The following is a 115,343-nucleotide window of genomic DNA, read 5'->3' on the forward strand; positions in this document are numbered from 1 at the left end:
GACTCCCTCGAACTGGCGGATCAGGCATTCGTAGTAATCCCGATAGGATTTCTCCCTTACTTCTTTCTTTTTCATCCACAGGATCGCACGGCGTTCATGATAGGGATAAAACGGATTCTCACTCTGTTGCGCCATGCTACCGGGAGGTGCCTCTTTGGTCAATTGGCTCTCCTTCGCCTCTACCTCTTGGGCTATGTCTCGCAATAAAGGGGTCGGATAAAGGGTATAGCCCCAGAATGTGGCGCTATTCGGGATGATAATAGTCCCAAACAGCCAGAAGGATACGCAGATCAGCAGACTTACATTCGAATGCCTTGTCATGACGGAGGCGAAAAGTCCAAAGCAGACGCATAACGTGATCAGTAAAAGGCTGATTCCGATAAATCCGAGTAACTTATAAATGAAAGAGGGCGTATAGATGGATGGTAACATATCGCCTAAGGCTAATAATCCCACGAATATGCCTCCTAGCAATAAGAGCATGACAACGGATATATGCGAGAATATCTTACTGATCCAATAGTTCCTCCGGGAAATGGGATAGGATAACAAATAGCCTAACACCTTATCCCGTTTCTCTCCACATATCGAATCATAAGAGAATAACAGGGCGATAAAGCTAATGAAAATCGAGACGATAAACGTCCAGTCCACCGAGCTTTTCGTGTCCAGCAAAGGGTTCAACATTCCTTGTTCCACCTCCAGCCTTCCCGCGTTCCATACATTATATTGAATGGAGTTTACCATTTCCTCCTCTTTACAGCCATACAGGAAACCGTCCGTACGGGGAGAGTAACGGAATATTCGTAAATGATTCGCGAAATTCGTCAGGTTATCGCTCAACTCACGTTCCTTTTGCACCTCATCTTCCACCAATTGCTTATAAGTAGCCTGCTGCTCCATGTAGAGCGAGACAAACAAACGACTTCCGCCGGCAAATAACAGCACGATAAGCACGAACGATACCCGGAAGCGCAAACTACGCAGCAGGCGGCTCACCTCGTGACGATATACTATAAGACTATCGCAAATCATATCTTTTAAAAATATATATACCACCCGATAAGAACCCGATAAGCAGGAGGGATAAGAGGACAAATGCCCGCATCCCTTTCTTCGCCCGTTGCCAGCCGGATAATTCCCGTGGGCAAAACCGAGGAACATCCCGAACATCCACAGGCGAGTAGTTCGCGTCGGCATACTGTTTCTCTGCCTCTTTCATGGTCTTCTCAAAAGCGGCAGGATCTTCCTTCTGGAGTCTCTCCCATTGTCGCTCTAACGCCTCCCATTCCGCTTGGGGCATGAACTCATCCTCCCGGCAAGGGGTCACATAAGAGGCCGAATAGAACAGGTCCCGATCCGTCAAGTATTGGATGAACCGTTTGCGATAGTCGCGGGCATCGCTCATATAAGACAAAAGCGCATCGGCATCGGTATTACCCAGCCGGGCCATCAAACGGATATAAGTAGCCGACGGGGAGAGAAGATTCAAGATATCCTGCCACTTCCGCTGGGCAGACAAGATACGCGAGTATTCCTTATCCAGTTTCCAGAGCCGCTCCGCATGATCCATCCGTATATTAGCCTCTACGACGGCCATCCGGCGGGTATGTTCCAGCACCAAGCGAGAACCTCCCCGGATATCTTTCATGCCTTCCCCATCCTCCATGTTAAATAAATATTGAAGTGACTGGAGCCTCATGGAATCCCGTAGCTCCACCCATCGCTTATTACACTCTCCTCTCATCGACCAGAAAAGTTCCACCTTCTCATTCTCCACCTGTTTATAGGAGGGCAAGGCCACCATGCTCCGGGAAGCGTAGGAGGACAAAGCCGGAATCACGAACAGGAATGTCAGCCAACTGAGCATACAGAGCACGATTGAGGTTACCGACCGGGCCGTCAGCGACGACACCAAGATACCGAACGAGGCAAAGAAAGCCAAATAGACAAACGAAGCCAAAAACATCCACCCTACGCCCATCCATTCGCTGCCCGAAAAACGGATGCCGCCTCCCAACACCACCAAGCCGAGCGCCAGCAAAAAGCAAGCCAGCAAGATCGGCAAAACGGTCAATACCACGCCTAGCCACTTCCCCAACAAGAAGCTATACCGGCTCACGGACGAGGAGAAGATGAAACGAAGCGTCCCCTCTTCCCTTTCCCTCGTCACCGCATCATAGGAAAAGACCAGCGCAAGGAGCGAGATCATAACGCTCAATACCGCCGAGAAATCAAACGGGGGAAACACTTTCATGAACGGGCTGTTTTGCGCCCAGTTAAATTGAAGTGGCAGAAACGGGATTTCCCATAAGTCGATGGAGACGATATAGCCCACGTTATTCGTGATCCCCCGGCTGAGCAGGCTCAAAGGTTCCGGCTCACGGACGAGCTTAGGACTCACTTTAGACCATACCAAGCAGGAGCGCATTTCCTCCCCCGCCTGTCTCGCCTCTGCCTCACATACCTCTTTTTGTATCTGATAATCGCTGACGCTGACAATCATCGTGAAAAGCACGATCACCAAGCAGAGCAATAATCCTACCACAAAACGGGACGAGCGGACGTTTAGCAGGAACTCCTTCCGAGCGAATATCCATACATTCCTCATAGGATAGCCTCCTGCATATAATCAAGGTAAATGCGTTCCAGGTCATCATGCAAGAACTCGTCACGGGCACGGACCATGACCAGACGCCCATCCTTCATGATCCCTACTCGATCCGCCAAGGAACGGGCACGGAACAGGTCGTGGGTACAAATCAGTATCGATTTTCCTTCCAAGCGGAGGTGGTGCAAGAGTTGCATCAACTCGGCGGTGCTCCGGGGATCAAGGCCGGAGGTAGGCTCATCCATCACCATATTGTCGGCGTCTTTCAACAAGAGGGCGGCGATCTCTACTTTTTGCCGCATTCCCTTGGAGAAGGTCTTCAACTTACGCTCGAAGCTTTCTTCCGGCAGGCCGACACGACGCATCGCTTGATAATAGTCTCTCCGATCCAAGCGTTTCCCGGTAAGGCGTGTGAAGAAGTCCAAGTTCTCCCGGGCGGTAAAGTCACCGTACAGCATGACGTTCTCGGAGACATAGGCGATATGACGGCGTGTCTCCGCCGGATTGGAACGGACCTCTACCCCGTTCACCAAGGCCCGCCCGGAAGTGGGACGGATGAAATCGAGGAAGAGGTTCAAGGTCGTACTCTTCCCCGCCCCATTAGCCCCCAAAAGAAAGAAGATCTCTCCCGGCTCGATCCGGAGGTTCAAGGCATCCAGAGCCAGATGCCCATCCTCATATCGTTTCGTTAAATCAATCGCTTCTAACATGAAACAAAGATAATCATAATCTGTTGATAACCTCATTGGCCGCACCGGAACCTTTGTACTTACTACGGGTGGCGTTGAAACGATACGTAACGGTCAGGCGCACTTGGCGACTATCCGGATTACTCCATTTCGTCATACTGCGGTCCGCCGCATACATCACGAAAGAATAACGTTGCGTAGCGAAAATATCGAAGCCTTGCAAGTTCAATGTCAACGCCTCGTCTTTCAAGAACGACTTACGTAACCCCACATAAACCCCTCCCGTTCGCTTACTTAAGCTTTGCATATTATCGCCATCTGTCGAAACACGACCATCCAACGAGAATATCCATCCTTTAGGCAAACGAAACGAGTTGTTTAAACTAAAGCCATAAGTAGGTTTATTAAAGGATCGCACCTCCCCCATCGTAAAAGCCTCAAAGAAAGGTTTGCTCACGCTTAGGTAAAGGGAAGGTTCCCAGAAATTAAACTTAGGGGAAAAAGAGACGGAAGCGTTCAAATATTGCGCCTTCGGATAGTTTTCTTGGGAGAAGACCGTAATGACCGGATCCGGCTCGTACGCCTTCATCATAAACGACGAAACATCCTTTATATATTGGTAATTCAATGAGGCTTGGATAAATTTATAGCCAAATTGATAAGTCAAGTCGTGATTGAAAGAGGGTTTCAATAGCGGATTACCGCCCTCGTAAGTGAAACGATCGTCGTACTGCAAATCACTCCGCAATTGAAAAAACGAGGGGCGACTTGTCTTTGCCGTATAACTTAACGACATCTGGGTCTTTCCTATCGGCATGGAAAGAGCGACATTCGGGAAGACATTATCATACAGACGGCTTTGTTCCGGAAGGAAAATACCTTTGTCATAATAATCAAAGTCAACATGCTCATAACGCAAACCGATCTCAGTGCTTAATTTCTGCCAAGTCAAGGCATAACTGATAAAAGCGGCGGCATTCTGCTCCCGTATCTTGCTATCGGTAGCGGGCAGGATGCTTTGTGGATTGTCGAAACGGTCCGTACGATGTACATAACTGTATTCCCCTCCCCATTTCAATTCTCCCACGGCGATCGGGTAAGTCATCACTAATTTAACGGCATACAAACGGTTGCGAGTCCGGTTACTGGTTGTTACCAAGCGATCGTCATCCATCTCGCTATTCTCATTGGCAAACATACGGTTCTCCGAAGATCCGGTTAACCAGTCCGCATTAAAACTAATGGTTAGTTTATCATTAAACCTCCCTTCATAATAAGCGTTCACCTTGTGTTGATTTACGTCCGTTTCCATGCGGGTTTGGTAATGCAATACATCATATACCGTTTTATTTGCGTACATCGTGTTATCCGATATGAAATCACCTCCCGAGTTAAAACCCTTATTTCCTTCATACGTAGCGCCGAAGGAATGATGCTCATTCACCTCGTAATTCGCACCCAACTGACCATATACCGAACGGGAAGACTGGTCCACTGTCGTTTCCGCTTTCTGTTCCCACAGCGTGTCCACTTGAATATAGCTACTTGTCCGTTGCCTCGTTTGGGCTTGCCACAAGGAATAGTTAACCATCCCAAACAAATCCAATCCGTTCTTACGATAGTTCAAGTTCAATTGATCCGTGTTACTCGTCTTATGGTTTTGGGAAACATTACTCCGGACATTGACACCCAATCCCTCGCCCGCATGCCGAACCGTACGAATTTTCAATACCGCCTTCACCGTAGCGTCATATTCCGCACCCGGGTTCTGGATCAGTTCCACCTTGGAGATATCCTTCGAGCTTAGGCGTTCCAATTCCGAATTATCACGAACCAAACGGTTATTAATGTAGATCAAAGGCTCTCCCTTGCCGAACACGGTATATTTCCCGTCCGAGCTTTCCAAGCCGGGGATATGCGAGAGCACGTCATTCGCCGTACCGACCGTACTCAGCAAAGTCTCCCGAATGTTCGTCACCAAGCTACTTCCCTTTAGTTGGTAAGTAGGCAGTTTACCGGTCACGACCGCCTCGCCCAAGGCGATGGCATCCGGTTCCAGACGGATCGTTCCCACATCCCCCGCCTTCGGGCACTCCAGACAAATATCCTTATATCCGATATAAGATACCCGCAAGATATAACACTGCTCTTTCAAGCCTTCCAACACGAACTCACCCGACTCCTCGCTAACCGTCCCTTTTACGAACGCGGAATCTTCCGGATTCAATAACACCACATTGGCGAAACCAACAGGCGCCTCTTTATCATCTACTAACTTACCTAGGAAAGACTGTGCATTGACGCTTCCCCCAAAGATCGCTATAAGTATAGCGAGTAAAATAACAGCTCTCTTTCTCATATTCTTATTCTTTTTATCGTATCTAATCAAGTCTGCGATCACTATCCACTAAGCATTGATAACCAGCAAACTACAGTTTCTTAAAATTCCTTACTAGGAAAACTTTTGTTTCTCCTAATAGAAACTTTAGTTTCTTCCTGTGAAAACATTTGTTTCCCTATAGGAAAACTTTAGTTTCTAGTAAGGAAAAACATAGCCCCCCCTATGGAAACTAAATGGGTATCGGTAAACTTTTACCCAAATATACCAGAGATCATCCCTCTTTACCCTATAGAATACAAACGCCGTGCCAAAGCATATAACTCACTAATAAACAATATTATATACAAACAGCCAATATTCCATCTTTGGGTAACGGGTAATATCCTTACTCAAAACGGGTAAATTCTTACTCAAAAAGAGTACATTTGCCCATCCTAATACCCGAGAAGCATGTTATCCTTATTCAAGCGACACACAAATACACCGCAGCCCGAACTCAGCAAGATGCTTTCCGAGTTCAACCGCTCCTTGATGCTTATCGCAGATAAGTCCTTACTGATCAATAATTTTATCTCTAAGATCAGACAGATATGTCCTGTAGAGATCGTCCATCTTTTCTTATTAGACGAGAATACGGGAAAGTATAAACCGCAAGACGGCCCGCTATCCTCTTCCCTCTCTTTCAATGGAAAAGATAAACTGATCAGTTGGCTATTCGTGAACGAACGCTCGCTTCTGCTCTCCCAAAATCCCGATATAGCGGATTACTTCACGGCCGAGGAACGGGAGAAGCTGGGGCAACTCCAAGCGGAACTCATTTATCCGCTGAAAGTGATGAATAAGGTGAGTGGAGTGATTATGCTGGGAAAGAAGACAGATCGCACCGATTTTACCGAGAATGAGCTAGGACTTCTCTCCCTCTTGTTCAACCAAGCGGCATTCGCCATCGAACATGCCTCCCTTTATGAGATCCAATCCGAACGGATCAAGAAGATGTACCGGACCGACCGGCTCGCCACTTTAGGGGAACTGGCTGCCGGAGCCGCCCACGAGATCCGTAACCCGCTGACCGCCATTCGTAGCACGATCCAATACTTAAGCAAGGATTTCTCGGCCGATCCCGTGAAATCGGAGATGGTCACGGAACTCATCTCCGAGGTGGAGCGTATCAACAAAATCGTGCAAGGCCTGCTCTCTTTCGCCCGTCCATCCGCCTTGAACTCATCGGAAGTCAATCTGGAGCAATTGATCAACCAGACATTGCTACTCGTCCATAATACGCTGAAGAAGCAACAGGTCGAGGTGGAATTTGAATATTTCCATGAGAATACCGCCTTGCAAGCGGATGCCGAGCAACTCAAGCAAGTATTTCTCAACATCATCCTCAACGCAGTGGAGGCGATGAGCCAGAATCCCCCGGAACGCTCACGTACATTAATAATAAGTATAGAGAAGGGAGCATCCATTGACGATCATTCCCATTACCTGCTCCTCTCCTTCGAGGACAGCGGAAAAGGCATCGGCGAGAAAGATCTGGATAACATCTTCAATCCCTTCTTCACCACCAAAGACGAGGGGACTGGTTTAGGGCTCGCCATCTGTTACGGTATCATCAACCGCCACGAGGGCGAGATCGAGGTACACAGTACTCCCGGCAAAGGCACATGTTTCACCATCAAGTTACCGCAATATATAGTATGAAAGCAAAAATAGTAGTAGCCGACGACGAGCCGCGCATCCGTGCGATGATCGCCCTGCTCTTAAAAGAAGACGGATACGAGGTACAAACCGCCGCAAACGGACAAGAGGCCGTAGACGCCCTCCTCTCCTTCCGTCCCGACGTGATCTTGCTAGACCAGCAAATGCCGGTGCTTACCGGCGTGGAGGCATTGGAGAAGATCAAACGGCTATGCCCGAACCAAGTCGTCGTGTTCATAACCGCCTTCGGTTCCGTCTCCTTGGCGGTAGATGCCGTAAAGAAAGGCGCTTACGATTTTATTGAGAAGCCTTTTGACAACGATAAGTTGCTCCTTACCGTAAGCCGTGCCGTAGAGCATTGCCGGATGAAAGGCGAGATCAAGCACTTGAAAAACAAGTTAGGAGATATGAACACCGGTATCATCGGCGAGAAAAGCGGACTGAGGCAGGTCATGCTCCAAGTGGAACGGGTGGCGGAAACCGACGCTACCGTCTTGATCCACGGAGAGAGTGGAACCGGAAAGGAACTGATCGCCTGGGCGATACACGACCGGAGTAAACGCGTGAGCCAGCCTTTCGTGGCGATCAACTGTGGGGCGATCCCGCTCACCTTGATGGAGAGCGAGCTTTTTGGGCATGAGAAAGGCGCCTTTACCGATGCCAAGGAAACACAAGCCGGCACGTTCGAGCGGGCAAATGGCGGTACCCTGTTCCTAGACGAGATCGGTGAACTCCCGCTAGACGCCCAAGTAAAATTACTGCGTGTATTAGAAGAACGTAAGATTACCCGCATCGGAGGCAAGAAAGCGATCCCCGTCAATGTCCGGATCGTGGCGGCTACGAACCGGAACTTGGAAGAAGAAGTAAGACTGGGTAAATTCCGTCTGGACCTGCTCTATCGGCTGAATGTCTTCACCATACAGCTTCCACCCCTTAGGGAACGGAAAGAGGACATCCCGTTGCTGGCCGCATTTTTCCTTCGCAAACATAATTCCTTGCTCAATCTCTCGATCGAGAGCATCACGCCCGAGGCTATGGATCAGTTATGCGCCTACGACTGGCCCGGTAACGTACGGGATTTAGAGAACGCCGTACAAAGCGCCATGATACTCTGCGTAGACCGGCAAATCCATTCCGGACATCTGCCCGCCCGTATCAAAAGCTACCAGATGGAGCGACTGATAGCTCCTCAGGAAGCGGAAGAAGACACCTCGCTCCGTGATACGAACTCCTTGGCGGAGAAGGCCCGCATCCTGTCCGCGCTGCAAAAGCATAACTATAACCGTACCCTGACCGCCGAGGCTTTAAATATCAGTAGAAAGACGCTATTCAACAAAATGAAACGTTATAATCTTGGCAACGAGTAATTTTTTACTAACTTTGATGCCTCAATAGAAATGTGTTACATTTAGATTTTAAATAAACAAGTATTATGGCGAAAATAAAAGGAGCTGTTGTTGTAAACACAGAGCGCTGCAAGGGATGTAACCTTTGCGTAGTAGCCTGCCCGTCGGATGTACTGGAGTTGCACCCACGAGAAGTAAACAACAAGGGGTATCACTATGTGTACATGAAGAACCCGGACGCATGCATCGGTTGCGCTAGTTGCGGGTTAGTTTGTCCGGACGGTTGTCTAACGATCTACAAAGTAAAAATATAAAGTTATATCAAGATATGGCAGAAGATATAAAATTAATGAAGGGTAACGAGGCCATCGCCCATGCGGCTATCCGCTATGGCGTGGACGGTTACTTCGGCTATCCGATCACTCCGCAGTCGGAGATATTGGAAACCCTTATGGCAGAGATGCCGTGGGAAAAGACCGGCATGGTAGTCTTACAAGCGGAGAGCGAGGTAGCCGCTATTAATATGGTATACGGCGGAGCCGGTTCCGGAAAGAAAGTGATGACCTCTTCTTCCAGTCCGGGCGTGAGCTTGAAACAAGAAGGTATTTCTTATATCGCGGGAGCGGAGCTTCCTTGTCTGATCGTGAACGTTATGCGTGGCGGTCCCGGATTAGGAACGATCCAGCCGAGTCAGGCTGATTATTTCCAGACCGTGAAAGGCGGTGGCCATGGCGATTACCGTTTGATTACCTTGGCACCCTCTTCCGTACAAGAGATGGCCGATTTCGTAGGCCTTGGTTTTGATCTGGCTTTCAAATACAATAACCCCGCTATTATCTTGGCGGACGGTATCATCGGACAGATGATGGAGAAGGTGGTATTGCCTCCCTATCAACCCCGTCGTACCGAGGAAGAGATTATCGCTCAATGTCCTTGGGCCGTACAAGGAAAGAAGGGCGGACGCAAAGGTAACGTCATCACTTCCTTGGAGCTAGACCCGGCGAAGATGGAAGAGAACAATATCCGTTTCCAAGCGAAATATCGCAAGATCGAGGAAAACGAGGTTCGTTACGAGGAGTTCCAATGTGAGGACGCTGATTATCTATTGATCGCGTTCGGTTCTTCCGCCCGTATTTGCCAGAAGGTAGTTGAGATCGCCCGTGCGGAAGGTATCAAGCTTGGCTTGTTACGCCCGATCACGTTATGGCCGTTCCCGACAAAAGTGATCGCCGCTTATGCGGATAAGGTAAAAGGTATGTTATCGGTTGAGTTGAACGCCGGACAGATGGTAGAGGACGTTCGCCTAGCCGTAAATGGTAAGGTGAAGGTAGAGCACTTTGGCCGATTGGGTGGAATCGTATTCACCCCGGATGAGGTATTGAACGCGCTGAAGGAAAAATTATTCTGATCCGTATGACACGAGGAAGTAAAGCTGACGAGATATTGACGCTGGTCTTTATGCTACTGGCCATAGCTGCCGTGGTATGTTACTTCGCTGTTAGCGATAAGACCGTATTCTTGTATTGCGGTGGAGCGGCGATCGTATTGCGGCTGGTGCAATATGTCCTAAGATATATACATTAATAATTAAAGATTATGGAACTCAACGATATAATTAAACCGGAAAATCTGGTGTATGAAAAGCCCAGATTGATGAATGAAAATCCCATGCACTACTGCCCCGGTTGCAGCCACGGTGTGATACATAAGCTAATCGCCGAGGTTATAGCCGATATGGGTCTGGAAGATAAGACAATCGGTATCTCCCCCGTGGGATGTGCCGTATTCGCATATAACTACTTGGATATCGATTGGATCGAGGCAGCCCACGGACGTGCGCCAGCCATCGCTTCCGCCGTTAAACGCTTGAATCCGGAGAAGATGGTATTCACGTATCAAGGAGATGGTGACTTGGCGGCTATCGGTACGGCCGAGACGATTCATGCAGCCAACCGTGGCGAGAATATCGTGATCGTATTCGTAAATAACGCGATCTATGGTATGACCGGCGGACAGATGGCTCCGACTACATTGGAAGGTATGCCCACAGCTACCTGTCCTTACGGACGTAACATCGCCTTGAACGGTTACCCGCTGAAGATCGGTGATTTATTAGCCCAATTGGAAGGAACTTGCTTGGTAACACGCCAAAGCGTACAGACGGCCGCAGCCGTACGGAAAGCGAAGAAGATGCTTCGTAAGGCTTTCGAGAACGCTATGGCCGGTAAGGGTACTTCTGTGGTAGAGTTCGTCTCCACTTGCTCATCCGGCTGGAAGATGACTCCGGAAAAAGCCAATAAATGGATGGAAGCGAACATGTTCCCCTTCTACCCGCTGGGCGACTTAAAGAATGTTGAATAAGTAATACGGTAAACGACAATGAAACAAGAAATAATTATAGCAGGCTTCGGTGGACAAGGTGTATTGTCTATGGGTAAGATCTTGGCCTATTCCGGTTTGATGGAAGGCAAGGAGGTTAGCTGGATGCCTTCATACGGACCTGAGCAACGTGGCGGTACGGCCAACGTAACCGTTATCTTGAGCGACGAGCGTATCAGCTCACCCGTATTGAATGAATATGATATCGCTATTATCTTGAACCAACCTTCCATGGATAAGTTCGAGAGCAAGGTGAAACCGGGTGGTATCTTGATTTACGATGGTTATGGCATCCATACGCCGGCGAAACGTACGGATATTAACGTATATCGGGTAGATGCCATGGACGCCGCTACCGAGATGAAGAACGAGAAGGCATTCAATATGTTGATCTTAGGCGGGTTACTTAATATCGTCCCGATGGTTCAATTGGAGAACGTCATGCTAGGATTGAAGAAATCCTTGCCCGAGCGTCACCATCATTTGTTGCCGATGAACGAGGCTGCCATTAAGAAAGGAATGGAGATTATACAGAAAATATAAGAAGCTCATTCATTGATGTGCCGATATGCCAATTAAGTTTTCTGATTGGCATATTGGCATATTTTATAATTGGCACATTATTTTTTGTTATATCTTTGCAACCCATGAAGTATTATCTATACATATTACTTTTTCTGATAGGAACGGCGGCTTCCGCGCATGCGCAAGGACGTTCCGGGAGCCGGGGAGGACGAGGTGGATTCTCGTTATCTAATTTATCATCCTCAAACAAGGAAATACCGGATAGCTTGCTGCAAACAGATAGCGCGGCGCTGAAATCAAAACGAATCATCGGTTATCGGCTCACGCCTCTTTTGGGAGAACGTTATATCGCTCCTATGGATACCAATCGATTAAATTTCGGGAATAGTACGTTGGTGGAAGCGAACTCATTGGCCGTAGGTTATCTGGCGAATGTGGGATCGCCGGCGCAAACCCGTATTTTTAACGAACGTAAGGAGGAACGTGATTTCATCTTCGCCGATGCCTATGATTATTATATCACGACCCCGACAAACGCTTATTTCTATGATACCAAAGTACCCTATACCCAAGTGACTTATACGACAGGAGGAGCTAGCCAGAATAAGATGGACCGACTGAAAGGGGTACTGACCATGAACTTTGGCAAGAAGATCAATGTCGGTGGCGAGATGGATTATATCTATAGCCGCGGATATTATAACTCCAACGGTAATAAATTATTAAGTTATCGTTTTTTCGGAAGTTATATCACCGACCGTTACGAGTTAAACGCTTATTTAAGTAATTTCAATTTCGTAAACTACGAGAACGGTGGACTTACAAATGACCAGTATATCACGAATCCCGATGACTTGGCCGAGAATCAAAGAAATATCGATAGTAAATCATACCCTGTCCGTTACACGGACACATGGAACCGTGTCCGTGGAAAACAATATTTCCTGACACAGAGATACAATCTCGGTTTTACCAAAGAATTGGAAGAAACCGATGAGGAAGGGAACATAAAAGAGGTATTCATTCCGGTTTCCAGTATCATCCATACCATCGATTACGAAGATAACCGCAGACGCTTTATCTCTAATGATGCCGGGATCGATACCTGCTACACTCATCTTTATGGTATGGACGCATCTTTGAATGACCAGACTTCCTCCTGGAATTTAAAGAATACTTTTGCGTTGGCCTTGCGGGAAGGTTTCCAAGATTGGGCTAAGTTTGGGCTGACCGCCTTCGTTACTTTCGAGAAACGCCGGTTTAGATTGGCATCCCAAGTTCCCGGACTGGATTACGGTCCGGATGGTCGTGGAAGCTCTGAGCCGAGTACATTAAATTTCCCTACTTCCGAGGTATATGATGAGTTTACGACCTACATCGGAGGCGAATTATCCAAACGCCGTGGTAGCCTTCTTACCTACAATGTCCGTGGAGAATTAGGACTTGCGGGAAGTGACGCCGGAGAGGTTCGAGTGAGCGGAGACTTACAGACCAAATTCAAGCTTTTCAAGAAAGACGCTACCATCAAGGCGGAAGGATATATCAAGAATATCACCCCGGCGTTTTACCAACGTCACCATCATGGGCGTTACTATTGGTGGGATCTATCATTGAAAAATGTGCAAAGGATTTACGCCGGAGCGAAAATCAACTTGGAATCCACCCGTACCCAGTTATCCGGAGGAGTGGAAAGTATCCAGAATTATGTATTCTTCAACGGCAAAGGTTTGCCGGAGCAAAGCAGTAAGAACATTCAAGTTGTCTCAGCCCGTATCAAGCAAGATATCATGTACCGTGCGTTCGGATGGGAGAATGAGGTGGCCTATCAGCTTTCTAGCGAGAAGTCTCAACTCCCGTTACCGGATATCAGCGCATACTCGAATATATATCTAGCGTTTAAGTTGGCGAAAGTATTAACCGTACAGATTGGCGCAAACGTATACTACAACACCGCTTATTACGCTCCTTATTACGAGCCGGCTACCCAGCAGTTCCAAGTACAGGAAGAAGACAAGAAAGTGAAGGTTGGCAATTATCCGTTGATCAACGCTTATGCGAATTTCCATTTGAAGCAAGCTCGCTTCTTCATCATGGCATACAATCTAGGCTCTAAGTTCGTTGACCCGAATTACTTCTCTCTTGCGCATTATCCGTTGGACCCGATGGTCTTGAAAATGGGCATCTCCGTGACTTTCAATAATTAATCGATTGCCATGAGATCTAAGAAGTTGCTTATCCTATACGCTTTTCTACTGATTGTCGCTGTAACGACAATGATACAGCTTTGGAGATTCAACCAACGTCCTCAAGAGATCGGACCTCGTGATTATCCGGAAATCAAGGAAGAAGGAATTCTCCGGATGATAACCGAATACAATCAATCCGGGTATTTCGTATCAGGCGATACAGTGCAAGGTTTTCAATACGAGCTTAGCCAAGCGATCGCTAAATTATCCGGATTGGAGGTTCAGACGCATTTGGAAATGAGTTTAGCGAAAAGTTTCGAGGAATTATCGGACAACAAATGCGACGTAATCGCAAGAAACATCCCCATCACCTCCGAGATGCGGGAAAACTACCTGTTCACCGAACCGATCGTTCTCAACAAGCAAGTCTTGGTACAACGTACGGCAGAGGCGAACAACGGACAAGCCCCTATCCGTAACCAATTGGATTTAGCCCAAAAGACTTTATACATACCGAAAGATTCCCCGGCCTTATTGCGTCTGCAAAATCTGGGACACGAGATAGGCGATACGATCTACGTGGTGGAAGATGAGTTATATTCTACCGAGCAGCTTATGATCATGGTAGCCAAAGGCGATATCGATTATGCCGTATGCGACCAACAAATCGCTCGCATGACCCAGAAAAACCTGCCGGAAGTCGATATCCTAACGGATGTCAGTTTTACCCAATTGCAATCGTGGGCGGTCCGTAAAGACTCCCCTGTCCTACTGGATAGCCTAAATAGTTGGCTCCAGCAAATCAAGAACAGTGGATTATACGACCAAATTTATAAGCGCTATTACAAATAGCGCTATTCGTGAGACGGCAAAATAAAGGAGAACTCTGAACCTACCCCTAATTCAGAAGTAACATGTATCGAACCTCCCATCTTAACAACTAATCCTTTGCAGATAGCCAGTCCTAATCCGATACCTTCCATATAGTCGTTTATTTTCACGAAACGACCGAAGACATCTTTCAATTTGTCCTTATCGATACCGATTCCCGTATCCCTTACGTAAAAACGTAATTGATTATCCGGTTGAATGGTATATCCCATCGTGATGCTACCTTCTTTCGTGTTCTTGATAGCGTTGTTCACCAAATTATTAATCAACTGCAACAGACGCATGCTATCCGTACCGAACATATGGTGGTCAGCCCCTTTCTCCAAAATCAACTTGACTCCTCCCGGAACCCGTAACTTGGCGGAAGCATAAATCGTATCCATCAATTCACTGACATCTAATTGCTCATATGTGATCTTTATCGCATCCGCCTCGATCTTCGAGATATCCAAGATATCATTAATCAATTGCATCAACAATTGGTTATTCATCTTGATCACATCGTAGTACGACATACGTTCCTCATCCGTATCAGCAAAAGCCATCAATTCAGAGAAGCCGGTAATCGCATTCAAAGGAGTCCGGATCTCATGGCTCATATCCGCCAGATATTTCGATTTCATCTTATCAGCGGCCTCGGCCTTCACCTTCGCCTCCTCAAGGCTTAATTCTTGATTCTTCCGTTCCTGAATATTCGTTGAACATCCAAGGATAACCGAAGGTCTTCCTTTCTCGTCCCGTTCATACACGGTAGCGAATACCTCTCTCCAAACATATTCCTTCTTGCCGGGAAATAGCATACGTGCCTCGATCCTTGCCTCAGAGATTTCCCCTCGGCAAAGACGGGTAAACATATTATGATAATGTTCTTGATCATCCGGATGCGCCCGGCTGATAAACTGCCCCCATGACACCTCTATCATATCTTCCGACATGGTATTCCAATCGTTCAAGGTCACAACGGAATCCTTGAAATTATGGGTACTGTCCGGATCGATGAAGATCGAGCATGTACGTATATCACTTATCCGCAATGCCATTTTCGTCAAGATCCGGGTTCTTCTCAAAGTATTCTCCGTAGCCAACTCGGAAGTTATATCTCTCCATAAAGCCAAGACAAGCGGCTTGCCATTATTTAGGGAAATAGGATATTTAGCGACCTCTATATCCCGGTAATCGCCGGAGGCCGATTTTACCTTGCCCTTGAATCTAGCGGTCAGTCCTGTCTTGATCACGTTCATATCGGTTTCCAGACGCTCCTCGGCGGTCATCAAGGCATTATAATTCACCTCGAAATCATCATGTCCCTCGATCTCCCGGGTTTCAATACCCGTTATTTCCTCCATAAAATGATTCCAATACAGGTAATTAAAATGGTTATCCCCATCTTTCACGAAAACCCCCAACGGTAACCGATCTAATATCGTATTGATCAGTTCTTGTAGATTGTTTTCTGTTTTCAGAGAAGATACATTGCGTGTATAAACGATTACAAGCTCCTCATTAAAAAGGCTTGCTTGCGATAGATAATAATAGTTCTTTCCTTCAAAAGAGACCTCAAAAGAGAAATCCACTTTCACTTGCTCCTCGAAAACACGTTTAACCGCAGCTCTATAGATCTCATATTGATCGTAGTTCTTCCCGTCCGGGAACAACGCTTGAGGTTGCTTTCCGATACAGTTATTCGCTAAATAATGATAATAATCGTCTTTTGCAGAAATAACCTTGACAAGAGTAAGATTTCGATCTACTAATACAATCGTATCGGGACTCTTCTCCATGATCATCTCTAATCCAGACTGAACGTTACTTCCGCTTTCTAGACTATTCATATTAATTCTTTCGTTTTTGGGGTATAACTCGGGGATAAAGGTATTTATTTTTCTATTTATCACCAAAGAGAAACCTACCTATTGCATAATATTTCTAAATAATCTTTATCTTTACCGGGAATTTGAATGTAAAAAGATGAGATTTGATGAATTAGATTTGGAAGATGCCGTATTAGACGGGCTTTATGACATGAATTTTGACGAAACGACTCCAGTCCAAGAGTTAACGATTCCTGTCATTTTAGAAGGTAAAGACATCATCGCTTGCGCACAGACCGGAACCGGTAAAACGGCGGCGTATGTTTTGCCAGTTATTAATGAACTAAGCAAAGGTTGTCATCCGACAGACGCGGTGAATGCGGTCATTATGGCACCGACCCGGGAATTGGCTCAACAAATAGACCAACAAATTCAAGGATTCACTTATTTTATACCTTCCGTATCCGCAGTAGCCGTGTATGGAGGTACCGACGGAATCGCTTGGGAACAACAAAAGAGAGGTTTAGAGATGGGTGCGGATATCGTGATCGCTACCCCGGGACGTTTATTGTCCCATATTAAGTTAGGTACTGTAGATTTGTCTAAAGTGTCGTTCTTCGTCTTAGACGAGGCGGACCGCATGCTGGACATGGGTTTTTATGACGACATCATGCAGGTTCATAAACAGCTGCCCCCCTACTGCCAGACGATCATGTTCTCGGCTACCATGCCGCCTAAGATCCGGACGTTGGCTAAAACCATCCTAAAAGATCCGGAAGAAGTCAAGATCGCTATCTCACGCCCACCCGAATCTATCATGCAAACCGCATATATCTGCTACGATCCACAAAAGCTCAAGATTCTACAAGATCTCTTCACTCAAAGCCGCCCTCAACGAGTAATTATCTTCTCCTCTTCTAAAATGAAGGTGAAAGAATTAGCGTCTACCTTAAAAAGATTAAAGTTCAATGTAGCCGCCATGCACTCGGATCTAGAGCAATCCCAAAGGGAGGAGGTCATGAAAGAATTCAAGAGCGGACATATCGATATCCTTGTGGCTACGGATGTCGTAGCACGTGGAATTGATATCAATGACATCAAGTTGGTCGTGAACTTCGATATCCCGCATGATCCGGAGGATTACGTACACCGAATCGGACGTACGGCACGGGGTACGAACGGCGAAGGATTGGCGATTACTTTCGTATCGATCGACGAACAAGCACAATTCAAGCGCATAGAGGATTTCTTGGAAAAAGAGGTTTATAAGATACCGGTCAGCCCGGAATTCGGTGAAGTGCCCTTGTATGAGCCGGAAAAATACGGTATGAATAAAAGGGGTAGAGGACGGCCTCGTAAAAGTGAGGATAAAGGATCATCCTCGAGACCACAAAAACGAAATATGGGACATCGTGGAAGACCTAAAAAGGCGCAATAAAAGCACTATACTTCTGTTAAGGTAAAACACTATACTTTTGGAGCTAAAACAATATTGTTTTGAACTCAAAAGTATAGTGTTTTTTTATGGGATATTATCAACCGTTCATGGATGCCAAGAATTCCATGTTATCAACGGTTTGTTCCATCCGTTGCTTAACAAATTCCATAGCCTCCATAGAGTTCATGTCTGATAGATATTTACGTAAGACCCACATACGGTTCAACGTGCTCTCATCCTGCAATAAATCATCACGGCGAGTGCTGGAAGCCGTGATATCCACAGCCGGATAGATACGTTTATTGGATAATTTACGATCCAATTGTAACTCCATATTACCCGTACCCTTGAATTCCTCGAAGATCACGTCGTCCATCTTAGAGCCAGTCTCCGTAAGGGCGGTGGCTAGAATCGTAAGGCTACCGCCATTCTCAATATTACGGGCGGCACCGAAGAAACGCTTCGGCTTCTGCAACGCATTTGCGTCCACACCACCGGAAAGCACCTTACCGGAAGCCGGTTGTACCGTATTATAAGCACGAGCCAAACGAGTGATCGAGTCCAGAAGAATCACGACATCATGACCACATTCTACCATTCGTTTCGCCTTGTTCAATACGATCTCAGCGATTTTCACGTGACGTTCAGCCGGTTCGTCGAATGTAGAAGCGATCACTTCCGCATCCACGCTACGAGCCATATCCGTAACCTCCTCCGGACGTTCGTCGATCAATAATATAATCATATAAACCTCGGGATGGTTGTAAGCGATAGCGTTCGCGATATCTTTCAACAACATCGTCTTACCGGTTTTCGGTTGAGCGACGATCAAACCACGTTGCCCTTTTCCGATCGGGGAGAATAAATCAACCACACGTACGGCGATATTATCGTATACTTTCGGTGATTTACGTGCCGTAAGCATGAATTTCTCATCCGGGAATAACGGGGTCAAATGATCAAAAGGAACCCGGTCGCGAACCTCTTCCGGCGTACGTCCATTGATCTTGTCCACTTTCACCAACGGGAAATACTTCTCACCTTCCTTCGGCGGACGGATCGAACCTTCTACCACGTCACCCGTTTTCAAGCCAAATAACTTGATCTGGGATTGAGAGACATAAATATCGTCCGGTGAAGTCAAATAGTTATAATCTGAAGAACGAAGGAAACCGTAACCATCTTGCATCATCTCCAACACGCCGGTTCCTGTAAGGATGCCATCAAACTCATACATTTTCTCTTGAGCCTGCTGGTTGTTATTAGCGTTATTGTTATTACGGTTGTTATTATGATTATTCTGTCGATTGTTCTGTCGAGGATTATTCTGCTGGGGAGCGGCCTCGGGTTGAGGTTTGTTAGCCTCGGGTTTCGGAGCGGAGAACGGGAAAATCTGATCCAATACGGATTTAGCGTCCGGATGGCGAAATACGATGCGCTTAGGCTCTTCTTCCGTCGCTTGTGGTGAAGTGGTTTCTTCCGCTACCTCTACCGGAGTCGTATTTTCCGGCAAAGCGGCTTCTTCTTCCGTTTCAAGTTCCGCCACAACAGGAGGCAACAACGGTTTCTCCACCGGGCTCTCTACTACCGCCGGAGTTTCCACGGCCGAGATTTCCGTTACCATAGAGATCGTTTGCGGCTCTTTCGAAACCACCACTTCCTTGTTATCCTCGGAAGGAGCGATAGCGCCCGCTACCTTTTCCTTTTTCTCGATACGGACTCTTTTCTTACGTTCAGGCTGCTCTTTTTGCTCTTTCTTGTCAGCCGGAGCAGTCACTAGCTTTTCCGGAGCCTGTTGGGTACTCTCTGCAGTTTCGGCAGTCTCAGCCTTCGCCACTTTAGGAGATTTGGCCGGACGGCCTCTCTTACGGCCCTCTGCAGGCTTCTTAGCCTCTTTCTCTTTCATCTTTTCAGCCTGGATGCCGGCATAGGAGATCGCTTGCTCATCAAGAATCCGATAAACCAACTCTTCTTTCTTTAAGCTGCTAACTTTTTTTATTCCCAACTCTTCCGCGATACTTTGAAGTTCGGGAAGAAGTTTTTCATTTAGTTCTAGAATGTTATATTTCTGCATATTGCAAAGTAATAATATAAATGGTACATACACACGGATCACATATACAAACACGATGTACGCCCAATGGTATCATTGTATCTTTATTTAATTATAATTTTCATGTAATAACCGGATTGTTCAGCTAATTTGAACCATTAGTAACATATCTGCGGAGTAAATCTTCGCAAATGTAAGAATATTTTTACAATAAACGAGGATTTAGCCCAAAAAATTCACAATTAGCACACGCTTTGTTGATTCGTCTATACGAAAACGATTATCAGTCCTTTCTCCTACCACCCAAACGATAGCGTCGCCACTACAAAGAAGCCATGTGCGCTCCTTCTCAATCCGGCTAAATTTATGATCGGAGAAATAGTCACTCAACTTCTTACGTCCTTTCATTCCGAAGGGAATAAACCAATCGCCTTCTTTCCAAGTCCGCAATGTTAAAGGGAAATCGAGTTTATCATAATCCAAATAAGCGATCCGCTTATTCTTCTCGATAGGGAAATCTATAGTTATAACAAGTTTTTGGAAAGATAGTTCAATAGGTTCATGATTAATGCCCTTTTCTGGATCTAAAACGAAGGTTCGCTTTTCCTTCTTCTCTAAAGAAGTGATCCATAAATAATCCCGATCCTTCAGCAAACGATGGGTGGAAGAGTAAAACAGCTTACCAGGCTCCTTGGTCAAGGCAGCGAAAATATCGTCCGAGACCAGACGGGTAAAACCATATTCTTTTAATAACTCATACAAAATCGTCTCCGGAGCCGGAAACCGCATCAACGCCCCGATAGAAAGACGATCATCCGATACGACAACCTCTTTCCGGGCTTGTTCCAATACATATATATATATAGTCTCTGCGGCAGAAAGATGCTCGGCGGAACGTGCGATGGTATTCCGGGCCGATGGATTTATCTCCTCCAAAAGCGGCAACACATTCAAACGGATGAAATTACGGGTATAAGCATCCGATAAATTCGTGCTATCCACCATATAGGCGTAGCCTTGATCCGCCAGCCAAGCCAAGATATCCTCACGGCTTACGCACAGCAAAGGACGGACGATGAAACCATTCCTCGGACGGATCCCGCTCATCCCCCGGATTCCCGTGCCCCGTATCAAATTCATCAAGACCGTCTCCACATTATCGTCCCGGTGATGGGCGACGGCGGTCGCCTGCCCTCCCAGCCGCTCCCGCATCTCCTCAAACCAAGCATAGCGCAATTCACGGGCAGCCATCTCTATCGAGAGATGCCTCTCTCCGGCATAAGAGATCGTATCGAAATCTATCTTATGAAAGGGTACTTCCAAAGATTCCGCGAACTCACAGGCAAATGCCTCATCCCGATCCGACTCCTCCCCACGCAAATGAAAGTTACAATGAAGCGCTATACACGGATATCCCAAACGCACCAATACGCCCAACAAAGCCACAGAATCGGCACCACCGCTCAATCCGACCAAAACCGGACGATCCTCGGATAACAGCCGGTACTTCTCTATATATAAACGTATCGTATGTATCATAACATCTTTGTATTAAAAATAATAATGGCCCTAGCCGGTTTTAGCTAGAGCCATTACTTATAGATCTTTTGAATTAATCTTCTACACCTGCTAATTCCGGGTCGATCATAATACGACCACAGTATTCGCAAACAATAATTTTCTTACGCAACTTGATATCCAATTGCTTCTGAGGCGGGATCTTGTTAAAGCAACCACCGCAAGCGCCACGTTGCACATAAACAACAGCCAAACCGTTACGAGCACCTTTACGGATACGCTTGAAAGCGGTCAACAAACGAGGTTCGATAGTGGCTTCCAGCTTCTTCGCTTTCTCACGAAGTTTCTCCTCATCCTGCTTTGTCTCGGAAATGATCTGCTCCAACTCGCTCTTTTTCTGAACCAAGTCAGCCTTACGGCCTTCCAGCTTCTCAGTCAGTTCAGCGATATCTTTTTTCTTAGCGTCTACCGCCTCTCCGAACTCACGGATTTTCTTCTCTGAGAACTCAATTTCCAAACCTTGGAACTCGATCTCCTTGGACAGGTTATCAAACTCCCGGTTATTACGCACATTATCTAATTGTGCCTTATAGCGATCTATCAATGTGGTAGATTCCGTGATCTTATGCTTTTGCTCAACAACAGAAGCCTCAAACTCCTTGATCTCCGCCTGATAGTTCTGGAGACGTGTTTCCAGTCCTGCGATCTCGTCCTCCAAGTCTTGAACCTCCAGAGGAAGCTCACCACGAAGGGTCTTGATCTTATCAATTTCAGTCATCATCGTCTGAAGTTGATACAGCGTAGAAAGCTTTTCTTCAACCGTATATTCCTTTTCAGCTGATTGTTTATCTGTAGCCATTCTATAAATATTTTACTGGGTTTGAATTAACATTCGAAAAATGTACCGCAAAGGTAGGGAATTTTTTCGATATTATGTTATAAAATATGTCTTTTGTACAGATTTCCGATTCATAATGACCGATAACCGCCAGTAGAATCCGGTCCTCCACATCGTAAAAATCGTTGTACTTCGCCTCCCCCGTTATAAAGACATCGGCACCATACGCGATAGCGTCCTTGATCAAGAAAGCGCCGCTGCCTCCGCAGATAGCGACCTCTCGGATAGGCTTACCAGTAAATGGGGAATGCTTCACGCAACCGACGTTAAACAGGGCCTTGATCCGCAACAAGAAACTCAACTCATCTTCCTCGGCAGGCAACTCTCCCACTACACCGGAACCTGCCTGTTCCCATGTGTTTGATAACGAATAAAAATCAAAAGCCGGCTCCTCATACGGATGAACGGATAACAGGGCACGGGTCACCGCCGTCTTCTTGAATGCCGGAAGGATCATCTCGATACGCACCTCTTTCTCTACATGCAACTCGCCGATCTCACCACAAAACGGATTGCATCCCGCATTGGCACGGAATGTTCCCTCGCCATGTAAATTATAACTGCAAGCATCATAGTTCCCGATACTTCCCGCACCGGCATTGAACAAGGTATTCCGCATGATCTCGGCATAAGCCTCGGGGACAAACGTCACCAACTTCAGCAAAGCGCCTTTTTGGGGGCTCAAGATCCGTACATTTTGCAAGCCGATCAACTCTGCCAAACGGTAATTCACGCCTCCTACGGCATTATCAAGATTGGTATGGGCGGCATAAACCACCAAATCATACTTACACGCCTTCATCATGCAACGCTCGATATAATTGGAGCCAGTCAACGACTTAAACGACTTAAAGGCCAAAGGATGATGAGAGATGATCAGGTTGTATCCCATCTCGATCGCTTCATCAAGCACCTCCTCGGTAACATCTAGGCATAGCAACACACCCGTCGCATGCTGGTTCACGTCGCCAACTTGCACACCCGCATTGTCAAAACCTTCTTGAAGCGGCAGCGGGGCGTAATGCTCGATTTCTCTCAATATATCTTTAACCTTTACCATGCTAAATATCTTTTGATTTATGTTCGGGAGAAAAAGTAATTCCTTTCGGAAGAAAAGAAAATTCCATTCAGATGGAATAAGATTCCCATTCGAATGGAATTTCAGATTGGATTATTTCTTGATATCAACGATCAAATTCAGTTCGTCCAACTGGGCCGGATCCAAGACACCCGGAGCATCGAGCATAACATCTCGTCCAGAATTGTTCTTCGGGAAAGCGATACAGTCGCGGATAGAATCCAAACCGGCGAACAAAGACACGAAACGATCCAAGCCATAAGCCAAACCTCCATGAGGAGGCGCTCCGTACTTGAACGCATTCATCAAGAAACCGAATTGCTCTTGCGCTCTTTCTTCGGTGAATCCTAACAGCTTGAACATCTTATCCTGTAATTGGCTGTCGTGGATACGGATAGAACCACCACCCACTTCAACGCCATTGATAACCATATCATACGCATTCGCACGAACAGCGCCCGGATCCGTGTCCAACAACGGTATATCATCCGGATTCGGAGAGGTAAACGGATGGTGCATAGCGTAGAAACGTTGATCGTCCTCGTTCCATTCGAACAGCGGGAAGTCGATTACCCACAAGCAAACGAACTTATCCTTGTCACGAAGGCCTAATTGATTACCCATCTCTAAACGCAACTCGCAAAGTTGCTTACGAGTCTTCATCGCATCGTCGCCGGAAAGGATCAAAATCAAATCACCCGGCTTAGCGCCGAACGCATTCTTCATTTCTTGAAGAACCTCTTGGCTATAGAATTTATCTACGCTTGATTTCACGTTACCATCCGCTTCCACACGGGCGTAAACCAAACCTTTAGCACCTACCTGCGGACGTTTCACGAATTCAGTCAGCGCATCCAGTTGTTTACGGGTATAGCTTGCAGCACCTTCCGCACAGATACCCCCTATGTAAGCAGCGTTATCGAATACGGAGAAACCATGGCCTTTCATGATGTCCATCAACTCGACGAACTTCATGCCGAAACGCAAATCCGGTTTATCGCTACCATATTGTTTCATAGCATCTTGCCAAGTCATACGCATAAACGACTCCTTGAACTCGACACCACGGATTACCTTAAACAAATGTTTCGCCATGCCCTCGAACATATTCAAGACATCCTCTTGCTCCACGAAGCTCATCTCACAGTCGATCTGCGTGAACTCCGGCTGGCGATCCGCACGCAAATCCTCGTCACGGAAACATTTTACGATCTGGAAATAACGGTCGAAACCGGAAACCATCAACAATTGCTTCAAGGTCTGTGGAGACTGAGGCAAAGCGTAGAACTGTCCCGGGTTCATACGGGAAGGAACCACGAAGTCACGGGCACCCTCCGGGGTAGAATTTACAAGAACCGGAGTCTCTACCTCCAAGAAACCTTGCTCATCCAAATAGCGGCGAACCTCGAACGCCATTCTATGACGAAGTTCCAGATTCTTACGAACGCAAGCACGACGCAAGTCCAGATAACGATATTTCATACGCAAGTCATCACCGCCATCTGTCTCCTCCTCGATCGTGAACGGAGGGGTAAGCGCAGTGTTCAGGACATTTAATTCAGAAACGATCAACTCAATATCACCTGTCGGGATATGCGCATTCTTGCTGGAACGCTCACGAACCGTACCCGTAACCTGAATCACGAATTCACGGCCCAGTTTATTCGCCTTTTCGCAAAGAGCTGCATCAACCTCCTGATTAAATACCAACTGAGTAATACCATAACGGTCGCGGATATCGACAAATGTCATTCCTCCCATTTTGCGGGTTTTCTGCACCCAACCGGCCAGTGTAACCACCAGACCTTCATCCGCAAGGCGCAAGTCGCCACAAGTTCTTGTTCTATACATCTTTATTATTTAATTTGCTAGATTTACCAATCTTTATACCTCGGTTTATTACAAACCGCAACCACAAAGATAATACTATAAATCTTAATAATTATTCTTTTAAGCAAATTAAAATACGTTTTACCCTCTGCTACCCAAGCTGTCCGTATCGGGATTAATCTCTTTCACAGCCTCCTTTACATCCTTGGCCGTTATTTTCTTCTCATTTTTAACAGCGATTTGCTCTACAGGATACTTTTCCTCCATCTCCTCCAATTTAGAGTCTACGGATGTTTTTGAATCATTTGTTCTCATATTCTCTATTTTATTAACGTAATAATGGCTATTAAACAAGCAAGTACTGCCAATGGTTTATAGCGATAGCGACATTGTCCGTGAACATGGAAGGAGTTATGGGAATGCGAGACATTATAGCACATCATTATTTCGATATAGACGCTGTTATAGTGTTTGATGTGATGAAAAATAATCTGCCAGCCATAAAAATGACTATTGATAAAATGTTATTTGATATTTGAGACACCTTCCGTGAGCGATACTGTGGATGAGGACAAAAAGCTATTTACCCCCGGATGAGCCTCTTATAGAGCAACGAACGCAAGCCATTAGGGAGAAGACGGGTCACTAAGCGAATACAGACATTCTTTAGCAAGGAGAAAAAGCCGATAAAACCCATCTTGTAAAACAGCGTCTGCAACCTCACTTCCGTTACGGCATACCGCCATCCTCCCCGCCGCCGAAACATATCCGGCGAGAAGCGGAAAAAGAGCAGGCTCTCTTGTATATTATAGAACCGGGCACCATTCATCAGCATCCGTACCCACAGATAATAATCCTCGAACAAAGGAAAATGCTTATATCCTCCAGCCTTTAGCACGGCCGACTTCCGAAACATCACCACCGGATGGTTCACCGGACACCTTCCCTTGGCAAACCTCAAGATATTTTCATGCTGCTCCGGCACTTTCCGCATGGAAAGTACATTTGATACCTCCCCTTCAAACTCATCGATCCAAGCCCCCACTACATCAATTTCCGGATGTTCCAAAAATATCGCCAATTGCTTCTCAAAACGATCCGGCTTAGCGATATCATCCGTGTCCATACGAGCCACAAGGTCATACGAACAATGCTTCAGCCCCTCGTTAAGAGCCTTGCCGAGACCTCGGTTGGTGGGCAAAGAAATCACTTTTAACTCAGGATGCTGGCTTGTGAATTCTTTTATGACCGCATACAGCTCATCCGTCAAAGGACCATCTTCCACCAAGACAACTTCTATAGGCAATAGCGTTTGCGTGAAGATACTGGTCAGACTTTGACGTAAAAATAGTGGGCTCTCTTTATGATATAAAGAAAGTAATACGGAAAATAACATAGACTTTCAGGAAAAGTATTATATAAGAAAAATTTCTATATGTACATATAAGATGTATCCGGAACACTTGAAGATTGACTCTTTACAGAGTCTGTACGTAAAGAACCGTCTCAAATCTATCTTTCTCATTCTCATGATCCTAATCTGCCTCATAAAAAAAACAACTCTCTGATTTACAGAATTAAAAAACATAAACATTCTTCATAACCACATTACACCAGCTCATCTCTTCGTTGCAAATTTCATACCCACTCTACTTAAGACATTTTTTAGCGCTCTCCGTTGCTTAGGTGATATTTTCCACTGAAGCCAATTAGTCATATCAATCTTTATCTGTTGAGAGAGAGGAACAATGCCTCTACCAGAATCTATATACAAGCTCAATCTACTCAAATTTTCAACAGCATGCCTAATCCATTTACCTTTATATACTCCATGTATATATGGCAAGATATATTCTGAAACTGCCACCACATCTTTATAATCCTCTGATGGAGCAACAGCGGCTTGTTCATTTATTGAGTTTTCAATATCCCATGCACTAAGAGAGCCATCGCCTAACAGCTCAACAAAAAGATCCTTTCGAAATATTCCAAATTGAAGATTGATAGCATAGGGGATTTGCTTATTGACACTACGCAATAAAGGAAAAGATTTAATTTTAGATCCTTTAGGAGTAGGGCCTAAATTACAATACCTTATCTCGTGGCTATCCATATAGTCAAGTAACCGCTCTATTAATGAATTGTCAACATTGTCACTCAAGATAATGTCATCACACATCAACATTACATACTTCGATTTTATAACTGGCAAAGCCGCTATAGTACGCTCAACCCAAGTATCATTTTGCTTATTATTGCATATACAAGTAATACCTTCATACGATTTGGTATTGGTGGTTAGAATAAACTCATAGGGACAATCACTCCAATATCTCCGATACCCTTTTAAAAATACGGCAAGCACATCAGAATACGAATCAGGAGAACTAACATAAATAGAAAGTCGCTTATCCATCAGCTATTGTACTTTTTCTATATATTCCTTCAAACTCATCAAGTTTTTATCCTTGTCAGAAATGATCAATTTCTCAATACCGCCAATCTTATCGAAAGGCCACTCTATAGCCATATCCGGATCATTATACATTATGCCGGCATCACCTTCACCATAAAACACCTCACCACATTTATAGCTAACGACAGAATCCTCCAGCACCAAATAGCCGTGGCCAAAATACTGAGGTATGTATAGAGCCTTCTGATTCTCTCCGGTCAGATCAAAACCTTGCCATTTACCAAATGTTGGCGAATCAGGGCGAAGATCTATGATTACGTCATACACATGGCCACTTATACAACGAACAAGCTTGGCTTGCTGTTTAACAAGCTGGAAGTGCATCGCACGAATTACACCCTTTTTACTAATGGTATAGAACACCTCTTTAAGTTCATGATCTATACCATTTTGCTTAAATGCATCAATATTGTAATCCTTTATAAAGCCACCACGTTCGTCTGTGGCATAGAAGGGAGTTATCTCATATGCCCCCTTCATATCAAGTCCCTTGAATTCAAATTTCTGTATCATGACTAATTCCGCTATAACATCAAAGAGTTTTTAAGCCAATTAATAGTTTTATTAATGCCTTTATCAAAGTCTATAGACGCATATTCTCCAATAGTACTAACCAAGTTACTATTGTCAAACATATCCATTGTATACTTTACACCATCATCTTCACGGACTCCTATCCCTACCTTATCTGCGCAACCAACTAGTTCTCCTATACGAATAAGATAATCTTTCAAGACTTTAGGATTGCCAGAGCCTATATAATAGAATGGCTTATTAGTTTCCTTAAAGCCTAGACGATATACAGCTTCTATAAGATCATCCACATAAATAAAATCATATGGTTGTAAAGCAGGACCAAATGCTGCTTCTTTACCAGCCATCAACTCACCTAACGTATAACTAACCAAATTGCCCGTTTTATTACCTACACCGTATATATTTGAGAACTGCATCCACACAAACTGTTGAGCGATATTCTTGCAATAATCTTCCAAAATTATTCTGCAAGCATGCTTAGCCACACCATACATCATTCCACCAGTCGTTTTTTTCAGATGCGACAAACTAAATGCTACATTCTCCGCTACAGTACCCGCACAAAGAAATTTTTTCACATTTAGCCTCTTGCAAATATTAGCGCAATCTACTGCCATCTGAATATTTGATAATTGAACCGTAGGATCTGCTTTATCAGCCCCATTTACACCTTTCCACGCAAAATGATAGAAAGAGTCATATTCAATTACTGGCAGTCTTTCGACTAGAGATGTATTCACCCCTGATTCTATCCTCGTAATAAGATTTGAATCAGGCAAACGATTGCCATGAAAGGTAATATCAACAGCAACAACCCTAGTACCTTTTTCTATCAATTTCTTTATAAGTGAACTACCTATAAAACCATTGCCCCCTGTGACGATTACGTTCTTCATATTATCGTTATACGTTTAAAAATTCATTTATCTGTTTATCCATACAAACACGAACATCCCCACCTGCTAGCCAAACCTTACTCCATTCAACAATCTTTTCCATTGCCTCATCCAGATTCCATCGAGGGCTCCATCCAAAAGTCTTTTTCAATTTAGAGCAATCAAGCTTCAAGAAATTAGCCTCGTGAGGACCACCGTCATACTTGTTCACCCACCTCATACCTTCGCCCCACTTGTTCACAAATAGCTCAACAAGAGCGCCTGTTTGAAAACAATCCACATCATCGGGACCTACATTATAATAATCCGCAAAACCGATATCCTCATATTGCTTCATCGCTATCAGCAGGTAAGCATACAAAGGTTCTAGAACATGTTGATAAGGACGGGTAGAGTATGGATTACGCACAACAATATCCTCATGTTTTACAGCCGCACGGATACAATCAGGTACTATTCTATCATTGGCGAAATCTCCACCACCTATCACATTACCCGCTCTAGCAGTAGAAATAGGAATAATAGGCAGACCATCAATATTTGTGAAGAAAGAACGCTTGTAGCTATGAGTCACCAGCTCCGAACAGGATTTGGAATTTGAATAAGGATCATACCCATCCAATTCCTCATTCTCCCTATAGCCCCAACTCCACTCCCTATTCAAATACACTTTATCCGTAGTGACATTCAAGAAAGACTTCACACAACAATTATTGCGAACACACTCAAGAATATTCACGGTACCCATCACGTTTGTCTCGTAGGTATAGGCAGGATCTTTATAAGAATCTCTAACAATGGGCTGAGCGGCAAGATGCAGTACAATTTCTGGTTGAGACTCATCAAAAGCCTTCTTTAGAGAGGTATAATCTCGTATATCGCCAATCACGGAATGTATGTCATCTTCAATATTGGCAATTCGAAATAGCGATGGTTCTGTTGGGGCTTTCAGTGAATATCCTGTAACGATCGCTCCGGCATTAGCGAGCATCCTACACATCCAAGAGCCCTTAAAGCCGGTATGGCCTGTAAGGAAAATCCTCTTGCCTTTATAAAAATCCAATATATTTCCCATTCGTATGATAACTTATTATTTTGCGTAATCTGGTATTTCCGGAACAGAGCGCTCCCAACGCTTCCAAGGAGCTTTATCCTCGGCAAGCAGTTTTTCAAGCATAGATTTCTCACGTATATTATCCATGCACTGCCAAAAACCAGTATGGATGTAAGACATCAACTGACCCTCTTGCGCCAACTTGACTAGTGCGGTCTTTTCGAAGACACAAGAGTCACCCCCTTCCAGCATATCAAAAACCTCGGGTTCCAACACCATGTAGCCGGCATTAATAGGAGCGCCATCAGAGGCGTTCTTTTCCCGAAAAGCCCTTACGGCTTGATCTTTAGTAATATCTAAGACTCCTTTATCTTGTGCTATCTTGACGGCCGTAAGGGTCGCAAGCTTGCCATGGCTCTTATGAAACTCCACCAATTTATCAATTTCTACATCACAAACACCATCGCCGTATGTCATCAAGAAAGTCTCATTCTCTATATATCTCTGGATACGCTTAATACGACCTCCAGTCATAGTGTTGTAGCCCGTATCAACGACTGTGACTTTCCAAGGCTCCATATTAGTTTGATGAACGGTCATTTCGTTGTTGCCACCACGATAGTCGAAAGTCACATCAGAGTTATGAAGGAAATAGTTGGCGAACCACTCCTTAATATATTCCTGTTTATAACCGGCGCAAATGATAAACTCGGTATAACCATAATAGGCATACTCTTTCATAATGTGCCACAAGATTGGCATACCACCAATCTCAATCATTGGCTTCGGCTTGAACTGAGATTCCTCAGATATACGAGAACCGAAACCTCCTGCAAGAAGTACTACTTTCATGATAAAGAAAAGATTTTTCAGTTAAGTAATCAGCTAAAGCTAAGATAATTAAGAATTAAACTTGTCTTTATAAATTGTATAATCATTATGTATATCAACAAAAACTGCATGAATAGGATATTCTGTAAAAATATCAGAATTAGGGATTTTCATAAAATCGCTACCATACCTAAGAGAAAGATATTTTTCCGCTTCAAAAGGAATAGGTAAAAGGAGATTCTCAAAATTCACATAGCGCTGAATTCCTAACCATTTACGAGGAAAACTCGTTTTGGGAAACGGAGCCTTTCCAAAAAAATGGCCAACAAGTAACGTATTTTTAGTTGAAAAGTGATTCAATATTTTGAATAAAAAGTTTTTTGCTGTAGTACCTACAACAAAATGACAAGAATTAATAAATACTTTCTTGAAAAAGCTATCAGAATCGTAATCTACCAAATAAAGAGATGTAGCTTTTAAAATTTGAGCGGATAAATATTGAATATAACGAACAAACTTATTAGGTGATACATTATACAAACACATTATATCAATATAAATACCTTGATGCATTTTATTATATCCTTTTTCAATACAAGTTGTTCCATTCATTCTTAACTTAGAAAAAAACAAAGGCCACTCAGTAGAATTTTCTCTTTGAAGATGAAATTTTTCTGTATCAAGATGTATAGAAGCATAATGAAGGAACTTATGATAATTATTAAAAGTCATAAAAACGTCAAAATCATCATCCCATGGAATAAAGCCATGATGCCTAACAGCACCTAAAGCACTTCCACCCATTAAATAATATTCTATATCATATTTCTTACAAAACTCATCAAAATAAAACGCTATTTCTAATATTTTATATTGAAAATCTTTAATATCAACATTCATAATAGTAATTTAAACTAGTTTATCACGCAATATAGTAGAAGAAATACCTTTAGTATAAGGAAAATAAACAACTTTAGCTCCATTCTTATTCAACTCAGCTTCTACTTCCTGAAACAAAGAATTACCTTTCCAGTCATCACCAACAAACATCACATCGAAATGCAAACGATGATAAGCAGACATTTTATCTCGATTAACTTGAGGAACTACTTTATCTACATATTTGCAAGCCTCAACAATTGCCTTACGATTATCATAAGAGATTATAGGACTTTTATGCTTATACTCTCTTACCAATTCATCGGTACTAACACCAACAATTAAAAAATCACACAATTCCTTAGCTCGTTTTAGTATGTTTAAATGACCAATATGAAACATATCAAACACTCCAGAAGTGTATCCAATAATAAAATTTTCGTGACACATAATTATATATTATTTCAACAAACTATTATACAAATCCACCCACCTTAGCATAACATTTTTTACAGTAAAATAATGGAGACAATTAAAAGCATTCTCTGAAAGTTTACAACGCAATTTTTCATTAGTAATTAAGTCATAAATCGAGCGAGAATATTCAGATATGTCCAAAGACTTAATAACTTTTGAATTAACATCATTAATTAAGAAACCTCGAATAGCCATACAATCATCAAAAGCAATAGGGACTACTTTCATCTGCATAGCTTCAAGCAGACTTAGTGGAGCACCTTCTAATAAAGAGGTAAACATTAGTATTGACGAACGTTCAAAATATTTCTTTGAATCATCACGCCCAACCAATTTCACATTTACAATATCATTTTTATTTATAAAGTCTTTATAAACAGATTCCCACTCTCCATAACCAACTATAGTTAAACACCAATCTCTCACGTCATAAGTAGATAAAAAATGTTTCCAAATTTTTAATGCTAGTAATATACGCTTAGATATTTCATCAAATCGAGCCACAATTAGCAATTCATTTGTTTTAGAATAGTTACGCTCAACATAATCAAATGAGAGAAAATTGGGAATTGAGACCATCTTAGAAGAATCCTTCAAATTAGCAATAGATCTATAAATGGGTATATAAGCATCAGATAGGAGAACTAAAGCATCTGAGTATTTATAGATAGATTTATACTTCCTTTTGGTAGTATATTTAACTAGAAAACGAGTAATAGGGTAGAAGAATAACAATAAAAGATAAATAAGCCACTTAAAAGAAATCCGCCTATTAAGAACTTGAAACAAAAGAGATTGCTTATTATATCTAATATTCTCTGTTCCTGGAAGATTATGCAAAACTGATATAATTTTCACTTTTAATCCCGCAACAGCTTGACCAAGGAATTTCATATTAACAGCTCTTGATGCCTGATTATGAATAATAGAAATCTCATTATCAATAAGAAAAGAACGGAAACCATCTAAATCATTATAATCAATTTTAAATTTCGCATCAAAGACTAATTGAGAGGAACTATATTCAGAATCTTTAAAATAAGCTATAAAACAATGAATTCCAACACTAGACAAATATTTGGCAGACAACAAAGTGACTTTTTGATTGCCACTACCTGATTCAGAAGGATCTAATAAACTAATAAACAAGATATTCATGATCTATACTTATCAAATAATTTACGATATATTTTCTGAAAAGGAATATAGTGATTCTTATAACCATCTATAACACATATGCTTTTATAAAAATTTATCGTGTGCAAACCATCCGAGTAATATGACGAGGAATCAGGATAAAGGGATATTACTTTTGTTTCATTATAGGACTTATCTGAAATATCCTCAACTTTATACAGAATAATACCTTTACCATACCCTTGTAAACAATCCTGAGCTGGTCTGTATACAGTATTATTTACGTACATGAAATCACCAGCCATTCTGCTCCCAAACAAATTAGATTTTATTAATATTGGAGACAAATCGTATCCATATAATCTATTATTTGAAGTCCACATATACAAATCCTTATTATATGCATTTCTTGAAGTTGCAAAAAGATAAAAGGCTCCATTATAAGGCAAGATTGTAGCATCCGCAACTGCAACAGGAAGCATAGTACTGAAATGTTCACAAGAATGTAACAAAGTATTATACTTATAAACATTAAGTTCTGTAGAATACGAATTTTCAGGAACAATATAAACCTCATCAAGAGTATCACCTCTAATAATCAAGGGATAAGAGTTATGTATATTATCATCTATCAACGTATATTTTTCAATTATTTCACCTGTACATTTATCGACAGACAAATGACATATTGTTGCTACATTTTTACTACCTAACAAGATATCTTCTACAAGCAAATCAATAGTGCAGTCAGATACATTTAAAATGAATGGATCTGCATAACAATGAAATTTAGAGTCTCTCCTTAACCAAGTGATATTAGACAAATCAATATTATCACTGACTAAATCTTCTGGAATAGCATTAAAAAATCCCACATTCCATTCTTTATAAGATATTTTTTTCTTTAAATCAAAAAACATATAAATAATTAATTGGTTTTACCACAAGAATACTTACCCGACATTACTATCCAAAAAAACAGACCTCCCCAAAGATATGTATTAATAATAGCACTTTCGGACAAACTCAAAAATAAATATTGAAGCATTACAGGAATGAGAATCAAATTATAATCAAACTTAGAAACAGCCTTACAATATAGATTATACAAATATGCTAAAGAAAAAATTCCAGAAGACAGCAGCAATGATATATACGCAACATCTATTATAATAGACTCATCAATATTAGTTGCACCAATCAACAAATTATTCGGAGTTAATTCGCCAAATACGAGCAAAGAATACCTTAATCTACCAGAACTAATTTCATGAATAAAAGAATACTCTGATTCATTAAACAAAACAACAATAAAAAAGAATAGTATCACAAATGGATAAGACAACAATATATATTTATTAAAGAAACATTTTTTTAAATTTGTTTTTTGAACAAAAGATAAAACAAGCAGAATACAGCCAGAGAACAGAACCGTACGAGAATAAAATGATTCATATATAACAAAGACTATAAAAGCGACAAGAAATGTATTAATTTCTTTCTTTAAAACCACAAGAAAAATAACCAAGAAAAACAAATACAATGAAAACAGGTTAGGATTTCCATATCCCATATCACTAACAACGCCTCCAGACTTATAGAAAAAATCAGAATATTCTTCATGCAACACTCCTAAAATCAATAAACCGTAATTTATAATTAAGAATAATACAGTTAGACAAAAAGAATATTTAGCCATTTTATCAATATAAAGATTCCTAGATATTGATACCAGCAATGACACAAACAACATTTTAGATGCTTCCACACGAAACAATGAAAGTATAAAAAATAGAACTATCCAATAAATATTATCATCTATCTTTGTAAAAAGCAACGAAATAAAAGAAATACCAATAATAAGTATAGATAAATTAGCTGTAGCAAAGTCTGATATATTTAGTGTCATTTTAAGATTAACAAGAAATATTATAATAAAGAACAATATCTCTAAAATTCTATTCTTCTTAATAACAAATGAGCCAGTCATAAAATACTATATATTTCATTCATTGTTTTTTCAACATCAAACATCAAAGAACGTTTTGCTGCTTTATCTTGATAGACAAAGACCTTATTATAATCATTGACAAATAATTTAATTGCATTATACAGAGATTCATCATCATTGTCTGCCAAAACCCCATACTCGGAATTTGACCCTAAAAGCTCTACTGGACCAACTGTTTTTGTAGACACAATTGCTTTTCCCAGACATAATGCTTCCGCCACAACTAAAGAAAATCCCTCTGCCAAAGAACAACTCACAAATAAATCCGCACACTTTATATAGACATAAGGATTAGGCTTATAACCTAAAAGGTGTACATTATCATCCAAATGTAAATCATGGATCATTTTACTAAGATCTGACTCCAAACAACCTGCACCAACAATCCAAAAATCTATATCATATCCATTATCTACAAAAATTCTAGCAACTCTTATAATACTATCAAATTGTTTTTGTCTAACCAATCTTCCTACTAGACAAACCGTAAATTTCCTTTTCTCAACTTTAAACTCATTTGCCCGCAAGACAATTGTCTTACAATCTATCAAATTATATATTACTTTTGTGGATGTAGTCACATTAAAAAGTTGTTGAAATTTATTTTTCGCATCATTAGACACAAAGATCACATCATCCATTAATTCATAACATTTCTTCTCATGCTTATTACTTTTGAAATACCTTTTTGTCCAATGGAAATTAAACAGATCTACGTGCACCCAAGATAAATGCCTAATTCCTTGCTTCAATATAAAGCTATGATACACCAAACTCCGTCCTTCTAAAAAAGATATTATCGTATCATACTTTTCACCTTTCATCTTATCAATTATTATCTGTCTTCTAAAAAATAATATATAAAAATAATATAAACCAAAATAGGACATTATTTTTCCTATCATTCTTTCTAATAAGGGTCTATTAATATTATAGAATAATATTATTTTTCTCACTTCTAAAGGCACTAGATTTGCATAATTTCCAAAATCATGTTCTAACAAAAGATCTATATCATATTTACTATAATCAAAATTATTAAGCATATCCACCAATAATTTTTCCGCTCCACCATCATAAAGGCTTTGCATCACGAACAGAATTCTTTTTTTATTGCCACAAGTCATATATAAATAATTTAAATTCAAATTACATCAAATATATTCTAGTTACTTAACATGATTCAATAACCCTACATTGCTTATATACTATTTTTACTCTATTAATAACAAAAACAACTATTTAACAACAAATCGTTTTAGAGCCGCATGCAATATCATACGCTCACTTGATTGCAACAAACTATAAATAACACTAAAGCCAATAAATACGGAAAGCGAAAAAACTATCAAGAAACGAAAAACTGAATCATTAGGTTCGATTAACATCAATATAGAACCGACTAACACCAATGAGAATGTAAAAATTAATATAGGCCTAACAACATCTCGAAAGTATTTTCTCATATTCAACTGTATTTGCCTATGAATATCACACAAACTATAAAACCAATATCCTACATTTGCTAAAACCGCAACAATAAATGGGACAAGCGGATTAGCATTCAATCTTAACAAAAGATAGCTTATAGGTAATATCGCCAACGTGAACATTCTACCATATACTTGACTGTTTTTTATATGTCCAGTTGCATTTGCCGCCATCCATAGAGGTGGTATAAATACTCCTATCAAGGATTCACACAGAACAAGACGAGTGAATGATATAGTATGGCTTGGAACCTCACCTAACCAAACCTCCAGTATAAACTCTATCTCAACCATTACAGGTATAGCTATCAAGGCCGCTAAGAAATAAGCATATTTAGAGCTTTTCTCAATTAGTGTCACCATGTATTCACAATCACCGGAAGCATATGATTTAATTATTTGAGGTTTAACCGCTGTCATCATATTCTCAGTAAAACGTGTAACAACTGCGCTTACTTGCACAGAAACCGCTCGTGCCGCATTTACAGCGGGACCAAAGAATATATTTAAAAGGATATTTGTTCCTTGTACACCTGCAGACCAAGCGAAACAGCCAAATAAATTTTGACCTATAAACTTTGACATCTCTGCGACCAAACTATAATTCCAATAAAACCTAAATTTACATTCGGTAAATGACCTTACACTATATATCGCATAAATTAGCCAGACGAAGACAGAAACTATAGCCATAAGCAAACCATACAATATCAACGAATCGATTGTTCCAAAAGCTTCAAGCAAATAGACTATGAATAATCGAGCACAAGCCTCAAAAAGACCAAGATAGGCATATATATTCATTCGCTCATGCGCAACTATAGCCCCCATTAATGGGACTTGATTAATAGCGGAAAGTATGGAGATCAATGAAAAATGATATACCCAAACGGCAGCACCTAACCTCTCTGGAGGTATCACTAACTTATTGTATACAAACCAAAGTCCCAATGTTTCACCAAACAGCAATAATAATACGGATAACAGCCACATGAGGGTTAGGCTCTGTCTAAAAGCACATCCTGTCTCCATTAAGTCTTGTTTTCCCAAACCTATATTCATATATCGTTGGGTAACATTAGATAAACTAGAAATAAAAAAGCTCATGATGGAAACTACCCCTCCCACCACATTATAAATGCCGAAATCCTCTACACCCAAAACCCTCAACACGACCCGACTGGTGTACAGCGTCACCCCCATAATCAGAAGCATGCGCATGTAGAGGAACAACGTGTTCTTAGCTATTCGCTTATTGTTTTCGGAATTTGCAGACATAAAATCGTAATCGAACAATCCAAAGCACACACTTTATTAAGACACACCAGACAATGCAGAGAATAATATTTCATGACTTAAGAGCAATTAAAGCACATATTTTTTTATGTATTTTACAACAAAATGCAATATACAACCCAATAATACACTAGAAATCACATACACTACAAAAGCAAAAAAAGGATTATCTATAATACGCATTAAGGAATAACGTCCTTCACTAACAACCTCAAACATCAAATATATCTCAAAACTAATAAAAAAACAAAAATGAAACATATTTATTAGGAACAGATTTTTTACATTGAAATGATAATCATCCACAAAATAAAGGAATGCAAACATTAAAATCAGAAATGGATAATATGTAACTGAAAGTTTAAAAAATCTTTGTTTCAGAAAAGACATATCATATTCCATCCGGCTATTATTATTCCATACAATACCAAATAGCATACCAGACATTGCGATAAACAATGTTACAAAGACACCTCCGAAATAATGTCCTAAAAATGAAATTGAATTATAATTATGACAAAAATGGCATAGCAATATACCGGTAATAGCAAGAGCCCTTAAATAGTCGAAGGCAACAATACGTTCTCTCATCTCTCTATTAATAAATCATTTAAATATTATGCAAACTCAATACAAGGCGTACACTCTAGGGGAGGCTCTTTGCAGTACCCTAAACCTAGTCATATTAACAATCAATTTTGATTTTAACATTATCTGTGTCCAATGTAATGTTATTAGGAACTTTATTCACATAATTCCTACACCCATTATCAGATCACACCGTGGTCTCACCAATGTACAAGCTATTTCCAAAGCATACTCAACCGAGAAATCCCTGTTACCTTATCATGTAAAGGTGGTTTACCAGTACAGGTAATAGTGATTTATCTGTACTGGTAATAGCGATTTACCAAATATGTCAGATCTCATCCGGGCTCTCGCTATCGCCACCGCCATCAGCAGGCTTTCCGCCCACCCAAATTTGCGTACTTACGCTACGAGGCGTTTTCAGTATGTGACCCGCACTACCATACTGCGTCGTCACAGTCAGCGTGTACTCACCTTCCGCCAAATCAGCCGGCAGGAGCAACGTGAGCGAAGAAGGGTTGTTGATGGTGATCTGGTCGTCCGTCAGTTTCGTGGTGGCACCTTTGGAGTCGGTCAGCGTAACACCTACCGACTCGTGGTCGCCAACCACTTTCAACATCGCCCCACGGACGAAGAAGTTGTGACCCGCAGTGGCGCTGCCGTCTTTCAAGCCCGTCTTACGATCCTCGGTCTCCAAGATGTACATGATGTTAGACTTCTCGCCGAGGATCTCCACCACGGTCTTGGCGATCGCCTCGCGCAGAGCCTTGTCTTGCGTGAAAGAGACGTAGATGGAATTATTCTCCTTGTTCCAAGCGCCGCCCTCAACCACGCCTTTCAACTGGGGGACGGCACGGAACAGACCCGTGTTCACGCTATAGCCGTTTAAGATCAAGTCCATTACTATCCGATGGTAGAGGGTCACAGAGTGACGCATCGTCTCCGGGCGTAGACCGGTGTCTTGCTTGTACATCTCCTCCAACACGTCATCCAAAGTTAAACTTCCGGCCGAGGCCAGTAACAAGATCTTGTCCGTCTTGTTGTCGGTGGTCACCGCATTATCGATGAGCCAGCCTTTCAATACTTTCTTCATGGTATTTTGATTTATAGGAAGGACGGAATTGCCCTTCCCGGCTTTCCTTGTCTAGAACCTCTTGTCGAATGCCGATTCCCTCTTCTGCCGATTCCGGGCGATCAGCCAATCGATCACCAAGTGAAGAACCGTCCATAGAGACAGGTTTAAAAATAATATACAATTGACATTCAAATGATTAGCCAATACAATATTCAATGCGATAAAGAAAACGGACACGCAAATGATCGTCACCATCACCATCCGCACCCGCATACCCGTGCGCAACAACTTATGATGGAAATGGTTCTTGTCCGGCAAGAACGGGTTCTTGTGCTCACGAAGGCGGCGCAGCACCACACGTACCACGTCCAGCAACGGTACCAAGACCGTGGAAAAGGCAATCACCAAATAAGGATTCGAACGCTCCGTAGAGGTACTATTCGATACGCATAAATGAATGATCAGGAAACTGATCACGTAGCCCAACGTCAAACTCCCAGCATCGCCCATGAAGAGCTTATGTCCGCAGTTGGCATTGCCAAAGACATTGTAGCACCAGAAAGGCATGAGGATTCCCAGCGTACAGATAGCGAGCAAGGCATAAACACATTGATCTTGAATGAAAAAGAACACGCTCAAGACCGATAAGGCGATACAGCACAAACCGGAGGCCAGACCATCGATCCCGTCAATCAGGTTGATAGCGTTTGTCACATAAACCACGGCGAAAACCGTGACTGGCACACCCAGCAAGGCCGGGACCGAATAGATCCCGAATAGGCCTCCCAGCGTATCGAGCCAATTGCCGGACAACACCAGCAGGAGGGCCGACACGACTTGTACGATGAACTTGTAGCGGTAACCCACCCCGACCAAGTCATCGCAGACACCCACCAGATAAAGAAGTGTCATGCCCACGAACAAGAAAAGATACTCATGGAGCATCTCGATCGAGAAGCTAGACAGATCCGAGGGCCACAGATAAAGGCGAAAGCCTATCACCAAGGCAAACGACATCAAGACCACGGGAAAAAACGACAGGCCACCCAAGCGGGGAACCGGGGTCGTGTGTACCTTTCGAGAATCCGGGACATCATACAGTCTTTTCTTGTGGGAGATCACCAAGATCCTCGGGATGATCACCATGCCCAAAGACACGGAGATCAGATATCCGGACAGTAATAACAATAATAGAATTTGCACCTCACTCATACGATCTCACTTAATGAAGGCAACCCCTTCACCTCGCCGGCATGCCACGCTTGGTAGTCCTCATGGGAGAGTTGGGATGCTGTTAATAATTTGTAATCTATGTCGTCTCTTCGCAAGATGTGCTTGCGGGCATACGAGCGGAGCGAACGATCCGTAACGGACACCATCACCACAGGAAAAGGGTAGCCGAGCAAACGCATTGGCGTAATCTCGCTGTCCGGGAACACATGGCGCAACTGATAGGCCGAGCGCTCAAATGCCACCCAGTAAGGACCCGTGCAATACAGGTGAATCGAGTTTTGGTTCGCACGCTCGCGGTTCATGATATCATTTAAATGCTCGTTCAGCAACCGCACCAAACGAACGCCGGAAGGAAGGGAAGACATTTCTTTTTGATTTATGATTTATGATTTAAACTGTCAACTGTCACTTGTCTACTGTTAACTTATTTCATGGTTGAGCCACCCGTCGTAATCGTCCAGCCGGCGGATCAAGGATAACTTGCTTTTCTTGGGCGAGGACTCACCCCGCCAAGGATCCACCACCTCATGCGCCATCTGCCGGTAGAGACTGCTGTCCGTGCAACCGTAGAGCGTCACAAGCAGCAAGGCACGGGATTGCGCCGCCTTTACCGCCGGGAGCATGCTTCGCATCGTGGCGAGCAAACGCACGAACTCATCTTCCTCGCCCAACAACTTGTAGGCAGAAAGAAGCAATGAGTAGATCTTGCAACGCATCACGTCCGTCTCCGCACGGAGCGAACCGTAGGATCTCAACACCTCACGGGCCAAACGAGTATCCTCCTCTGATACGCTGCCGGAGGCATGGTAACGTCCCAAGGCATCGTGCAAACCCTCCCGCAGGCGGTCGTTGTCCAGATGGGTATAGACGTGCTTGCCCTTGGTGTTCAGCTCGATCAGCTCGTACTCGCCCGGCTTCACCTCCAACAAGGGGACCCACATGCAATCGAGGATACGAGCCATCACATCTTTATGACCGCCACCCGGCTGGATCACCACCTCCGCCTCCATACCGGTAAAATAACCGGACGTGATACGCACACGGTCGCCCTTCAGCAAGCGGTCGCTGTCCGGTACGTACACCGGAAGCTCGTTGGAATAAGATTCCGCCACCCAACGTAAATTCCCCATCTCGTCATCCGACAGATAAGGGAAATGAGTCATGCCTCCGGAAGAGACCCGGGGAAGGAAATTGTATAGGGGAAGCGTGCGCTTCATCTGGAAGATCTCCTCAACCGAGGACCGGACAAACACGTAGTTGAACAGCAGGGGTCGTTTCGTGTTGACCATCTTTCCGTCCACCTTCCTCACCTCCACATAGGAGGGGGCGAAATACTCGAACAACGTCTCCCCACGACGCTTGCGCCGGGAAAGCTCGGCATCCAAGCTTTTAGCGGGGCTGATCCTGTCGCGTCGTGCCACACCCGTAGTAGGAAGCGTGAGCACGTACCAGCGTACAGTCTTCAGGTCATGACGCTTGCCAACCCGCGCCGTACCCCTCTCCGAGCGACCGTCTCTCAAAACATTCATCATTATGATTATCTTTTCCTAAGATTATAGCAGGATCTCCACTCAAGCCTCACGACAATTCAAAGCCCTACCAAGAGAACCATATTTACTCCTGATAAACAACACTTTATGTCTTTAAAAATGGCTTTTCTGAAAATCACCATCGCTTGAAATATTAAGCTACTCGGGAAGTAGCTTAAAAGGTTGGAAAATGGTTATTACCCAGTTGTAGAGACGGAGCGTGCTCCGTCTCCCACCGTCTGACAGTAATTTAGAATACCATTTTGAGGGGATGAGACGGGGCACGCCCCGTCTCTACAAGAATGTATGTTCGATTTTTAGGAGGGACGTGATGATGTAGGAAATACGAGATCATTTCGTCTCTATTGCCATGTCTATGCACTAGGAATAAGAACGAAGATTTAAGGAGAATCAAGGTCGGAGCACAAACTAATGAACAAACTAAGCCTTATGATTGCTTGTTATTTGTTATTTTTTATTACTTTTGCGCCGTGAAAGAATACGCTACTTCCCGAGTAGCAAGCCTCTTACCCCACTTTGGGTATCGGTTTACACACGCTCTCAAAACAATTCCGGTTCACTGTCGACAAACGTTCCAACGAGAAGCTCTTCAAATAGATCTGTGTTGTCTTAATAGACTTATGCCCCAACAACTCACTGATAACCTCGATCGATACATCTTGTTCCTTCAAGAACGAGGCGAATGAATGACGGATCGTATATGAGGTGACCGGAAGCGTAACGCCTGTCGATCTCGCCAACAACTTCAAGTCACGGTTAAAGCGGGACAAGGTCCTGTTATATTCTTTGTAGGCCGCCTCACCGGTTCTCCTTCCACTCAAAAAAGGAAATAAATAAAGGGATTCCTTTGCCGTACAAGCGGACAACTCATCCAACAGCCGCAACGCCCCGGAGGGAATCTCCAGCTGTATGAGAGACCCGCTCTTTTGTCGGTGATACTGCAATATCCCATCCCGGATATTCTCCCATTTCAAATGCGCAAGATCCACAAACGCTATCCCGCTGAACGCGAACATCAACCGAACGGTCAACTGTACACGCCGCAAGGATTGATCCTCCAATTCAGCGTTAAACATACGCTCCAGCATCTCTCGCGGCAACGCCTTCTTCCGCTTGCTTTCAACGCCCGTGAAGACATCTTTGAACAGGTTGGGTACAAAGGGAGCCTCGTTCGCCTCCACGGCTAAGTTATAAATGTGACGAATCCGACGCATATAGGTGGACACCGTATTCAACGAACGGCCCCCACGCAACAACCATGACTGATAGCACAAAAGCCTGTTCCTATTAATATAGGCATAAGGAATCGCCTCCATACCGCAAAAGCACTTGAACGAGTTCAAGGCATCTTGATAACTCTTCGCCGTGGAATACCGTTTTTTCTCACGCAGACAAGCCATGTAGATGGACAGGCCCATAACAAAATCTTCTTCTTTTTTCATATCTTCTCCTTAATAAAAAGGCCAAAAATACTACCTTTGTACACTATTAATTAAGTAAACCATATTTAGAGTAAAAACATTACCATGAAGAGATTTTGGAGTATTCCACTTATGCTCATGCTATTCGCATGCCAAACTCCCAAAGAGAGTAGAGAGGAATTATCGCTTGCCGGTTGCTGGGAATTACGATTGGATTCAACAGATGTCACCGAGCAAGTTCAATTACCGGGTACCACGGACACCAACCAAAAAGGATACCCTAACAATGACAAGGAGGAGACAACTCATTTGTCTAGGCCCTTCCGCTATCAAGGTAAGGCTTGGTATCAGAAAGAGATCACGATTCCAGAGAATTGGGAAGGCAAGAGCATTTGGTTAATCTTGGAGCGAACAAAACCGACCCAAATATGGGTAGATAGCATATATGTCGGTTCATCCGACCATATTTCCACCCCTCAAGAATACGATCTGTCCGCATATCTCCGGGCTGGGAAGCATCACTTGACCATTCTAGTCGATAACGGTTTGAGCGTTCCGCCCCAATTATTGGACAATTCACACGCTTATACGGAATCCACGCAGACAAACTGGAACGGTATTATCGGAGACCTAAAATTGGAAGCCCGTCCACAATTCCATATCCGCCGGATACAAGTATATCCACATGCGGATCAAAAAACGGTGGACGTAAAAATAAAGCTTTCAAATCCATTCGAGCAAATGATAGTAGCCGCCGTTCAAATAGAGATGGAGGCTTTCAACACAGGCTTAGAGCACCATATCCAATTCAATAAGAATATCGTAGTTCAACAAGACGAGATCGTATTCCAAATACCGATGGGTGATGACGCCTTGGAATGGAGCGAGTTCTCCCCTACCCTGTATCGCTTGACCGCGAACATCCAAGGAGAGAATATCCAAGATAGCCAAAGTACTACTTTCGGATTAAGAGATTTCAAAGCAGAAGGAACACAATTCAACATCAACGGATTGACCACCTTCCTTCGTGGAAAACACGATGCTTGCGTATTCCCGCTTACAGGCCATGTACCGATGGATACCGCAGCATGGAGACGCTATTTCCGGATCGCCAAGGAATACGGTATCAATCACTGCCGTTTCCATTCATGGTGTCCTCCTAAAGCTTGTTTCGAGGCGGCCGATATCGAAGGTTTTTACCTCCAACCGGAACTGCCTTTTTGGGGAAAGATGGAAAAGGGCGATACCACTTTGATCCATTTCCTCACCAAAGAAGGATTACAAATACAGGAGGCTTACGGGAATCACGCCTCTTTCGTCATGATGGCGATCGGCAACGAGCTTTCCGGGGATCAAGACGCGATGGTGGACATGATCGCCCGTTTCCGTAGTGAGGACGGACGGCATTTATACGCATCTGGATCGAATGACTATCTAGGCTTCAACGGCCCTGCGGCGGGTGACGATTACTTCACGACCTGTCGAGTCCCCGGCGCTAACGTATTCAGCAACCATACCCGGGGTTCCTTCTCTTTCGCAGATGCGGAGGATGGCGGTTATATCAACCATACCTATCCAAACTCGGTCATGAATTTCGAATCCGCTATCGAACAATGTTCATTGCCTATCATCGGACACGAAACCGGGCAATTCCAATGTTATCCGAATTATGAGGAAATCAAGAAATATACCGGGGCACTAAAACCTTGGAATCTGGAGATATTCCGCACACGGCTGGGCGAGTCCGGTATGGCCGGACAAGCGGATGATTTCTTCAAGGCTTCCGGTAAATGGATGGCGCAACTTTACCGGGCCGAGATGGAAATGGCGTTCCGTACTCCGGGAATGGCCGGCTTCCAATTATTGGATTTACAGGATTATCCGGGACAGGGCACGGCGTTAGTCGGTATCTTGGACGCTTTTATGGATAATAAGGGCTTGATAACCGCCGAGGAATGGAAAGAATCTTGCGATGATGTCGTATTATTGGCTCTCCTGCCTAAATTCTGTTACTCCGGGAATGAGGCGATCAAAGGCTCCATCAAGGTAGCGAACTATACACCTACCGTTTTAAAAGGGAAACATCTAACTTGGACCTTGACAAATCGTCAAGATCAAGTAATCGCCCAAAACAACATACCGCTGCAAATCAATCAAGGGACGTTGGCCGAGGTAGGCCCATTAAATATCGCTTTACCTGCCATTCAAGAGGCTGAGACCTATACTTTACGGCTGGCGATCGAGGGCACGGATTATCACAATCATTATCCGTTATGGATTTATCCGGAACATAATAACGTGCAAATCCCTACGGATATCAATGTTATTAAGAAATGGGATAAACAGGCCGAGAACTTATTGGCGAACGGGGCGAAAGTATTGTGGTTCCCGGATGCCAAGACTTACAAGAACGTGACGGTAGACGGATTATTCCAGACCGATTACTGGAATTACCGGATGTTTAAGTCCATCTGCGAATGGGTAAAGAAACCGGTCTCTCCGGGTACCCTCGGATTATTAATGAATCCCTCTCATCCGGCTTTCACTCATTTCCCGACGGATTTCCATACAAACTGGCAATGGTTCACGATGATAAAGAATAGCCATCCGTTGATACTGGACCAGCTTCCGGATAATTACAGGCCAATCGTACAAGTGATCGATAACGTGGAGCGTAATCATAAATTAGGGATGATCCAAGAATTCAATGTCGGCCCGGGTAAGTTATTAATCTGTATGACAGACTTGGAAACCCAACAAGAATACCCGGAAGCCCGCCAATTATACCATACCTTATTAAGTTATATGGATTCCTCCGAGTTCTCGCCTCAGATGACATTAACGCCCGCTCAATTGATCGAGTTATTCACGCATCAAGTCGGAGATTCGAAGATTAAGGAATTAGGGAATATCTCGTATGACGAGTAAGCGAGATGACAAATATACGATCTAATCCTGTCTTTTTAATAGATATAAGGCGTATCTTGTAACACAACCTTTTGAGAGAGATTGCCAAGTAGAGGAAAGAGGATAGCTATATATGGCGCTTTTTACTCAAAAAGGCCGCTTTTTATACACGATAGGTCATGAAAGCCTACGCAACTAGTCGTGTTAGGCAACGCCAATAGTCACGTTGGGCATCGAAAGCAGTCATGAATAGGGTTATGAACTGTCATGAATAGGCATCATAACCCTATCATTTCCCCATCGTAACCCTATGAGATAGCCCAAACAACCCATAAGATATGAATTACGATGAACTAATTCCGCTAGAATGAAAGGCTGTTTTTTGACATCTATCTATTTAACAGATGATTACCGATTTTCTCTTGCGTATTTAGGAGCGAGCCGTACTTTGTCCCGGGAAAATCGATTCTCCGGGACTTAACTTTACAATTTGTCAATTTGATTATTCTGTCGAAAGACACCATCTTATTAAGGCATTTAATTCGTCGCATGGAAAGGAGCCTTGAATTCCGGACGGAGCGTACAGGTATCTTCCAATGGGAAATCCCGAGGGGCCTCTTGCGTCACTTCCCCGGTGGCTGCCCATTCAGCCCCTCTTAGTAAGGTTACCTGAAAACCCGTACACTCCATCGAGTAAATCATATTCGGGTCATTGCCACAATGCCCCAACAGATCGACAAAGACACGCCCCTTCCCCCACTTCACCGTCCACATCAACGGTTCATGGCGTCCACGCTCATAAGCGGTAGCCAATATCTCCACATTCCGTACCGGACCACGCAAGCGGGTATAAATCTCGTCCTTAAAATGTTTCCATCTTATAGGCAGACCTTTCAAAATAGGGTGCTCCGGCGCACGATGCTCTAGGATCGTCTCATGCTGCAAGCCATGATAACCCGCATAACCGGGTGTATAATCGTATACATATTTGCCCTCTTTCCAATACAGGTAAGGACCGTCTTTCTCGTTTCGCCCCTCCCAAGCTCCCATGCCGATTATCTCGTTGTACGCTTTCCAACCGGCCATAGGTACCACGGAGGAATGGATAATCACGACCCCACCACCATCCGCTACATAGTTCTCGAAAGCTTTTTGGACAGGCTCGGGCCAGACTTCACCTCCGTAATTAACAACAACCAAGTTATATTTAGCGAAATCGGGCTTAAAGGTATTTATATCTCCTCCGAAATCCGGGGTAAAGACGAAATCCACCTTAAACATTCCACTGTTCTCTAAGATCTGCTTCATGGCCTCGCAAGCACCTCGCCAATAATGACTGCCATCTTGCCCGGCGATCATCATCGTTTTTATCACCTTTTTCTGGGCGTAAGAGGTTGAGGCTGATAAGGCGCAACAGATAAGCGCTATAAAATAGATATACTTTCTCATGGTTGTTGGGGGTTAAATTTTTCACTCTCGGGGCTCCATTCGATACGGTCGTAGCAACGGGTGGTTCGCAAATTATATCCTCGCTCATCAACCGTAAACTTCCCATCCTTGAAATAATCGATATATAACTCGGAGATCCCGTCATTATTGCGATCCTCCACCGTAAACGTATATTTATCTGTCACATAGATCTCATCCGATATATATTGGATCTCTCTCGTATAATTATCCACGATCACGTAATAAAACTTAAACAGGTCGAAAGTAGGGTAATGCCCATTATCCCGCCCGAAAAGCATGACCTCCTCCATAGCGGTGTCATCATCCATATTCGCTAAAACGGATTGTTGAAACCAAAAGCCGTCTTTTTGCGCTTGCGGAGGAATCCGGTCCCAACCCTCTTGATGGGCTGTCACCCGGAATTGGGCATGGGCACCCATACAAACAAAAAGCAGGAGAACCCAATAAATCAATTGTCTTATCATGTCTATCATTTTTAATTATTATTCATATTTATAAGGCACAAATGTAATGATATGTCTCTTATTGATTATATTTGTCTTGTATTAAATTCACCTTTAGTCTAAATATATTATGAGCGATCAACCAATAGATTTTACGCAACGTAACATAGCCATCGACATCCTCCGGGCTGTCACGATGTGCGTGATGATCTTCGAAAGCGTACATCAAATTAAAAATTTAAACTTTAAAACATATCGCTATATGAAAAAGATTATCGGACTATTCTTGCTTATATGGGCCATAGGTTCGGCCCAAGTTTCCGCCCAATCAGAGACAAACCGTTTAGATAGTATCATGCCCGTACGAGGCTTGGCCATCGCCGCTCCATCCGCGCAGAAGTTGGATCTATTCTTGAAGTTCGTCCAAGAGGAACTGGCTCCCAGTCATTTCAACTTGTTGATTCTACGGGTAGACTGGAATTATGCCTATGAGTCCCATCCTGAACTGAGGGATCCGACCCCACTCACACGAGAGGATGTGAAAAAGATCGTAAAGGTTTGCCGGGATAACGGAATACGTATCGCTCCCCAGATCAATCTCTTGGGGCATCAATCATGGGCTGAGACTACCTACGCTTTATTACGTGAGTATCCGGAGTTCGACGAGACGCCACACGTGGATACCAAGAACTATACGGGTTGGCCCAACTCAGACGGGCTTTATTGTAAAAGTTACTGCCCGCTTCATCCGGAAGTACATAAAATCGTATTCGCTTTAGTAGACGAGTTGACGGATGTTTTCGAGACTCAATTATTCCATGCCGGGATGGACGAGGTCTTTTATATCGGACATGATAGTTGCGTCCGTTGCGGCGGACATGACAAGGCTGAGTTATATGCCGGTGAGGTCACTAAAATACAAAACCACTTAGCCTCACAAGGCAAACGATTGATGATATGGGGAGACCGCCTGATCGATGGCAAGACTACCGGGATCGGCGCTTGGGAAGCCAGCATGAACAATACCTACCGTGCGATCGACTTGATCCCGAAAGATGTTTTTATCTGCGACTGGCATTATGAGCGTGCCGAGCAAACCGCTGTTTACTTTGCCATGAAAGGCTTCGACGTTGCTACATGCCCTTGGCGTAAACCTCAGATAGCGCTTCAACAGGTAGATGATATGATCCATTTCCGCCAGCATTCAAATCCGGAAATGTCTCGCCATTTCCAAGGAATTATCGAGACAGTCTGGTCCGGTACAGACAGTTTCCTCGAGGCCTATTATAACCCGACTACCTATAAGCAAGAGGTCTCGGACGCTGTCACGGTCAAGAAACTGATTGAGAAATATAAGGCCTTGGAGAATCGGTAAATGTAATTTAGGTCATAATTCCTGTAATCCATCTACAAAAGTTTCTCTGGATTTCATCGATCTTTGCCGTTGCAATCGAAAAGGGATAAACAAACCAAGAAGTAGAACTTATTAAAATAGCAATTATGACACTAAACGAATTCTTAAAGTACGTAGAAACAGGAAAGCCTCTTAAAGGAAACGAGGTCCATCAGTTTATGAACGAGATGAGCGATGAGGCCAGACGCATGACATTCGAGTTAAACGGCTCATATCACGATCCCGAGGAAATCCGTGAGCTGTTATCCCGCTTGTTTAATAAACCGGTCGATCCGTCTTTTCGTGTATTCCCCCCGTTCTATACGGATTTTGGGAAGAATATCACGGTAGGTAAGAACGTTTTCATCAACGCTTGCTGTCATTTTCAAGATCATGGCGGGGTGACACTGGACGACGGTTGCCAGATCGGGCATAACGTGGTCTTTGCCACCCTCAACCACGGCTTCGCCCCCGAAGACCGGAGCACTACCTACCCTGCCCCGATCGTTCTGAAAAAGAATGTCTGGGTAGGCTCGAACGCAACGATCCTATCCGGCGTAACCATTGGCGAGAACGCTATAGTCGGAGCCGGCTCGGTAGTTACTAAAGATGTACCGGATAACGCCATCGTGGGAGGTGTTCCCGCCAAGGTCATAAAATACATCCAATAACCCGTAACACCGATTACGACATCTGGGATTTCCGATATTCATTCGGGGTACACCCCACGGTCTTCTTGAATATGCGGCTGAAGTGCTGGGAGTATTGGAATCCTAGGTCGTAAGCGATTTGGCTGACGGTCTTGTTTGTCCCTAATATCCATTCTTTCGCTAAGGAAATAATCCGGTCTTGTATATTTTCTTGGGCAGTTTTCCCTGTTTCTTTCTTGATCAGATCACCGAAATAGTTTGGGGACAAACAAATCTTCTCAGCGAAATACCGTACAGTAGGTAGCCCTTCCTGTCTTAACAGATCGCTTTGCAGGTATTCATCCAGTAATCGTTCGAACCTCACCAACACATCCTTATTCGTCTCCGCACGGGTCGTAAACTGACGGTCATAAAAACGCAGGCAATAATCGAGCAGCAACTCGATATTCATCGCGATCAGCCGTTTGCTATGCTTGTCGATGGAGTGCTCCAACTCGATCTGGATTTTCCTCAGGCAATCCACGAAGATCCCCTTCTCTTCCTCAGAGAGATGTAACGCCTCGTTTGATTCATAGGAGAAGAAAGAATAACGCTTGATGTCCCGTCCCAAAGCCGTACCACGGATCAAGTCCGGATGGAAAAGCAACCCATGCGCCAAAGGCCGGGTCCCATCCTTAAGCTCAATACCCGTCACCTGCCCGGGAGCGAATCCTATTACGGTTCCTTCTTGATAATCATAATATTGCCTCCCATACCGAATATCCCCGCATTTCGTATCTTTCAGGAAAAGTCCGTATATACCATAATTAACCCGGAAATTAGTAGGCCATGTCTCGGACTTGGATAAATCTACCACGCTCACCAATGGGTGCAACGTCTCCAAGCCAAACATCTTGTTGTATTGATCAACGGTATCGATCTTTATTAGATTCTCCATAAGGCTATCTGTTTTATTGGTCTCAAAGATAAACATTCCCAATATAACAACCTCATGCCATCAGGCAAAATCCATCGAACCGGATGATATCGTACTAAAATATGTATTAAAGGAAAATTTAAAAAGAGGAAGGAGAAATAAAAAGCGGTCTGGACGGGACTCGAACCCGCGACCCCATGCGTGACAGGCATGTATTCTAACCAGCTGAACTACCAGACCAAAATGTTATTCTTTATCGCTATTCCGTTGAATTGCGATGCAAAGATAGGTGGATTTTTTGAATTAGCAATAGTTTAGGATGAAAAAATTAGAACAAATCGATAAATTTCATACTTTTGTCCCTCATATATAATTAACACTAGCATGAAAAATACTCCTGTAGACTATCAGACAGCCAGACGGATTATCGATGGCTTTGGACTTCCCGATTTTGGGAAAGCGACTATCCGGGAGGTAGTTGCCATATCCACGCAATTGGAACAAGAAACGGGAACCGAGTTCATCCATATGGAAATGGGCGTACCGGGCTTGAAAGCCGCTCAAGTAGGCGTAGACGCTGAGATCGAAGCCCTTCGTAGCGGTATAGCGTCTATCTACCCGAACATCAACGGAACTCCCGAAGTGAAAAAGCAAGCTTCCCGCTTTATCAAGGCGTTTATAAATATAGATATAGACCCGGAGTGTTGCGTACCCGTAACCGGTTCCATGCAGGGCACATACGCCTCTTTCCTTACGGCCGGACAATGTACGCCGGGAAAAGACACCATCTTGTTTATCGACCCCGGATTCCCCGTGCAGAAACAGCAAATAGCCGTTATGGGCTATAAATATGAGTCGTTCGACGTATACGAATACCGTGGCGAGCGATTGCGTGAGGCCTTGGAAACGCATCTTTCCAAAGGCAATATTGCCGCGATGATCTATTCCAACCCGAACAATCCGGCTTGGTTCTGCCTCACCGATGAGGAGTTGAAGATCATCGGCGAGATGGCCAACAAATACGACGTGATCGTCATAGAGGACCTCGCCTATTTTGCCATGGATTTCCGCAAGGACCTCGGATGTCCTTTCGAGCCTCCTTACCAAGCGAGCGTAGCCCGTTATACCGATAATTATATCATGCAGATATCCGGTTCCAAAGCGTTCAGCTATGCCGGACAGCGTATCGGCGTGACAGCGATCTCCAATAAACTTTACCATCGCTCCTATCCGGGATTGACTCAGCGTTATGGAGGCGGTACGTTCGGTACGGTATATATCCACCGTGTCTTATACGCCCTATCTTCCGGAACCAGCCACTCGGCCCAATTCGCCTTAGCCGCCATGTTCAAGGCCGCCGCGGACGGTACGTTCGACTTTGTCTCGCAAGTGAAAGAATACGGACGCCGAGCGGAGAAACTAAAGAAGATTTTTACGGATCATGGTTTCACAATCGTTTATGATCACGATCTAGACCAACCGATAGCCGACGGTTTCTATTTCACGATCGGTTACCCGGGAATGACCGGCGGACAATTGATGGAAGAGCTGGTTTATTACGGAGTAAGCGCCATATCATTAAGTACCACAGGCAGTAACCAACAAGGACTACGGGCTTGTACCTCTTTCATAAAAGATCACCAATATGATTTGCTGGACGAAAGACTGAGATTATTCGAGGAAAATCATCAAGCATAAATTAACAATAAGCCCGGTCGGTTCACGTTTATTAACTTGAATCCCGGGCTTTTCATTTGCTTCTTATTAAAAAACGCCTTATATTGTCGGTGAATTAGTAACAACCTAACATTCACGATCATGGCATCTTATAAAAATATATTTAAAATAACACATAACGATGTCCTTCCTATTCAAGGAAGTATTCTGATTGCCGAGCCTTTTTTACAAGATGCCTATTTCCAACGTTCCGTCGTATTATTAATAGAGCATACGGAACACGGATCGATGGGATTTGTCTTGAATAAAAAAACGGATCTTATCGTAAACTCTTTTTTCAAGGAGTTTGCCGAATTTCCGGAGATACCGATTTATCTGGGGGGGCCGGTCAGCCCCAACCGTTTGTTCTTTATTCATTCCTTAGGGGATAATATCATTCCGGACGCATTAAAGATCAATGATTATTTATATTTCGACGGGGATTTCAACGCATTGAAACGATACATCCTCAACGGGCACCCAATCGATGGGAAAGTGAAGTTTTTCTTGGGATACTCCGGATGGACCGAAGGGCAATTAAACCATGAAATCAAACGGAACTCGTGGGCCGTAAGCCATATCACCACCGATAATATCCTGTCTGCCGATGGGGAGGGCTATTGGAAAGATTCCGTAGAATTATTAGGCAATGATTATAAAACTTGGACAAAATATCCGAAGGACCCGTATTTAAATTAACTGCATTATGCAGACATCGGAATAACCATCCGGTGTCCTGATCCAGTCCTTAAGCGTCCCCGCCTCGACAAATCCCAGACGGGTAAATAATTTCTTGCTAGGCTCGTTCGCCACGGGAATATGCACATAAAGTTGATGAAGCTTCAAAAACGTATAAGCGTATTCCATCAATAGTCTTAACGCTTCCGTAGCGAAGCCACGTCCTTGATACTTACGATCCAGCATAATACCGCAAGCCGCCCGGTTCGGGTGCGGCTCGAAATCGAATAAGTCCACGATCCCCACGCAAGTCCCCGTATCGCATTCCTCGATCATGAAGCGAAGTTGGCGAGACTCATAGATACTCCGGTCGCTACCCGCTATATATTCCTTCAATATATAACGGGAATAGGGAGCCAAGGTATTCCCTACTTCCCATAACTCCGGATCATTCTCCCAACGATACAACAACTCCAGATCCTCTGGTTCCAATGCCCTCAAACGGACTCTATCATTCGACAATAACATATTTACCCAAGGATTACTTAAACAAGCCGACCACTCTTCTTCGTATATATATGGTAAACCGCTTTCTTGTTCACGAGCTTGTCCATAAACAAGAGCATCTGCTCGTAACGGGCATCGGGGAAGCAGAAAGCGTAGTCCGTAAAGCCTTTCATCTGGTTCTTGCGACAGATAGCATCCATCACACGCTCCACGTCCAAATCCCAGAGATTCACGAATTCCAGATCCGGCATAGCTTTCAGGCAAACGGCCTTTACCTCCTCAAAATGATCCTCCCTACACAAGATCAAAAGGCGGCGATGCTTAACCGCTTTAGCCTTCTTGCGTAGAGGGGCTGAAATCGTCGCCCAGCAAGCTTTCAGCAGGACAGCCAACCGGATCAGTATCCGCATCAACCAACCGGACCCCGGATAATATTTCTTATAGAAAATCAACATGGCGCCGTAAAAAGCCCTTATGTACCTCAAGTCACCATGCTTCGTACTCTCCCCCTTATAATGCAGGATCCGTTCCGGCACGTACAAGTTCTTATAGCCTCCCAACACGATCCGATAAGACAAATCGATATCCTCCCCATACATGAAGAACGACTCATCCAACAAGCCAACCTTATCCAACGCCTCATGGCGAAGCAACATGAACGCACCCGCCAGCACCTCCACCTTATGCGTCTGCTCTTTATCCAGATATGGCAGGCTATAACGTGCGAATGCAGGAGAGTTAGGAAACAGCTTTGAAAGGCCGAATATCTTGCAGAACGACACCCAAGGCGAAGGGAAAGCCCGTTTGCTCTCCGGCAAGAATACCCCGTGTCCATTCAGCATCTTCACGCCGATAGCTCCGATCTCCGGATCCTCATCCATCTGGAAGCACAGGCTGCGGAGGCTCTCCTCTCCCACCACGGTATCGGGATTCAGCAATAACACGTATTCCCCGGTGCACTGACGGATCGCCTGATTATTGGCCTTGGCGAAACCGGGATTATCTTTATTCTCGATGAAAACCACTTCCGGGAACTTAGGCCGGAGATATTCGACAGATCCATCCGTCGAGTTATTATCCACCACGAACACCTCGGCGTCCATCCCCGTTACGGCGGCACGGACAGAATAGAGGCATTGCTCCAGAAAATACTTCACGTTATAGTTAACGATGATAACGGACAACTTGGTTTCTTCGTAGGTCATTCCGGATATTAATTATGAGTTATGATTTATGAATTAGAAGAGGTGAGATTGAACTCGGTACGATTGATAATGGATCGTCCTAAGGTGATCTCGTCGGCATACTCGATCTCATCACCGATAGATACGCCACGTGCGATGACACTGATCCTCACATCGTAACCGGATAGCTTCCGGTAAATAAAAAAGTTAGTCGTATCGCCTTCCATGGTAGTGCTCAACGCCAAGATGATCTCTTTCACCTCACCTTCGGCCACACGTCGCACCAGACTGTCGATACGCAAGTCGCCCGGTCCGATACCATCCATCGGCGAGATGATCCCGCCCAACACATGGTATACGCCACGGAATTGCCCGGTATTCTCTATCGCCATCACCTCCTTGATATTCTCTACCACGCAAACCAAGGAATGGTCACGGCTGGGGTTGGCGCAAATAGAGCAAACCTCATCATCACATATATTATGGCAGACCTTGCAGTACTTCACGTCTCGACGGAGGGCAACCAAGGCCGCGGCGAAGTTTTCCGTATAGCCGACGTCCCGGCGCAACATATAAAGCGCTAGCCGGAGCGCTGTCTTCCTCCCCACCCCCGGCAAGGAAGCCAATTCATTCACGGCATTTTCCAACAAGGCTGAAGGATATCTTTGATTCATCTACTTTCTGTATTTGACTACAAAAATAGAAAGAATTTACGAATTAACGATAAACCTCAAATTATTTACTCGGCTTCTCCCCCATCCCATTCAAGTCGCACATCTCTTGCTTGATATGTACAACTATAACTGCTCTAGGTATAATTGTTCATGTCCTCAAGTAATAAACATTCTTTTTGCCATATACAAACATACTTGCTACTTGATCTATTTCCAAATGATCGCCGTGGGATGTACAGACCACGACGTGATTTGTATATTCCACGACTTGGTCTGTACAGATCACGCCGTGGTTTATAGAATTATACAGCATGCGAACAAGAATTCATACGCTACTGGGTAAGAATTCATATAGATAATTTGGGTACGGTTGCCCTAACTATTCTAAAGAATCCTTGCATGTCTCAGCCAGAAAACATAAATTTGTCACCCAACACCCGTTTGGTGGAGCTATTACGAACTAATAATCTAACATTTTAATATCGTGAAACCAGAAAATGAAGAAAAGGTAACCGGGCTGCTAGAAAACGCCTACCGAGAATTAAAAGAAGGGGAAAGCTACAAGCCTCTTATGTCTCCCAACAAACACTATCCGGAGGTTACGCTTTGGTCCGTCCTTTGGGGATTGGTCATGGCGGTGATATTCAGCGCGGCGGCCGCTTATCTGGGCCTGAAGGTCGGTCAGGTATTCGAGGCCGCCATCCCGATCGCTATCATCGCCGTAGGGTTGTCCAGCGGATTCAAGCGGAAGAACGCCTTGGGAGAGAACGTCATCATCCAGTCTATCGGGGCCAGTAGCGGCGTGATCGTGGCGGGGGCCATTTTCACCTTGCCCGCCCTTTATATCCTGCAAGACAAATATCCGGAGATCACGGTCAATTTCTTCGAGGTTTTCATGAGTTCCTTGTTAGGAGGTATCATCGGGATCTTGCTATTAATCCCGTTCCGTAAATATTTCGTATCCGATATGCACGGTAAGTATCCCTTCCCGGAGGCTACGGCTACCACGCAAGTACTCGTCTCCGGCGAGAAAGGCGGAAGCCAAGCGAAGCCCTTGATCTTCGCCGGATTAATCGGAGGTTTGTACGACTTCATCATCGCCACCTTCGGTTGGTGGGGCGAGACGATCAGTACCCGTATCGTCGGAGCCGGTGAGATGCTGGCAGAGAAGGCCAAGATCGTATTGAAAGTCAATACGGGCGCTGCCGTACTAGGTCTGGGTTACATCATCGGATTAAAATACTCCTTGATCATCTGCGCCGGTTCATTCTTGGTATGGTTGGTAATCATCCCCGCCATGTCCGCCATTTTCAGCGCCGACGTGCTTACGTTCGGAAATGACGCTATCACGGCGACCGTCGGGAGCATGAGCGCCGAGCAAATCTTCACCACCTACGCCCGCCACATCGGTATCGGAGGTATCGCTACCGCCGGGGTGATCGGCATCATCAACTCTTGGGGAATCATCAAGGGAGCCGTAGGCTTGGCGGCGAACGAGTTGAAAGGAAAAGGAGACGCTGTGGAGAGTAATACCATACGTACGCAAAAGGATTTGTCGATGAAGGTGATAACGATCGGTATCATCGTATCGCTGATCGTCACCTTCCTGTTCTTCCAGTTCGGCGTACTTCATAATTGGTTCCATGCCGCCATCGGCTTATTGCTGGTCGGGGTGATCGCTTTCCTGTTTACGACCGTAGCGGCAAACGCTATCGCTATCGTAGGGACGAACCCGGTATCGGGCATGACGCTCATGACGTTGATCCTCGCCTCCATCATCTTGGTCGCCGTAGGGTTGAAAGGGCCGGCCGGCATGGTATCCGCCCTGATTATCGGAGGCGTGGTTTGTACAGCGCTTTCCATGGCGGGAGGTTTCATTACCGACTTGAAAATTGGCTACTGGCTGGGTAGTACGCCCGCCAAGCAAGAGACTTGGAAATTCCTAGGCACACTAGTTTCCGCCGCTACGGTAGGAGGCGTGATCTTGATATTGAACCAGACGTACGGTTTCACGACCGGACAATTGGCCGCTCCGCAAGCGAACGCTATGGCCGCCGTTATCGAGCCATTGATGAGTGGTTCGGGGGCACCTTGGGCTTTATACGCAATTGGAGCCGTCCTCGCCGTCGTATTGAACTTCTGCAAGATACCGGCGTTGGCATTCGCCTTGGGTATGTTTATCCCTTTGGACCTGAATACGCCGCTTTTGATCGGTGGAGCGATCAGTTGGTACGTAGGAAGCCGTAGCAAAGACCAAAGCTTGAACTCAGCCCGCTTGGAGAAAGGTACGTTACTGGCTTCCGGCTTTATCGCCGGCGGCGCCTTGATGGGCGTGGTCAGCGCAGCCTTACGTTTCGGCGGAATCAACTTGATGAACGAGGAATGGGCATCTAGCAATGCCGCCGAGATACTGGCGGTTGTCATGTACCTTGTCATGATCGCTTACCTCACATTTAATTCCCTGAACGCAAAAAAAGAATAGAATAAAGGAATAAGGATATGGAAGCACCTGTAATCAATGTGGGAATCATGACCCACAAAGCAATCTCATTTGTTTTTAACGAGGAGTATGTACATACGGAAACCGGCACGTTCACCATAGGCGAGCAACGTGCCCTCTGGGTAAACGGCAAGATCGTGTACAATGGGAAGCTTTATCAGGAGCTATTCTTCGAGCCGACCAGCCCGCAATCCTCTTTCGACTTGAAGGCGGTCACGATCGGCGTGGATTTTCACTGGCAACGACAGGAGGATCAACGCTTCAAGGGAGCGTTGAACCTCGTGGCGACCGATAAAGGTATCGTCACGATCAACCAAGTGGACGTGGAGGAATACCTTACCAGCGTAATCTCCTCGGAGATGAGCGCCAACGCTTCCAAAGAGTTGCTGAAAGCCCATGCCGTGATCTCGCGAAGCTGGCTCTTGGCACAGGTCGAGAAGAATTTCAACTTGAACGGATCGGTTACGCCCTATAAAAGTTGTTACCGCAACAACGAGACCTTGATCCGCTGGTACGACCGGGAGGACCATGATCTGTTCGATGTCTGTGCCGACGACCATTGCCAGCGTTACCAAGGTATTACCCGGGCATCGAACCCGATAGTCAGGGAGGTGATCAAAGAGACACGTGGAGAGGTATTGATGGATAACGATACGATCTGCGACGCCCGCTTCTCGAAATGCTGCGGAGGCGTGACCGAGAAATTCGAGAATTGCTGGGAACCGGTTCCCCACTCCTATCTTACCGCATTGAGGGACGGCGAGACTCCCGCCTATCCCGACCTGACGGACGAGCGGGAAGCGGAACAATGGATACGTACCTCACCCGAAGCCTTCTGTAATACGACGGACAAGGAGATCCTTAGCCAAGTGCTAAACAACTACGATCAAGAGACCACGGATTTCTACCGTTGGAAAGTAGAATACACGCAAGAGGAACTATCGGGGTTGATCCACCGGAAAACGGGTATGGATTTCGGGCCGATCATCGATCTTGTACCGTTGGAAAGAGGTTCGTCCGGACGTATCACGAAACTCAAGATCGTAGGGGTACGCCGTTCGTTCACCATCGGCAAAGAGCTTGAGATACGCCGGACATTATCCGAGACGCATCTATACAGCTCGGCCTTTGTTGTCGATAAGAAGGATATCCGCCTTGATATCCCCTCCCGCTTCATCTTGACAGGAGCCGGATGGGGACATGGCGTAGGGCTTTGCCAGATCGGAGCCGCCGTGATGGGAGCCAAAGGGTATTCGTACCGGAAAATCCTCACGCATTATTTCCCCGGAGCCTCTATTGAGAAAAGGTATTAAACAAAGGTGTCCAAAATCTGGACACCCTTGTCCAATTATTGGACACTCATAAATAATCATACGCTACTCACCCCTCTGTTTTTCAACCACATAAACACAATGGCACGGTATTTGATTTTATCTTACCGGAAAATAATACAATAACAATATGAAAAACATCGGGATCGCAATTCGCTCCCTTTTTAAGAGAGGGCAACACAATGTAATGAAGATTATCTCCTTGGGTATAGGACTGACCATCGGCTTGGTGCTGATCGCTAAAGTCCACTTCGAGAACACCTACGATAACTTCTATCCGGACGGAGACCGGATCTATCGAGTATATGAGAAATTTTTCATGAACGGGGAAGTGGGCGACCACGGGCAAACGCCCGCCGGAGTAATCCCCCTCTTGAAACAAGAGACACCGGAGATCGAGGCCGCCACACGCTATACGTACTTCCGGGGAAACTCCCCTTTTACGATGTCCGACAACAAGCATCGGCTCAAAGCGACCTTCATCCTAGCGGACAGTTGTCTTTTCGACGTATTGCCCCGCCCCATGCTCATCGGAGACCCTAAGCAAGTTCTCTCCCAACCCATGTACGTGCTCGTATCCGACGAGATCGCCGAACGTATCGGCGGTAACGTGATGGGAAAACGCTTCGAGATTGACGACGCGCCGGGACAAGCCCTCACGATAGGCGGCGTATTCAAGAAACTACCGGACAACACCGAACAGAGTTATGACATTATCGTATCCCTTTCTTCCATCAGCAAGTTCATGTGGGACGGAACCCATATGTTAACCGGAAACGACCGCTACCAAAGTTATGTCAAGGTATCGCCGGGTACGACAGAGGCCCAGTTGGAAGCGGGAATGAGACAGATGATCGACAAGCATTTCCCCGTAAACGACCTTAAGAAAGCCGGCGTGGAACTGACCTTCACCTTCCACAAACTACTCAACGTACATATGGAGGACGATATGGCCAAACGTATGGCCTTGATCCTCTCGTTCATCGCCTTCGTATTGATCTTCACCGCCGTAATGAACTATATATTGATCGTGATCTCCTCCATCGTGAACCGCACGAAAGAGATGGCCGTACGCAAATGTTACGGGGCGAGCGGTAAGGATATCCAAGGTATGGCGTTGTCCGAGGTAGGGACCCACGTCACCGTCGCACTAGTGCTGGTCGTACTTTTGATCCTAGGATTTCAAGGAATTATAAAGGAGCTGATCGGCACGGGAGTCCGATCGTTATTCCTATCCACGGGTATGTGGGCGATATGCCTCACGGTCATAGTCGTACTTATCTCTACGGGCATAGCTACCGGCTGGTTCTTAGGACGCATTCCTGTAGCGGCTGTTTTCCGGAGTATTCGTGAAGCACGCCGCCTTTGGAAACTGGGACTCTTGTTCTTCCAGTTCACGGCAATCAGCTTCCTCGCCTCCTTATTGCTAGTGGTAGGCAAGCAATACGACCATATGGTGAATGATCATCCGGGATACAATCCTGAGAACCTCGCCTATGTGTATATCGGCGCCGTAGACTCCACGGGGCGTGCCAAACTGATCGAGGAAACCCAGAGATTGCCCGAGGTAGACGCCATCACGACTTGCTATAACCTTCCTTTCTGGGGAGCCTCGGGCAATAACGTCTATCTTCCGGGAGACGACCGGGAACTATTCAACATCGCCGACCTCTACGACGTAGGAAACGATTACCTGAACGTATTGGAAATCCCGATCGTAGAAGGACAATACTTCACAGAGAATACCACCTCCTCGCAAGAGATACTGGTGAGCCGCAATTTCATTGAATACATGAAACCTTTCGCAGACTGGAAGGATGGAGCCGTGGGCAAGACGGTACAAATAACCGGACACGATACCAAGTCCGAGTCGATGCCTCTCTTCACGATCCGGGGCGTGTTCGAGGATTTCCGCCTAGGCTCCATAGCGGGAGAAGATCCGCGAGCCAAGATCATGTTCTATACGAAAGGGGCGGCCCAACATATGGTCATTCGGTACCATAGCCTTTCTTCCGAGGCCCTACGCAAGACGCAGGATCTAATGGGGCAACTCATCCCGGATAAAGAACTCAACGTGATCTCCTTCAAGAGCGAGATGCTGGAAGGATACACCTCCTCCCGGAAATTCCGTGACTCCGTCATGATCGGTGGTATCGTCACCTTGCTGATCGTCTTCATCGGATTGATCGGATACACGAACGACGAGGTGAACCGTCGCCGGAAAGAAATGGCGATCCGCAAGATTAACGGAGCCACGGTAAAAGACATACTCCATATCTTCTTGAAAGATATCATCACCATGGCATTGCCGGCCATCTTACTTGGTTGCGGTATCGCTTTCTATATCTCCCAGAAATGGCAAGAGCAATTCTCGGAAAAGATCCAGCTATCCTGGTATCTATTCGTGGGAGGAGGCGTATTGGTACTCACCGTCATACTGGCGGTTTCCGGATATAACGTATTCCGTACCACCCACGACAATCCCGTAAACAACCTCAAGTCCGAATAAATCAAAAGGGCCGCATCTTATCCGGATGACGGCCCTTTGACTTAATGTTTACCTATTTCCCGGTTATGATGAACAACCGGTTCGCTTTCACTCTCACGAGCTATTACTATGACGCAAAGGTAGGCCGAAGGTTTAAAACGACCAAAAAGAATTCGACGAATCGGGCGTTTTCCTCGGTGAATCTCGTTATTTTTCCTACTTTTGTCCCTATTAATACATACAACCATGGGACTGAAAAAACAATTCGTATCGGCGATTTTGCTAGGCAGCACGCTAACCGCTCCCCTATTCGCGCAAGATATCGCCACCCCGTCTAGCTCGATAGACACTTTAGCCATTTTCTCATTCAACGATTTCCATGGGGCTTTCGCCTCCGACGGGATCACGCCGGGAGCCGCCCGGTTGGTACAAATGACACAAAACGAGAAGCAACGCTATCCGCATTCCATCGTTGTCTCAGGCGGAGATAATTTCAGCGGAAGCTATTTCTCCAAGATCACGAAAGGCGAGCCTATCAAAGAGATGTACGAGGCGATGGACGTGGAGATGTCCGCCATCGGTAACCACGAGTTCGACTGGGGGCTTCCTTATCTAGTGGACACCGCCGCTTTGAATATCCCCCATGTGGCCGCCAATATCACCGAAGAGAAGAGATATACTCACCCCGACTGGTTGAGTCCCTACCGTATCGTAGAGCGTAAGTTGAAAGATGGCTCCTCCCTGCGCATAGCCTTCATCGGACTGACCACGACGGACACCTACGTCAAGACCAAGCCGGAGAACCTGAAAGGGCTTCAGTTCACGCATCCGCTGGGAGCGGCCTGCATACAAACCGTCTACCAGTTAAAGAAAGAGGGCCAGATCGATATGATTATCCTCTTGATGCACATCGGCACGGATATGAAAATGCCTTACCGCATCACCGAGGAGAACGCCCAAGGACTGCCGTTCATCGATAAGGTAGACGCCATCATATCCGCCCACTCGCATGAGCTGGTGCTCGATAAAATCAATAACATCCCCATCATCCAAGCCGGCGTAAACGGTACCCATATCGGGAAACTGCTGTTCCAAATACAAGATTTCAACGGACACCGGGATATCTCTTTCATCCAAGGGGATACCGTGCGTGTAGCCTGCGAGGAGAACCCGGAGATGCGAGAGGCCGTGGAGAAGATCATGGATAAATATCGGCTGAACGAGAAACTTGCCACGGCAAAAGAGGCCTTGATCCACGACCGTACCATCAATAAGTTCGACTATACGCCTATCGGGGCGTTGGTCACGGCCGCTTACGCCAAGCGTTTCCAAAAAGAGATGCCCGCTTACAAGGATCAGCCGGTGATCGGCGTAAACCATTACGGAGGTATCCGTGCGGCCCTCCCGAAAGGGGATATCACCCGATTGCGTGCCGGCAACATCCTGCCTTTCGGCTCCGCTATCGTTGCCTATCGTTTCGACGGCAAGCGGTTGAAGAAGCTATTGGAGGATGGACGGAAGAATCCGAACGGTTTCCTTCAATCCTCCGACCTCACGCTTACCCTAAGCGGAAATAAGATCGAGAAAATAGTCTATACGAGAGACGAGCAAAAGACCGAGATCGAGGACAATACCCCTTGCGTGGTGACCCTAGACGCTTTCATCACCGATGGCGGAGACGGGTACGACGCCTCTTTATTCAAGGGCTACGAGATCCCGGAATTCGATAATTTAGGTATCATATCGACCGACGCTTTCATGGACTACCTAAAGAGCTTCAAGAAACCCATCACGGTAGAATCCACGCATATGCCGGTTATTTCAAAGTAAAGCCGTATCTTTGCGCAGAAGAAGACAGAAGTTAGCAATACATGAACAGCTATATGATCCTTTTTATTATCGCTGCCTATTTCGCCGTCTTGCTGCTGATAGCATGGATCACGGGACGTAATAACAGCAACGAGGCATTCTTCCTCGGGAACAGGAAATCACCTTGGTATATCGTTTCTATCGGTATGATAGGGACATCCTTATCGGGGGTGACGTTCGTATCGGTACCCGGCATGGTGCGGGCGATCGATATGACGTATATGCAGACTGTATTAGGCTTCTTCGTGGGATATATCATTATAGCCAAGGTATTGCTACCGCTATACTATAAGTTGCAACTTACCTCCATCTACTCGTATCTGGATGACCGGATCGGGAGAAGGGGGTACAAGACAGGGGCCTCATTCTTCCTGCTCTCGAAGATCGTAGGGGCGGCCGCACGCTTATATCTGGTGGTCTTGATCTTGCAAACCTACGTGTTCAACGCTTGGAACATCCCATTCGCCGTGACCGCTATCCTCAGTATCCTGCTGGTATGGCTATATACGTTCCGAAGCGGCATCAAGACGATCATCTGGACAGATACGTTGCAGGCCCTTTGTCTCGTGGCAATGTTGATCGTGATCATCTGGCAGGTGAAGGACAAGATGGGACTGGATTTCGGGGGTATGGCGCAGACCTTGGTGGAAAGTCCTCATTTCCGTATCTTCGAGTTTGGCGATTGGCATAGTACGCAGAACTTCTTCAAGCAGTTCTTCAGCGGTATCTTTATCACGATCGTCATGACCGGGCTGGATCAGGACATGATGCAAAAGAACCTCTCCTGCAAGAGCTTGAAGGATGCCCAGAAAAACATGTACACATATGGCTTCGCCTTCACGCCGGTCAACTTCTTGTTTCTCGCGTTGGGGGTACTGCTACTGACATTGGCGGCACAGCGGAACATCCAGTTGCCAACCCTCAACGACGATATCCTCCCGATGTTTTGTACCTCGGGGATCTTGGGCGGGAGTATCTTGATCTTCTTTACGATCGGTATCATAGCGGCGGCTTTCAGTAGCGCCGACTCGGCGTTGACAGCGCTCACCACCTCTTTTTGCGTGGATATCCTCGGCGTGCAGAGAGAGGAAGCGAAAAGGGCGAAACGTACCCGCCTAAAGGTACACGTGATGATATCCGTCTTGTTCGTCTTGATCATCTTGGCGTTCAAGGCCGTAAATAACCGGAGTGTTATCGACGCGATCTACATGATAGCGTCGTACACGTATGGTCCTCTATTGGGGCTGTTTGTTTTCGGGCTTTTCACGAAGCGGAACCCCCGTGACAAATACGTGCCCTATATCTGTATAGCCTCCCCGTTGATTTGCCTCGCCACGGATTTCTTGGTGAAACAATACGCAGGCTATACGTTCGGCTACGAGATGCTTATGGTAAACGGAGGCATCACGTTCGCCGGGCTGTGGCTTTCGGCAATTGAAAATGGAAAATTGAAAATTGAGAATTAGGTCTCGCCATTATTCATTTACTCATTATTCATTAATTTATATTTTATGGAAATTAAAAGCGCAGAATTTGTTATCAGTAACACAGACGTAAGGAAATGCCCCGAGGGTAATAAGCCGGAGTATGCCTTCATCGGACGAAGTAATGTAGGCAAATCCTCCTTGATCAATATGCTTACCAACAAGAAGGGCTTGGCGATGACTTCGCAAACACCGGGTAAGACTTTACTTATCAATCATTTTCTTATCAATAACGAGTGGTATCTGGTAGATCTTCCGGGGTATGGCTTCGCCCAACGAGGCAAGGAGAACCGGGAGCAATTGAAACGTATCATCGAGAACTATATCCTCGATCGCGAGCAACTGACCAACCTATTTGTCCTTTTGGACTGCCGCCACGAGGCGCAAAAGATCGATCTGGAGTTTATGGAATGGCTGGGTGAGAGCGGGGTTCCTTTCTCCATCATCTTCACGAAGATCGACAAGATCAGCAAGGGACGCTTGAAAGAGAACCTAAAAGTCTATACGGATAAATTACTGGAGACTTGGGAAGAGCTTCCTCCGATCTTCCTCTCTTCCTCAGAGAAGAAAGAGGGACGGGATGAGATTCTGGACTATATCGAGTCTATCAACAATAGCTTGAATAATTGAAAATTAGTTGAGTTGATATGGGATTAGCTTCGGTTCTTCTGGTTTTATCTCCGTTTACGCAGATCAATACGCCTTATCCTTCCACGGCTTACCTAAAAGGTTATTTGGAGGCAAAGGGTGTACGTGCCGGGCAGACCGATCTGGGTATCGAGACAATCTTGACTTTGTTTTCCACGCAGGGTCTCGGGGAGTTATTCGCCGAGATCGAGCGACGGAAAGGTAAATATCCGGCTAAAGTCCGGGGGATGCTGGCTAATAAGCAACGGTATATCGACACGATAACCGCCGTTGTCGCTTTCCTTCAAGGAAAGAACGATCCTCTCGCTTATCGCATCTGTAATCAAAATTACCTTCCAGAAAGCGATCGCGGGAGCCAAAACGAGGAGGAGCTGGAATGGGCGTTCGGTACTTCGGGATTACGGGATAAAGCCCGTTATCTGGCAACCTTGTATCTGGAGGATCTCTGCGACTTGATCCGGGAAACGATCGACCCGGATTTCGGTTTCAGCCGATATGCCGAGCATCTAGGCCGCTGCGCCTCCTCCTTCGACGAGATCGAGGAAGCCCTCCAAAAAACTTTCGGCTTTATCGACCGCCTGACGCAACCGCTATTGGAAAAGCACATCGCCGAGAGCAAGCCCAAGGCGATCGCTTTCAGCGTACCTTTCCCGGGGAATTTATTCAGTACCCTCCGGCTCGCCCAATGGCTACGGCAGGCACATCCCGATATCCCGATCCTTATGGGAGGCGGTTTCGTGAATACGGAACTTCGCTCCATCACGGATACCCGCTTCTTCAAATACATCGATTACCTCTTGCTGGATGATGGAGAGGACCCGCTTTACCAAACGTTGCGCTATCTGGACGGGGCGATCCCCAAAGAGGAACTGGTACGCACCTTCTCCTTGGACGAGAGCGGCAGCCGGGTCGTTTATCAAGACAACCCCGCTTATCCCGCTTGCCGGCAAAACGAGACCGGATTCCCGGATTACGAAGGCTTGCCACTGGACAAATACATCTCTGTCATGGAAATGGCCAACCCGATGCACAAGCTTTGGAGCGACGGCCGCTGGAACAAACTGACCTTGGCACACGGTTGCTACTGGGGGAAATGCGCCTTCTGCGACGGTTCGCTGGATTACATCAAACGGTATGAGCCGAATACGGCCAAGACTTTGGTAGACCGTATGGAGCGCTTGATCGAGCAAACCGGCGAGATCGGCTTCCATTTCGTGGACGAGGCCGCTCCACCCGCCTTGCTACGGGAAATGGCGCAGGAGATTATCCGCCGTGGGATAACCGTCGTGTGGTGGGGAAATATCCGTTTCGAGAAAAGCTATACCGAGGAGCTATGCGACCTTCTTCAACGAAGTGGCTGCATCGCCGTGTCGGGAGGTCTGGAAGTAGCCTCTCCCCGACTCCTCAAACTGATAAATAAAGGGGTGACAGTGGCTCAGGTGGCACGGGTCGCCAACAACTTTACCGGGGCTGGTATCATGGTCCATGCCTATTTGATGTATGGTTTCCCGACCCAAACCGCTCAAGAAACCATAGATTCCTTGGAAACAGTCCGGCAAATGTTTGAGCTAGGGCTGATCCAATCCGGATTTTGGCATCGTTTCGCCATGACAGCACATAGTCCTGTGGGGTTGCACCCCGCCGAGTACAGTTGCCGTGTCACGGAGCCTCCCTTTGGGGGATTCGCCCGTAATGACGTACAGTTCGAGGCGCTTTCCGGCTGCGATCCGGAGCTTTTCAGCGAGGGGCTTCGCGTTTCCCTCTATAATTACATGAATGGAACTGGTTTCGATTTGCCTTTGCATAAATGGTTTGGCGGCATGAAAGTGCCACGCACCACCCTGCCGCCAAATTATATAGAGAGAATAGTGGAGGAATAGCCCCGCGGAGGCTCGCCGAGTATTTAATAACTGATCTTACACCCCACGAAATAACTTCTGGGAATCCCCGGGCCATAGATATACCCGGCATCCCGGTGCGCTCCCTTGTCGAAATCATCTTGATAGGAGTCGAAGATATTCTGGACTCCAGCATTTACCTGTAAAGTCACGGACTTGAAGATCGGGAAGTCATAAGCCAGCTTGAGATTCAAGTCGAAGAAATCACGAGTCTTCTCCTCACGATCTTCCGGGATATAACCCGCCAAGTGCTGCACCAACATACTTCCCGTATATGTACCCGTCAAGGAAGCGGAGAAACGCTTGACCGGCGTGAAGGTAGAAGTGAAATAACCATATATGTCCGGAGAGCGGAACATCTTCTTCTGCGGGGTGATATTCGGGTTCTCGCTCCATTGCTCTGCCTCCTTGTAGCCGCTCCGTTGCAAAGTAGCGCCCGCCTGTATCTGCATCCAAGAATAGGCCATCTTACCCTCCAGATTGATACCCATCACACGGGCACCCTTTCCATTACGGCGTTCCATCAGCAGGTTATTGTCCTCGTCACGGCCGATCTCCTCCAAGATAAACACGTTCCGTAAATCCGTATAGAAACCTTCCACCAAGAAATTCACTTGAACCGGGCCGAAGCGATGATAAAAATCTACGGAAGCACTCACGCTCTGCGAATTCTCCTCCTTCAAGTCCGGGGAGATCTGGATGATCGCCACGTCGCCACCCACGGCGGTGATATGCAAATCCTCGTCGAACGCTTGAGGAGCCCGGAAACCGCTGGAGTACGACATACGCAGGTTGATATCCTTCGTCGGATTGAAACGCACGTTCGCACGAGGGCTAAAGATCACGTGATCCATCATATTATGCTTATCCAAACGGCCACCGATCAAGAAACTCCAACGATCATTCTTCCACTCGTTCTGGGCAAAAGCACTACCGATATGCACGGTCTGGGCGATCGTACGGTTATAACCAAGCATCTCGTCCCGCAAATCATCGTAGCTATATTCAGCACCTCCCGTAAAGGTAGCGGGCATAAAAAGGCATTTGTCCCATTCGTAGGAGTATTGGGCGCCACCGATAAAGGTCATGTCCGTCGTGTTACCATAGGCGTTCGGATCTTTTCCGGCACCGTAATAACTCTGGCGTTTCGTATGCTGGGCGGAGGTATACACATTCAGCCGATGATGGTAGTCGCGAGAGAAAAGATCGAATTTCAGGCCTCCCCCGTTGATCTGGTGGTCGGTCTGCTCGGTGATATCCGTCTCATGAGGCGGAAGATCCAATAAATTACCGCCCCGGCGGAACTCGCTGATGTTATGGTACTCGAAAGTCAGCTTGGAGTAATTGCTGGTCTTCAAGTAAGAACGAAATCCTAGGGTCTTCCCCTCCAGCTTACCAAGCTCTGAGTAGCCGTCGCCATCATGGTCGTAAGAGGCACGGTGGCGGCCCTGCCCGAAGAGGTAGATACCCGCCTTATGATCGTCCGTCACCAACGAGGCGTTCACGGTGGTATTGTTATCCGGGCGGCTTCCCCCGATCATCGTCAACGAATGGGCGATCTGGGCGGAGTTGCGCATCGGCTCCTTCGTGATGATATTGATCGTACCGGCGATAGCGGACGAACCGAACAAGGCCGAGCCTCCTCCGCGCATCACCTCCACCCGCTCGATCATATTCGCCGGGATCTGCTCTAAGCCATATACGCCGGTCAGGGCGCTGAAGATCGGCCGGCTATCCACCAAGATCTGGGTATAAGGGCCCTCCAGACCATTGATACGTACTTGTTGGAAACCGCAATTCTGGCAGTTGTTCTCCACACGCACGCCGGGCTGGAAATTCAAGCCGTCGGCCAAGGAAGTCGCGTGTGTGGTCTCGAACACCTTGGAGTCGAGCACGTTTACCAAGGAAGGAGCCAGACGGCGGGTCGTCTCGTTACGGTTTGCCGATACGACAACACCGTCCAAGGAGACAGCGTCTTCCTCGGCATTGAAATTAATCTCCAATGTCTTCCCTTTCTTAAGGTTCACCGTCTTCTCCTCGGTTTTATATCCGATAGACTTCATGACCAAGGTATATTTCCCCTCAGGAAGATTTTTCATATAATAATGACCGGTCGCGTCGGTAGTCGTACCGATTGTCGTACCGTGGAGATAGACATTGATAAAAGAGAGATGCTCTCCTGTTTTCTTATCGAGGATATGACCTACGATATTAGCGTCGGAAGGATTCAGGGAAACATGATCGTCTCCCTCTGCCCACGCTAACGTAAAGATACAGCACAGGCATAGTATAAGTGTAATAAACTTATTCATTGCTTGATTAATAGTTGTTTGAATATTAATGATTACGAATTGCCGAGGAGACGGGGCATGCCCCGTCTCTACAAACGGATATTGATTTCTGGATATGTAATCAAACAACTGGGGGAGCCCGCAGGTATCGCAGTCCCTCAACGGAAGTGACATGATCCGGATAGACCGGAGACTCGGAAAGATTAGATACTTCTAAAGAATAGAATTGTAAACGTAACGGGTGAATCGCCCCGTCCATCACGTGAATAGACGAGAGCATATGAAACAACTGTATCTCCGCCAGAGAGGCATGATGATGGCAAGTACCGTCCGCCGTCTTCTTGAAAGGGTGCGCATGCACGATGGTCGTACCATGCTCCACATGGACGTGCGTAAAAAGCGAGACGCTGCTATAATACGCAATAAAAAGTACCGGCAGCAACCACTTTATATATTTAACCATCGTTTCCCTCACCCTGTATCATCGTTATTTCGTGGGCAAAGATACTACAATTTTTTTAATTGCTTTGTTTTATGTATTTTCGCGCTTCTAAAGCAAAAAAGAAACTCTTATGAATTGGTTACTTGAGACGCTTGCAGAACCCTCGATGATACAGGCCGTGGCTGTCATTTCTATCGTGGCGGCGGTTGGTGTGTATTTAGGGCGGCTAAAGATATTCGGCATTTCATTAGGCATTACTTTTGTATTCTTCGCCGGTATTATGGCAGGGCATCTGGGCATTACCGTAAATAAGGACATGCTGAACTTCGCCCAGAATTTCGGGCTTATCGTTTTCGTATATACCTTGGGATTGCAGGTAGGTCCCGGTTTCTTCTCTTCCCTAAAAAAAGGCGGGGTGGAAATGAATACGATGGGATTAGGGGTGATCGCTTTAGGACTGATTTTGACGTTGGTGTTTCATTGGATAACAGGAATCTCCGTCCCCGTTATGGTAGGGTTGCTATCCGGTGCCGTAACGAATACCCCGGCCCTAGGTGCCGCCCAGCAAGCGCTCTTACAGATGGATCCGGAAAATACGAGGAACGTAACGGATATGGCTCTGGCCTGTGCCGTAGCTTATCCATTAGGTGTCGTAGGCGTAATTCTCGCTATTATCATCTTGAGGTCCTTATTCGCTAAAAAGACACAGGACACGCATAAGGAGCAAGACACGACAACAAACGTAGCGGAATTTCAGGTATTAAACCCCTCTATTTACAATAAGAGCATCCAGCAAGTCATGAAATTGACAGAGAAACATTTCGTGATCTCCCGCCTCTGGAGGAACGGAAAGGTGACGATCCCTACCTCTGAAACCATCTTAAAGGAAAAAGACCATTTGCTTATCATATCCGTAAAGGCGGATGTCGAATCCATCAAGGTCCTTTTCGGAGAACAAGAGACTACGGACTGGAATAAGGAAGATATTGACTGGAACGCTATCGACAGCCAATTGATCTCCCGCCGTATCGTCGTAACCCGCAACCGGGTAAACGGGGTAAAGCTAGGCTCGCTCCGGCTCCGCAACCTATACGGGATCAACATCACCCGGGTGAACCGCGCGGGTATCGATCTGGTGGCCTCCCGTGACCTCCGTCTACAGATCGGGGATAAACTAACGATCGTAGGCGAGGCCAATTCCGTGAATAACGTGGGTAAGATCTTGGGAGACGAGCTGAAACGGCTGGATAACCCCAACCTGCTTGCCATATTCGTAGGACTTACGCTGGGCGTATTAATCGGGGCGATCCCAATTGCCATACCGGGAATGAGTACCCCCATCAAGCTGGGTATCGCCGGAGGACCGATCATCGTTGGAATCTTGATGGGTGCGTTCGGCCCCCGTTTCCACCTAACGACTTATACCACCCAGAGCGCGAACCTGATGATGCGGCAGTTTGGTATAGTGATCTATCTGGCGGGACTGGGAATCGACTCCGGAGCTCATTTCTTCGAGACCGTCTTCCGTGCCGAAGGATTGTTATGGATCGGCCTCGGTTTCCTATTGACGATCGTACCGGTCTTGATCGTCGGGTTCATCGCCTCTCAATTCTTCAAGCTAGATTACGCCCACAACATAGGTATGCTATGCGGAAGCATGGCCAATCCGATGGCCTTGAGTTATGCCAATACGACCGTCGAGGGTGACGAGCCTTCCGTATCTTACGCTACGGTTTACCCGTTATCCATGTTCATCCGGGTGATTTCTGCCCAATTATTGATCATGTTATTCACTTGACTGCTTAAAAAGTCTAACATTCGACCTGTTTTTTGTTTCACTTACCTTATCTTTGCAAGACATTTGAAACAATACTTTGATGAATGAATGAAACTATACTCAATGGGCTACTGAACTTGTTCGCTATATTTGCTTCGTTGGCAAAAATAGAAAGTGACCAAGCGCGTCAGGCCGTCAATTCTTACTTAACCAGTCACTTTGGTATCCGCTCCCATAAAGAATATATGGAGCTATTTGATGAGATACAAAGTGTTTACGATGATCCGGACTTCGATATCGATAGAGAGAGTGTTATTATCAACGTATGCAACCAGCTCAAGCCCAAATTGATTGCGGAAGACCAGCTATTGCTTCTTCTCCGTTTCATGGAGTTCGCCCATGGCAACAATGAAGGATTGAACGAGAACTTAGCCATTTTCCATAAGATCGCTACGATATTTAATATCGACACGGATACCTTCGACAATCTATACGCCTTTGTTGTCGGTAAAAAATCTCCCTCCATACTTACGATCAACGCTGATGATAGCGATAAAGACATCAACCATATCTACAGAAGGGGATTGGAGGGCGAGATACGGGTGTTGAGACTGACCCGGTTCGACCGAATGGTCTTTATCTACCAAGGCAGCGGACGGGTATTCATGAACGATATCCCGCTTACTTCCGGTATCTTCTATGGCTGGCAACGTAGCAGCGTAATCAAAAGCCCGCTATTCTTGCCGGTTTATTATAGTGATGTCCTCGATGTATTCAATCAGAATGAGCATAAGGAACGTATTTTATTAACCGGGAGGGATATCGAGTTCAGCTTCAAAAATAGCGAGAACGGTATGCACAATTTCTCTTTCAACCTTGAATCCGGCCAGTTGGTAGCCATCATGGGAGGAAGCGGCGTTGGTAAGTCTACCTTGTTAAGCATCTTAAATGGGAATATTATCCCCGGGGAGGGAAGTGTATGCCTAAACGGACATCCGCTGAGTGATCCGGAATGCAAGCAATTGATTGGTTTCGTGCCTCAGGATGACTTGCTGATCGAGGAGCTGACCGTATTCCAAAATCTATGGTATACCGCCCGCCTTTGTTTCGCAAACCTGACCGAAAAGGAGATCGAGGGTCGTGTCAATACGATACTGGAGGATTTGGATCTGAGCAAGATCCGGGATTTGGCCGTCGGGTCTCCAATCCGGAAAACGATCAGCGGAGGACAGCGTAAACGTTTAAATATAGCATTGGAACTTATCCGTGAGCCGGCGATCCTTTATTTGGACGAGCCAACCTCCGGCCTCTCGTCCACCGACTCCGAGAAGGTCATCATGCTGTTAAAGGAACAAACGCACCGGGGACGGCTCGTGGTTGTCAATATCCATCAACCTTCGTCCGAGATCTATAAGTTGTTCGATCGCCTGTGGTTATTAGATACCGGCGGTTACCCGATTTACGACGGTAACCCGATCGAGGCGATCACTTATTTCAAACGGATCGCCAATTACACCGATCAGGATATCAGCGTGTGCGGCACTTGTGGAAATATCAATCCAGAATTAATCCTAACTATTATCGACGCAAAAAAGATAGACGATAGCGGAAACCAGACAAACATCCGGAAGATAACTTCAAAAGAATGGCATGAGTTATATGTAGCTTCCCGCCCGAAGTTCCAAGAGGTTAAGCCTACTCCCCTGCCCCCGAATCATCAGCAGAAGCCCTCGATCTGGAAGCAATTCTGTATCTTCTTGGAAAGAAACATAAAAACCAAGCTGACCAATAAGCAGTATTTGTGCATCGCCTTACTGGAGACTCCTTTATTGGCGGTGATCGTGGCCCTGCTCACCCGCTTCGTACCCGATGACGGGTATTCTTTGCTGGCGAACAAAAACCTGGTATCCTACATTTTCATGGCGGTGATTGTCGCTACTTTCACGGGATTAAGCATCAGCGCCGAAGAGATCATCAAGGACCGGATGCTCCTAAAGCGAGAACGATTCTTGCGATTGAGCCGAGGCAGTTATCTCTCGTCAAAGATGTTCTACCTGCTTTGTATCTCAGCGATCCAAAGTTTGTTATTCATAGTGGTAGGAAATTTATTGATAGGCATCGGAAGCGAGATGTTCCTTACTTGGTGGATCACGCTATGGGCAACCTCATTCCTCGCCAACCTGACAGGTTTGATACTATCGCAATCTTTAAACTCGATCGTAGCGATCTATATAACGATACCGCTGCTTTTAATCCCGCAGATTTTACTTTGCGGCTTAGTTGTCAAGTTCGACGATTTGAGCAGGAGCGCATCCAGCCGGAACATAGTGCCCCTTATCGGTGAGGTTATCCCCTCACGTTGGGCATTCGAGGCGTTGGTTACGGAACAATTCCGGAACAACAGCTACAACCGCCTATTTTTCACGGTCGAAAAAGAAAAGTTCCTAGCGCAATATTACCGGAATGTCCATGCCGACGAGGTGCGCAGCCTCATAAACAGCCTCAACCTGATCCCGAATAAACGGGAAGAAAACACCCGGACGATCCACAACGAACTGGCCGTACTATCCCGTGCCGCCCGTATCGCCCCCTATACGTCCAAAGAGAGTTACGAGAGCTATATGGATAAAGTGGAAAAAGCCCTGCATACCCGTAGCGATAATTTCACGGCGTTATTAGAGAAAAAACGGAAAGAGGTCATTCAAGAACATGGCTCCGAATGGTTGAACACCTTGAAAAAAGAGCACCATAACTCGGCCATTGAGGAACTGGTACTTAACTCAACCAGTACCCAATTCTATAAGGAGGCTCACAACCGGATCTATCCTAAAATCGGGCAGATTTATCTGGAACCGGACAATAATTGGGGACGTGCGCCTTTCTATAGTCATGAGAAAAAATTCGCCGGTTATACATTTTCTACTTTTACATTTAATTTATTAATGTTAGGAATCTTTGCTTTATTGGTAATTATATCTATCTTCGCAGAGTTTCCCGGCAAGTATTTAAACAAAGGGAGCGATTAATGACAAAATATATAATCTAAAAATAAAGAATAACATGAAAAAGAGTTTTGTTAGCCTGCTAACCATAGCAGCGATTACATTTGGAATGGTATCTTGCAACAGCAGTAAAAAACAAGACGCCGCTGAGCAAAAAGTAGAGGAAGAAGCAGCTATCGCAGGAGAAGTATCTAAAGGTCTGCTTACTGCCGAGTTGAAAGACGAGGTTACTCGTTTCTTGAAAGATATGCCGGATTCGGAGTTGCCTTACAAAGTATCTACCGGCGAGGTTACGATCTCTGTCGCTAATACTGATTTTATGTTGCCGGTCAGCAAGGTTTCCGAATTGAACACACAAGCCCAGAAAGCACGTGCTTGCGGTATCTACTTCGCAGACTTGAACGTATTGAAGGCTATGAAAAAGCCGACTACAGATATCGAGAACGTATTGGTTAAATTGACTACGGATCTGGACATTCCATTCGCTATCGACATCATGAAAGAGTCCGCTCCCGCTAACGCCAGCAAAGAGGAGTTAAGCAAATTCATGAAAGACCAAGAAAACAAATTGATCGACGCTATGATGGAAAATGATAAGGCTGACGTTGAGCTTGAGTTGTTAGGGGGCATGGCTGTAGAATATGCCATTGTATACGCAAACCCGGGCTTGGTTGTTAAAGGCGACGCTATTTCCGCCGGTTTGAGCGAGAATATGGAAAAACGTATCGGTATCATCCAGCAGATCACAGCCGACTTAGCTAAATATTATCCTGACTTGGAGCAATTAGGAACTACAATCGCTCCGTTAAGCGGAATGGTAGCAACCATAAATACGGCTCGTGAGTCAAAAGCTAAGATTAAGGAAATGCGTGCGAATCTATTGAAGTAATATAAACCTCATATCATAAAAAGTGTATGGTGATAACATCATACACTTTTTTTATATCCCTTCGGATATCACTGCAACAGGCCTTGCAATAGTACTGCAGCACCTATGCAGTAACACTGCAACGCCCATGCAGTATCCTATATCTTATGAGTTTTGATAAGTACCTTATCCCCATTTTCCAGAGTAGTAGCGAAAAGATAGATAGTTCCTCCATCCACAATTTTAGTTCGCTTACGTAACTCATCCACCGAGAGGGGGAAATTACGGACTGTGATATTCGCTTGGGGAATCTGCCTCGACAAGGTCTTACATTGTTTATTCGTAAAGGGGACCACTTCGTCTACCACAAAAGAACGTCCCGGAAAACTAGGGACAACCTCATCCGACGTATATAAATGACTGCTGACATGCAATTTATTCAATCCAAAACGAGTGGCGACCGCTTTAAACGCACCCGCCTTCAAGATGGAAGCGTTCGGTTCGTATAAATAACGCTTGACTTCTCCACGGATGGAAGCGACAGCTTCCCGTTCTTCCACCAATGAGAACACAAACAATTCCGGCTCTTCCTCCGAAGTGAAATTCACGCAACAGATTTGAGGACTCCCGCCTTTCGATCCTCGCTCCAACACAAACAAAAGCTCCTTACATTCATTTTTCACCGAAAGCACCTGTATGGCTGTCACATCCGGAAGTAAATCCAACGTCATATGAATATCCGCCATCGGAGATAATTTAGCGATCACCTTAGGGGCATGACCAAACAAGACAGGAACCAACTTTGTCAAGTCCGGCTCGCAATCTTGCAGCGCAAAAACCCGCTTATTCCCCTCTCCCCTACGAGCCGGATCGATATAAAACACATCTATTCCATCGATCTTATCTATTAACTCCGTAGAATCGCCATTCAATACCGTTACGTTACCAACGTCTAGCACCTTGAAATTATGGATAGCCGCCTCGCAATAAGCGGGAAAGCGTTCGATATAGGTAACCTGCCGTACTTTCCGGGAGAAGAAATAGCTATCGATCCCCAATCCACCAGTCAAATCACATACATGTGCCTGTGGATCTACCAACCTCTGTTTGTACAAGGCAGTCTGTTCCGAGGAACATTGCTCCGCCGCTATCTTCGCCGGAAAAACCAGTCGATCGTTTTGATACCATGAAGGTAGTTTATCCTTGATCTGCCGCCGAGATTTTAATTGATCCACCACGAAAGGGATATCGATCCCCGGATAACGAGAGGCGGAAAGCAACAGACGATTCAAATCATCCGACGCATGTTCCTTGATAAATCGTGAAAGTTTCTCTATTTGTTCCATGCTTTGTCAACCTATACGTTCTTTAGGCAAAGTTAGCGTAAAACGGCTACCTTTACCATATTCCGACTTCAATTGTATCTCACCGCCGAAACGCTGCGCTATCACTTGGCAAATCGCCAGTCCGAGTCCGGTGCCTTGCGCAAACTCATCCAATTTGCAAAAACGATCAAAGACTTGCTTCTGTTTCTCCTCAGGGATGCCGATACCGGTGTCTTCTACATAGATATGAAGGCAGTCGCCTTTCGTACAGAAATAGTATCCAACTTCTATATAGCCAGAAGTCGTGAACTTGATGGCATTATTGATAAAATTAGACAATACTTGTTTCAGCCGATAAGGATCTACCGCCACAACCACCGGGATCTCGGGGACACGCATGCGTAGCTCTACCCCCTCGGGCATCATCAACTGGAAAGTACAATAGATTTCATTGATCAAGACATTCAAATCATGGCGATCGAAAACAAAACTCATCTTTCCAGATTCCATACGGGAAAGATCTAAAATATCATTGATCAGTTTCAATAGTAAGTCGGAGTTCGTATTAATCAACTTCACGAACTGCTCACGCTCTTCCGGCTCCAAGACCTCTTCCGAGTTCATTAAATTCGAGAAACCGACAATCGCATTCAGCGGCGTACGGATCTCATGGCTCATATTCGCCAAGAAAGCCGACTTCATCCGATCCGACTCCTCGGCTTTTTCCCTCGCAGAGATCAATACCTCCTCCGTATCCTTGATATTTTGGATATTCAAACATAAGCCATTAATTACATACCCATCATTCGCATCCTCTAAGCTTCCGTAACGAAATTCCCACCATTGGTAACCTTTCCCGTTAAAATCGCAACGATATTGAAGGATATGATGAGAGATCGTACCCGTACAAATGAAATCAATTAAGGATCGCAAACTCTGCCTGTCGTCCGGATGAGTCATCTCGTACAGCTCATCCAAAGGAATTTCCCGGGGAGAAATATTCACAGAACTAAAGAACTCATTGTCAAATCGGAAAGTTCCAGACTGTAATTTCCAAGCGAATATATTACCCCCTTCCAACGCTAAAGAAAGATGCTCTTTCTCCTGCTTTAAATTAGCGAGCACCTCTTTCCTTCGTCTTGCTTCCCGCCAATAGAGATAAAACAAATAACCGATCAATGCCAACAATAAGATCACACCCAAGGAAGAGGCGATAAAAACCTCTATCTTATACCGTTCGGAAATAGGCATATTTATGACATGAACATTAGTAGGGACCTCTTCCTTTGAAATACCTAAACGTTGCATCTCTACCCAATCATACAGATACTCTTTGGGACTCTCTACGATCGGAACGGAAGAGATAGGCGTACCGGAAAGAATTTTAGCCGCCAACCTAGCCTGTTCCGCCGCTTGTATGCGGTTCGAGCAAAAATAGCCTCCCAGAACTTCCACGTTTATATTAAAGATTTCCCGCACTGCCGTAAATGAAGGAGTCACGAACATCTTAGACAAGCCTGCGGATGTATAGTCATAACGGATATTGAAAAATACGCAATAAGGATAGGTACCATTAATATTACTCAATAAAAACTCCCCATTGGCTTTACGAAAAGGCATGAAATGGATTATATTTTTCGAAGGACGTATCGCCTTCATTCTCATCTCGGTTCTAAACATCATGGAATCCACCTTAAAGTCCGGATCATTTAATTGGAAAGCCAATTGATTATAATCCAACACATACCGGCTCGTATCGACCGCTTTTATCAACTCCCGGAAAGCCAACTGCCCTAAGGAGGTCTTATCATAATTGATATAAATGCGAGACTTTCCCATTTGCCGATCGATCAAACGAAGGTTCTCCTCATAATCAATCTTATCCCAGCTACCTGTTACATTCGGATATTCTTCCAGCAAATCCCAATTAGGGAAATTGACGCCAGAGAAAACAACCGGAACTTTCTTTACAAAAGGATGGCCGCATTTCATCAACGTATAGGTAGCCTGATCATCATTCACCAATATGATGTCGGGCTTCCAAAGACGGATCGTATCGATAAAGTTATACATCCGTTCCTCTTCCTCCTCAGCCATATAACACTCGCAGTCGAGATAAAACGTACGGATGTCCGCATTCACCCGATTTTTTCCCAGCTCTTTCCGGATATCTGAGTTTAATTCCAGATAGTTCTTATCATCCCACCGAAAAGATTGGATCACAAGCACACGGCTCCGCTTCGCCTCAGGTTTACACCCCAACGCTAATAAAAGCAGAATAAAAACACCCCCGACATTATTTAAGAATCTCATGTCCAAACTTTAAACAGTAAATGTGACAAAAGTACGACTATTTTCATTATTCACATTCATTAGCTGTATCTTTCTTTTCCCTCTTCCGTTCTAAAATGAATAAATATATAGGGATTGTCAAGGAAAAGCCGTATATTTGTCCATTGGTTGAAAACCTTGTAAACTGTATATTAACAAGATTAATTCTATTAGTAAATGGGAAGAGTATTAGTTATTGGTGCAGGGGGCGTAAGTACCGTTGCTGTTAAGAAAATAGCGATGAATGCGGATGTCTTCACGGATATCATGGTAGCTAGCCGTACGAAAAGTAAATGCGACAAGATCGCCGCCGATATCAAGAACGTGAAAGTGCAAACCGCACAGGTAGACGCAGACAACGTGCAAGAGCTTGTTGCCTTGTTTAACGCCTTCAAACCGGATTTGGTGGTAAATCTGGCCTTACCTTATCAAGATTTGCATATCATGGATGCTTGTCTGGAATACGGTGTTAGCTATTTAGATACGGCCAACTACGAACCGCTTGATGAAGCCAAATATCAATACAGCTGGCAATGGGCCTATAAAGATCGTTTCGAGAAAGCCGGTCTTACCGCTATCTTGGGATGTGGTTTCGATCCGGGGGTTACCGGCGTATATACAGCCTATGCGGCAAAGCATCATTTCGACGAGATACACTATCTGGATATCGTAGACTGCAACGCAGGAGATCACCATAAGGCATTCGCTACCAATTTCAATCCGGAAATCAATATCCGTGAGATTACTCAACGTGGCAAATATTTCGAGGATGGGGAATGGAAGGAGACCGATCCGTTAAGCGTACATAAAGCCTTGAATTATCCGAATGTAGGACCGAAAGAATCGTATTTGATGTATCACGAGGAATTGGAAAGTTTGACCAAAAACTTCCCGACCCTCAAACGGGCTCGTTTCTGGATGACTTTCGGACAGGAATACTTGACTCATCTACGTGTCATCCAAAATATCGGTATGGCTCGTATCGACCCGATCCTTTACAACGGGCAGGAAATCGTTCCGATCCAATTCTTAAAAGCCGTACTGCCGAACCCGGGTGATCTGGGAGAGAATTATACTGGCGAGACTTCCATCGGTTGCCGCATCCGTGGTATCAAGGACGGTAAGGAATTAACTTATTACGTATACAACAACTGTAGCCACCATGCCGCTTATCTAGAGACAGGAGCGCAGGGTGTTAGTTATACCACCGGTGTTCCCGCCATGATCGGCGCCAAATTATTTATGCAAGGCATTTGGAAGAAACCGGGTGTATGGAATGTGGAGGAATTCAATCCGGACCCATTCATGAAAGAGCTGAATGAGCAAGGTTTGCCTTGGCATGAATTGTTTAACATTGACTTAGAATTGTAATATGGCAATACAAATAGGCGATAAGGTTCCCGAGTTTTTGGGAACCGATCAAGACGGTAAAGAGGTAAAGATGAGTGACTATAAAGGGAAAAAAGTAGCGCTCTATTTTTATCCGAAAGATAATACGAGCGGTTGCACGGCGGAAGCATGCAGCTTACGTGACGGCTATCAAGCCTTACAAGCGAAAGGCTTCGAGATCATCGGAGTAAGTAAAGATAGCGCCAAATCGCATCAAGGCTTTATACAAAAGCAAAACTTACCTTTCCGTTTAATAGCGGACACAGACACGGCCTTACAAGAACAGTTTGGTGTGTGGGCTGAGAAAAAAATGTACGGACGTTCATACATGGGGACTCTCCGGACCACCTTTATCATTAACGAGGAAGGTATTGTTACCAATATCATCGGGCCGAAAGAGGTGAAGACAAAAGACCATGCAAATCAAATCCTTAATTTATAAGGGACACATATGGCAAAAGAAGAAAATTTGTTCGAAGAAAAAGCGAAAGAAGAAGGTGGTAAACCAGCCGCTAACACGGATAAGCTAAAAGCTTTACGTGCGGCAATGGATAAAATCGAGAAGAACTACGGAAAAGGTTCGATCATGAAACTGGGCGATGAAAGCATCGAGGATATCGAGGTGATACCGACAGGCTCTATCGCTTTAAACGCAGCGCTGGGCGTAGGTGGATATCCGAAAGGACGTATCGTCGAGATCTATGGTCCGGAATCTTCCGGTAAGACAACGATAGCGATCCATGCGATCGCCGAGGCTCAGAAAAAAGGAGGTATCGCCGCATTTATCGATGCGGAGCATGCTTTTGACCGTTTCTATGCTGAAAAGTTAGGCGTTGATGTAGAGAACCTATGGATCTCCCAGCCGGATAACGGTGAGCAGGCCTTGGAAATAGCCGAGCAATTGATCCGTTCATCCGCCGTAGATATCATTGTTATCGACTCCGTAGCCGCATTGACTCCTAAAGCCGAGATTGAGGGCGATATGGGAGACAGCAAGATGGGTCTGCAAGCTCGTCTAATGTCGCAAGCCCTTCGTAAGTTGACGGCCGCGATCAATAAGACGAATACGACCTGTATCTTCATCAACCAATTGCGTGATAAGATCGGTGTAATGTTCGGAAACCCTGAAACGACGACAGGTGGTAACGCATTGAAATTCTATGCTTCTGTCCGTTTGGATATCCGTAGTATTGGAAAGCTGAAAGATGGTGACGAGATCAAGGGAAACCAAGTGCGTGTGAAAGTTATAAAAAACAAGGTGGCTCCTCCATTCCGCAAGGCAGAGTTCGATATCATGTTCGGTCAAGGTATTTCCCGTTCCGGAGAGATCATCGATCTTGGTTCTGAACTGAATATCATCAAGAAGAGCGGTTCATGGTACAGCTACAACGATACCAAATTGGGACAGGGTCGTGATGCGGCAAAACAATGTGTCGAGGACAATCCCGAATTGGCAGACGAATTATCCGAATTAATATTTGAGGCATTAAAAGCCAACAAGTAATTTGCGGGGGCGGGCAAACCCCGCCCCTATACGAAATTGTAATGAGTAATAAAGACAAATATCGTTTACTTTGCAATACTGAAAAAAATATACCGATCTTCTCACATGACTGGTGGTTGGATACGGTTTGCGGAGAAAAAAAATGGGATGTCTTGCTTATAGAACAAAAGGGAAGGATACAGGCAACCCTCCCCCTTTACATCCCCCATTCCGATATTGTCTCAATGCCTTCTTACACCCAAACGATGGGCCCTTGGTTCGCCGCAAGTTCCTCCGACACGAAATATACGACCGAGTTAGGACGACGTCAAGAACTATGCAAACAATTCACGGAAGAACTAAAACGCTATCCGCACTTCCTGCAAAATTTCAATTATGACATTACGGATTGGCTTCCGTTTTATTGGGCGGGATATAACCAAACGACACGTTATACCTATTTATTAAAAAATATCCGGGATCATCAAGCGGTATGGGAGAATATGAGCCCCAATATCCGGCGAAATATTGCGAAAGCGCAGAATAAATACCATATATCCGTAAAAAAAGGGATTCCTTTGAATGAGTTCCTAGCTGTACAAGCCCAAACATTTGATCGCCAGCATGTACGAATCAAGGAAGACACGAATGTACTGAAAGACTTGATCGCCACTTGCCGGCAAAGAGGACAAGGTGATTTATGGGGAGGTTATGACGAGCAAGGCCATTTACATGCGGCCGCTTTCATCGTATGGCAAGATCGATCGGCTTACTATCTCGCAGGAGGAGGAAATCCGGCCTATAGAGGTTCCGGAGCGCAAAGCTACGTCCTGTGGGAATGTCTTCATTTCGTTTCTCAATTTACGACGGTATTTGATTTCGAAGGGTCTATGCTACCCGGAGTAGAACGTTTCTTCCGCGAGTTCGGAGCTATCCAAACCCCATTTTTCACAATATCTAGGGGGAAATTGAGTTTATTAGACAGAGCACGCATTAAACTAAGCAAATGGGTATGAAAAATCGCACTTTACATTATATAATACGTTTTCTTGTAGGAGATGATGTCCCTAGCGAACTGGTGGAAACGATCGGGTACACGGCTGATCCCAATAAATTCGACCGATATAACGTCGTTATCATTCCATCCGGCTTCTTTGATGGACAAACATACGGGACTCCCGCTTCCTTACCGGAACTCCCCTTGCAAGAGGTTCAAGGTATCCCCTTGTTATTCGGCTCGCCGAAAGAGGAATGGATAAGAGATACATGGGTGGTTCATGCCGATATCATCGCAAGTACTTATTTTCTCATTTCCAGATACGAGGAGATGGTACGGCGTGGACTTCGGGATGAGCATGGAAGATTTCCCGGTAAAGAGTCCTTGCCCTACCGGGCCGGTTTCCTGCATCGTCCGATCGTGGATGAATATCGCATGCTGCTTCATCGTTGGCTGCGCCAATCCCGGTTACGTGTACCCGAGGTAAAAAAGCAAATCCGGAAGATCTACCTCACGCACGACGTAGATTCTCCGACTCTATATCGTTCGTGGAAAGGTTTGATACGGTCTATTAGAGATAGAAGAGGTTTATATAAATCCTTTCAAGGTAAATTCGGTTCCCTTGAGAAAGACCCGTTTTATACCTTCCCTTGGTTTTTCCGCCAGAATAGTATCCTTCAGGACTTGATCGGGAAGGAACAATGTCACCTTATCCTATTTATCCGGAACGGGGGGAAAGCCAAGCACGACAAACCTCATTACGATTTGAGGAATAAAGATATTCGTAAATTGATAAAAAGTGCTTTAGAGCATAATGTAACTATTGGTTTGCATAGTAGCTACCAAGCGGGTACGACTCCCAGCCTTATCCGGAAAGAGAAAACCGGTCTGGAAGATCATATCGGTAAAAATGTTCGGTTCAACCGTCATCATTTCTTGGCAATCCGGGAACCGGAAGATATGGACCAAATAGAGGCTGCTGGGGTTACGGACGATTTCACCATGGGGTACGCCGATGTCTCCGGATTCCGGTTAGGGACTTGCTACCCGGTTCGTTGGATCAATCCGATCACCCGCCGGCTATCTCCTCTCCGACTACATCCGCTTATTATAATGGATTGTACCCTAGAGGAGGAGAAATATATGGGACTGGATTTTGACAGGGCTTTAACCTATTGCCGGAATTTAGTGGAACAAGTAAATAATGTAGGAGGTGAATTGGTTTTACTATGGCATAATGACTCCGTACAAGAAGGGTCCGGAAGTTATTTACGTAAATTATACGCCCAGCTATTAAAAGAATTAGCGAAGCAGTGAAAACAATAAAATCCCTGTATTCAAATAAATCAGAAAGAATGATTACTAATTGTAAAAATATTTTAGTCCTCGCCCCTCATACGGATGATGGGGAACTTGGGTTGGGGGGAACTATCTCACGCCTGATAGAAGATGGTAAAAAAGTGACCTATGTGGCTTTCTCCACCGCACAGCAATCGGTTCCCGAGGGTTTTCCGAAAGATATCTTGAAGACAGAGGTCAAGCAAGCGACCCAGACCTTAGGTATAGAACCGGAAAACCTAATCATATACAATTACGAAGTAAGAAAACTGGGATACGCAAGACAAGAGATATTAGAGGAGTTAATACGCCTGAAAAAAGTATCCGATTTTGACCTAGTCTTCATCCCTAGCTTGCACGACATCCACCAAGATCATACGACGATCGCCCAAGAGGGTCTACGGGCGTTCAAAAACACGAATATATTAGGTTATGAGTTAATCTGGAACAACTTGACATTCAATACACAATGTTTTGTAAGGCTGGAAGAGCGCCATATCGACGCAAAGGTAGAATCATTGAAAGCCTATAAATCGCAAGGAGCGAGAGATTATCTATCCAAGGACTTTATCTATTCATTAGCGAGAGCACGGGGTGTCCAAGCGGGATGTACCTATGCGGAAGCGTTTGAAGTCGTTCGTCTATTCTTATAACACTGATTGAATCCATGAATAAACTCCTTATCATATGTGATATGTTCCCACCCGCTTTCGCCCCCAGAATGGGATATCTATGCAAATATTTGACACGCATGGGATGGGAAGTTACCGTAGTGACAGAATACATAGAAGACAATACATTCGAATTCCTTACAGGGTATGCGGACGTGTATTGCGTCCGCTACTACAAAGCATCAGGAAAGATCTCAAAGCATATCGAATGGATGTGGGTCATGTTTCTAGACATCTTGTTTGGTTATAAAGACATGAGAATAATCAACGCATGTATTCCCTTAATAAAGACCAACCAGTACAAAGGAATATTGTGTAGCACATACCGCACCTTTCCTTTAACCGCTGCCAAGACGTTAGCGATCCATACCAACCTCCCTTTCGTCGTGGATTTACGAGATATTATCGAGCAATACGCCTCCAACGAATATATATCGCATAAATTCCATACATTTTCATGGTTAGACGCATTCATCACAAAGCGATTTCGCAAACGGTTACTTAAAAAGCGGAATAACGCTTTGGAGGTAGCGGATTGTGTCACGACTGTATCGCCTTGGCATGTGGAGGTACTCAAACAGTATAATCCCAACGTAAGACTGATTTATAACGGATTCGATCCTGAGTTGTTCTATCCGCAACAAATCAAGACCTCCCGGTTTATCATTACCTATACCGGACGGTTGTTAAGTTTAGCGATCCGAAATCCGGAGTTATTATTTGCAGCCATCGCCCGTCTTACGGAGGACAAGGTCATTATCCCCGAAACTTTTCGAGTTGTATGGTATACCGATCAAGAGTCCCGCTCCATCATCCGCCAAGAGGCCGAACGACATGGGGTGCAATCTTTCATGGATTACCATGAGTATGTACCGGCATCCGATATTCCCCTCATCTTGAACAAAAGCTCGGTGCTGCTTTCCTTGACGAATAAGTTTGACACGTCTGGTCCAAAAGGCTTCATGACAACTAAGTTCTTTGAATCGCTTGCGGTAGAAAAACCCATCTTATGCGTACAAAGTGACGAGGCCTACCTCGCCGAAGCCATTAAGGAGACCCATTCCGGACTGGCCGCAACCCGGGTAGACGAGGTGTACGATTTCTTGAAACATTACTATGAGGAATGGCAGGAAAAAGGATATACGACCTCGCCCGTCAATCGGGATAAGCTATCGAATTATTCCCGGAAAGAACAAGCTAGCCAATTTGCGCGTATATTTGAGGAAATTTAAGCAGATGGATAAATACCTCAACATAGTATCGTTCAATATACCTTATCCCGCCAATTACGGAGGGGTTATTGATGTGTATTATAAACTGGAAGCCTTGCGTGCTTGCGGCGTGAAACTCATATTACATTGTTTCGAATATGAACGTCCGCACGCGCCGGAATTAGAAAGCATTTGCGACAAGGTTTTCTATTATAAACGCCGTACCGGGGTAATCGCTAATTTAACATGGCTCCCTTACAATGTATATAGCCGTAAAGATCATCGCTTGATCGAGAATCTTTTACAAAATGATTACCCGATCTTATTTGAGGGCCTCCACTCCTGCTATTATATGGACGATCCCCGTTTAAGAAACCGGATGAAGATATTCCGGGAGTGCAATATCGAGCACGATTATTATCGCCACTTGGCAAAGTCTGGCAAAGGATTGGTTCGCAATGCCTTTTTCAAGATCGAGGCCATGCGCTTCCAAGCCTATCAGAAAGTAGCACGGTACGCAAATCTGATAATCGCCGTATCCACGACAGACGCAGACTATTTACGAAAACAATTTCCCAATCAAAGGATCGAGTTCGTTCCTTGTTTCCACGAGAATAACCGGATTACGGCCGAACCGGGAAAATCCGATTATATTTTATATCATGGCAAGTTATCCGTTATCGAGAATGAACGAGCCGTGTTATTTCTCACCAAGCATGTTTTCAGCCAATTAAAACATACCTGCATAATAGCGGGCATGAACCCGACCCGTTTGATACGAGAGGCAGCCGCTCCTTACCCACATATAAAAGTAGAAGCAAATCCCAGTAAGGAACGTATGGACGCATTGATCCACAACGCACAAATTCATATGCTAATCACATTTCAAGATACCGGCCTAAAACTAAAGCTTTTGAACAGCTTATTCGCCGGAAGGCATACGATTGTCAATCATCTCATGCTAGCGGGTAGCGGATTAGATCCTTTATGCCATATCGCCGATACGCCGGATGAGATGATACGGGCTTGCGAACAATTAATGGCCCTACCTATAGATAAAGAGGTGATAGATAAACGAAAACAATTATTGTTCCCTGCTTTTTCTAATGAAGATCAGGGGATACGTTTATACAAGATGATATATGATGAAAGAGAATAGAAGTGATTTATTACATACATTAACCGAACGTTTGAAAGCGATCGACTATAATAAATTACCGATCAGCGATTATAATAAGCGATACATCGGCAACTTAAAGCCGGCGTTAAGCTATTTCATGCATATATACGCAGATTGCCTGCAAAGAGGACTTCAAGCGATACAAACCCCTATCTCCGATGTCACGCTAATCGATTATGGAGGAGGAACCGGCTTCCTTAGTATTCTGGCGAAATCCATAGGAATAGGACAAGTTATTTATATTGATCTTAACCCATCTTCCGTGGAGACGATCCAGCTATTGAAACAAATAATAGGAATAGGCCCCGATATCATACTCCATGGAGATTCAGATGTTCTTGCGGACTGGTGCGCAAGGAACAAAGTCTACCCCCAACTTTTAATCGCTACGGACCTGATAGAGCATGTCTATGATTTATCTTTGTTCTTCAAGGATTTAATCCATATAAACGATTCCATGTATCTACTATTCACGACAGCCTCTACACCATTCAACCCGTATGTCCAACAACGGTTACATAAGATGATGGTCGGATGCGAAAGTGGATCTTTGGAATCCCCCAACTATTATACATTACGAGAGCAATTCATAACGAAACTTTGCCCGGCTTTCTCCCCAAAAGAAGTAGAGACATGGGCCCGACAGACTAGAGGCTTGACCTATCCCGATATCCAAAAAGCGATCGAGAAAAAGAGTTTACCAAGCCCGGAAGACCCATACAATACTTGCGATCCGGCTACAGGTAATTGGACCGAACGAATCCTTCCCATACAGACTTATGAGGACTTATTGGCACCCTACCAGTTCAAGCTTAAAGTAGAGAAAGGATTTTATAACGCAGACCGAAGCAACCCAGTTCTTTCCTTGATATGCAAAGGTATCAACGCATTGATCCGCAACAGCGGCTCCTTTGGTTTTCTATTGGCACCATTCATCATTCTCTCCTGCGGCAAGGAGCGAGCAGATGCCATCTAGAACATATTCACGGGTCAAGTCTTCAGCTTTCAAGATCTGGTCGTTCCACTGCAATAAATCAATATCTATCGGCACACGCCCACAGGATTTATCTTCCGGCTTACGTCCGATGCAGCATTCTATATCTTTCAAGACATCCTTTATTCGCGCCGGACTCTCCTCGCTATACAAAACAGCCACTCGATTCAAAAATGTAGTTGATAATGGACAATCGATCGGTTCCGTATAAACTGGCTGGGAAAACTGTATAAAAACAAAATGAGCACGCAGCATCTCCGCCGCGCGCTCCATATTTTTCTCTTTATCCCAATTAGAGCCTAAGCACAATAGAACCCGGTTTCGTTTATTCTCCATCTCCGGCTAAAAGCGTTTAGTCATTTTTATGATTATTCAAGAATGTATTGATAAAACCGATCAACTTCACGAAAGAAGCGGAAAATTGTCCGGTATCGCTATTACGGATAGAGATAAATTTCTCCTTACCTTCCGTAGTAAATGAAACCTGATACATGATATCTCCTAAATCCCGGTTCGTCTCCTCCTCAAAGCCATAAGAGTCTTTCATCTTAAAGAAATTACATTTTTGCAGAATCGGTTTTAAAGAAGCAAACTCCTCGTCAGTCAATGTCCCCTCCATAATTTTAGGATCTCGTTTCTTGGCGAAATTATCCATATAATAATTATACTCCTCGATACGGAATGTCTTGTCACTATCAAACAGAACCATTAGTTTGTAGTTATCTACACTTTCCATACTATAACTAAAAGAGAAATCCTTCAATTCTTTTTTACAGCCTGTAAAACAAGCAGACAGAAGAACCAATAAGGTAGCGAACAAAGTAATTCGTAGTTTCATTTGTCTAAAGTTGAAATTTGTGGCACAAACATACATAAAATACTCGAAAAACAACCCATGGAAATAAAAAAATACCTATTAGTTGGTATTGGTGGTACGAAGTTTTCAAGCTACCTTCGCGTAACATTTAATAGGACATGAGATTATCAGAACTTCGCACAGGCGATAAAGGTGTTATAGTAAAGGTAATGGGTCGCGGAGCTTTCCGCAAACGCATTATCGAGATGGGATTTATCAGAGGGAAAGAAGTGATCGTTATACAAAACGCTCCGCTCAAAGACCCTATTCACTATCGTGTAATGGGATATGATGTCTCATTGCGACGCTCGGACGCCGCATTGATCGAAGTCGTTAGCGCGGCGGATTTCGAGAAGGAACAAGCTACCTCGGTACAAGATACGAACAGGAGTGCAGACTCTTTTATCCTGCCTCCCGGCAATGAATTGCAAGCCATCGCATTACATAAAGGAAAAACAATTAACGTAGCCTTGGTTGGTAATCCGAACTGCGGAAAGACCTCTCTTTTCAATTTCGCATCCGGAGCACATGAGCATGTGGGTAACTATAGCGGCGTGACCGTAGATGCCAAGGAAGGAACCTTCCAACAGAATGGCTATACATTCCGCATCGTAGATTTACCGGGTACTTACTCCCTATCCGCTTACACGCCGGAAGAATTATACGTGCGTAAGCATTTGAATGAAGAGCAACCAGACGTGGTGATCAATGTTATCGACGCATCCAATCTGGAGCGAAACCTATATTTGACCGCCCAACTGATCGATATGGACGTTCGCATGGTAATCGCCTTAAACATGTATGATGAGCTGGAACGCCATGGTAATAAATTCGATCATGAGTCCTTAGCAAAAATGATCGGGGCACCGATTATCCCGACCGTAAGTAAAACAGGCTTTGGCATAGAGGATTTGTTTAACCGTGTAATCAAGGTATACGAAGAAGAAGATCCTGTCATCCGTCATATCCATATTAATTACGGAGAGTCTTTAGAGAAAGGGATCAGCAACGTTAGGAAGACCTTGAAAAATAGCGTGGATATACCCAAAAGCTTGTCAAAGCGCTATCTATCTATCAAGCTATTAGAGGGAGACCGGGAGATAGAGACATTTATAAAAACGCTGCCCGGTGCCGAAACGATCTTCCAAGAAAGAGACCGTAATACAGCCCTAATAGAAAAGTTATTGCAAGAGGATTGTGAGACCGCATTCACGAACGCACGCTATGGCTTTATTTCCGGAGCGTTGCGTGAGACTTACGAACAAAATACGATCAAAGAGGCAACGAGTACGCAGATCATCGATCTATTCGTCACGCATAAAGTCTTAGGCTTCCCTATCTTTATCCTATTCATGTGGATCATGTTCGAGGCCACTTTCCGTTTGGGAGGCTATCCGATGGAATGGATAGAGGCATTGGTCGAAGTGATCGGTAATTTCGTGCGCAGCCATATGTCGGAAGGACCTTTGAAGGATCTTCTCGTGGATGGTATCATCGGTGGCGTGGGAGGTGTTATCGTGTTCCTGCCGAATATCTTGATTCTGTATATGTTCATATCGTTCATGGAAGACTCCGGATATATGGCACGTGCGGCTTTTATCATGGATAAGATCATGCATAAGATGGGACTGCATGGAAAGTCGTTCATCCCTTTAGTGATGGGATTCGGTTGTAACGTTCCTGCTATCATGGCCTCCCGTACGATAGAGAGCCATAATAGCCGGATGATAACGATGTTGGTAAATCCGTTGATGAGCTGTAGCGCCCGCCTGCCGGTTTATGTATTGCTGACCGGGGCGTTTTTCCCGAAGAACGCCAGCTTTGTGTTATTAGCTTTATATGTATCCGGAATCTTGCTGGCAGTTATCATGGCCCGTCTTTTCAAACGCTTCCTGTTTAACGAGGAGGATGTTCCTTTCGTAATGGAACTCCCCCCCTATCGGATGCCTACCGGCAAATCCATCATGATCCATATGTGGGAGAAAGCGAAACAATACTTGCACAAGATGGGAGGTATCATCTTGGTCGCTTCTATCATCATCTGGTTCCTTGGGTATTTCCCCAGACATTCGGAGAGCGGAGATCAGTTTGATCGCCAGATAGCGGAGATCGAAAATACGGAGTTGGATTCTCAAGAAAAAACAGATACGATAGAGGAGTTAGAACGCTTGAAGGCAATCGACCACCAACAAAATTCGTATATCGGGCGTATCGGCCAGACGATTCAACCGGTCTTGGCTCCCTTAGGATTCGACTGGAAAATGAGTGTAAGCTTACTTACCGGTATGGCGGCGAAAGAAGTTGTTGTCAGCACGTTAAGCGTATTATACACGGGGAATGCCGATGATGACAGCCAAGCCCTGTCGGAGCGTTTGAAGCAAGACCGTAACGCAGAAGGTAATTTGGTATTCACACCGCTCATAGCGATTAGCTTAATGCTTTTCGTCTTGATTTATTTTCCGTGCATAGCAACTATATCGGCTATTGTCAACGAGTCTGGCTCATGGAAATGGGGTATATTCGTTATCATTTATACTTGTGTCCTAGCATGGATCGTTTCTTTCATTGTTTATCAAACGGGGAATTTCTTTGTGGGTTTATTCAGCTAAGAACTTTCCTATGTTTTATTTAGTTATATATAGGAGGTAAATTTATAGGTATGTGGCAAGATATAGCAGTTTGCGTTATTGGTATCTCGGTTATCGGATATATCGCATATAAGGTTTATCGAATGCTTACGAAACCGAAATCCAGTGATCCTTGCTGTGGGTGTAGTGGGTGTTCGTTAAAGAAAGAATTGATGAAATAGACAATTGGGTTGTGTCAAGCAAAGAATTGCAACACAGCCCCATAACTTATTTCCAACCAAAAGGTCTTTACCGACCTATGCAATGATAAATAAAACCGGCCTCCTCCAATTCTGCCTTATCATAGATATTACGTCCATCCAAGATTAAAGGCGTAGCCATTAATTTCTTAATAACAGACCAAGAAGGCATACGGAATTCTTTCCATTCAGTAACCAACAATAGTGCATCCGCATCTATCACAGCCTCATATATATCTTTAACATAAGAAATCACATCTTCAGGCAAACGTCTTTGAGCCTCAGGTATAGCCACTGGATCATAAGCCGAAACCAGACATCCGGCGTTTCTTAACTTTTCGATCAAAACCAATGAAGGAGCCTCTCGCATATCATCTGTCTCCGGCTTAAACGCCAACCCCCATAAAGCGATACGCTTACCTTTGATATCCCCGTTAAAATGCTTCACTAACTTACGAAACAATATTGACTTCTGCTCTTCATTTACAGCCTCTACCGCTTCCAATATACGCATCTGATAACCACTATCGGCAGCGGTCTTCACAAGCGCTTTGACATCTTTCGGGAAACAAGAACCTCCGTATCCACAACCCGCATACAGAAAACGACTACCGATACGAGCATCCGTCCCAATCCCTTTACGCACCATATTTACGTCAGCACCGACAATCTCACACAAATTAGCGATATCATTCATAAAACTGATACGAGTCGCCAACATAGCGTTTGCCGCATATTTAGTCATTTCAGCAGAAGGGACATCCATAAAAATCACCCGGAAATTATTCAGTAAAAACGGACGATATAACTTTGACATCAATTTCTCGGCACGCTCGGATTCCACTCCTACAACTACACGGTCCGGACTCATAAAATCCTTTACCGCAGCCCCTTCCTTCAAGAACTCTGGGTTAGAAGCAATATCGAACTCTATATTTACATTCCGCTTAGCTTGCTCATCCTTAATAGCTCGCTTTACCTTCTGGGCAGTACCTACTGGAACCGTACTTTTAGTAACAACCAAGATATATTTATTCATGTATCTTCCCACGGTCCGAGCAACCTCCAACACATATTTCAAATCCGCGCTTCCATCCTCATCTGGAGGCGTCCCCACTGCGGAAAACAAGACTTCCACCTCATCCAGACATTCTTTTAACTCGGTAGTAAAATGCAAACGCCCCGCCTGCATATTACGAGCCACCAATTCATCCAAACCCGGCTCATAAATGGGAACGATGCCTTTCTTCAGATTATCGATCTTATTTTTATCCACATCTACACAAAACACCTCTGTACCCATTTCCGCAAAACACGTACCTGTTACCAAGCCTACATAGCCTGTTCCAACTATTGCTATTTTCATAATTCCCTTTGTTTCTCAAAATATCTTAAAAACGTATGCAAATGTACAATAATTCATAGAAATCCGCTATCATAAATATACAAATTGAAAAAAATCATATGTTCGTCTGTTTTTAAAGAAATAACTGTTAACTTTGTATTCGGTTTCCCTTTAATAGAGGGAAATCTTACATTGTTAAACAAACGGAGAAATCAACAATAATAGATTCACCCGTCCGTTATTATTGCAGGTACAGTTTGACAGTAAAGAAAAATAAGGAAGAGAGCATGACTAAAGTTTGTTTCTTGGTATCATCATTATGCAACGAAGGCCCGGTTAATGTTATGTATAACATTATCCAATATATGGACTTCTCCAAGTTCAAGGTATCTATCATTACTTTCATACCAGAGAAAAAAACTACCCGAATTAAGGATTTCCAGAAGTATCCGCTTTCGATTCATCAATTGGCACCAGAAACGCCTCTTAATCCATTCGCTTTATTCACGGCACTAAAACAAGAGGTAAAATTGATCAATCCGGATATGCTTCATGCGCATTGTCCGCGTTCATTATATTTAATGTGCTTTTTACCTCGAAAGTATAAACGAATCTATACGATTCATATCTATCCGGGACTGCAGCAGCAGATATTATATGGAAAATTTAAAGGAGATATCGTCAATCAACTGAACCATTTCTTCACCCGAAAAGTAGATCTCCCCATAGGTTGCTCTGAAAGTGTAGGAAAACTCTATAAAGAAAATAAAGGTTGGGACATCTCTTGCATACCCAATGGATCTTCGTTACCCATCTGGAATTGCGATCCGATTTATCGGCAAAAGCTAAGAAAAGATTTAGGACTAAAAGACGATATCCGATATTTTATTTTTATCGGGCGCTTCTCAGGAGAGAAGAATCCTGAACTATTAATACGTGCCTTTAAACAAATAGGGGCCAAGCAAGTGGGATTGATCATGCTCGGTGAGGGACCCTTATGGGAAGATTTAAAAAAAGAAGGTGATGACCGGATTCTTTTACCCGGTTTTAAAACGAATGTTTATGATTACTTAATCGCTTCCGATTATTATATTTCAGCCTCAGATGTCGAAGGATTGGCAAACACGCTGTTGGAGAGTATGACAGTAGGATTACCTATGTTACTTTCTGATATACCTTCACACCAAGAGGTGCTATCGAAGATGAGCGTCACGACAGGATATATTTTCAACAATAAAGACAGTAATAGTTTATTCGACAAAATAGAAAAAGTGCTCCTGTTAGATCGTACAGAAGTCGCACGAGAAGTACAAGACATATTCCAAAAGCATTATACAGCGAAGAAAATGTCTTTGTCTTATCAAAACGCATATACTAGTTTATGACACCTTATGTATCTATTATAACCATAACAAGGAATCATTTCAAATATATCATGGAGATACTAAATTCGTTGTTCACGACAGGAAGACCATCAGTCCCGCTCGAAGTCATCATCGTAGATAATTGCTCATCTGATGGTACGATTTACTTTTTAAAGAAGAATCGGTTTAAGGTAATAACCCGACCAACAAACTTAATAATGTTATAATAGGTGAAAAATACAATCTATCATCAACAAATAGAACATAAATTGCATCTATAAAATTAAAAACATAATAGGACAAAATGATAATGAAACCAGAAATATCGATTATAACAGTTGGCATGAATCACCTTTCATACGTGAAAGAGATGCTTGCGTCTTTGTATTCAGTAGGAAGTCCATCCGTTTCATTCGAGGTTATTTTTGTTGATAATTGTTCTACTGACGGAACCGCCGATTATATCCGGAACAATTATCCTACCATAAAACTCATTGAGAATCAAAAGAAATATGGTTTTGCCCGAAATAATAATATTGGAGCAAAACATGCTATAGGGAATTATATACTTATATTAAACCCAGACATCATATTAACGCAAGGAGCAATCGACAAATTATACAACTATGCGATAAAACATCCTTCATGTGGAATTGTCGCACCCAAGTTACAAAACCGGGACTGCTCATTGCAATATTCTGCACGTAGATTTCCTTCAATTAAGATTTTGCTAAATCGGGCTCTTACCAAAGGAAATGATAAGTCCGGCAATAAAAATGTTCAAACCTATTTACTGAAGAACCTTCCTATGGACACTCCTACAGAGGTCGATTGGTGTATGGGAGCAGCGTTTTTGATCTCTCACACATTCTACAATGAACTAAAAGGATTTGACGAGAAATTCTTCTTGTATGTAGAAGATATGGATATTTGCTATCGTTGTTGGAAAAAGAATAAGAAGGTAGTCTATTACCCTTTATCCAAAATGACGCATGTTCACCAAAGAAGTAGTCAGCGTCTTAATAAGAAAACGTTAATTCATTTGAAAAGTTTCTTTTATTTCTTTAGGAAAAACAGATTTAAGATCAAATCTGAGGCTCAGCACCTCACAAGTGCACCTCAAAGAGAAAAAGAAACATTTCAGTTACAACCAAAGGTCGTTCCTAGCAAATAAAAAAGATGATACAAGAATTCATAAACAAGCAATTTTATAACTTATTTATTTTCACGTTCATATTTGGATTGGTCCTTTATGGAACGATCGGATTTGATAGTATAGATGAGATATGTGCTTGCATCTTGCTTATCTTATTTATTTTCGCAACATTCAAGACGCCGGATTGGGCTATAAATAAGTCATTTCTAGCGGTAAGCTCTGTTTTCATATTTTATACGATTTATTCGTTTTATATACATAGTAACTCTGCGAAAGGAATCATCTCAGACATGATTATCCAATTTAAACCCTATTTAGCTTTTTTCGCAGTTTATTATCTCTGTCCTGTATTTAGTTCGAAACAGAAAGATTTGATAAAGAAAATCATTCTTATTATATCCTTTTTCATGTTTCTTATAGGATGTGCGTCTCTAGTCTATCCACTCGCCTTCAGAGTAACTGTTGGGCATGTCGCTTATTTCGCCGCTATCATAACCGCATCCTCCCTGCTTTATTATTATTGTAGCGAAGGTGCTAAAATTGATAAGATGATCTTTATCCTTATTTTAGCGATTGGATTATTCTCGGCTCGTTCAAAGTTCTATGGATTTTTTATCATATCTCTGGTCACCGTGATATTCTTCGGGAACATAAGTCGTCTGAAGCTCAATTTCAAGACAATAGCGATAGCCGTATTAAGTCTTGCCGCAATGGTTTTAGCTAGCTGGAAAAAAATGGTCATGTACTTTGGTGTGGGTAAATCCTTGGACAGTGTTCCCGAGGAATTCATGGCCCGTGCCATGCTATACGTCACATCTTTCGAGATTTTCAAGGACTTTTTCCCATTTGGGTCGGGCTTCGCTAGTTTTGCCTCCCACTCCTCTGGCGTTTATTATTCGCCTCTATACGCAAAATACGGTATCGAGAATGTAAAAGGGATCAGTAAAAACAATTATAGTTATATAGCGGACACCTATTATCCCTGTTTAGCTCAATTTGGGATAATAGGCGTATTCTTATATATACTATTTTTCGCCTATATCATACGGAAAGCCTACAAACTATTTCTCTCTACGCAAAAGGAGAAATATTTTATTATACCTTTTCTTATCATCGGGTATCTATTGATTGAGAATATCGCAGATGCCACGTTTACCGGACATCGGGGTTTCTTTATAATGATGTTGTTAGGGCTTGTAATGTCTGAGCAAAAGCACCAATTGTTGGCTAATAAATCAACCTCTCAAAAACAACCCGAATAATACATGGCAAGCAAAACAGTAAACGGTCTTTTTTGGAGTAGCATGGAAAGGATTTCGGTACAGGGAGCTCAATTCGTGTTAAGTCTTTTCATCGCTCGTATCTTGTCGCCTTCCGACTATGGGCTTGTCGCCATGCTTGGTATTTTCATGGCGGTAGCTCAAACGTTCGTTGATAGTGGCTTCTCGAACGCTCTTATCCAGAAACAGGGAAGAACAGATGTAGACTATTCGACGGTTTTCTTTTTCAATATATTTATCGGGATAGCCATGTACCTTCTCCTTTTCTCCACCGCTCCATTCATAGCCTCATTCTACAGCCAGCCTCAACTAGAAACCATCATAAAATTCGTAGGATTAAACTTAATCTTGACCTCATTCTGCGCCGTACAACGAGCACAACTGACCATTTCCCTCGATTTCAAAAAGCAAGCTATCATCTCATTCAGCACAGTAGCTATAAGTGGAGGAATAGGTATATGGCTGGCTTATCATGGTTATGGTGTATGGACACTGGTCATCCAAAGTTTACTCACGAATTTATTAGCTTTGATATTACTTTGGGGAAGTACCCGGTGGATTCCTCGCCTATGTTTCTCCAAAGAGTCTTTCAAGGAATTGTTCGGATTCGGATCTAAATTACTTGCCGGAGGATTGCTTCATACGATATATCTGAATCTATACTCATTGGTAATTGGTAAATATTTTTCATCCGCTGATCTGGGAAACTTCAACAGGGCTACTTCTCTTGCCCAATACGTTTCCGTTAATATAACAAGCATCATCACACGGGTCACTTATCCGATAGAATGCCAAATACAGCATGATAACGAGGAACTGCAACGAAAGTTCTTCATGTTCATCCGTATGACAGCCTTCATCATATTCCCGTTGATGATCGGCTTATGTGTACTGGCTGATCCATTAATTCGTGTTATCTTGACAGATAAGTGGGTACATACCATACCATATTTACAAATATTAAGTATCGCTTATATGTGGGACCCGATCTCACGCCTGAACTGGGATCTGCTCAACGTAAAACGGAGAAGTGATTATTCCCTGCGATCCGAGATCATAAAAAAGCTCATTGCGGTTACTATCTTAGTCATTACCATTCCATTTGGGATCACCATCATGTGCGCCGGTATCGCTGCTTATGCCTTATGTGACATCTATGTATTGACAAGATTCACTAAAAGACTTTTACCCGATGTTTACCTGCGAAAAGAGCTTAAGGCTTTATGTCCTATACTCTTGTTATCCATATCGATGGGACTAATCATATACGTTTGCGTAAGTTTTATCCCTATCTTATTATTTAAACTCATTGTCGGTATAATTATAGGTATCTGCTATTATCTAACTCTATCCTATTTGCTTAAATGGGAAGAGATAGATTTCATTCTCTCGTTGATCCTAAAAAAACATAGACAGTAGAAACACAGTATTAACCTGAATAAAAAACACATCCTATGGATATTGTATGTTGCACAGACAATAATTATGTCATACCCTGTGGTGTATTAGTAACCTCTATTTGTGTGAATAACCCGAAAGAGGAGATTACGGTACATATCTTGACAGAGGGAATATCCCCTGAAAACCAAGAGGTATTGAAAAAGGTCGTAGCCAAATATGGCCAGCAAATCCAGTTCTATACTGTAGATAAAAAGGTTTTCGCCAACTGCCCGATAAGTAGACATATCACGTTAGCGACCTATTTTAGACTTATCATGACGGATATACTTCCCAAAAGCGTTGAGAAGGTCCTTTATCTCGACTGTGATGTTGTCGTCCGCCACTCACTACGCTCATTATGGGATACAGATATAAAAAGCTATGCCGCCGGAGTAATCCCTGATATGTCAATAGATGACATACGTATCTACAACCGGCTCCAATATTCCCCATCTCTTGGCTATTTCAACGCTGGGGTATTATTGGTCAACCTAAGATATTGGCGAGAAAATAATCTTTCAGAAAGCTTTTTCGAGATAATCAACAAATACCCTGAGAGACTTAGATACCATGATCAAGATGTATTGAATATAGTATTAAAAGAGATCAAGCTAACCCTGCCCATGAAGTACAATGTACAGCACGGATATTTTTTCAAGGACCCGTTGATTAGCCGAACTTACCGGGATGAAAGAGAGCAAGCTATCACTGACCCCGTTATCTTGCATTACAGCGGCAGCAAACCTTGGTTTATCGAATTTGAACCTCCTTTCAAAAAAGATTTCGCTTTCTATTTAAACATATCCGGCTTAGATAAAAGCTTTATTAGGCATATACCCATGAAGGCACGCATTAAGGCAAGATTCCGTTCGTTACTAGAAAAATTGGGGCTTATCGCTCCCAAGGATAGCCTATTCTAACTTACTTTTATCCACGCGTTCCACGTTTGTAATAATCTGTTCATGTCCAAATTATTACAAACGTGGATTATAATAGAAAAGAAAAAAATGAACATACATTTAAAAATCATCAATACGAGCTCATCCGATATTTAATGGTGATACGTATAAACCCAATCTATCAAGCCCCATTAAAGTGAACAACTTACGACTTGTCTAACCGTAGGCTTACGGCTATACCTAGTGCTAGGCTTACGGCTTGTATAGTAAATAACTTACGGTTTGAATAATAGATAACGAATCGCTAAAGCTCTCATCTGAACAGCACCAGACTCCTAGCCAATATATAAAATTGGCAGGATCAACAAGCACATTTTACCTCAATATAGATAATGTCCTCCCCCTTTCATACGACGAAGATGAGACTAAATTGGTGAAGCCTGTTTCATCAACAAAGTTAACTAGCTGGAATGCCTAAGTAAGTTAACTTACTTTGCCGATGAAGCCAACTTACTTTATAACTACGGATATCCAAAAGAAAAAAGCCCTAAAACCACACGTTCAATATGGATGATTTCACATGATCAAATCGGTCAACTTCTCACAAAATATTTCTCCGGACATGATCATTCCAAACACTCAAACTTTCAACAACTATGCGGAATGACATATTACGGCAAACTACCGCTTACTAGTTTTCAAACGTGTGAAAAAATTAACAATATCTATTACTACATAGCACTGTTTTATGTAGTGGTGGAAGTTTTTAAATAAAAAGGATTACTAAGTATCTCTCATAGGAACTTCTTTAAATCAAAAAAACTTACAAACAAGAGCTTATTTAATTTAATTTATAAATAGATAACATTATATATTTTGTAAATCATGAATATAACCGTAAATTGCAAAAACAAAAAAGGCTTATTGTTTTTTAACCTTATAATACAAAATATTATGAACAAATTTCTATTTCTAATCGTATTATCATTATTATTATCATGCAAGAATGATGAAAATAACAATAGTGATGAAATTATGCCACCAATTATTGTGACTAGCCTAAGTAGTGAAAAGCAAGTAGAAGAACCCAATATTCTATTTTCCAGCAATGATATAAAATCTTTTAATATAGCAACAGGTGAAATCACTTTCAATAATGAAGTTATCAAAGAAAATATAAGACCTAGCTCACAAAGGAATCTCTGTTTTTACTTAAATGGGGAACATTTATTCAATATAATTACTTTTACAGAAACATCTTCTATTATGTCTCATATCATCAACGATTTAGTTCTACTCCATGATATGCTAGACGGAAAAATATATCTCAAAGACGGTTATCCATCTATTGACGTTCTTGGCGAAAGTAAAAAGGAGGCTCAAGCTCTTCGAGAAAAAAATAAAGAAAAAATGACTGTTTCATGGGAACTCTTTATCAATGCATTAAAAATAGAGAATAAATTGATTGAATAAAAAATCTTCAATAACCAGTAACCTCATTCATATTATCTTCTCTGTTAGTTTAAGGTGTATATTTATAGAATAAATATACTAAAAAATCATCAAAAACAACAAAATAAAATGAAAACTATAACTTACACTTATATATTTTTGATATCATTATTCTCTTGTTCAGAAGATATAGAGAACCATAGATTAGATTTGTCAGAAAAAGACATATCCACAAAATCAGCTACTATTGATGAGGTGAATATTCTATATTCCACAAAACCAATAGCAGATGAACCTATTACAGTTACAGGTCATACAAGTGCAATCATACGTGAGGGAATGGCCAATGCAATTATTAATATCACAGAAGAAAATAAAGATGCTTTCAAACTAGATCCTGGGCGATACGTCGTGGATTTTTATAGAGTAACAAAAAATATTACTTTACCAAACGGTGCATATGGTTTAAAACAAGCTTCACCTGATTGTGGATATGACCCTTATGAGGGTAATGGCGTTATAGGTTACAGTCCTACCCAGACTGGAAATATTTATTCAATGCAAACAAATACTACACATTTTAAGTCAAAAGATGGGGTTAGCTTGTCAAAGGAGACTTGGCGCCCTCATATGCCACAATATCTGAAGTGGGTATATGCTTGTAGATATAATCCTAATTTAATAAATAGAGTTGATGTTATAAAAAGTGACAAACATGTCGCTTTCACAACTATCGCCGGAAATTCAAACAGAAGTAAAATTTTAATTGCTTACAGAGAAGGGAATAGTCACTTAAGTTATGATGGAAAAATTATCCAACTAACAAGTTATGATTATGGCAAGACTTGGAAAGATAAAAAAGTCATTTATACACCGAGCCCTAATACAGATGCTAGAGATCCACAATTTTTAGTATTATCTGATAATACTCTAATATGTCGCTTTTTTGAAAGAACAGCAAATAAACATACAGTCAAATGTATCCGATCCAGCGATTTTGGCAACACTTATCAAAGTCCGATCACATTACCAGGTTCATCTGCTCCTAATTGGACAGGCGATGCTGCCGCTAGAGGTAATATGCTTCTTCTTAATGGTATAATCTATTCTGTCTCTTACGACTCCGTCCGTGCTTGGCTAACAAAATCTACTGATTCAGGAAATACATGGTCGTATGTATCAGAGCTTAAAAATGGCATAAATGAAACATCTTTAGGATACGAGAATGGAAAAATATTTTGTATTGCGAGACAGGCCGCTACCGGACCTTCCGCATATGGTACAAGTAATGATATGGGAAAAACGTGGAGCTGGCAAGATATAAATATATCAGCTGATGCACCTTCATTAACCTCTTATAATAATGGCTACATTCTTACTTTTAGAAATAAAGCAAATGTTACATCTTCTGGCTATTCTTTAGATCTCGCTTTTTGGAAAAATGGCCAAATAGCTTCTACCCCTGTTACTTTATATAGTAATATGGACATGGACATAGGATATGCAGATGTACTAACCATGAATGGCTCTTTTTTAGTAAGTTGTTATATCCCCAATATAATAAGGAGTTATGAATTTTGGTATGACATACTTAAATGATCTTCTTTAAAGATTTCTGGTAAATCCTTCAAGACTTGCTCATACATTGCTTTATATCCATTCGGAGTTGGATGTATACCGTCATAAAATAAATAACCATCTCTCCATTGGGTTGGATCATTTTCTTTTGTCACAGCCTCATGCATATCTATATATTTAATATTCATACTTTTAATCCAGTCATTTATTAGTTTAACAGGCTCATAGTCACGATCCTTACGAGGAGTGACTGTGAGTAAAATAGGGATTTGTCCATTATTTCTTAAAATAGATATAGCTTGTAGCATATATTTCTTATATTCCTCAACATTAAGGTAATTATTTGTGCCTAAGGCTAAAATAACGTACTTAGTCTTATACCAAGAATTTTCTATCTTAAATCGATTAATAAATTCATCAGACATCATCTCTCCTCCTTTACCATCTATCAAACATCGTTCTTTTCCCAATACAGAAGTAAGCATCGAACTCCAACGATATTTTCGATCTATACCATTAATAAGTAACATTGTCCCCTCTACAAAAGAGTCTCCAAAAATACTCAATACAGGGTTATGAAAAGGAGCTGTTATCCATGAATCTAAGAGCTTTACTTCACCACGCCTCACCGCAAAGAAAGGTTTCCCCCACATCAAAAGTTGATAAGGATCCTTTTGCGCAGAATAAGTCCGCTTAAATTCCTTTAGTACGTTTTTGTCAGCCTCTATCTCCCTTATAAAAAAAGAAACACTATCTTCCCTTTTATCAAAACCTATCGAATATAACATATCCTTATTAAGTGTAAAGGACAAAGGAAGAGACTCATTTAAGGCAGCTTGATAATCCTTATTGGATTTATAAATATCCACTCGTTCCTTATAAATATTCATAAATCCTAAATCTTTTCCTACCGATAAATCTATATCATCTGATAATATACGAATAATTACTTCTTGGGATAGTTCATCCGTATAAACGTTTGAGATAAAAGTAAACAGACTATTTTGAACACCATCCTTTTTATCTAATATATCCGATCTTAAATTGGATATACCTTCCTTATAAAAAGGAATCGCTCCTTCAAATGTATTCATTTCATCTTTAGTACATGCCAACAAGAAGAATAAGCACATCATTTTAATAATTATTTTCATTTTCTACAATTTGATCATCTAACATACAATTTCTTTATGTACTCCTTATAAACAAGTACAGGAACAATAGAAAACACAATAGTTGTCAACACATATACTATGTTTCTAAACACCTCATTCTCGATAAAGAAAAATCTTTTCTCACTAATCAAACTAAACACCAACATCTGGAAAAGAAACACTTCATATGAGTAATTACCCAATTTTACAAAGAAAACAGATAGTCGTGACTTCATTATATAATTATATAGTTTCACCAGCAAGAAAAACACAAATAAAGTATAAAAATAATCAACCCAATGATATCCTTTCCATTGGTTCGTAAGATATGGCATCAAATCTACAGAAGTATATATCTCTAAAATAGCCAAGAACAAGGCTATAAGAGCTAATCCACAAACCCAAACATTCAACTTTATTTTAAACTTCAAAATAACACAGCCTAAATACAAAAGAAATAAATATCGATAAAAAAGAAGTCTATAAACATTATCCGGCACATGAAATACACAGGTAAACCATTCACCCAAAGCACAAATCCCAACAAATAACACAAAAGACCTCCTAAAAGAAAGACAATTAACCAGAAAAATAACAAAAGGCAATATCAGCCAACACTGTAAATAGATCCATGGATAATAGGATCCTGGACCAAAGCCACCTTGCATATAAAGCCGCTGCCAATCTACTCCACCTTTAAGAAGATAAAAGATTGCACATTGAGAAAAAATTAAGAGAAAGAATGGGAGAAAAACACGATCTAACATCTTCTTCACATTCCTAGCAGAGAAATAACCGTTGAAACCTTTTCGCTGAAAACCACCATAAGTCAAATAAGATGACACCAATAAAAATAAAGGAACAGCCTGCCCAATGTAAGCAATTGAGTAAATAGATTCATTTGGCATATTGTGCAACAATATCACAAAGAGAATGGCAACTCCCTTCACAAAATCAATCGAATAATCCCTTTCTCTCTTATCCATATCATCTATAATTGAAAACATCATATTTCAGTTCATAACAACGGATAGAGCCCGGTTGATAACAGCAAACCAAGAAACTATTTGGTAAAGTAAGAACATCTCCGTAGCCGACATCAAAATTATCGCTTTCAAAAAGACTAGCAGGATTACTAGCCAACTTCCCATCTTTAAGAAGTACCGTATCAAAACTATATTTACCACGATTGGAGTCCTTAACATTCCGGTAAGTTAGTATAAAAGCATCCTTATAAGGAGTTAAAGAAGGAGCATGCCCTTCTATCGGTAAAAAACTCCATGTCCAAGTCACCCCCAAATCCTCACTAACTCCAATCTCAAGACGATTGTCTCCATTCTCTGACTGTTGACGACCCACGACGTACATTTTCCCATCATAATACCCCAGCGAGGCCTCATTAATACGTCCACATTCTATTTGATTTGTCCACAGACGCTCATCTAACCAAGATACAACCTCCCAACTCCTCCCAAAGTCTTCCGATTTTTCCAACCATGTAACAGCCCAACGATTATAACATACCGCATAAATTACATCATCTATTATAACCATATTCCCACGGGCTGCCGCAAATGTCTCGTCTTTTGGAAAAGGAAATAAAACAGGCGATCCATAGAAAATACCCCAATTCTCCGAACAAATGCTTTTCACAATGGATTCCGTCTCCGATTCTCTTTCAAAGAAACGGCAAAGTATACCGTTATTAGGTAATACTAAAAGCTGAGGATCCCTCACGTCATGCCCTTTAACTGGAGCAAATATAACCTTCCTGTTAACCCATGTTTTTCCTTTATCGAAACTCTCCATCTGTATTAACTTACTATCAAAACTAACGTGGCTCGAACCTTCTCTATAAACCACGATAATCTTACTTCGATCCTTATTCCCCGCAATGGCAGGAAAAGCCAAATGTAGGCTACTATCGTCAATAGACGTACTGCGAAGCAAATTCGGGTTATATATTTCCTTTAGCTCATCATCACCACAAGCCATAAAAGGAAATAAAAATACCATAATAAATAAAAGTAGATGGTGTTTCATAAAGCATATATTTTAACTTTAGTTAATCATCTGATAAATACTCCCGCTTGAAAGGTTCTCCTTTTTTTATATCACATTTCACCTTTTTGCCCAATATATCCGGTAAATACTTAGGCGATAGACCATCAGAGGGTCTAACAGAACGAACATTTTCTTCTGTTACTGTATCACCAGCATACATATCTTGAGCGACAAATAAGGAACGGGCAAACTTTCTGTTATTCCTCACCTTTTCAGTCAACTCATAGGTTGGCTTTCCCAATGCCATCTCGACTTCTCTTACACATCGAACCATTTCGGAGAACTCCTCCTTATTCATAGAAAAGGCCGCATCCGGTCCTCCAATACCCCGATCCAAAATAAAATGCTTCTCGAGAATTCGAGCACCCAACGCAACCGAGGCTATCGCCACCGAACTAGACATCGTATGATCTGAAAGTCCTACAGGAAGTTTGAAACGCTCTCTCATATCGGGAATCGTCCTTAAGTTCGCAAGCGCCACAGGAGCCGGATAAGAAGATGTACATTTCAATAAGGCAATCTGATCATTACCGACTCTTTTGCAAGCGGCTATCGCCCCCTCAATATCCTCATAAGTAGCTATTCCCGTTGATATTATGACTGGTTTCATCTTTGAGGCCACATACTCGATCAAAGGAATATCCGTAATCTCAAAGCTAGCGATCTTATATGCCGGAACATCCATAGCCTCCAAGAAATCCACAGATGTTTTGTCAAATGGAGATGAGAAACAAATCAGACCTTCCTCTTCCGCAATACGTTTTAATTCAGGTTGCCATTCCCAAGGAGTAAAGGCGTTCTGATATAATTTATACAATGTGGTTCCATCCCATAAAGTATCTTGCTTTATTTGAAAATAAGCATTATCACAATCTAATGTAAGAGTATCCGCCGTATAGGTTTGCAATTTGATGGCATCCGCACCAGCAGCCTTGGCTGCTTTCACGGTCTCTACGGCGATGTTGAAATCATGATTATGATTCGCAGACATTTCCGCTATAATAAATACCCGATCGGAATCTTCCCGATCAAGACCAAAATATTCGAATAAATTAGTTTCCATACACATAACAATACTTCAACGCATGTTTATTATCACTAACACAATCCTTAAAACCAGCACGAATAAACGCATATCTTGAAGCCATATTCTCGGTTTTCACATATGCGTAAATCTTACTTATTTGCCTTTCACGGTCATGGAAATGTCTCAAAGCCTTTTCCAATAAGCAAGGAGCAAGTCCAAATCCTCTGTAGTTAGCTCCAATACTTATACTAATCACCGCACTGTTATTTTCCTCAATATCGAAACGGACTTGTCCAATTAATTTCTCTTTCTCGTAAAAGACAAATAGTCTTCTCGCTCTATTCTTTAAGGTCGCATAAAACCAATTTCTATGTTCATCCAATGATATAGCATGGGTCGAAAAAGAATTTTGCCGTACCATCCGATCATTCGTAAGCTCGAACAGAGGTAGTAAGTCTTCTTCTTTAGCCAATCTCATATCCATATTCATCTCATAAAACATCCGGGTTACAGCTTTCATAATCCGATGAGCCCCTTTTCCATCGATTTGACTTATCCCCCGACAAAAAATCTCCCGCCGATATTCGGAGTTCTCAAATTTTAATATAATCTTATCCAGATCATCTATATGCCAATCTTTTGTGGCATCAATAAATTCATCGACAAAGCCAATATTCTTCCACCCCGCAATATTGTTACCTTGGTTTTCAGCCACCTTAAAGATAACGGATGGCAGACCTGTTATCGCCAATTCGTTTATCGTCTGTCCAGCCGCAGAGATCGCAAGATCCGCAGCTAACATCAAATCTCTCATCACTTCAGCCTCTACATTACGGTATATAACCGTATTATCATCCGCCATCCTCTCTATTTCTGCCTTATGAGAAAATACTGGCCCTAAGATAACGATTTTCCTCAAATTAGCATAGCAATTCGTCAACTTCTCCAAAATTTTTGGCGTTAGATTTAAAGGATCACTACCTCCGAAAGTAATTAGGACAGTCTTTATTTTCTCCCGGATTTCTCTATGACCACATAAGTTTTTAAATACCTCACGTAAAATCACATAATCCTTTCCTAACAAATAACGTTGTCCAAGATTCCGTTTATAGGGAATCAATTCCGCACCGACTGTCCCATTTATGATGATTCCCTCCGGATATTCCAAACGATTAAAATCATCTAAATAAGCAGCAACCTTTACCCGCTGTCTTATTTCGGTATAAAGTCCTTTTCCTGCCAAATAGGAATCAATAACTATTATGTCATCTTGAGATAGATACTCAAGCAAACGTTCCGTGTTCTCCAACCAATTAAAGACAAACAGAGGATAAGATTGTACTAAATTTTTTACACTCTCATCCCCATTCACAATAAAGGTTACATTTGCGTTTCTCTCCCGAAATACTTGGGCAATAGCCGTACAACGGGAAATATGCCCATAGCCTGTGTGCGAATATCCCTCAGTTAAAATCAGAACTCTCATATCAACTCATATGAAGTAGTTTATATTTCATCTCCGCTAAAGCCCAATCTGTATCCGTATCAATATCTTGTACACGAAACTCATCCAGAACAATCGCCGTGCCATTCTCACTTAGCAATTTTTTATCTTTTAATAGAGAAGAGGTCTTTATCCAATAAAACGTACCACTATCATGATAGGCGGGGCGCAAATCTTGACTCCGGCTAAATCTATACTCTGGCCAATTCATGTTTAAATTTCCTTTTTCATCTATCGATAAAGAACGCAGTATCGGATATGAGAAAGCGACCACCGGACAGATAGAATCAAAGGTAGACATAACTAACTGATCATAAGCAGAACGAACATCCTCGGAAGAAATCAATGGGGCTGTTGGAAGCAAACAACAGATCAAGTCAAACTCATACCCTCTCCCTTTATAGGCATTGACAACCTCGACCAATACATCCGCCAATGTAGCATAGTCATTAGCATTTTCCGTAGAACGCAGAAAAGGGACAGAAGCCCCTTCTTGACGGGCTATCTCGGCGATTTCCACATCATCCGTCGAAACCATCACCTCCTCAAACAGTCCGGTACCAAGAGCGGCCTCTATTGAATATGCTATTATCGGTCTGCCCAAAAAAGGTTTTATATTTTTATGAGGAATCCGTTTACTACCTCCTCGTGCTGGTATTATTGCCAAACATTTCATTTTTTCGTTATTTTTATGATCTTAATTTAACCAAAATCTGATACAAGCTTATGCCCAAATCAGTCTGAAAATAAATAGCACGAAGCAATATACGAAGTTTCAATGGAACTTTTGTCTTGTAATAACTATTCTTCATGAAACAAGGAAATATCTCTTCCATCTCCCGCTTGATTTGATTCACATACTTTTTCTCAGGAGGATCAAACTGTGATATGGCGCCTAGAATTGAGTTTACATAAAAAAGCTCAGTAAATCGAAACTCTACTTCTTCCGGATATATCTCATAGATACCTAATCTACGCATATTATCCAAAAACATTTTAGAAGTCTTCAAACGGTCAAAAAAGCGATAGTTATTAATACTCCGAGTCGTAGAAATATTATTACAACGATAATAATAATAAGGATGGGTATCCTTCACGATCTTTCTCGCGCTCAAATATAGAGCAGTTACAATCGCATTATCTTCATAGAATAGCTCCTCAGGAAATTCTATTTTATTTCTGATAAAGACTTCTTTTTTGATTATATTAGTCCAAATCCGACATTCACCTTCAATAAAACGCTTATTTCTTTCATGTTCAGGCAATGAAAACCATTCAGGTTTACAGTTAATCCGTAAACGAATATCTTGTTCACTATAATACTGAAAATAGTCACCACATACCATTTCCGCATCATGCGTAACCGCTAATGTATAGAGATTTTCATACATGTCAAGAGAAACCCAATCATCGCTATCAACAAAACCAAGGAAAGGAGCCCTCGCTTTTTTTATCCCGACATTACGGGCTCCCCCTTGTTTTATATTGCGAGGTAAATCAATAACAACAATACGATTATCCTTTGCCTCATAATCCCGAAGTATATCTAATGATTTATCTGTAGAGCAATCGTTCACACAGATAATCTCAATATTATGCAATGTCTGGGAAATCAACGAATCCAAACATTTCCCAATGTATTTTTCCACGTTAAATACTGGGATAACAATACTTACCGCAGGATTTTTTTGGTTCATCTTACAATTTCTTTTTAAGAAAGGAATTCTTTGATCTTCACAATTACATATTCCTGTTCTTCATCCGTCAATGTCGGATACATCGGCAGACTCAAACAATGCTTATAGTATTCCTCCATTACAGGTTGATCGCCTTCTTTATTTCCTAATTGCTTATAATAAGGGGTCAGATGCAAAGGAACATAATGAACTTGCGCATAAATATTACTTTTATGCAAATAATCATATAATCCTAATCTGTCCTCCACTTGGATTATAAATAAATGATAGGCATGAAAGACCTGATCCGATACAAAAGGAAGCTTAACCCCCTTCAGATCGGAAAGACCTTCCCTATATCGCCGGGCAATCTCTTGCCGCCGTGCTAATCCCATATCGGCTCTTTTCAATTGAGATATCCCTAAAGCTGCCTGAAAATCAGTAATTCGATAATTATATCCAAGCTCCTGCATCTCATAATACCAGCCACCATGGTTCTCGTGTAAAAGTGCCGGGTTCTTGGTAATGCCGTGTGTACGGTATAGACAAAGTTTTTCATATAATTCCTTACAATTTGTCGTAGCCATCCCCCCCTCGCCAGTCGCAATATGTTTTACCGGATGAAACGAAAAAACACTAACATCCGCAAAGTTCCCATTGCCACATAGCTGCTTCTCACCTTTACTATCAATAAAATATCCACCTGGCGCATGACAAGCATCTTCTATAATCCATAAGCCGTACTCATCCGCCAATTGACGAAAGGCCTCCAAATTGGCTGGATAACCCGCAAAATCTACCAAAACAATTCCTTTATAAGTGCCTTTAGGAGATTGCGACAATAAACGGCTTAATTTCTTTATATCCATCAAATAGGTATCTTCTTCTACATCACAGAAGACAACCTCGCCTCCCCGATAGCGAATACAATTAGCACTAGCCGCAAAAGTCAAAGGAGTTACAATCACTTTATCACCCGGATTCACATCAAGTGCCGTAGCCGCTAAATGAAGAGCCGCCGTAGCATTATTAACTGCTATAGCATATTTACAGCCGACATAAGAGGCAAAAGCCTCCTCAAATTCTTTTATTTTTGGTCCTTGAGTTAAATAATCCGACTTTAAGGCATCTATTACACATTGAATATCCTCATCCGTAATATGCTGACGTCCATAAGGAATAGGTTTAGTAATCATTTTATCTCAAAATTAGGATCTACATATTTCTTTATTTTTTCCCGCATAGACTCTACAGTCTCCCATTCCGTATTCGTATCAGAACTATAATGGAATCCCTCTGGAACCTTAACCGCATTATGATGATTTACATAGTCTTCATATTTATGATTAAACGCAACAGAGGGCAAGATCGCATAATAAGGACCTAGATCTATAGTATTCATGGCATCCGTGACCGTAATCATTTCCTCATGCAATTTTTCCCCGGGGCGTATACCGACCTCCACCAATGGAAGGTTAGGCGCAATAGCCTTCGCAACATCCACTATTCGATAAGATGGAATCTTAGGAATAAAAATCTCACCTCCTAAATGATGACCGATAGCGAACATGACCAAAGCAACTCCCGCTTCTAACGAAATATTGAAACGAGTCATCTTCATATTCGTAATAGGTAACTCTACCGCACCTGAATCTCTCTTGTTAATGAAAAAAGGAATAACAGAGCCCCTTGATCCCATAACATTGCCATAACGGACCACTGAAAACTTGATATCCCGCGGACCACTAATATTATTTGCGGCAACAAACAACTTATCAGAAGTCAGCTTTGTAGCCCCATATAAATTAATCGGAGCACAAGCCTTATCCGTAGATAAAGCCACAACATGCTTTACTTTTGTACGCAAGGCTGCATTAATCACATTTTGAGCTCCATGTACATTTGTCTTTATGCATTCATCCGGATTATATTCGGCCGTATCCACTTGCTTAATAGCCGCAGCATGAATAATTACATCTATGCCTTCGCAAGCACGTTCCAAACGTTCTCCATCCCGGACGTCTCCAATAAAGAAACGTAATTGAGGATACTTTGACGCAGGGTATTTTTGCTTCAGCTCAAACTGTTTCAACTCGTCACGTGAATAAATAACAATTCTTTTCACTTGAGGATAATCACGAAGGATTGTCTCCACGAATTTTTTACCAAAAGAACCTGTTCCTCCAGTAATTAAAACAGACTTTTCATTTAACATATTACTTCTATTTATATCTATTCTATAACTCCTTCGATTGTATATAAGAAGCTACAATATCATACTCTTCAAATGGTTGTCCCATATTTTTATTAATAATACGATCCTGAAACCAAATCACTGATGTACTATTTTCATGAAAAACAGAAAGTTTATTTCCATTATCCAACAAGATTAGAATTAAAAACTCAACCATTATGTTTGATTGTACTATTTTTAATCCATATTGATACAAATCCTCTGTTTTTTTTATATGAGGATGCAATTTCACATAAACATAATCAAAATCATTTTTCTCTTTATCCAGAGCTTTCAATATGTTTACATTAATTTGATGATTAGTTAAATAAATTCCAACCGATTTATTTTTCACAGATAAAAATTCTTCATATCCCGTAGAAAAATTCAAAAACAATGGTAATTCTTCCCTTAACCTCTTAACAAAGGGCTTCTGGAATGATTTCAAAGATTTTGAATATCCTGGGAACTGAGACCTATACAAATCCGGCAAATAAAGAAACTGCCCCGTAAGAAACTTTGAAAAACCAATATGGTCACCAACACCCGTAAGCTTATTTATTATATTCTTCAAGCCTTTTGAATTATCAAAACGATCTCTTCTGTAGCTTCCGAATCCTTCTTCAAACATATACATTCGTTTAAATCGGGATAGCTTAAAAAATATTCCATAAACAAAAGAAGCATCTACCTCTACGAACAACGTATTTACTGGGTGAAAAAACAAATATAAATCCAAATGAAACAAATCTTTGAAATATAATATATCATTCCATGTATCATCAAATGTCTTAACTTGATGAAAGAACAATTCCGCATCCCTAAAATGTCCTAAAATAATTAGAACCTTTTTTGAAGATGCATTTCCATATCCAATATTTCTTACATTAAAATATTGCAATGGCTTAGAACATATATATATATCAGTATCCATTATATCACGCCAGCTTGTTTCCTTGTTTTATCGTATTCTCTTTTTAGTTCTATAAGTTGCTCTTTACAGAATAAATATACGACAGGAACCACAATTGTCAATAAAAACACGGCGAGAGCAGCATATAGTTTACGAGGGGCCACGGGTGTACTCTTCACAAATGCCTCATCAACAATCAATGCCCTATTCATACTTTTATTTAATTTCAATAATGCCTCTTCTCGTTTTTGTAATAATATCAAATAAACACCTTGAG

Annotated in this window: 99 protein-coding genes and 1 tRNA gene (2 of these 100 cut by a window edge); 45 read left to right on the plus strand and 55 right to left on the minus strand. The window is 43.5% G+C overall.

Annotated features, from left to right (window positions below):
* The 4 genes in view from ACESPU_RS01710 to ACESPU_RS01725 are tightly spaced (at most 13 nt apart) and all read right to left on the minus strand, a layout consistent with a single transcriptional unit that may run on beyond the window.
* Positions 1-1,035, minus strand: partial view of an ABC transporter permease subunit gene (locus ACESPU_RS01710; RefSeq protein ID WP_121962745.1) — the 5' portion only. The gene continues 369 nt to the left of window position 1, outside the view; the window shows 1,035 of its 1,404 coding nt (coding positions 1-1,035); it begins with the start codon at positions 1,033-1,035; its stop codon lies beyond the left edge, outside the window.
* A complete protein-coding gene (locus ACESPU_RS01715) occupies positions 1,022-2,611 on the minus strand; it encodes an ABC transporter permease subunit (RefSeq protein ID WP_121962746.1) in 1,590 nt (529 codons plus the stop codon). Before ACESPU_RS01715 ends, ACESPU_RS01710 begins: the two co-directional genes overlap by 14 nt.
* Positions 2,608-3,321: an ABC transporter ATP-binding protein gene (locus ACESPU_RS01720; protein ID WP_121962756.1), complete on the minus strand. Its 714-nt coding sequence runs from the start codon at positions 3,319-3,321 to the stop codon at positions 2,608-2,610. Before ACESPU_RS01720 ends, ACESPU_RS01715 begins: the two co-directional genes overlap by 4 nt.
* 13 nt (positions 3,322-3,334) lie before the next feature.
* Positions 3,335-5,659: an outer membrane beta-barrel family protein gene (locus tag ACESPU_RS01725; protein ID WP_158533035.1), complete on the minus strand. Its 2,325-nt coding sequence runs from the start codon at positions 5,657-5,659 to the stop codon at positions 3,335-3,337.
* A gap of 432 nt (positions 5,660-6,091) precedes the next feature.
* On the opposite strand from ACESPU_RS01725, the gene ACESPU_RS01730 reads away from it, so the two are divergent.
* The 9 genes from ACESPU_RS01730 (at position 6,092) to ACESPU_RS01770 (ending at position 14,627) form a co-directional block, all read left to right on the plus strand.
* Positions 6,092-7,342 carry a GAF domain-containing sensor histidine kinase gene (locus ACESPU_RS01730; RefSeq protein ID WP_158533034.1) on the plus strand — a complete coding sequence of 417 codons (1,251 nt, stop codon included), beginning with the start codon at positions 6,092-6,094 and terminating at the stop codon, positions 7,340-7,342.
* The gene (locus ACESPU_RS01735) at positions 7,339-8,706 is read left to right on the plus strand and encodes a sigma-54 dependent transcriptional regulator (protein ID WP_158533033.1); all 1,368 of its coding nucleotides are present in this window, start codon (positions 7,339-7,341) and stop codon (positions 8,704-8,706) included. Before ACESPU_RS01730 ends, ACESPU_RS01735 begins: the two co-directional genes overlap by 4 nt.
* 65 nt (positions 8,707-8,771) lie before the next feature.
* Entirely contained in the window at positions 8,772-8,999 is a 228-nt protein-coding gene (locus tag ACESPU_RS01740; RefSeq protein ID WP_005856324.1) for a ferredoxin family protein, read from the plus strand.
* Positions 9,000-9,013: 14 nt separating this feature from the next.
* On the plus strand, positions 9,014-10,093 hold the full coding sequence (locus ACESPU_RS01745; RefSeq protein WP_008780453.1) for a 3-methyl-2-oxobutanoate dehydrogenase subunit VorB: 1,080 nt from the start codon (positions 9,014-9,016) through the stop codon (positions 10,091-10,093).
* 5 nt (positions 10,094-10,098) lie between these two features.
* On the plus strand, positions 10,099-10,269 hold the full coding sequence (locus tag ACESPU_RS01750) for a hypothetical protein (RefSeq protein ID WP_005868224.1): 171 nt from the start codon (positions 10,099-10,101) through the stop codon (positions 10,267-10,269).
* A gap of 12 nt (positions 10,270-10,281) precedes the next feature.
* Entirely contained in the window at positions 10,282-11,046 is a 765-nt protein-coding gene (locus ACESPU_RS01755) for a thiamine pyrophosphate-dependent enzyme (RefSeq protein ID WP_005856318.1), read from the plus strand.
* An 18-nt stretch (positions 11,047-11,064) separates the two neighbouring features.
* Positions 11,065-11,607 carry a 2-oxoacid:acceptor oxidoreductase family protein gene (locus ACESPU_RS01760; RefSeq protein WP_005856316.1) on the plus strand — a complete coding sequence of 181 codons (543 nt, stop codon included), beginning with the start codon at positions 11,065-11,067 and terminating at the stop codon, positions 11,605-11,607.
* A 104-nt stretch (positions 11,608-11,711) separates the two neighbouring features.
* Positions 11,712-13,793, plus strand: coding sequence for a putative porin (locus tag ACESPU_RS01765; RefSeq protein ID WP_048927422.1), 2,082 nt, complete (start codon positions 11,712-11,714; stop codon positions 13,791-13,793).
* A gap of 9 nt (positions 13,794-13,802) precedes the next feature.
* Positions 13,803-14,627, plus strand: coding sequence for a transporter substrate-binding domain-containing protein (locus tag ACESPU_RS01770; RefSeq protein WP_048927423.1), 825 nt, complete (start codon positions 13,803-13,805; stop codon positions 14,625-14,627).
* Between the two features lie 2 nt (positions 14,628-14,629).
* Here the strand turns inward: ACESPU_RS01770 and ACESPU_RS01775 are convergent, their stop codons facing one another.
* Complete coding sequence (locus tag ACESPU_RS01775; protein ID WP_373133099.1) at positions 14,630-16,498, minus strand: ATP-binding protein; 1,869 nt, start codon at positions 16,496-16,498, stop codon at positions 14,630-14,632.
* Between the two features lie 136 nt (positions 16,499-16,634).
* On the opposite strand from ACESPU_RS01775, the gene ACESPU_RS01780 reads away from it, so the two are divergent.
* On the plus strand, positions 16,635-17,915 hold the full coding sequence (locus ACESPU_RS01780; RefSeq protein ID WP_034531191.1) for a DEAD/DEAH box helicase: 1,281 nt from the start codon (positions 16,635-16,637) through the stop codon (positions 17,913-17,915).
* A gap of 97 nt (positions 17,916-18,012) precedes the next feature.
* Here the strand turns inward: ACESPU_RS01780 and rho are convergent, their stop codons facing one another.
* The 6 genes from rho to ACESPU_RS01810 form a co-directional block, all read right to left on the minus strand.
* Positions 18,013-19,989: a transcription termination factor Rho gene (rho, locus tag ACESPU_RS01785; protein ID WP_373133100.1), complete on the minus strand. Its 1,977-nt coding sequence runs from the start codon at positions 19,987-19,989 to the stop codon at positions 18,013-18,015.
* A gap of 201 nt (positions 19,990-20,190) precedes the next feature.
* Positions 20,191-21,507, minus strand: coding sequence for a tRNA lysidine(34) synthetase TilS (tilS, locus tag ACESPU_RS01790; RefSeq protein ID WP_005856304.1), 1,317 nt, complete (start codon positions 21,505-21,507; stop codon positions 20,191-20,193).
* 73 nt (positions 21,508-21,580) lie between these two features.
* The gene (locus ACESPU_RS01795; RefSeq protein WP_005856302.1) at positions 21,581-22,345 is read right to left on the minus strand and encodes a zinc ribbon domain-containing protein; all 765 of its coding nucleotides are present in this window, start codon (positions 22,343-22,345) and stop codon (positions 21,581-21,583) included.
* A gap of 1 nt (position 22,346) precedes the next feature.
* Entirely contained in the window at positions 22,347-23,444 is a 1,098-nt protein-coding gene (locus ACESPU_RS01800; protein ID WP_005856300.1) for a Nif3-like dinuclear metal center hexameric protein, read from the minus strand.
* 111 nt (positions 23,445-23,555) lie between these two features.
* Positions 23,556-25,313, minus strand: coding sequence for an aspartate--tRNA ligase (gene aspS / locus ACESPU_RS01805; protein ID WP_005856298.1), 1,758 nt, complete (start codon positions 25,311-25,313; stop codon positions 23,556-23,558).
* 120 nt (positions 25,314-25,433) lie between these two features.
* Entirely contained in the window at positions 25,434-25,607 is a 174-nt protein-coding gene (locus ACESPU_RS01810; protein ID WP_005856296.1) for a hypothetical protein, read from the minus strand.
* Between the two features lie 86 nt (positions 25,608-25,693).
* On the opposite strand from ACESPU_RS01810, the gene ACESPU_RS01815 reads away from it, so the two are divergent.
* On the plus strand, positions 25,694-25,831 hold the full coding sequence (locus ACESPU_RS01815; RefSeq protein WP_095231483.1) for a DUF86 domain-containing protein: 138 nt from the start codon (positions 25,694-25,696) through the stop codon (positions 25,829-25,831).
* 44 nt (positions 25,832-25,875) lie between these two features.
* On the opposite strand, the gene ACESPU_RS01820 is transcribed toward ACESPU_RS01815, so the two are convergent.
* From ACESPU_RS01820 to ACESPU_RS01910, 19 genes are all read right to left on the minus strand, one after another.
* Complete coding sequence (locus ACESPU_RS01820) at positions 25,876-26,688, minus strand: glycosyltransferase (RefSeq protein WP_005868212.1); 813 nt, start codon at positions 26,686-26,688, stop codon at positions 25,876-25,878.
* 222 nt (positions 26,689-26,910) lie between these two features.
* The gene (locus ACESPU_RS01825) at positions 26,911-27,708 is read right to left on the minus strand and encodes a hypothetical protein (RefSeq protein WP_005856290.1); all 798 of its coding nucleotides are present in this window, start codon (positions 27,706-27,708) and stop codon (positions 26,911-26,913) included.
* 3 nt (positions 27,709-27,711) lie between these two features.
* Positions 27,712-28,281 carry a dTDP-4-dehydrorhamnose 3,5-epimerase gene (gene rfbC / locus ACESPU_RS01830; protein ID WP_005856288.1) on the minus strand — a complete coding sequence of 190 codons (570 nt, stop codon included), beginning with the start codon at positions 28,279-28,281 and terminating at the stop codon, positions 27,712-27,714.
* An 11-nt stretch (positions 28,282-28,292) separates the two neighbouring features.
* The gene (locus ACESPU_RS01835; protein ID WP_005856286.1) at positions 28,293-29,201 is read right to left on the minus strand and encodes an NAD(P)-dependent oxidoreductase; all 909 of its coding nucleotides are present in this window, start codon (positions 29,199-29,201) and stop codon (positions 28,293-28,295) included.
* Between the two features lie 7 nt (positions 29,202-29,208).
* Positions 29,209-30,276 (minus strand): CDP-glucose 4,6-dehydratase, encoded by a 1,068-nt coding sequence (gene rfbG / locus ACESPU_RS01840; protein ID WP_005856283.1) that lies wholly within the window; start codon positions 30,274-30,276, stop codon positions 29,209-29,211.
* A gap of 15 nt (positions 30,277-30,291) precedes the next feature.
* Positions 30,292-31,107, minus strand: coding sequence for a glucose-1-phosphate cytidylyltransferase (gene rfbF / locus ACESPU_RS01845; RefSeq protein WP_005856281.1), 816 nt, complete (start codon positions 31,105-31,107; stop codon positions 30,292-30,294).
* Between the two features lie 48 nt (positions 31,108-31,155).
* On the minus strand, positions 31,156-31,986 hold the full coding sequence (locus tag ACESPU_RS01850) for a phosphorylcholine transferase LicD (protein ID WP_005856279.1): 831 nt from the start codon (positions 31,984-31,986) through the stop codon (positions 31,156-31,158).
* 9 nt (positions 31,987-31,995) lie between these two features.
* Positions 31,996-32,415 carry an adenylyltransferase/cytidyltransferase family protein gene (locus ACESPU_RS01855; protein ID WP_005856277.1) on the minus strand — a complete coding sequence of 140 codons (420 nt, stop codon included), beginning with the start codon at positions 32,413-32,415 and terminating at the stop codon, positions 31,996-31,998.
* Positions 32,416-32,424: 9 nt separating this feature from the next.
* A complete protein-coding gene (locus ACESPU_RS01860; protein WP_005856274.1) occupies positions 32,425-33,600 on the minus strand; it encodes a glycosyltransferase in 1,176 nt (391 codons plus the stop codon).
* Positions 33,597-34,499 (minus strand): hypothetical protein, encoded by a 903-nt coding sequence (locus ACESPU_RS01865; protein WP_005856272.1) that lies wholly within the window; start codon positions 34,497-34,499, stop codon positions 33,597-33,599. Before ACESPU_RS01865 ends, ACESPU_RS01860 begins: the two co-directional genes overlap by 4 nt.
* A gap of 8 nt (positions 34,500-34,507) precedes the next feature.
* On the minus strand, positions 34,508-35,569 hold the full coding sequence (locus tag ACESPU_RS01870; RefSeq protein ID WP_005856270.1) for a hypothetical protein: 1,062 nt from the start codon (positions 35,567-35,569) through the stop codon (positions 34,508-34,510).
* Positions 35,566-36,717: a glycosyltransferase gene (locus tag ACESPU_RS01875; RefSeq protein ID WP_005868195.1), complete on the minus strand. Its 1,152-nt coding sequence runs from the start codon at positions 36,715-36,717 to the stop codon at positions 35,566-35,568. The genes ACESPU_RS01870 and ACESPU_RS01875 overlap by 4 nt, the downstream gene beginning before the upstream one ends.
* Before the next feature lie 111 nt (positions 36,718-36,828).
* Positions 36,829-38,358, minus strand: coding sequence for a membrane protein (locus tag ACESPU_RS01880; RefSeq protein WP_008778277.1), 1,530 nt, complete (start codon positions 38,356-38,358; stop codon positions 36,829-36,831).
* An 87-nt stretch (positions 38,359-38,445) separates the two neighbouring features.
* On the minus strand, positions 38,446-38,967 hold the full coding sequence (locus ACESPU_RS01885) for an acyltransferase family protein (protein ID WP_009017867.1): 522 nt from the start codon (positions 38,965-38,967) through the stop codon (positions 38,446-38,448).
* A 328-nt stretch (positions 38,968-39,295) separates the two neighbouring features.
* Positions 39,296-40,057, minus strand: coding sequence for a DNA-binding domain-containing protein (locus tag ACESPU_RS01890; protein ID WP_005856246.1), 762 nt, complete (start codon positions 40,055-40,057; stop codon positions 39,296-39,298).
* A gap of 51 nt (positions 40,058-40,108) precedes the next feature.
* Positions 40,109-41,251: an MraY family glycosyltransferase gene (locus ACESPU_RS01895; protein WP_005856244.1), complete on the minus strand. Its 1,143-nt coding sequence runs from the start codon at positions 41,249-41,251 to the stop codon at positions 40,109-40,111.
* Positions 41,248-41,637, minus strand: a complete 390-nt coding sequence (locus tag ACESPU_RS01900) for a hypothetical protein (RefSeq protein WP_009017866.1) — start codon at positions 41,635-41,637, stop codon at positions 41,248-41,250. Before ACESPU_RS01900 ends, ACESPU_RS01895 begins: the two co-directional genes overlap by 4 nt.
* A gap of 54 nt (positions 41,638-41,691) precedes the next feature.
* Positions 41,692-42,804, minus strand: a complete 1,113-nt coding sequence (locus tag ACESPU_RS01905) for a transcription termination/antitermination protein NusG (protein WP_217799585.1) — start codon at positions 42,802-42,804, stop codon at positions 41,692-41,694.
* Positions 42,805-43,328: 524 nt separating this feature from the next.
* Positions 43,329-44,264 (minus strand): site-specific integrase, encoded by a 936-nt coding sequence (locus tag ACESPU_RS01910; protein WP_122145115.1) that lies wholly within the window; start codon positions 44,262-44,264, stop codon positions 43,329-43,331.
* Between the two features lie 84 nt (positions 44,265-44,348).
* On the opposite strand from ACESPU_RS01910, the gene ACESPU_RS01915 reads away from it, so the two are divergent.
* Positions 44,349-47,171 (plus strand): sugar-binding domain-containing protein, encoded by a 2,823-nt coding sequence (locus tag ACESPU_RS01915; protein ID WP_373133101.1) that lies wholly within the window; start codon positions 44,349-44,351, stop codon positions 47,169-47,171.
* A 516-nt stretch (positions 47,172-47,687) separates the two neighbouring features.
* On the opposite strand, the gene ACESPU_RS01920 is transcribed toward ACESPU_RS01915, so the two are convergent.
* Entirely contained in the window at positions 47,688-48,599 is a 912-nt protein-coding gene (locus ACESPU_RS01920) for a ThuA domain-containing protein (protein WP_005856231.1), read from the minus strand.
* A complete protein-coding gene (locus tag ACESPU_RS01925; RefSeq protein WP_373133102.1) occupies positions 48,596-49,093 on the minus strand; it encodes a hypothetical protein in 498 nt (165 codons plus the stop codon). The genes ACESPU_RS01920 and ACESPU_RS01925 overlap by 4 nt, the downstream gene beginning before the upstream one ends.
* Positions 49,094-49,193: 100 nt before the next feature.
* Here ACESPU_RS01925 and ACESPU_RS01930 point away from each other — a divergent pair, with 100 nt between their 5' ends.
* Both ACESPU_RS01930 and ACESPU_RS01935 read left to right on the plus strand, forming a co-directional pair.
* Positions 49,194-50,438: a family 20 glycosylhydrolase gene (locus tag ACESPU_RS01930; RefSeq protein WP_373133103.1), complete on the plus strand. Its 1,245-nt coding sequence runs from the start codon at positions 49,194-49,196 to the stop codon at positions 50,436-50,438.
* Between the two features lie 125 nt (positions 50,439-50,563).
* Positions 50,564-51,127 carry a sugar O-acetyltransferase gene (locus ACESPU_RS01935; protein ID WP_158533023.1) on the plus strand — a complete coding sequence of 188 codons (564 nt, stop codon included), beginning with the start codon at positions 50,564-50,566 and terminating at the stop codon, positions 51,125-51,127.
* A 13-nt stretch (positions 51,128-51,140) separates the two neighbouring features.
* On the opposite strand, the gene ACESPU_RS01940 is transcribed toward ACESPU_RS01935, so the two are convergent.
* Both ACESPU_RS01940 and ACESPU_RS01945 read right to left on the minus strand, forming a co-directional pair.
* Entirely contained in the window at positions 51,141-52,043 is a 903-nt protein-coding gene (locus ACESPU_RS01940; protein ID WP_005868179.1) for an AraC family transcriptional regulator, read from the minus strand.
* 145 nt (positions 52,044-52,188) lie between these two features.
* Positions 52,189-52,262 (minus strand) — tRNA-Asp (locus ACESPU_RS01945).
* Between the two features lie 144 nt (positions 52,263-52,406).
* Here ACESPU_RS01945 and ACESPU_RS01950 point away from each other — a divergent pair.
* Positions 52,407-53,720: a pyridoxal phosphate-dependent aminotransferase gene (locus ACESPU_RS01950; RefSeq protein WP_005868178.1), complete on the plus strand. Its 1,314-nt coding sequence runs from the start codon at positions 52,407-52,409 to the stop codon at positions 53,718-53,720.
* 120 nt (positions 53,721-53,840) lie between these two features.
* Complete coding sequence (locus ACESPU_RS01955; protein ID WP_005856219.1) at positions 53,841-54,437, plus strand: YqgE/AlgH family protein; 597 nt, start codon at positions 53,841-53,843, stop codon at positions 54,435-54,437.
* Here the strand turns inward: ACESPU_RS01955 and ACESPU_RS01960 are convergent.
* The 3 genes from ACESPU_RS01960 to recR are packed head-to-tail and all read right to left on the minus strand — an operon-like array spanning position 54,429 to position 56,781.
* On the minus strand, positions 54,429-54,944 hold the full coding sequence (locus tag ACESPU_RS01960) for a GNAT family N-acetyltransferase (protein WP_373133104.1): 516 nt from the start codon (positions 54,942-54,944) through the stop codon (positions 54,429-54,431). The genes ACESPU_RS01955 and ACESPU_RS01960 overlap by 9 nt on opposite strands.
* A 17-nt stretch (positions 54,945-54,961) precedes the next feature.
* The gene (locus tag ACESPU_RS01965; protein WP_005868176.1) at positions 54,962-56,128 is read right to left on the minus strand and encodes a glycosyltransferase family 2 protein; all 1,167 of its coding nucleotides are present in this window, start codon (positions 56,126-56,128) and stop codon (positions 54,962-54,964) included.
* A 26-nt stretch (positions 56,129-56,154) separates the two neighbouring features.
* A complete protein-coding gene (recR, locus tag ACESPU_RS01970) occupies positions 56,155-56,781 on the minus strand; it encodes a recombination mediator RecR (protein WP_005868175.1) in 627 nt (208 codons plus the stop codon).
* Between the two features lie 484 nt (positions 56,782-57,265).
* On the opposite strand from recR, the gene ACESPU_RS01975 reads away from it, so the two are divergent.
* The 7 genes from ACESPU_RS01975 to ACESPU_RS02005 all read left to right on the plus strand — a co-directional run bounded on the left by ACESPU_RS01975 (position 57,266) and on the right by ACESPU_RS02005 (position 68,981).
* Positions 57,266-59,263, plus strand: coding sequence for an OPT family oligopeptide transporter (locus ACESPU_RS01975; protein ID WP_005856211.1), 1,998 nt, complete (start codon positions 57,266-57,268; stop codon positions 59,261-59,263).
* A 17-nt stretch (positions 59,264-59,280) separates the two neighbouring features.
* A complete protein-coding gene (locus ACESPU_RS01980; RefSeq protein ID WP_287535185.1) occupies positions 59,281-60,594 on the plus strand; it encodes a SpoIID/LytB domain-containing protein in 1,314 nt (437 codons plus the stop codon).
* Positions 60,595-60,742: 148 nt separating this feature from the next.
* Entirely contained in the window at positions 60,743-63,121 is a 2,379-nt protein-coding gene (locus ACESPU_RS01985) for an ABC transporter permease (RefSeq protein WP_146334320.1), read from the plus strand.
* A gap of 225 nt (positions 63,122-63,346) precedes the next feature.
* On the plus strand, positions 63,347-64,930 hold the full coding sequence (locus ACESPU_RS01990) for a bifunctional UDP-sugar hydrolase/5'-nucleotidase (RefSeq protein ID WP_373133105.1): 1,584 nt from the start codon (positions 63,347-63,349) through the stop codon (positions 64,928-64,930).
* Between the two features lie 41 nt (positions 64,931-64,971).
* Positions 64,972-66,435 (plus strand): sodium:solute symporter, encoded by a 1,464-nt coding sequence (locus ACESPU_RS01995; protein WP_250788171.1) that lies wholly within the window; start codon positions 64,972-64,974, stop codon positions 66,433-66,435.
* Positions 66,436-66,480: 45 nt separating this feature from the next.
* Positions 66,481-67,083, plus strand: a complete 603-nt coding sequence (yihA, locus tag ACESPU_RS02000; protein WP_005856199.1) for a ribosome biogenesis GTP-binding protein YihA/YsxC — start codon at positions 66,481-66,483, stop codon at positions 67,081-67,083.
* Between the two features lie 17 nt (positions 67,084-67,100).
* Entirely contained in the window at positions 67,101-68,981 is a 1,881-nt protein-coding gene (locus ACESPU_RS02005) for a radical SAM protein (protein ID WP_373133106.1), read from the plus strand.
* A gap of 23 nt (positions 68,982-69,004) precedes the next feature.
* Here the strand turns inward: ACESPU_RS02005 and ACESPU_RS02010 are convergent, their stop codons facing one another.
* Together ACESPU_RS02010 and ACESPU_RS02015 are read right to left on the minus strand one after the other, a co-directional pair.
* Positions 69,005-71,311, minus strand: a complete 2,307-nt coding sequence (locus tag ACESPU_RS02010; RefSeq protein ID WP_373133107.1) for a TonB-dependent receptor domain-containing protein — start codon at positions 71,309-71,311, stop codon at positions 69,005-69,007.
* A gap of 100 nt (positions 71,312-71,411) precedes the next feature.
* Positions 71,412-71,765 (minus strand): hypothetical protein, encoded by a 354-nt coding sequence (locus ACESPU_RS02015; RefSeq protein ID WP_005868159.1) that lies wholly within the window; start codon positions 71,763-71,765, stop codon positions 71,412-71,414.
* A gap of 97 nt (positions 71,766-71,862) precedes the next feature.
* Between ACESPU_RS02015 and ACESPU_RS02020 the strand changes: the two genes are divergently transcribed.
* From ACESPU_RS02020 to ACESPU_RS02030, 3 genes are all read left to right on the plus strand, one after another.
* Positions 71,863-73,530, plus strand: coding sequence for a putative transporter (locus ACESPU_RS02020; protein WP_005868157.1), 1,668 nt, complete (start codon positions 71,863-71,865; stop codon positions 73,528-73,530).
* Positions 73,531-73,613: 83 nt separating this feature from the next.
* Complete coding sequence (locus ACESPU_RS02025) at positions 73,614-76,535, plus strand: ATP-binding cassette domain-containing protein (protein WP_158533017.1); 2,922 nt, start codon at positions 73,614-73,616, stop codon at positions 76,533-76,535.
* 34 nt (positions 76,536-76,569) lie between these two features.
* A complete protein-coding gene (locus ACESPU_RS02030; RefSeq protein ID WP_057327167.1) occupies positions 76,570-77,400 on the plus strand; it encodes a hypothetical protein in 831 nt (276 codons plus the stop codon).
* 137 nt (positions 77,401-77,537) lie between these two features.
* Here the strand turns inward: ACESPU_RS02030 and ACESPU_RS02035 are convergent, their stop codons facing one another.
* Both ACESPU_RS02035 and ACESPU_RS02040 read right to left on the minus strand, forming a co-directional pair.
* The gene (locus tag ACESPU_RS02035; RefSeq protein WP_158533016.1) at positions 77,538-78,725 is read right to left on the minus strand and encodes a class I SAM-dependent methyltransferase; all 1,188 of its coding nucleotides are present in this window, start codon (positions 78,723-78,725) and stop codon (positions 77,538-77,540) included.
* A gap of 6 nt (positions 78,726-78,731) precedes the next feature.
* The gene (locus ACESPU_RS02040; protein WP_057327174.1) at positions 78,732-81,017 is read right to left on the minus strand and encodes a HAMP domain-containing sensor histidine kinase; all 2,286 of its coding nucleotides are present in this window, start codon (positions 81,015-81,017) and stop codon (positions 78,732-78,734) included.
* Positions 81,018-81,212: 195 nt separating this feature from the next.
* Here ACESPU_RS02040 and ACESPU_RS02045 point away from each other — a divergent pair, with 195 nt between their 5' ends.
* The 9 genes from ACESPU_RS02045 to ACESPU_RS02085 are packed head-to-tail and all read left to right on the plus strand — an operon-like array spanning position 81,213 to position 90,280.
* A complete protein-coding gene (locus ACESPU_RS02045) occupies positions 81,213-82,406 on the plus strand; it encodes a saccharopine dehydrogenase family protein (RefSeq protein ID WP_005856184.1) in 1,194 nt (397 codons plus the stop codon).
* A 1-nt stretch (position 82,407) separates the two neighbouring features.
* A complete protein-coding gene (bcp, locus tag ACESPU_RS02050; RefSeq protein ID WP_009017848.1) occupies positions 82,408-82,866 on the plus strand; it encodes a thioredoxin-dependent thiol peroxidase in 459 nt (152 codons plus the stop codon).
* Between the two features lie 9 nt (positions 82,867-82,875).
* On the plus strand, positions 82,876-83,928 hold the full coding sequence (gene recA / locus ACESPU_RS02055) for a recombinase RecA (protein ID WP_008771841.1): 1,053 nt from the start codon (positions 82,876-82,878) through the stop codon (positions 83,926-83,928).
* A gap of 41 nt (positions 83,929-83,969) precedes the next feature.
* Entirely contained in the window at positions 83,970-84,923 is a 954-nt protein-coding gene (locus tag ACESPU_RS02060) for a GNAT family N-acetyltransferase (RefSeq protein ID WP_009017847.1), read from the plus strand.
* Positions 84,914-86,221 carry a polysaccharide deacetylase family protein gene (locus tag ACESPU_RS02065; protein ID WP_192922600.1) on the plus strand — a complete coding sequence of 436 codons (1,308 nt, stop codon included), beginning with the start codon at positions 84,914-84,916 and terminating at the stop codon, positions 86,219-86,221. The genes ACESPU_RS02060 and ACESPU_RS02065 overlap by 10 nt, the downstream gene beginning before the upstream one ends.
* A 38-nt stretch (positions 86,222-86,259) precedes the next feature.
* On the plus strand, positions 86,260-86,895 hold the full coding sequence (locus tag ACESPU_RS02070) for a PIG-L deacetylase family protein (RefSeq protein WP_005868139.1): 636 nt from the start codon (positions 86,260-86,262) through the stop codon (positions 86,893-86,895).
* 14 nt (positions 86,896-86,909) lie between these two features.
* Complete coding sequence (locus ACESPU_RS02075; protein WP_122143719.1) at positions 86,910-88,145, plus strand: glycosyltransferase; 1,236 nt, start codon at positions 86,910-86,912, stop codon at positions 88,143-88,145.
* A 4-nt stretch (positions 88,146-88,149) separates the two neighbouring features.
* Entirely contained in the window at positions 88,150-89,283 is a 1,134-nt protein-coding gene (locus tag ACESPU_RS02080) for a hypothetical protein (protein ID WP_005868137.1), read from the plus strand.
* A complete protein-coding gene (locus tag ACESPU_RS02085; RefSeq protein ID WP_087343858.1) occupies positions 89,267-90,280 on the plus strand; it encodes a class I SAM-dependent methyltransferase in 1,014 nt (337 codons plus the stop codon). The genes ACESPU_RS02080 and ACESPU_RS02085 overlap by 17 nt, the downstream gene beginning before the upstream one ends.
* On the opposite strand, the gene ACESPU_RS02090 is transcribed toward ACESPU_RS02085, so the two are convergent.
* Together ACESPU_RS02090 and ACESPU_RS02095 are read right to left on the minus strand one after the other, a co-directional pair.
* Entirely contained in the window at positions 90,224-90,634 is a 411-nt protein-coding gene (locus ACESPU_RS02090; RefSeq protein ID WP_005856158.1) for a 2-amino-4-hydroxy-6-hydroxymethyldihydropteridine diphosphokinase, read from the minus strand. The two genes, ACESPU_RS02085 and ACESPU_RS02090, sit on opposite strands and share 57 nt — an antisense overlap.
* A 16-nt stretch (positions 90,635-90,650) precedes the next feature.
* On the minus strand, positions 90,651-91,136 hold the full coding sequence (locus ACESPU_RS02095) for a hypothetical protein (RefSeq protein WP_008771835.1): 486 nt from the start codon (positions 91,134-91,136) through the stop codon (positions 90,651-90,653).
* Between the two features lie 137 nt (positions 91,137-91,273).
* Here ACESPU_RS02095 and feoB point away from each other — a divergent pair, with 137 nt between their 5' ends.
* Entirely contained in the window at positions 91,274-93,763 is a 2,490-nt protein-coding gene (gene feoB / locus ACESPU_RS02100; RefSeq protein ID WP_158533015.1) for a ferrous iron transport protein B, read from the plus strand.
* A 50-nt stretch (positions 93,764-93,813) separates the two neighbouring features.
* Positions 93,814-93,963, plus strand: a complete 150-nt coding sequence (locus ACESPU_RS02105; RefSeq protein WP_085931208.1) for a FeoB-associated Cys-rich membrane protein — start codon at positions 93,814-93,816, stop codon at positions 93,961-93,963.
* Between the two features lie 67 nt (positions 93,964-94,030).
* On the opposite strand, the gene ACESPU_RS02110 is transcribed toward ACESPU_RS02105, so the two are convergent.
* Positions 94,031-95,347, minus strand: coding sequence for a UDP-glucose/GDP-mannose dehydrogenase family protein (locus ACESPU_RS02110; protein WP_057327173.1), 1,317 nt, complete (start codon positions 95,345-95,347; stop codon positions 94,031-94,033).
* 266 nt (positions 95,348-95,613) lie between these two features.
* Between ACESPU_RS02110 and ACESPU_RS02115 the strand changes: the two genes are divergently transcribed.
* The 8 genes from ACESPU_RS02115 to ACESPU_RS02150 all read left to right on the plus strand — a co-directional run bounded on the left by ACESPU_RS02115 (position 95,614) and on the right by ACESPU_RS02150 (position 104,516).
* Positions 95,614-96,711: a glycosyltransferase gene (locus ACESPU_RS02115; protein WP_005856146.1), complete on the plus strand. Its 1,098-nt coding sequence runs from the start codon at positions 95,614-95,616 to the stop codon at positions 96,709-96,711.
* Positions 96,708-96,917, plus strand: coding sequence for a glycosyltransferase family 2 protein (locus ACESPU_RS02120; RefSeq protein WP_005856144.1), 210 nt, complete (start codon positions 96,708-96,710; stop codon positions 96,915-96,917). Before ACESPU_RS02115 ends, ACESPU_RS02120 begins: the two co-directional genes overlap by 4 nt.
* An 83-nt stretch (positions 96,918-97,000) precedes the next feature.
* Positions 97,001-97,864: a glycosyltransferase family 2 protein gene (locus ACESPU_RS02125; protein WP_008778269.1), complete on the plus strand. Its 864-nt coding sequence runs from the start codon at positions 97,001-97,003 to the stop codon at positions 97,862-97,864.
* A 389-nt stretch (positions 97,865-98,253) separates the two neighbouring features.
* Positions 98,254-99,108, plus strand: a complete 855-nt coding sequence (locus ACESPU_RS02130) for an O-antigen ligase (RefSeq protein WP_224202488.1) — start codon at positions 98,254-98,256, stop codon at positions 99,106-99,108.
* 3 nt (positions 99,109-99,111) lie between these two features.
* Positions 99,112-100,545 (plus strand): lipopolysaccharide biosynthesis protein, encoded by a 1,434-nt coding sequence (locus ACESPU_RS02135; RefSeq protein WP_373133108.1) that lies wholly within the window; start codon positions 99,112-99,114, stop codon positions 100,543-100,545.
* Between the two features lie 35 nt (positions 100,546-100,580).
* Complete coding sequence (locus tag ACESPU_RS02140; RefSeq protein WP_259013069.1) at positions 100,581-101,486, plus strand: glycosyltransferase family 8 protein; 906 nt, start codon at positions 100,581-100,583, stop codon at positions 101,484-101,486.
* A gap of 864 nt (positions 101,487-102,350) precedes the next feature.
* Positions 102,351-102,938, plus strand: coding sequence for a hypothetical protein (locus ACESPU_RS02145; protein WP_259013070.1), 588 nt, complete (start codon positions 102,351-102,353; stop codon positions 102,936-102,938).
* A 108-nt stretch (positions 102,939-103,046) separates the two neighbouring features.
* Positions 103,047-104,516, plus strand: coding sequence for a sialidase family protein (locus ACESPU_RS02150; protein WP_259013071.1), 1,470 nt, complete (start codon positions 103,047-103,049; stop codon positions 104,514-104,516).
* Here the strand turns inward: ACESPU_RS02150 and ACESPU_RS02155 are convergent.
* The 11 genes in view from ACESPU_RS02155 to ACESPU_RS02205 are tightly spaced (at most 22 nt apart) and all read right to left on the minus strand, a layout consistent with a single transcriptional unit that may run on beyond the window.
* A complete protein-coding gene (locus ACESPU_RS02155) occupies positions 104,486-105,649 on the minus strand; it encodes an SGNH/GDSL hydrolase family protein (RefSeq protein WP_010184356.1) in 1,164 nt (387 codons plus the stop codon). The genes ACESPU_RS02150 and ACESPU_RS02155 overlap by 31 nt on opposite strands.
* 14 nt (positions 105,650-105,663) lie before the next feature.
* Positions 105,664-106,635, minus strand: coding sequence for an acyltransferase family protein (locus tag ACESPU_RS02160; RefSeq protein WP_233555011.1), 972 nt, complete (start codon positions 106,633-106,635; stop codon positions 105,664-105,666).
* 1 nt (position 106,636) lies between these two features.
* Entirely contained in the window at positions 106,637-107,692 is a 1,056-nt protein-coding gene (locus ACESPU_RS02165; protein WP_005868120.1) for a sialidase family protein, read from the minus strand.
* 22 nt (positions 107,693-107,714) lie between these two features.
* Complete coding sequence (gene pseI, locus ACESPU_RS02170; protein WP_287534954.1) at positions 107,715-108,776, minus strand: pseudaminic acid synthase; 1,062 nt, start codon at positions 108,774-108,776, stop codon at positions 107,715-107,717.
* Positions 108,766-110,226, minus strand: a complete 1,461-nt coding sequence (locus tag ACESPU_RS02175) for a bifunctional UDP-2,4-diacetamido-2,4,6-trideoxy-beta-L-altropyranose hydrolase/GNAT family N-acetyltransferase (protein WP_121960860.1) — start codon at positions 110,224-110,226, stop codon at positions 108,766-108,768. Before ACESPU_RS02175 ends, pseI begins: the two co-directional genes overlap by 11 nt.
* A gap of 1 nt (position 110,227) precedes the next feature.
* Positions 110,228-110,920 carry a pseudaminic acid cytidylyltransferase gene (pseF, locus tag ACESPU_RS02180; protein ID WP_009276749.1) on the minus strand — a complete coding sequence of 231 codons (693 nt, stop codon included), beginning with the start codon at positions 110,918-110,920 and terminating at the stop codon, positions 110,228-110,230.
* A gap of 13 nt (positions 110,921-110,933) precedes the next feature.
* The gene (locus tag ACESPU_RS02185; RefSeq protein ID WP_158532783.1) at positions 110,934-111,941 is read right to left on the minus strand and encodes a glycosyltransferase family 2 protein; all 1,008 of its coding nucleotides are present in this window, start codon (positions 111,939-111,941) and stop codon (positions 110,934-110,936) included.
* 14 nt (positions 111,942-111,955) lie between these two features.
* Positions 111,956-113,116: a UDP-4-amino-4,6-dideoxy-N-acetyl-beta-L-altrosamine transaminase gene (gene pseC / locus ACESPU_RS02190; protein ID WP_005868114.1), complete on the minus strand. Its 1,161-nt coding sequence runs from the start codon at positions 113,114-113,116 to the stop codon at positions 111,956-111,958.
* Complete coding sequence (gene pseB, locus ACESPU_RS02195; RefSeq protein ID WP_005868112.1) at positions 113,113-114,135, minus strand: UDP-N-acetylglucosamine 4,6-dehydratase (inverting); 1,023 nt, start codon at positions 114,133-114,135, stop codon at positions 113,113-113,115. Before pseB ends, pseC begins: the two co-directional genes overlap by 4 nt.
* 22 nt (positions 114,136-114,157) lie before the next feature.
* Positions 114,158-115,087: a hypothetical protein gene (locus tag ACESPU_RS02200; protein WP_005856106.1), complete on the minus strand. Its 930-nt coding sequence runs from the start codon at positions 115,085-115,087 to the stop codon at positions 114,158-114,160.
* Positions 115,087-115,343 carry the end of a GumC family protein gene (locus ACESPU_RS02205; RefSeq protein ID WP_373133109.1) on the minus strand. The gene runs 1,366 nt beyond the window's last position, so the window shows 257 of its 1,623 coding nt (coding positions 1,367-1,623); its start codon lies off the right edge, out of view; it ends in the stop codon at positions 115,087-115,089. The genes ACESPU_RS02200 and ACESPU_RS02205 overlap by 1 nt, the downstream gene beginning before the upstream one ends.

The sequence above is a fragment of the Parabacteroides sp. 20_3 genome, assembly GCF_964238835.1.
Classification (GTDB): domain Bacteria; phylum Bacteroidota; class Bacteroidia; order Bacteroidales; family Tannerellaceae; genus Parabacteroides; species Parabacteroides distasonis.

What these genes read in the sequence shown, in the direction of transcription:
- ACESPU_RS02185 (WP_158532783.1), bottom strand. Translation starts at nt 111,941, where the DNA reads ATGAACCAAAAAAATCCTGCGGTAAGTATTGTTATCCCAGTATTTAAC.
- ACESPU_RS02145 (WP_259013070.1), top strand. Translation starts at nt 102,351, where the DNA reads ATGAATATAACCGTAAATTGCAAAAACAAAAAAGGCTTATTGTTTTTT.
- ACESPU_RS02175 (WP_121960860.1), bottom strand. Translation starts at nt 110,226, where the DNA reads ATGAGAGTTCTGATTTTAACTGAGGGATATTCGCACACAGGCTATGGG.
- ACESPU_RS01810 (WP_005856296.1), bottom strand. Translation starts at nt 25,607, where the DNA reads ATGAGAACAAATGATTCAAAAACATCCGTAGACTCTAAATTGGAGGAG.
- rfbC (WP_005856288.1), bottom strand. Translation starts at nt 28,281, where the DNA reads ATGATACAGAAATTTGAATTCAAGGGACTTGATATGAAGGGGGCATAT.
- ACESPU_RS02120 (WP_005856144.1), top strand. Translation starts at nt 96,708, where the DNA reads ATGACACCTTATGTATCTATTATAACCATAACAAGGAATCATTTCAAA.
- ACESPU_RS01925 (WP_373133102.1), bottom strand. Translation starts at nt 49,093, where the DNA reads ATGATAGACATGATAAGACAATTGATTTATTGGGTTCTCCTGCTTTTT.
- ACESPU_RS01870 (WP_005856270.1), bottom strand. Translation starts at nt 35,569, where the DNA reads ATGACTGGCTCATTTGTTATTAAGAAGAATAGAATTTTAGAGATATTG.
- ACESPU_RS02200 (WP_005856106.1), bottom strand. Translation starts at nt 115,087, where the DNA reads ATGGATACTGATATATATATATGTTCTAAGCCATTGCAATATTTTAAT.
- ACESPU_RS01980 (WP_287535185.1), top strand. Translation starts at nt 59,281, where the DNA reads ATGGAAGCACCTGTAATCAATGTGGGAATCATGACCCACAAAGCAATC.
- ACESPU_RS01860 (WP_005856274.1), bottom strand. Translation starts at nt 33,600, where the DNA reads ATGAATATCTTGTTTATTAGTTTATTAGATCCTTCTGAATCAGGTAGT.
- pseB (WP_005868112.1), bottom strand. Translation starts at nt 114,135, where the DNA reads ATGTTAAATGAAAAGTCTGTTTTAATTACTGGAGGAACAGGTTCTTTT.
- ACESPU_RS02095 (WP_008771835.1), bottom strand. Translation starts at nt 91,136, where the DNA reads ATGAAACTACGAATTACTTTGTTCGCTACCTTATTGGTTCTTCTGTCT.
- ACESPU_RS01915 (WP_373133101.1), top strand. Translation starts at nt 44,349, where the DNA reads ATGAAGAGATTTTGGAGTATTCCACTTATGCTCATGCTATTCGCATGC.
- ACESPU_RS01755 (WP_005856318.1), top strand. Translation starts at nt 10,282, where the DNA reads ATGGAACTCAACGATATAATTAAACCGGAAAATCTGGTGTATGAAAAG.
- ACESPU_RS01905 (WP_217799585.1), bottom strand. Translation starts at nt 42,804, where the DNA reads ATGATGAATGTTTTGAGAGACGGTCGCTCGGAGAGGGGTACGGCGCGG.
- ACESPU_RS01900 (WP_009017866.1), bottom strand. Translation starts at nt 41,637, where the DNA reads ATGTCTTCCCTTCCTTCCGGCGTTCGTTTGGTGCGGTTGCTGAACGAG.
- ACESPU_RS01865 (WP_005856272.1), bottom strand. Translation starts at nt 34,499, where the DNA reads ATGTTTTTTGATTTAAAGAAAAAAATATCTTATAAAGAATGGAATGTG.
- ACESPU_RS01985 (WP_146334320.1), top strand. Translation starts at nt 60,743, where the DNA reads ATGAAAAACATCGGGATCGCAATTCGCTCCCTTTTTAAGAGAGGGCAA.
- ACESPU_RS02045 (WP_005856184.1), top strand. Translation starts at nt 81,213, where the DNA reads ATGGGAAGAGTATTAGTTATTGGTGCAGGGGGCGTAAGTACCGTTGCT.
- ACESPU_RS01820 (WP_005868212.1), bottom strand. Translation starts at nt 26,688, where the DNA reads ATGTTATTTTCCGTATTACTTTCTTTATATCATAAAGAGAGCCCACTA.
- rfbG (WP_005856283.1), bottom strand. Translation starts at nt 30,276, where the DNA reads ATGGGAAATATATTGGATTTTTATAAAGGCAAGAGGATTTTCCTTACA.
- ACESPU_RS02070 (WP_005868139.1), top strand. Translation starts at nt 86,260, where the DNA reads ATGATTACTAATTGTAAAAATATTTTAGTCCTCGCCCCTCATACGGAT.
- ACESPU_RS01815 (WP_095231483.1), top strand. Translation starts at nt 25,694, where the DNA reads ATGGAAGGAGTTATGGGAATGCGAGACATTATAGCACATCATTATTTC.
- ACESPU_RS02090 (WP_005856158.1), bottom strand. Translation starts at nt 90,634, where the DNA reads ATGGAGAATAAACGAAACCGGGTTCTATTGTGCTTAGGCTCTAATTGG.
- ACESPU_RS01825 (WP_005856290.1), bottom strand. Translation starts at nt 27,708, where the DNA reads ATGGATAAGCGACTTTCTATTTATGTTAGTTCTCCTGATTCGTATTCT.
- ACESPU_RS01990 (WP_373133105.1), top strand. Translation starts at nt 63,347, where the DNA reads ATGGGACTGAAAAAACAATTCGTATCGGCGATTTTGCTAGGCAGCACG.
- ACESPU_RS01775 (WP_373133099.1), bottom strand. Translation starts at nt 16,498, where the DNA reads ATGAATAGTCTAGAAAGCGGAAGTAACGTTCAGTCTGGATTAGAGATG.
- ACESPU_RS01895 (WP_005856244.1), bottom strand. Translation starts at nt 41,251, where the DNA reads ATGAGTGAGGTGCAAATTCTATTATTGTTATTACTGTCCGGATATCTG.
- feoB (WP_158533015.1), top strand. Translation starts at nt 91,274, where the DNA reads ATGAGATTATCAGAACTTCGCACAGGCGATAAAGGTGTTATAGTAAAG.
- ACESPU_RS01955 (WP_005856219.1), top strand. Translation starts at nt 53,841, where the DNA reads ATGGCATCTTATAAAAATATATTTAAAATAACACATAACGATGTCCTT.
- yihA (WP_005856199.1), top strand. Translation starts at nt 66,481, where the DNA reads ATGGAAATTAAAAGCGCAGAATTTGTTATCAGTAACACAGACGTAAGG.
- ACESPU_RS01725 (WP_158533035.1), bottom strand. Translation starts at nt 5,659, where the DNA reads ATGAGAAAGAGAGCTGTTATTTTACTCGCTATACTTATAGCGATCTTT.
- bcp (WP_009017848.1), top strand. Translation starts at nt 82,408, where the DNA reads ATGGCAATACAAATAGGCGATAAGGTTCCCGAGTTTTTGGGAACCGAT.
- ACESPU_RS02040 (WP_057327174.1), bottom strand. Translation starts at nt 81,017, where the DNA reads ATGAGATTCTTAAATAATGTCGGGGGTGTTTTTATTCTGCTTTTATTA.
- ACESPU_RS02065 (WP_192922600.1), top strand. Translation starts at nt 84,914, where the DNA reads ATGGGTATGAAAAATCGCACTTTACATTATATAATACGTTTTCTTGTA.
- ACESPU_RS02110 (WP_057327173.1), bottom strand. Translation starts at nt 95,347, where the DNA reads ATGAAAATAGCAATAGTTGGAACAGGCTATGTAGGCTTGGTAACAGGT.
- pseC (WP_005868114.1), bottom strand. Translation starts at nt 113,116, where the DNA reads ATGATTACTAAACCTATTCCTTATGGACGTCAGCATATTACGGATGAG.
- ACESPU_RS02155 (WP_010184356.1), bottom strand. Translation starts at nt 105,649, where the DNA reads ATGAAAATAATTATTAAAATGATGTGCTTATTCTTCTTGTTGGCATGT.
- ACESPU_RS01910 (WP_122145115.1), bottom strand. Translation starts at nt 44,264, where the DNA reads ATGAAAAAAGAAGAAGATTTTGTTATGGGCCTGTCCATCTACATGGCT.
- ACESPU_RS02125 (WP_008778269.1), top strand. Translation starts at nt 97,001, where the DNA reads ATGAAACCAGAAATATCGATTATAACAGTTGGCATGAATCACCTTTCA.
- ACESPU_RS01770 (WP_048927423.1), top strand. Translation starts at nt 13,803, where the DNA reads ATGAGATCTAAGAAGTTGCTTATCCTATACGCTTTTCTACTGATTGTC.
- ACESPU_RS01890 (WP_005856246.1), bottom strand. Translation starts at nt 40,057, where the DNA reads ATGAAGAAAGTATTGAAAGGCTGGCTCATCGATAATGCGGTGACCACC.
- ACESPU_RS01850 (WP_005856279.1), bottom strand. Translation starts at nt 31,986, where the DNA reads ATGAATGTTGATATTAAAGATTTTCAATATAAAATATTAGAAATAGCG.
- ACESPU_RS01750 (WP_005868224.1), top strand. Translation starts at nt 10,099, where the DNA reads ATGACACGAGGAAGTAAAGCTGACGAGATATTGACGCTGGTCTTTATG.
- ACESPU_RS01920 (WP_005856231.1), bottom strand. Translation starts at nt 48,599, where the DNA reads ATGAGAAAGTATATCTATTTTATAGCGCTTATCTGTTGCGCCTTATCA.
- ACESPU_RS02165 (WP_005868120.1), bottom strand. Translation starts at nt 107,692, where the DNA reads ATGAAACACCATCTACTTTTATTTATTATGGTATTTTTATTTCCTTTT.
- pseF (WP_009276749.1), bottom strand. Translation starts at nt 110,920, where the DNA reads ATGAAATGTTTGGCAATAATACCAGCACGAGGAGGTAGTAAACGGATT.
- rfbF (WP_005856281.1), bottom strand. Translation starts at nt 31,107, where the DNA reads ATGAAAGTAGTACTTCTTGCAGGAGGTTTCGGTTCTCGTATATCTGAG.
- ACESPU_RS01745 (WP_008780453.1), top strand. Translation starts at nt 9,014, where the DNA reads ATGGCAGAAGATATAAAATTAATGAAGGGTAACGAGGCCATCGCCCAT.
- ACESPU_RS02105 (WP_085931208.1), top strand. Translation starts at nt 93,814, where the DNA reads ATGTGGCAAGATATAGCAGTTTGCGTTATTGGTATCTCGGTTATCGGA.
- recA (WP_008771841.1), top strand. Translation starts at nt 82,876, where the DNA reads ATGGCAAAAGAAGAAAATTTGTTCGAAGAAAAAGCGAAAGAAGAAGGT.
- ACESPU_RS01720 (WP_121962756.1), bottom strand. Translation starts at nt 3,321, where the DNA reads ATGTTAGAAGCGATTGATTTAACGAAACGATATGAGGATGGGCATCTG.
- ACESPU_RS01935 (WP_158533023.1), top strand. Translation starts at nt 50,564, where the DNA reads ATGACACTAAACGAATTCTTAAAGTACGTAGAAACAGGAAAGCCTCTT.
- ACESPU_RS02080 (WP_005868137.1), top strand. Translation starts at nt 88,150, where the DNA reads ATGGATAAATACCTCAACATAGTATCGTTCAATATACCTTATCCCGCC.
- ACESPU_RS02060 (WP_009017847.1), top strand. Translation starts at nt 83,970, where the DNA reads ATGAGTAATAAAGACAAATATCGTTTACTTTGCAATACTGAAAAAAAT.
- ACESPU_RS01715 (WP_121962746.1), bottom strand. Translation starts at nt 2,611, where the DNA reads ATGAGGAATGTATGGATATTCGCTCGGAAGGAGTTCCTGCTAAACGTC.
- ACESPU_RS02150 (WP_259013071.1), top strand. Translation starts at nt 103,047, where the DNA reads ATGAAAACTATAACTTACACTTATATATTTTTGATATCATTATTCTCT.
- ACESPU_RS01940 (WP_005868179.1), bottom strand. Translation starts at nt 52,043, where the DNA reads ATGGAGAATCTAATAAAGATCGATACCGTTGATCAATACAACAAGATG.
- ACESPU_RS02020 (WP_005868157.1), top strand. Translation starts at nt 71,863, where the DNA reads ATGAATTGGTTACTTGAGACGCTTGCAGAACCCTCGATGATACAGGCC.
- ACESPU_RS01765 (WP_048927422.1), top strand. Translation starts at nt 11,712, where the DNA reads ATGAAGTATTATCTATACATATTACTTTTTCTGATAGGAACGGCGGCT.
- ACESPU_RS01875 (WP_005868195.1), bottom strand. Translation starts at nt 36,717, where the DNA reads ATGACTTGTGGCAATAAAAAAAGAATTCTGTTCGTGATGCAAAGCCTT.
- ACESPU_RS02135 (WP_373133108.1), top strand. Translation starts at nt 99,112, where the DNA reads ATGGCAAGCAAAACAGTAAACGGTCTTTTTTGGAGTAGCATGGAAAGG.
- ACESPU_RS01995 (WP_250788171.1), top strand. Translation starts at nt 64,972, where the DNA reads ATGAACAGCTATATGATCCTTTTTATTATCGCTGCCTATTTCGCCGTC.
- ACESPU_RS02005 (WP_373133106.1), top strand. Translation starts at nt 67,101, where the DNA reads ATGGGATTAGCTTCGGTTCTTCTGGTTTTATCTCCGTTTACGCAGATC.
- ACESPU_RS02025 (WP_158533017.1), top strand. Translation starts at nt 73,614, where the DNA reads ATGAATGAAACTATACTCAATGGGCTACTGAACTTGTTCGCTATATTT.
- ACESPU_RS02010 (WP_373133107.1), bottom strand. Translation starts at nt 71,311, where the DNA reads ATGAATAAGTTTATTACACTTATACTATGCCTGTGCTGTATCTTTACG.
- ACESPU_RS02160 (WP_233555011.1), bottom strand. Translation starts at nt 106,635, where the DNA reads ATGGATAAGAGAGAAAGGGATTATTCGATTGATTTTGTGAAGGGAGTT.
- ACESPU_RS01795 (WP_005856302.1), bottom strand. Translation starts at nt 22,345, where the DNA reads ATGGCTACAGATAAACAATCAGCTGAAAAGGAATATACGGTTGAAGAA.
- rho (WP_373133100.1), bottom strand. Translation starts at nt 19,989, where the DNA reads ATGCAGAAATATAACATTCTAGAACTAAATGAAAAACTTCTTCCCGAA.
- ACESPU_RS01740 (WP_005856324.1), top strand. Translation starts at nt 8,772, where the DNA reads ATGGCGAAAATAAAAGGAGCTGTTGTTGTAAACACAGAGCGCTGCAAG.
- ACESPU_RS01960 (WP_373133104.1), bottom strand. Translation starts at nt 54,944, where the DNA reads ATGTTATTGTCGAATGATAGAGTCCGTTTGAGGGCATTGGAACCAGAG.
- ACESPU_RS01730 (WP_158533034.1), top strand. Translation starts at nt 6,092, where the DNA reads ATGTTATCCTTATTCAAGCGACACACAAATACACCGCAGCCCGAACTC.
- ACESPU_RS01855 (WP_005856277.1), bottom strand. Translation starts at nt 32,415, where the DNA reads ATGTGTCACGAAAATTTTATTATTGGATACACTTCTGGAGTGTTTGAT.
- tilS (WP_005856304.1), bottom strand. Translation starts at nt 21,507, where the DNA reads ATGATACATACGATACGTTTATATATAGAGAAGTACCGGCTGTTATCC.
- ACESPU_RS01780 (WP_034531191.1), top strand. Translation starts at nt 16,635, where the DNA reads ATGAGATTTGATGAATTAGATTTGGAAGATGCCGTATTAGACGGGCTT.
- ACESPU_RS02140 (WP_259013069.1), top strand. Translation starts at nt 100,581, where the DNA reads ATGGATATTGTATGTTGCACAGACAATAATTATGTCATACCCTGTGGT.
- pseI (WP_287534954.1), bottom strand. Translation starts at nt 108,776, where the DNA reads ATGGAAACTAATTTATTCGAATATTTTGGTCTTGATCGGGAAGATTCC.
- ACESPU_RS01885 (WP_009017867.1), bottom strand. Translation starts at nt 38,967, where the DNA reads ATGAGAGAACGTATTGTTGCCTTCGACTATTTAAGGGCTCTTGCTATT.
- ACESPU_RS01965 (WP_005868176.1), bottom strand. Translation starts at nt 56,128, where the DNA reads ATGACCTACGAAGAAACCAAGTTGTCCGTTATCATCGTTAACTATAAC.
- ACESPU_RS01760 (WP_005856316.1), top strand. Translation starts at nt 11,065, where the DNA reads ATGAAACAAGAAATAATTATAGCAGGCTTCGGTGGACAAGGTGTATTG.
- aspS (WP_005856298.1), bottom strand. Translation starts at nt 25,313, where the DNA reads ATGTATAGAACAAGAACTTGTGGCGACTTGCGCCTTGCGGATGAAGGT.
- ACESPU_RS02085 (WP_087343858.1), top strand. Translation starts at nt 89,267, where the DNA reads ATGATGAAAGAGAATAGAAGTGATTTATTACATACATTAACCGAACGT.
- ACESPU_RS01735 (WP_158533033.1), top strand. Translation starts at nt 7,339, where the DNA reads ATGAAAGCAAAAATAGTAGTAGCCGACGACGAGCCGCGCATCCGTGCG.
- ACESPU_RS01950 (WP_005868178.1), top strand. Translation starts at nt 52,407, where the DNA reads ATGAAAAATACTCCTGTAGACTATCAGACAGCCAGACGGATTATCGAT.
- ACESPU_RS02115 (WP_005856146.1), top strand. Translation starts at nt 95,614, where the DNA reads ATGACTAAAGTTTGTTTCTTGGTATCATCATTATGCAACGAAGGCCCG.
- ACESPU_RS01835 (WP_005856286.1), bottom strand. Translation starts at nt 29,201, where the DNA reads ATGAAGAACGTAATCGTCACAGGGGGCAATGGTTTTATAGGTAGTTCA.
- ACESPU_RS02075 (WP_122143719.1), top strand. Translation starts at nt 86,910, where the DNA reads ATGAATAAACTCCTTATCATATGTGATATGTTCCCACCCGCTTTCGCC.
- recR (WP_005868175.1), bottom strand. Translation starts at nt 56,781, where the DNA reads ATGAATCAAAGATATCCTTCAGCCTTGTTGGAAAATGCCGTGAATGAA.
- ACESPU_RS01930 (WP_373133103.1), top strand. Translation starts at nt 49,194, where the DNA reads ATGAGCGATCAACCAATAGATTTTACGCAACGTAACATAGCCATCGAC.
- ACESPU_RS01880 (WP_008778277.1), bottom strand. Translation starts at nt 38,358, where the DNA reads ATGTCTGCAAATTCCGAAAACAATAAGCGAATAGCTAAGAACACGTTG.
- ACESPU_RS02030 (WP_057327167.1), top strand. Translation starts at nt 76,570, where the DNA reads ATGAAAAAGAGTTTTGTTAGCCTGCTAACCATAGCAGCGATTACATTT.
- ACESPU_RS01800 (WP_005856300.1), bottom strand. Translation starts at nt 23,444, where the DNA reads ATGGTAAAGGTTAAAGATATATTGAGAGAAATCGAGCATTACGCCCCG.
- ACESPU_RS02130 (WP_224202488.1), top strand. Translation starts at nt 98,254, where the DNA reads ATGTTTCTTATAGGATGTGCGTCTCTAGTCTATCCACTCGCCTTCAGA.
- ACESPU_RS02035 (WP_158533016.1), bottom strand. Translation starts at nt 78,725, where the DNA reads ATGGAACAAATAGAGAAACTTTCACGATTTATCAAGGAACATGCGTCG.